Origin of the sequence: Winogradskyella sp., from assembly GCF_013213835.1 — a bacterium.
In the GTDB taxonomy this organism is placed as follows: Bacteria; Bacteroidota; Bacteroidia; order Flavobacteriales; family Flavobacteriaceae; genus Winogradskyella.
On the sequence record NZ_JABSSU010000003.1, the window covers coordinates 239,796 to 355,138 of the forward strand.

Annotated in this window: 113 protein-coding genes, 1 other RNA gene and 1 pseudogene (1 of these 115 only partly in view); 48 read left to right on the top strand and 67 right to left on the bottom strand. The window is 32.9% G+C overall.

The annotated features are described in order from the left end of the window. On the bottom strand, positions 1 to 191 hold a 191-nt coding region (locus tag HRU50_RS03930; protein WP_296348386.1), incomplete at its 3' end, for a hypothetical protein. Between the two features lie 249 nt (positions 192 to 440). Between HRU50_RS03930 and HRU50_RS03935 the strand changes: the two genes are divergently transcribed. From HRU50_RS03935 to HRU50_RS03955, 5 genes are all read left to right on the top strand, one after another. Continuing rightward, on the top strand, positions 441 to 1,208 hold the full coding sequence (locus HRU50_RS03935) for a type 1 glutamine amidotransferase domain-containing protein (RefSeq protein WP_296348388.1): 768 nt from the start codon (positions 441 to 443) through the stop codon (positions 1,206 to 1,208). Positions 1,209 to 1,259: 51 nt separating this feature from the next. Beyond that, on the top strand, positions 1,260 to 1,925 hold the full coding sequence (locus HRU50_RS03940) for an NADPH-dependent F420 reductase (RefSeq protein WP_296349083.1): 666 nt from the start codon (positions 1,260 to 1,262) through the stop codon (positions 1,923 to 1,925). A gap of 49 nt (positions 1,926 to 1,974) precedes the next feature. Next, on the top strand, positions 1,975 to 2,385 hold the full coding sequence (locus tag HRU50_RS03945) for an Rrf2 family transcriptional regulator (protein ID WP_296348390.1): 411 nt from the start codon (positions 1,975 to 1,977) through the stop codon (positions 2,383 to 2,385). Positions 2,386 to 2,428: 43 nt separating this feature from the next. Next, entirely contained in the window at positions 2,429 to 3,334 is a 906-nt protein-coding gene (locus tag HRU50_RS03950) for an ester cyclase (RefSeq protein ID WP_296348392.1), read from the top strand. A 102-nt stretch (positions 3,335 to 3,436) separates the two neighbouring features. Continuing rightward, the gene (locus tag HRU50_RS03955) at positions 3,437 to 3,838 is read left to right on the top strand and encodes a hypothetical protein (RefSeq protein ID WP_296348394.1); all 402 of its coding nucleotides are present in this window, start codon (positions 3,437 to 3,439) and stop codon (positions 3,836 to 3,838) included. Here HRU50_RS03955 and HRU50_RS03960 read toward each other — a convergent pair. Next, positions 3,828 to 4,220, bottom strand: a complete 393-nt coding sequence (locus HRU50_RS03960) for a helix-turn-helix domain-containing protein (RefSeq protein ID WP_296348395.1) — start codon at positions 4,218 to 4,220, stop codon at positions 3,828 to 3,830. The two genes, HRU50_RS03955 and HRU50_RS03960, sit on opposite strands and share 11 nt — an antisense overlap. A gap of 113 nt (positions 4,221 to 4,333) precedes the next feature. Here HRU50_RS03960 and HRU50_RS03965 point away from each other — a divergent pair, with 113 nt between their 5' ends. Together HRU50_RS03965 and HRU50_RS03970 are read left to right on the top strand one after the other, a co-directional pair. Beyond that, positions 4,334 to 5,170, top strand: a complete 837-nt coding sequence (locus HRU50_RS03965) for an SDR family oxidoreductase (protein ID WP_296348397.1) — start codon at positions 4,334 to 4,336, stop codon at positions 5,168 to 5,170. A gap of 22 nt (positions 5,171 to 5,192) precedes the next feature. Next, entirely contained in the window at positions 5,193 to 5,978 is a 786-nt protein-coding gene (locus HRU50_RS03970; RefSeq protein WP_296348399.1) for a hypothetical protein, read from the top strand. An 86-nt stretch (positions 5,979 to 6,064) separates the two neighbouring features. Here the strand turns inward: HRU50_RS03970 and sppA are convergent, their stop codons facing one another. Next, positions 6,065 to 7,831 carry a signal peptide peptidase SppA gene (gene sppA / locus HRU50_RS03975; RefSeq protein ID WP_296348401.1) on the bottom strand — a complete coding sequence of 589 codons (1,767 nt, stop codon included), beginning with the start codon at positions 7,829 to 7,831 and terminating at the stop codon, positions 6,065 to 6,067. A gap of 134 nt (positions 7,832 to 7,965) precedes the next feature. Continuing rightward, positions 7,966 to 8,652: an HDIG domain-containing metalloprotein gene (locus HRU50_RS16020; RefSeq protein ID WP_366927346.1), complete on the bottom strand. Its 687-nt coding sequence runs from the start codon at positions 8,650 to 8,652 to the stop codon at positions 7,966 to 7,968. Between HRU50_RS16020 and HRU50_RS16025 the strand changes: the two genes are divergently transcribed. Continuing rightward, positions 8,621 to 8,689, top strand: coding sequence for a hypothetical protein (locus HRU50_RS16025; RefSeq protein WP_366927347.1), 69 nt, complete (start codon positions 8,621 to 8,623; stop codon positions 8,687 to 8,689). The genes HRU50_RS16020 and HRU50_RS16025 overlap by 32 nt on opposite strands. On the opposite strand, the pseudogene HRU50_RS03980 reads toward HRU50_RS16025, so the two are convergent. Then, a pseudogene (locus HRU50_RS03980) lies at positions 8,668 to 10,017 on the bottom strand (phosphohydrolase); the annotation flags it as partial. The gene HRU50_RS16025 and the pseudogene HRU50_RS03980 overlap by 22 nt on opposite strands. A gap of 114 nt (positions 10,018 to 10,131) precedes the next feature. Between HRU50_RS03980 and HRU50_RS03985 the strand changes: the two are divergent. Beyond that, a complete protein-coding gene (locus HRU50_RS03985) occupies positions 10,132 to 11,310 on the top strand; it encodes an acetyl-CoA C-acyltransferase (protein WP_296348404.1) in 1,179 nt (392 codons plus the stop codon). 9 nt (positions 11,311 to 11,319) lie between these two features. Next, complete coding sequence (locus HRU50_RS03990) at positions 11,320 to 12,069, top strand: C40 family peptidase (protein ID WP_296348406.1); 750 nt, start codon at positions 11,320 to 11,322, stop codon at positions 12,067 to 12,069. Positions 12,070 to 12,120: 51 nt separating this feature from the next. Here HRU50_RS03990 and HRU50_RS03995 read toward each other — a convergent pair whose 3' ends face one another. Both HRU50_RS03995 and gyrA read right to left on the bottom strand, forming a co-directional pair. Then, positions 12,121 to 13,410: a tetratricopeptide repeat protein gene (locus HRU50_RS03995; RefSeq protein WP_296348407.1), complete on the bottom strand. Its 1,290-nt coding sequence runs from the start codon at positions 13,408 to 13,410 to the stop codon at positions 12,121 to 12,123. A gap of 29 nt (positions 13,411 to 13,439) precedes the next feature. Continuing rightward, positions 13,440 to 15,968 carry a DNA gyrase subunit A gene (gene gyrA, locus HRU50_RS04000; RefSeq protein WP_296348410.1) on the bottom strand — a complete coding sequence of 843 codons (2,529 nt, stop codon included), beginning with the start codon at positions 15,966 to 15,968 and terminating at the stop codon, positions 13,440 to 13,442. A gap of 260 nt (positions 15,969 to 16,228) precedes the next feature. Between gyrA and HRU50_RS04005 the strand changes: the two genes are divergently transcribed. Then, on the top strand, positions 16,229 to 18,781 hold the full coding sequence (locus tag HRU50_RS04005) for an ATP-dependent Clp protease ATP-binding subunit (protein WP_296348411.1): 2,553 nt from the start codon (positions 16,229 to 16,231) through the stop codon (positions 18,779 to 18,781). An 84-nt stretch (positions 18,782 to 18,865) separates the two neighbouring features. After that, the gene (locus tag HRU50_RS04010) at positions 18,866 to 19,240 is read left to right on the top strand and encodes a hypothetical protein (protein ID WP_296348413.1); all 375 of its coding nucleotides are present in this window, start codon (positions 18,866 to 18,868) and stop codon (positions 19,238 to 19,240) included. On the opposite strand, the gene hutH is transcribed toward HRU50_RS04010, so the two are convergent. Next, a complete protein-coding gene (gene hutH / locus HRU50_RS04015; protein ID WP_296348415.1) occupies positions 19,241 to 20,776 on the bottom strand; it encodes a histidine ammonia-lyase in 1,536 nt (511 codons plus the stop codon). It abuts the gene before it with no gap. 122 nt (positions 20,777 to 20,898) lie between these two features. Here hutH and HRU50_RS04020 point away from each other — a divergent pair, with 122 nt between their 5' ends. Then, a complete protein-coding gene (locus HRU50_RS04020) occupies positions 20,899 to 22,254 on the top strand; it encodes a TlpA disulfide reductase family protein (RefSeq protein ID WP_296348417.1) in 1,356 nt (451 codons plus the stop codon). A 51-nt stretch (positions 22,255 to 22,305) separates the two neighbouring features. Here the strand turns inward: HRU50_RS04020 and HRU50_RS04025 are convergent, their stop codons facing one another. Then, the gene (locus HRU50_RS04025; RefSeq protein ID WP_296348419.1) at positions 22,306 to 23,859 is read right to left on the bottom strand and encodes an NAD(P)H-hydrate dehydratase; all 1,554 of its coding nucleotides are present in this window, start codon (positions 23,857 to 23,859) and stop codon (positions 22,306 to 22,308) included. A gap of 309 nt (positions 23,860 to 24,168) precedes the next feature. Here HRU50_RS04025 and thrA point away from each other — a divergent pair, with 309 nt between their 5' ends. From thrA to HRU50_RS04050, 5 genes are all read left to right on the top strand, one after another. After that, entirely contained in the window at positions 24,169 to 26,631 is a 2,463-nt protein-coding gene (thrA, locus tag HRU50_RS04030) for a bifunctional aspartate kinase/homoserine dehydrogenase I (protein WP_296348422.1), read from the top strand. Between the two features lie 3 nt (positions 26,632 to 26,634). Continuing rightward, complete coding sequence (locus tag HRU50_RS04035) at positions 26,635 to 27,564, top strand: homoserine kinase (RefSeq protein ID WP_296348424.1); 930 nt, start codon at positions 26,635 to 26,637, stop codon at positions 27,562 to 27,564. Between the two features lie 18 nt (positions 27,565 to 27,582). After that, a complete protein-coding gene (thrC, locus tag HRU50_RS04040; RefSeq protein WP_296348425.1) occupies positions 27,583 to 28,875 on the top strand; it encodes a threonine synthase in 1,293 nt (430 codons plus the stop codon). Between the two features lie 84 nt (positions 28,876 to 28,959). Next, positions 28,960 to 29,481 (top strand): GNAT family N-acetyltransferase, encoded by a 522-nt coding sequence (locus tag HRU50_RS04045; protein WP_296348426.1) that lies wholly within the window; start codon positions 28,960 to 28,962, stop codon positions 29,479 to 29,481. Positions 29,482 to 29,574: 93 nt separating this feature from the next. Continuing rightward, positions 29,575 to 30,660, top strand: a complete 1,086-nt coding sequence (locus HRU50_RS04050; RefSeq protein WP_296348427.1) for a T9SS type A sorting domain-containing protein — start codon at positions 29,575 to 29,577, stop codon at positions 30,658 to 30,660. A 30-nt stretch (positions 30,661 to 30,690) separates the two neighbouring features. Here the strand turns inward: HRU50_RS04050 and holA are convergent, their stop codons facing one another. Then, positions 30,691 to 31,698 carry a DNA polymerase III subunit delta gene (gene holA / locus HRU50_RS04055; RefSeq protein ID WP_296348428.1) on the bottom strand — a complete coding sequence of 336 codons (1,008 nt, stop codon included), beginning with the start codon at positions 31,696 to 31,698 and terminating at the stop codon, positions 30,691 to 30,693. A 136-nt stretch (positions 31,699 to 31,834) separates the two neighbouring features. On the opposite strand from holA, the gene HRU50_RS04060 reads away from it, so the two are divergent. The 3 genes from HRU50_RS04060 (at position 31,835) to HRU50_RS04070 (ending at position 34,238) form a co-directional block, all read left to right on the top strand. Continuing rightward, a complete protein-coding gene (locus HRU50_RS04060) occupies positions 31,835 to 32,284 on the top strand; it encodes a type I restriction enzyme HsdR N-terminal domain-containing protein (protein WP_366927339.1) in 450 nt (149 codons plus the stop codon). Further along, complete coding sequence (locus HRU50_RS04065) at positions 32,285 to 33,274, top strand: glycosyltransferase family 2 protein (protein ID WP_296348429.1); 990 nt, start codon at positions 32,285 to 32,287, stop codon at positions 33,272 to 33,274. A 106-nt stretch (positions 33,275 to 33,380) separates the two neighbouring features. After that, positions 33,381 to 34,238, top strand: a complete 858-nt coding sequence (locus tag HRU50_RS04070) for an OmpA family protein (protein WP_296348431.1) — start codon at positions 33,381 to 33,383, stop codon at positions 34,236 to 34,238. A gap of 65 nt (positions 34,239 to 34,303) precedes the next feature. On the opposite strand, the gene HRU50_RS04075 is transcribed toward HRU50_RS04070, so the two are convergent. From HRU50_RS04075 to HRU50_RS04095, 5 genes are all read right to left on the bottom strand, one after another. Beyond that, a complete protein-coding gene (locus tag HRU50_RS04075) occupies positions 34,304 to 36,379 on the bottom strand; it encodes a von Willebrand factor type A domain-containing protein (RefSeq protein ID WP_296348433.1) in 2,076 nt (691 codons plus the stop codon). A 103-nt stretch (positions 36,380 to 36,482) separates the two neighbouring features. Beyond that, positions 36,483 to 37,085: a hypothetical protein gene (locus HRU50_RS04080; protein ID WP_296348435.1), complete on the bottom strand. Its 603-nt coding sequence runs from the start codon at positions 37,083 to 37,085 to the stop codon at positions 36,483 to 36,485. A gap of 90 nt (positions 37,086 to 37,175) precedes the next feature. After that, the gene (locus tag HRU50_RS04085) at positions 37,176 to 38,258 is read right to left on the bottom strand and encodes an AMP-binding protein (RefSeq protein WP_296348436.1); all 1,083 of its coding nucleotides are present in this window, start codon (positions 38,256 to 38,258) and stop codon (positions 37,176 to 37,178) included. Then, the gene (locus tag HRU50_RS04090) at positions 38,258 to 39,193 is read right to left on the bottom strand and encodes a CPBP family intramembrane glutamic endopeptidase (protein WP_296348438.1); all 936 of its coding nucleotides are present in this window, start codon (positions 39,191 to 39,193) and stop codon (positions 38,258 to 38,260) included. Before HRU50_RS04090 ends, HRU50_RS04085 begins: the two co-directional genes overlap by 1 nt. Then, positions 39,190 to 40,230 carry an o-succinylbenzoate synthase gene (locus HRU50_RS04095; protein WP_296348440.1) on the bottom strand — a complete coding sequence of 347 codons (1,041 nt, stop codon included), beginning with the start codon at positions 40,228 to 40,230 and terminating at the stop codon, positions 39,190 to 39,192. Before HRU50_RS04095 ends, HRU50_RS04090 begins: the two co-directional genes overlap by 4 nt. Before the next feature lie 55 nt (positions 40,231 to 40,285). Here HRU50_RS04095 and HRU50_RS04100 point away from each other — a divergent pair, with 55 nt between their 5' ends. Continuing rightward, positions 40,286 to 41,194, top strand: coding sequence for a sterol desaturase family protein (locus HRU50_RS04100; RefSeq protein ID WP_296348442.1), 909 nt, complete (start codon positions 40,286 to 40,288; stop codon positions 41,192 to 41,194). 1 nt (position 41,195) lies between these two features. Then, positions 41,196 to 41,987 carry an SDR family oxidoreductase gene (locus HRU50_RS04105; RefSeq protein WP_296348444.1) on the top strand — a complete coding sequence of 264 codons (792 nt, stop codon included), beginning with the start codon at positions 41,196 to 41,198 and terminating at the stop codon, positions 41,985 to 41,987. A gap of 6 nt (positions 41,988 to 41,993) precedes the next feature. On the opposite strand, the gene HRU50_RS04110 is transcribed toward HRU50_RS04105, so the two are convergent. From HRU50_RS04110 to HRU50_RS04150, 9 genes are all read right to left on the bottom strand, one after another. Beyond that, entirely contained in the window at positions 41,994 to 42,686 is a 693-nt protein-coding gene (locus HRU50_RS04110; RefSeq protein WP_296348446.1) for a metal-dependent hydrolase, read from the bottom strand. 12 nt (positions 42,687 to 42,698) lie between these two features. Further along, positions 42,699 to 44,189 (bottom strand): hypothetical protein, encoded by a 1,491-nt coding sequence (locus HRU50_RS04115; RefSeq protein ID WP_296348448.1) that lies wholly within the window; start codon positions 44,187 to 44,189, stop codon positions 42,699 to 42,701. A 69-nt stretch (positions 44,190 to 44,258) separates the two neighbouring features. After that, positions 44,259 to 45,164 carry a 1,4-dihydroxy-2-naphthoate octaprenyltransferase gene (gene menA, locus HRU50_RS04120; protein WP_296348450.1) on the bottom strand — a complete coding sequence of 302 codons (906 nt, stop codon included), beginning with the start codon at positions 45,162 to 45,164 and terminating at the stop codon, positions 44,259 to 44,261. Positions 45,165 to 45,185: 21 nt separating this feature from the next. Next, a complete protein-coding gene (locus HRU50_RS04125) occupies positions 45,186 to 46,025 on the bottom strand; it encodes a 1,4-dihydroxy-2-naphthoyl-CoA synthase (RefSeq protein WP_296348452.1) in 840 nt (279 codons plus the stop codon). A 234-nt stretch (positions 46,026 to 46,259) separates the two neighbouring features. Further along, the gene (locus tag HRU50_RS04130; RefSeq protein ID WP_296348454.1) at positions 46,260 to 47,093 is read right to left on the bottom strand and encodes a S1-like domain-containing RNA-binding protein; all 834 of its coding nucleotides are present in this window, start codon (positions 47,091 to 47,093) and stop codon (positions 46,260 to 46,262) included. A gap of 97 nt (positions 47,094 to 47,190) precedes the next feature. Then, a complete protein-coding gene (locus tag HRU50_RS04135; protein ID WP_296348456.1) occupies positions 47,191 to 47,529 on the bottom strand; it encodes a DUF2853 family protein in 339 nt (112 codons plus the stop codon). 166 nt (positions 47,530 to 47,695) lie between these two features. Further along, complete coding sequence (menD, locus tag HRU50_RS04140) at positions 47,696 to 49,453, bottom strand: 2-succinyl-5-enolpyruvyl-6-hydroxy-3-cyclohexene-1-carboxylic-acid synthase (protein WP_296348457.1); 1,758 nt, start codon at positions 49,451 to 49,453, stop codon at positions 47,696 to 47,698. A gap of 30 nt (positions 49,454 to 49,483) precedes the next feature. Next, positions 49,484 to 50,590 carry a chorismate-binding protein gene (locus tag HRU50_RS04145; RefSeq protein ID WP_296348459.1) on the bottom strand — a complete coding sequence of 369 codons (1,107 nt, stop codon included), beginning with the start codon at positions 50,588 to 50,590 and terminating at the stop codon, positions 49,484 to 49,486. Between the two features lie 3 nt (positions 50,591 to 50,593). Next, entirely contained in the window at positions 50,594 to 51,019 is a 426-nt protein-coding gene (locus HRU50_RS04150) for a PaaI family thioesterase (RefSeq protein WP_296348461.1), read from the bottom strand. 54 nt (positions 51,020 to 51,073) lie between these two features. On the opposite strand from HRU50_RS04150, the gene HRU50_RS04155 reads away from it, so the two are divergent. Continuing rightward, a complete protein-coding gene (locus tag HRU50_RS04155) occupies positions 51,074 to 51,706 on the top strand; it encodes an esterase (RefSeq protein WP_296348463.1) in 633 nt (210 codons plus the stop codon). Then, the gene (locus tag HRU50_RS04160) at positions 51,706 to 52,281 is read left to right on the top strand and encodes a GNAT family protein (protein ID WP_296348466.1); all 576 of its coding nucleotides are present in this window, start codon (positions 51,706 to 51,708) and stop codon (positions 52,279 to 52,281) included. Before HRU50_RS04155 ends, HRU50_RS04160 begins: the two co-directional genes overlap by 1 nt. Here HRU50_RS04160 and HRU50_RS04165 read toward each other — a convergent pair. Next, a complete protein-coding gene (locus HRU50_RS04165) occupies positions 52,278 to 52,598 on the bottom strand; it encodes a YtxH domain-containing protein (protein WP_296348468.1) in 321 nt (106 codons plus the stop codon). The two genes, HRU50_RS04160 and HRU50_RS04165, sit on opposite strands and share 4 nt — an antisense overlap. Positions 52,599 to 52,707: 109 nt before the next feature. Beyond that, positions 52,708 to 53,337 carry a YiiX/YebB-like N1pC/P60 family cysteine hydrolase gene (locus HRU50_RS04170; RefSeq protein ID WP_296348470.1) on the bottom strand — a complete coding sequence of 210 codons (630 nt, stop codon included), beginning with the start codon at positions 53,335 to 53,337 and terminating at the stop codon, positions 52,708 to 52,710. 90 nt (positions 53,338 to 53,427) lie between these two features. Here HRU50_RS04170 and HRU50_RS04175 point away from each other — a divergent pair, with 90 nt between their 5' ends. Further along, entirely contained in the window at positions 53,428 to 53,793 is a 366-nt protein-coding gene (locus HRU50_RS04175) for a hypothetical protein (RefSeq protein ID WP_296348472.1), read from the top strand. Here the strand turns inward: HRU50_RS04175 and HRU50_RS04180 are convergent. Continuing rightward, positions 53,788 to 55,062, bottom strand: a complete 1,275-nt coding sequence (locus tag HRU50_RS04180) for a class I SAM-dependent rRNA methyltransferase (protein WP_296348474.1) — start codon at positions 55,060 to 55,062, stop codon at positions 53,788 to 53,790. The genes HRU50_RS04175 and HRU50_RS04180 overlap by 6 nt on opposite strands. 119 nt (positions 55,063 to 55,181) lie before the next feature. On the opposite strand from HRU50_RS04180, the gene HRU50_RS04185 reads away from it, so the two are divergent. After that, complete coding sequence (locus tag HRU50_RS04185; protein ID WP_296348477.1) at positions 55,182 to 55,883, top strand: NeuD/PglB/VioB family sugar acetyltransferase; 702 nt, start codon at positions 55,182 to 55,184, stop codon at positions 55,881 to 55,883. Continuing rightward, complete coding sequence (locus HRU50_RS04190; protein WP_296348480.1) at positions 55,858 to 57,168, top strand: CoF synthetase; 1,311 nt, start codon at positions 55,858 to 55,860, stop codon at positions 57,166 to 57,168. The genes HRU50_RS04185 and HRU50_RS04190 overlap by 26 nt, the downstream gene beginning before the upstream one ends. A 77-nt stretch (positions 57,169 to 57,245) precedes the next feature. Here the strand turns inward: HRU50_RS04190 and HRU50_RS04195 are convergent, their stop codons facing one another. Both HRU50_RS04195 and dnaK read right to left on the bottom strand, forming a co-directional pair. Further along, entirely contained in the window at positions 57,246 to 57,746 is a 501-nt protein-coding gene (locus tag HRU50_RS04195; RefSeq protein WP_296348481.1) for a hypothetical protein, read from the bottom strand. A gap of 120 nt (positions 57,747 to 57,866) precedes the next feature. After that, positions 57,867 to 59,774 carry a molecular chaperone DnaK gene (gene dnaK, locus HRU50_RS04200; RefSeq protein WP_296348483.1) on the bottom strand — a complete coding sequence of 636 codons (1,908 nt, stop codon included), beginning with the start codon at positions 59,772 to 59,774 and terminating at the stop codon, positions 57,867 to 57,869. Between the two features lie 192 nt (positions 59,775 to 59,966). Here dnaK and HRU50_RS04205 point away from each other — a divergent pair, with 192 nt between their 5' ends. Then, the gene (locus tag HRU50_RS04205; protein WP_296348485.1) at positions 59,967 to 60,464 is read left to right on the top strand and encodes a dihydrolipoamide dehydrogenase; all 498 of its coding nucleotides are present in this window, start codon (positions 59,967 to 59,969) and stop codon (positions 60,462 to 60,464) included. A 50-nt stretch (positions 60,465 to 60,514) separates the two neighbouring features. Here HRU50_RS04205 and HRU50_RS04210 read toward each other — a convergent pair whose 3' ends face one another. Then, entirely contained in the window at positions 60,515 to 60,970 is a 456-nt protein-coding gene (locus HRU50_RS04210) for a nuclear transport factor 2 family protein (RefSeq protein WP_296348487.1), read from the bottom strand. A 108-nt stretch (positions 60,971 to 61,078) separates the two neighbouring features. Between HRU50_RS04210 and panB the strand changes: the two genes are divergently transcribed. From panB to HRU50_RS04225, 3 genes are read left to right on the top strand one after another with little or no spacing between them, the layout of a single operon-like run. Beyond that, positions 61,079 to 61,897, top strand: coding sequence for a 3-methyl-2-oxobutanoate hydroxymethyltransferase (gene panB, locus HRU50_RS04215; RefSeq protein ID WP_296348489.1), 819 nt, complete (start codon positions 61,079 to 61,081; stop codon positions 61,895 to 61,897). Between the two features lie 4 nt (positions 61,898 to 61,901). Beyond that, positions 61,902 to 62,405, top strand: a complete 504-nt coding sequence (locus HRU50_RS04220; RefSeq protein WP_296348491.1) for a cupin domain-containing protein — start codon at positions 61,902 to 61,904, stop codon at positions 62,403 to 62,405. Further along, complete coding sequence (locus tag HRU50_RS04225; protein ID WP_296348493.1) at positions 62,405 to 63,112, top strand: RluA family pseudouridine synthase; 708 nt, start codon at positions 62,405 to 62,407, stop codon at positions 63,110 to 63,112. Before HRU50_RS04220 ends, HRU50_RS04225 begins: the two co-directional genes overlap by 1 nt. Here the strand turns inward: HRU50_RS04225 and HRU50_RS04230 are convergent. The 14 genes from HRU50_RS04230 to HRU50_RS04295 form a co-directional block, all read right to left on the bottom strand. After that, positions 63,109 to 63,777 carry an ATP-binding protein gene (locus tag HRU50_RS04230; protein WP_296348496.1) on the bottom strand — a complete coding sequence of 223 codons (669 nt, stop codon included), beginning with the start codon at positions 63,775 to 63,777 and terminating at the stop codon, positions 63,109 to 63,111. The genes HRU50_RS04225 and HRU50_RS04230 overlap by 4 nt on opposite strands. Positions 63,778 to 63,863: 86 nt before the next feature. Then, complete coding sequence (locus tag HRU50_RS04235) at positions 63,864 to 64,580, bottom strand: hypothetical protein (RefSeq protein WP_296348499.1); 717 nt, start codon at positions 64,578 to 64,580, stop codon at positions 63,864 to 63,866. A 5-nt stretch (positions 64,581 to 64,585) separates the two neighbouring features. Further along, positions 64,586 to 64,960: a hypothetical protein gene (locus tag HRU50_RS04240; protein WP_296348501.1), complete on the bottom strand. Its 375-nt coding sequence runs from the start codon at positions 64,958 to 64,960 to the stop codon at positions 64,586 to 64,588. An 85-nt stretch (positions 64,961 to 65,045) separates the two neighbouring features. Further along, the gene (locus HRU50_RS04245) at positions 65,046 to 65,891 is read right to left on the bottom strand and encodes a biotin-dependent carboxyltransferase family protein (RefSeq protein WP_296348503.1); all 846 of its coding nucleotides are present in this window, start codon (positions 65,889 to 65,891) and stop codon (positions 65,046 to 65,048) included. Beyond that, positions 65,892 to 66,614 (bottom strand): 5-oxoprolinase subunit PxpB, encoded by a 723-nt coding sequence (gene pxpB / locus HRU50_RS04250; protein ID WP_296348505.1) that lies wholly within the window; start codon positions 66,612 to 66,614, stop codon positions 65,892 to 65,894. Between the two features lie 5 nt (positions 66,615 to 66,619). Then, entirely contained in the window at positions 66,620 to 67,357 is a 738-nt protein-coding gene (gene pxpA, locus HRU50_RS04255) for a 5-oxoprolinase subunit PxpA (RefSeq protein WP_296348507.1), read from the bottom strand. Then, the gene (locus HRU50_RS04260) at positions 67,357 to 68,580 is read right to left on the bottom strand and encodes an Nramp family divalent metal transporter (protein ID WP_296348509.1); all 1,224 of its coding nucleotides are present in this window, start codon (positions 68,578 to 68,580) and stop codon (positions 67,357 to 67,359) included. Before HRU50_RS04260 ends, pxpA begins: the two co-directional genes overlap by 1 nt. After that, positions 68,580 to 69,686 carry a DUF2891 domain-containing protein gene (locus HRU50_RS04265; protein WP_296348512.1) on the bottom strand — a complete coding sequence of 369 codons (1,107 nt, stop codon included), beginning with the start codon at positions 69,684 to 69,686 and terminating at the stop codon, positions 68,580 to 68,582. The genes HRU50_RS04260 and HRU50_RS04265 overlap by 1 nt, the downstream gene beginning before the upstream one ends. A 36-nt stretch (positions 69,687 to 69,722) precedes the next feature. Beyond that, positions 69,723 to 71,261 (bottom strand): YifB family Mg chelatase-like AAA ATPase, encoded by a 1,539-nt coding sequence (locus tag HRU50_RS04270; protein ID WP_296348514.1) that lies wholly within the window; start codon positions 71,259 to 71,261, stop codon positions 69,723 to 69,725. Between the two features lie 28 nt (positions 71,262 to 71,289). Continuing rightward, on the bottom strand, positions 71,290 to 72,249 hold the full coding sequence (locus HRU50_RS04275; RefSeq protein WP_296348516.1) for an alpha/beta fold hydrolase: 960 nt from the start codon (positions 72,247 to 72,249) through the stop codon (positions 71,290 to 71,292). 53 nt (positions 72,250 to 72,302) lie between these two features. Further along, on the bottom strand, positions 72,303 to 74,186 hold the full coding sequence (locus HRU50_RS04280; protein ID WP_296348518.1) for a CocE/NonD family hydrolase: 1,884 nt from the start codon (positions 74,184 to 74,186) through the stop codon (positions 72,303 to 72,305). Between the two features lie 66 nt (positions 74,187 to 74,252). After that, the gene (gene ade, locus HRU50_RS04285) at positions 74,253 to 75,896 is read right to left on the bottom strand and encodes an adenine deaminase (RefSeq protein WP_296348520.1); all 1,644 of its coding nucleotides are present in this window, start codon (positions 75,894 to 75,896) and stop codon (positions 74,253 to 74,255) included. A gap of 73 nt (positions 75,897 to 75,969) precedes the next feature. Next, positions 75,970 to 77,301: a tRNA lysidine(34) synthetase TilS gene (gene tilS, locus HRU50_RS04290; RefSeq protein WP_296348522.1), complete on the bottom strand. Its 1,332-nt coding sequence runs from the start codon at positions 77,299 to 77,301 to the stop codon at positions 75,970 to 75,972. A 29-nt stretch (positions 77,302 to 77,330) separates the two neighbouring features. Beyond that, positions 77,331 to 78,677 (bottom strand): anthranilate synthase component I family protein, encoded by a 1,347-nt coding sequence (locus HRU50_RS04295; RefSeq protein ID WP_296348523.1) that lies wholly within the window; start codon positions 78,675 to 78,677, stop codon positions 77,331 to 77,333. Between the two features lie 79 nt (positions 78,678 to 78,756). Between HRU50_RS04295 and HRU50_RS04300 the strand changes: the two genes are divergently transcribed. Both HRU50_RS04300 and HRU50_RS04305 read left to right on the top strand, forming a co-directional pair. Further along, complete coding sequence (locus HRU50_RS04300; protein ID WP_296348525.1) at positions 78,757 to 79,647, top strand: aldose 1-epimerase family protein; 891 nt, start codon at positions 78,757 to 78,759, stop codon at positions 79,645 to 79,647. Positions 79,648 to 79,688: 41 nt separating this feature from the next. After that, on the top strand, positions 79,689 to 81,044 hold the full coding sequence (locus HRU50_RS04305) for a DEAD/DEAH box helicase (RefSeq protein ID WP_296348527.1): 1,356 nt from the start codon (positions 79,689 to 79,691) through the stop codon (positions 81,042 to 81,044). A 62-nt stretch (positions 81,045 to 81,106) separates the two neighbouring features. Here HRU50_RS04305 and HRU50_RS04310 read toward each other — a convergent pair whose 3' ends face one another. From HRU50_RS04310 to HRU50_RS04340, 7 genes are all read right to left on the bottom strand, one after another. Then, complete coding sequence (locus HRU50_RS04310) at positions 81,107 to 81,934, bottom strand: hypothetical protein (RefSeq protein ID WP_296348529.1); 828 nt, start codon at positions 81,932 to 81,934, stop codon at positions 81,107 to 81,109. Between the two features lie 16 nt (positions 81,935 to 81,950). After that, entirely contained in the window at positions 81,951 to 82,130 is a 180-nt protein-coding gene (locus HRU50_RS04315) for a hypothetical protein (protein ID WP_296348531.1), read from the bottom strand. Then, positions 82,114 to 82,704 carry an RNA polymerase sigma factor gene (locus HRU50_RS04320; protein WP_296348533.1) on the bottom strand — a complete coding sequence of 197 codons (591 nt, stop codon included), beginning with the start codon at positions 82,702 to 82,704 and terminating at the stop codon, positions 82,114 to 82,116. Before HRU50_RS04320 ends, HRU50_RS04315 begins: the two co-directional genes overlap by 17 nt. Before the next feature lie 64 nt (positions 82,705 to 82,768). After that, complete coding sequence (locus HRU50_RS04325; protein WP_296348535.1) at positions 82,769 to 83,173, bottom strand: DUF2721 domain-containing protein; 405 nt, start codon at positions 83,171 to 83,173, stop codon at positions 82,769 to 82,771. Positions 83,174 to 83,269: 96 nt separating this feature from the next. Next, on the bottom strand, positions 83,270 to 84,328 hold the full coding sequence (locus tag HRU50_RS04330; RefSeq protein ID WP_296348537.1) for a serine hydrolase: 1,059 nt from the start codon (positions 84,326 to 84,328) through the stop codon (positions 83,270 to 83,272). Positions 84,329 to 84,395: 67 nt separating this feature from the next. Beyond that, entirely contained in the window at positions 84,396 to 85,070 is a 675-nt protein-coding gene (locus HRU50_RS04335) for a hypothetical protein (RefSeq protein ID WP_296348539.1), read from the bottom strand. Positions 85,071 to 85,075: 5 nt separating this feature from the next. Further along, a complete protein-coding gene (locus HRU50_RS04340; protein WP_296348541.1) occupies positions 85,076 to 85,453 on the bottom strand; it encodes a hypothetical protein in 378 nt (125 codons plus the stop codon). A gap of 194 nt (positions 85,454 to 85,647) precedes the next feature. On the opposite strand from HRU50_RS04340, the gene HRU50_RS04345 reads away from it, so the two are divergent. Genes HRU50_RS04345 through HRU50_RS04355 form a run of 3 tightly spaced genes read left to right on the top strand, consistent with a single transcriptional unit; the run spans position 85,648 to position 88,072 of the window. Next, the gene (locus HRU50_RS04345) at positions 85,648 to 86,706 is read left to right on the top strand and encodes a sensor histidine kinase (RefSeq protein ID WP_296348543.1); all 1,059 of its coding nucleotides are present in this window, start codon (positions 85,648 to 85,650) and stop codon (positions 86,704 to 86,706) included. Beyond that, a complete protein-coding gene (locus tag HRU50_RS04350; RefSeq protein WP_296348544.1) occupies positions 86,696 to 87,421 on the top strand; it encodes a LytTR family DNA-binding domain-containing protein in 726 nt (241 codons plus the stop codon). Before HRU50_RS04345 ends, HRU50_RS04350 begins: the two co-directional genes overlap by 11 nt. A 60-nt stretch (positions 87,422 to 87,481) precedes the next feature. Further along, positions 87,482 to 88,072 (top strand): hypothetical protein, encoded by a 591-nt coding sequence (locus HRU50_RS04355; RefSeq protein ID WP_296348546.1) that lies wholly within the window; start codon positions 87,482 to 87,484, stop codon positions 88,070 to 88,072. On the opposite strand, the gene HRU50_RS04360 is transcribed toward HRU50_RS04355, so the two are convergent. The 7 genes from HRU50_RS04360 to HRU50_RS04390 form a co-directional block, all read right to left on the bottom strand. Next, positions 88,067 to 88,738, bottom strand: a complete 672-nt coding sequence (locus tag HRU50_RS04360; protein WP_296348548.1) for a tetratricopeptide repeat protein — start codon at positions 88,736 to 88,738, stop codon at positions 88,067 to 88,069. The genes HRU50_RS04355 and HRU50_RS04360 overlap by 6 nt on opposite strands. Before the next feature lie 3 nt (positions 88,739 to 88,741). Continuing rightward, positions 88,742 to 89,257: a M50 family metallopeptidase gene (locus HRU50_RS04365; protein WP_296348549.1), complete on the bottom strand. Its 516-nt coding sequence runs from the start codon at positions 89,255 to 89,257 to the stop codon at positions 88,742 to 88,744. 120 nt (positions 89,258 to 89,377) lie between these two features. Beyond that, positions 89,378 to 90,778: a dihydrolipoyl dehydrogenase gene (gene lpdA / locus HRU50_RS04370; protein ID WP_296348551.1), complete on the bottom strand. Its 1,401-nt coding sequence runs from the start codon at positions 90,776 to 90,778 to the stop codon at positions 89,378 to 89,380. Between the two features lie 97 nt (positions 90,779 to 90,875). Then, a complete protein-coding gene (locus HRU50_RS04375; RefSeq protein ID WP_296348553.1) occupies positions 90,876 to 92,504 on the bottom strand; it encodes a S41 family peptidase in 1,629 nt (542 codons plus the stop codon). A gap of 245 nt (positions 92,505 to 92,749) precedes the next feature. Further along, the gene (locus HRU50_RS04380; RefSeq protein ID WP_296348556.1) at positions 92,750 to 93,520 is read right to left on the bottom strand and encodes a LuxR C-terminal-related transcriptional regulator; all 771 of its coding nucleotides are present in this window, start codon (positions 93,518 to 93,520) and stop codon (positions 92,750 to 92,752) included. Between the two features lie 27 nt (positions 93,521 to 93,547). Continuing rightward, on the bottom strand, positions 93,548 to 94,021 hold the full coding sequence (locus tag HRU50_RS04385) for a CPBP family intramembrane glutamic endopeptidase (protein ID WP_296348558.1): 474 nt from the start codon (positions 94,019 to 94,021) through the stop codon (positions 93,548 to 93,550). 154 nt (positions 94,022 to 94,175) lie between these two features. After that, positions 94,176 to 94,631: an Lrp/AsnC family transcriptional regulator gene (locus HRU50_RS04390; protein WP_296348559.1), complete on the bottom strand. Its 456-nt coding sequence runs from the start codon at positions 94,629 to 94,631 to the stop codon at positions 94,176 to 94,178. 160 nt (positions 94,632 to 94,791) lie between these two features. On the opposite strand from HRU50_RS04390, the gene HRU50_RS04395 reads away from it, so the two are divergent. Then, positions 94,792 to 96,006 (top strand): aminotransferase class I/II-fold pyridoxal phosphate-dependent enzyme, encoded by a 1,215-nt coding sequence (locus tag HRU50_RS04395; RefSeq protein ID WP_296348561.1) that lies wholly within the window; start codon positions 94,792 to 94,794, stop codon positions 96,004 to 96,006. A gap of 99 nt (positions 96,007 to 96,105) precedes the next feature. Here HRU50_RS04395 and HRU50_RS04400 read toward each other — a convergent pair whose 3' ends face one another. Next, positions 96,106 to 97,128, bottom strand: a complete 1,023-nt coding sequence (locus HRU50_RS04400; protein WP_296348563.1) for a metal-dependent hydrolase — start codon at positions 97,126 to 97,128, stop codon at positions 96,106 to 96,108. 84 nt (positions 97,129 to 97,212) lie between these two features. Here HRU50_RS04400 and nhaC point away from each other — a divergent pair, with 84 nt between their 5' ends. Then, a complete protein-coding gene (gene nhaC / locus HRU50_RS04405) occupies positions 97,213 to 98,697 on the top strand; it encodes a Na+/H+ antiporter NhaC (RefSeq protein WP_296348564.1) in 1,485 nt (494 codons plus the stop codon). Between the two features lie 42 nt (positions 98,698 to 98,739). Here nhaC and HRU50_RS04410 read toward each other — a convergent pair whose 3' ends face one another. Next, positions 98,740 to 99,519: a prohibitin family protein gene (locus HRU50_RS04410; protein ID WP_296348566.1), complete on the bottom strand. Its 780-nt coding sequence runs from the start codon at positions 99,517 to 99,519 to the stop codon at positions 98,740 to 98,742. Positions 99,520 to 99,739: 220 nt separating this feature from the next. Here HRU50_RS04410 and HRU50_RS04415 point away from each other — a divergent pair, with 220 nt between their 5' ends. Beyond that, on the top strand, positions 99,740 to 100,375 hold the full coding sequence (locus HRU50_RS04415; RefSeq protein WP_296348568.1) for a peroxiredoxin: 636 nt from the start codon (positions 99,740 to 99,742) through the stop codon (positions 100,373 to 100,375). Positions 100,376 to 100,430: 55 nt separating this feature from the next. Here the strand turns inward: HRU50_RS04415 and HRU50_RS04420 are convergent, their stop codons facing one another. Further along, positions 100,431 to 100,898 (bottom strand): ankyrin repeat domain-containing protein, encoded by a 468-nt coding sequence (locus HRU50_RS04420; RefSeq protein ID WP_296348570.1) that lies wholly within the window; start codon positions 100,896 to 100,898, stop codon positions 100,431 to 100,433. A 74-nt stretch (positions 100,899 to 100,972) separates the two neighbouring features. Further along, positions 100,973 to 103,168, bottom strand: coding sequence for a catalase/peroxidase HPI (gene katG / locus HRU50_RS04425; RefSeq protein ID WP_296348573.1), 2,196 nt, complete (start codon positions 103,166 to 103,168; stop codon positions 100,973 to 100,975). 267 nt (positions 103,169 to 103,435) lie between these two features. Between katG and HRU50_RS04430 the strand changes: the two genes are divergently transcribed. Both HRU50_RS04430 and HRU50_RS04435 read left to right on the top strand, forming a co-directional pair. Beyond that, positions 103,436 to 104,149, top strand: a complete 714-nt coding sequence (locus HRU50_RS04430; RefSeq protein WP_366927341.1) for a hypothetical protein — start codon at positions 103,436 to 103,438, stop codon at positions 104,147 to 104,149. Positions 104,150 to 104,251: 102 nt separating this feature from the next. Beyond that, positions 104,252 to 104,494 carry a DUF2007 domain-containing protein gene (locus tag HRU50_RS04435; protein WP_296348577.1) on the top strand — a complete coding sequence of 81 codons (243 nt, stop codon included), beginning with the start codon at positions 104,252 to 104,254 and terminating at the stop codon, positions 104,492 to 104,494. Positions 104,495 to 104,506: 12 nt separating this feature from the next. Here HRU50_RS04435 and HRU50_RS04440 read toward each other — a convergent pair whose 3' ends face one another. Then, a complete protein-coding gene (locus tag HRU50_RS04440) occupies positions 104,507 to 106,132 on the bottom strand; it encodes an ABC-F family ATP-binding cassette domain-containing protein (protein ID WP_296348579.1) in 1,626 nt (541 codons plus the stop codon). A gap of 183 nt (positions 106,133 to 106,315) precedes the next feature. On the opposite strand from HRU50_RS04440, the gene HRU50_RS04445 reads away from it, so the two are divergent. Continuing rightward, positions 106,316 to 107,731: a thioredoxin-like domain-containing protein gene (locus tag HRU50_RS04445; protein WP_296348581.1), complete on the top strand. Its 1,416-nt coding sequence runs from the start codon at positions 106,316 to 106,318 to the stop codon at positions 107,729 to 107,731. A 32-nt stretch (positions 107,732 to 107,763) separates the two neighbouring features. Here HRU50_RS04445 and fsa read toward each other — a convergent pair whose 3' ends face one another. The 3 genes from fsa to ffs form a co-directional block, all read right to left on the bottom strand. Further along, entirely contained in the window at positions 107,764 to 108,417 is a 654-nt protein-coding gene (gene fsa / locus HRU50_RS04450) for a fructose-6-phosphate aldolase (RefSeq protein WP_296348582.1), read from the bottom strand. A gap of 105 nt (positions 108,418 to 108,522) precedes the next feature. After that, positions 108,523 to 109,326, bottom strand: a complete 804-nt coding sequence (locus HRU50_RS04455; RefSeq protein ID WP_296348584.1) for an SDR family oxidoreductase — start codon at positions 109,324 to 109,326, stop codon at positions 108,523 to 108,525. Between the two features lie 84 nt (positions 109,327 to 109,410). Further along, an RNA gene (gene ffs, locus HRU50_RS04460) (signal recognition particle sRNA small type) lies at positions 109,411 to 109,509 on the bottom strand. Between the two features lie 87 nt (positions 109,510 to 109,596). Here ffs and HRU50_RS04465 point away from each other — a divergent pair. The 5 genes from HRU50_RS04465 to HRU50_RS04485 all read left to right on the top strand — a co-directional run bounded on the left by HRU50_RS04465 (position 109,597) and on the right by HRU50_RS04485 (position 114,865). Then, positions 109,597 to 110,622 carry a glutaminyl-peptide cyclotransferase gene (locus HRU50_RS04465; protein WP_296348585.1) on the top strand — a complete coding sequence of 342 codons (1,026 nt, stop codon included), beginning with the start codon at positions 109,597 to 109,599 and terminating at the stop codon, positions 110,620 to 110,622. 7 nt (positions 110,623 to 110,629) lie between these two features. Continuing rightward, a complete protein-coding gene (locus tag HRU50_RS04470; protein WP_296348587.1) occupies positions 110,630 to 111,019 on the top strand; it encodes an acyl-ACP thioesterase domain-containing protein in 390 nt (129 codons plus the stop codon). A gap of 244 nt (positions 111,020 to 111,263) precedes the next feature. Next, positions 111,264 to 112,061 carry a hypothetical protein gene (locus tag HRU50_RS04475; RefSeq protein WP_296348589.1) on the top strand — a complete coding sequence of 266 codons (798 nt, stop codon included), beginning with the start codon at positions 111,264 to 111,266 and terminating at the stop codon, positions 112,059 to 112,061. A 142-nt stretch (positions 112,062 to 112,203) separates the two neighbouring features. Further along, positions 112,204 to 113,766 carry a hypothetical protein gene (locus HRU50_RS04480; RefSeq protein ID WP_296348591.1) on the top strand — a complete coding sequence of 521 codons (1,563 nt, stop codon included), beginning with the start codon at positions 112,204 to 112,206 and terminating at the stop codon, positions 113,764 to 113,766. A gap of 19 nt (positions 113,767 to 113,785) precedes the next feature. Beyond that, positions 113,786 to 114,865, top strand: coding sequence for a clostripain-related cysteine peptidase (locus tag HRU50_RS04485; protein ID WP_296348593.1), 1,080 nt, complete (start codon positions 113,786 to 113,788; stop codon positions 114,863 to 114,865). Between the two features lie 11 nt (positions 114,866 to 114,876). Here the strand turns inward: HRU50_RS04485 and HRU50_RS04490 are convergent, their stop codons facing one another. Then, positions 114,877 to 115,343: the 3' portion of a DUF5694 domain-containing protein gene (locus HRU50_RS04490; protein WP_296348595.1), read on the bottom strand. It continues 463 nt past the right edge of the window; only the last 467 of its 930 coding nucleotides appear in the window; the start codon falls outside the window, past its right edge; the stop codon is at positions 114,877 to 114,879.

Here is a 115,343-nt window from a genome sequence, read left to right on the forward strand (position 1 = left end):
GGTGTTGCACTAATGGTTGCTGAACCTGATACTAATGATACTGGTGTAGCATCTGCTGTAATTGTTCCTGCATCAGCAGTACACTGAGCTTGAAGTTCCGAACTAAGCATTATACTTAGCGTTAAGAGAATCACGGACGTTAACTTTAGTCCATAGTGAGTCACCTTACTCTTAATGTAATTTTGTTTCATTGCTTTTTTGTTTAATTTTTTATGTTGTAAAGTTAAACAAAACATAATGTCAAAAATTACTGCCTTTGTTAAATAAATTCTAAAATTTCAAGAACTAATAATCAGTCTATTAAATAATTATCATGGATAGCTAGTTCACTAACATATTTGTTAGCTACTTACATTAAGTCGTACTTGTCGAACGCATTCAACTTCAAAATATCTTTGCTGTAATAAAATTAATTACAGTAATAATAAAACATAAAAGAGATGAACACACAAGTTAAAGAGCAAGAACAGTATGTACATTTTCACGGTGCAGAATTTAAAGGGAAAATTTTAATGGTAGCTAGTAGTCCAACAGTTTCAGAACAAACAGGTTGGCCAATTGGCTTTTGGTCTGCCGAATTAACGCATCCACTTCAAGTATTTCAAGAAGCTGGTTATGAGGTTGAATTAGTTTCTACCGAAGGTGGAAAAATTGAAATGGATGGTTATTCAAATCCTACAGATGAAAGTGGTTATGCAGCACACGATGTGATTACGTTGGGTTATATGCAGCGAGATTGGTTCAATGCAATGTTAGAAAATACAAAGCGCCTTTCAGAAGTGAATGCAAAAGATTACGATGCTATTTTTCTTGTTGGTGGACAAGCACCTATGTATACGTTTAGAAATAATGAGGCATTGCAACAACTTTTTGTTAACTTTTACGAGAACAACAAACCGAGCGCAGTAGTTTGTCACGCAACAACTTTGTTGTTAGATGCGAAAACATCTGATGGTGAGTTATTGATAAAAGATAAAACTTGGACTGGTTTCGCTAATGCTGAAGAGGATTTTGCAGATAATGCTGTCGGGATGAAAATTCAGCCATACAGAATAGAAGATGAAGCTAGAAAAATAGCTGGTACAACATTTAAAGTTGCATCACCTTTTGCGTTGTATGTGATTGAAGATGGTAATTTGATTACAGGTCAGCAACAAAATTCTGGTCACGCTGTCGCGAAAATGGTTGTTGAACAATTGAATAGGTAATAGCGTCATTACGAAAGAGGAACGATAAAGTTATCTTATAAGAATAAAGAGATTCCTGCTTTCGCAGGAAAGAAAAAAATAAAAACAATGAAATTAGCATTTATAGGAATAGGAAATGTAGGTTTTGCCATAGCAAACAACTTACAGCAAAAAGGATACGAGATTGTTGTAGCTAATGACAATCCAGATTCAAAAAGTGTACAAAAGGCACTTGCAGAAAATTCGAATTTTGAAGTATCACCAGTTCAGGAAGCAATAAAAGCATCTGAAGTGGTGTTTTTAGCAACACCTTTTAATAGTAATCAGGCGATTCTTGAAGGCTTAGATTTTCAAGGTAAAACATTAATTGATTGTACCAATCCTGTTGGTGCTGGTATTTCTCACGGATTGAAAAGTGAAATATCAGGTTCTGAAAAAATTCAGGAATGGGCTTCGACTTCTCAAGTGGTTAAGGCATTCACGATTTACGGATTTGAAAATTTCAGCAATCCTGAGGCTTTTAATTCTGAAGTGAAACCAGTAATGCTTTTTGCAGGAAATGATACTGAAGCCAAAGCACAAGCAAAAGCTATTATTAATGACACAGGCTTTTTTGCTAAAGATGTTGGTGGTTTAGACCAAGCACTTCACTTAGAACATATGACATTACTTTGGGTAAAAATGGCACGTCGTGATGGTCATCATCCAAATTTTACTTGGGCTTATTTGGAAAAGTAAAATAAAGCACATACTTTTGTACTGTAATAAAATATATTACATTTAAAAAATGGTCAAAAGCAGATTTGCCATAGTAACGCATATTTTAACACTGTTAGCAATGTTTGATGATGATTATATGTCTTCTAACGACATTGCTGGCAGTCTTAATATTAATCCTGTTTTGGTACGTAAAGAGATTGCTGCATTGAAAAAACAAGGCTTAATAGAAAGTAAGGAAGGGAAAAATGGTGGTGTAAAACTGATTAAAAAAGCAGAAGACATTAAGCTTTCTCAAATTTTCAACCTGGTTAAAGGCGAAAATTTTACATTCGGATTGGCCAAAAATGACCCGAACCCTAAATGTCCTGTTGGTAGACAAATGAATAGTAATTTACGTAATCTTTATAGGACAATAGATAATAATATAGAACAAACGTTAAAAGACACATCTTTAAAAGATTTCAAAAACCAGTTCTAAAATTTTTTAACCTAAACTGTAACAATTTTATTTACATATAAAAATGAAAACTCAATTAATCACATTAGGAATCAGTATAGCACTATTAGTAAGTTGTAATAATGCTAGTAAAACATTAGAAAACAAAACAAAAGACAAAATGGAAACAGAAACAGTAAAAACAGAATCAACAATAAAAGATTTAAAATCAATAGTCAACAAAGGGCAAGACGCTTTTTTTAAAGACTATAATGAAAGCGATTTAAGAACTTACTTTAATGAAGATTACATTCAGCATAATCCACACGTGCCAGCAGGATTAGAACCAGTAGTTGGTTTCTTGCCAAATTTAAAAGAAGCAGGAACAACAGTAAAAACACATAGATTATTGCAAGATGGTGACCTTGTTGTAGCTCATAACTCTTATGATAATGCGCAGGCTTTTGGGGCCAAAGAAATCGTAGCTTTTGACATTTACAGAGTAGAAAATGGAAAAATAGCTGAGCATTGGGATGCCATCACACCTAAAGTTACCGAAACTGCAAGCGGAAGAAGTCAGACTAATGGTCCAACAACTATAACAGATTTAGATAAAACTGAAGCAAACAAAGCTTTGGTTATGAACTTTGTAAATGATGTGTTAATGGGTAAAAATCCATCTAAAATTTCAGAATACATCAATCCTGAAAAATACCACCAACATAATACACAAGTAAAAGATGGATTAGAAGGATTAGGTCAAGCACTTGAATATTTAACTTCTCAAAACAATATGTTTGTCTATCATAAAATCCACAGAATTATAGGTGAAGGAAATTTTGTATTGACGCAAAGTGAAGGTGAATGGAATGGCGGAAAACCACACGCTTATTACGATTTATTTAGAATAGAAGATGGTAAACTTGTTGAGCATTGGGATATCATTCAAGAAATACCAGCAGAGCAAGCACATAGCAATACAATGTTTTAATTGAAGTCACTTCGAGTGTCTAAAACTGTTGCAATTCGACAAGCTCAGTGCGACAGTTTTGGATGTATCGAAAAGTATTTGAAATCAAAATAAATCAATAAAATGATGTTAACCAGTATCACAATTTGTATCGCAATAGTATTGGTTTTGTTTTTCGTTTTCAGAAAACAAAGTAAGCTCATCTCGTATGGTTTATTAGTAAATCAACGTAACATAAAAATTGGTGAACATCAATACATTATTGAGCAATACCGATTTAAAAACGCAATAGATTCTTTTCATTACTACAGAAAAGTAGTGTCTGATTTTTCGATACTTCCTAAACTACGACATTCAAAATACGACCTTTACGACTGGAATTTTACCTATCTAGAATTTGAACCCTTTAGTATTCGGTTTGCTAAATATGGTGACGTATTACAATGTATAAAAAGTGTGCAACCGATTTCAATATCAGACTTTGAATCAGATTATGCTGATATTTTAAAACAAATTAATTCTTAGGCACTTTTTTTTCATTTTCAACCTTACCATACATCGTTCCCCATTCTTCCATAGCTTTAAAAATAGGAGTAAGCGTGTCACCTTTTTCAGTAAGTGTATAAACAACTTTAGGTGGCACTTGAGCAAAAACTTCTCTGTGTAAGATACCATCATTTTCTAATTCTCTAAGATGGTCAGTTAGCATACGTTTGCTAATTCCTGGTAAGCGTCTGTGCATTTCACCAAAACGATTAATACCTAAATCAATTAAATAAAGGATGGCTGGTTTCCATTTTCCACCAATAACTTTTAAGGTTACAGTGACTGGACATTGATTCAAATCTTGAAAAATTTGTTCGAATCTAAATAATTTTTCTTCTTGGCTTAAAATATTTTCAGGCATAATTATCTGATTTTCAATAATAGTTTACTTTTTATTACTAGGTTATTAAATAATAACTACTTGCAAATATAGTGTTTATGTTTGAATTTTGTACAGAATCTAAATCAGTAAAAATGAAAAACTTAACAGTAATTGGAGCAACAGGTAAACTTGCAGTTCCAACAATAAAAAGATTAGTAGAAAATGGTGTTGCTGTAAAAGCAGTTGTAAGAGATATTGAATCTGCTCAAGAAAAATTACCAGAACAAGTAGAAATTGTACAAGGAGATTTAGAAGATGTAAACAGCCTTAGAACTGCACTTGACGGAACAGAGTATTTGTATTTGAATCTTTCAGCACCAAATCCGTATGCAGATTTTATTCCAGAAGTTCAAGGTATTGAAAATATACTTGAAGCAGCTCGTGAGCAATTAAAGCAAATCATACAGATTTCAGGATTAGGAGCATTACATCCAGAATATCATCCAACAGGAAAGAAAATTATTGATAATGAGTTGCGTTCAAAAGGTCACGAAATCATTAGAAACTATGGTATACCTCATACTGTATTTCATTGTACGTGGTTTATAAATGCATTGCCTTGGTTTGTTCAAGAGGAGAATTTATTTGTGTTCGGAGAATACAAAACACCTATGTATTGGACAAATACTACCGACTTAGCGGATTATGTTACAGCTTCGATAGCTAATGAAGATGCCTTTAATAAAGATTTTGCATTACAAGGTGAAGAAGCAATGAGCTATCCAGATGCTGCACAAGCATTTGTAGATATAAAACAATTACCTCTTAATGTGATAAATGCACCAGTTCCAGAAAATGATTTAGGTCATTTTGGTGATATGCTTCGTTATTTTGAAGAGTTTGAAGAGCAATTCTCTGCTAAAGATACATTTACTGTTTTAGGCAAACCTAAGCTGTCTGTAAAAGACGCCATAACAGAAATTTTATAGGAATAATTTAAATCAAATAGAAATGAAAAGTAGTCTAACAATTCTTATGTGCTTAGCACTTTTTACAAGTTGTAAAACTGAAAAAAAAGAGAATACAGCTGAAAGTTCAGCACAAAAGAAAACAGAAGTAAATGAAGAAAAAAAACCAGAAACAATGAACTCAATTTTTGAACTCGCAATTAATCAGTCTAAAGAAAATCAACATCAAGAATTTTTAAATACACGTGCTGCATTTGTGGATGTATTAGGGAAAGAAAAAGCAACGTTGAATGAAGCCAAATGGCAACCATTTTTTACTGTAGTGCCAGATATGGATTTAGGTCGTGTGCTAGCAGGAATGACCGAATGGAACTCTATGCAAGGTTTTGGAGAAGCTGCAATGCGTTTATTACCACAAAAAGAAGCTGTAGATTATTTTTTAACGTTTAATCCTTTAGCTTATGCTTTATTAGAAACAGTAGATGGAAAACCTTTTGATATTGAATCCATCAAAAAAGAAGGTACAGTAGTAGAATTTGCTGTTAGAAAAGGAAAAACTTCAGATGCTTTTGGTACAACAAGAGATGCATTCTTTAAGTCATTAGAAAGTTATGAAGGTTACCGGTTTGCTAGAGAGTTTAAAGTATATAAACTTAACGAACAAGGTATTCCTAACTTAGCAGAAAACACTCAAGCAGTGGTAATTGTTTGGGACAATGCAGAGCAGTTTCAAGCAGCAGCACAACCAGTTTTTGCATCTAAAGAATATGCCGATTTTGCTGGTGTAATAGATGTTGAAACCTACTTTGCGACATCACCTATAAAGTAAAGTTGATTAATAGTGTTATGAAAAGGCAACTGGTTACTGAGGTTTTCGAAGTGCAGTTGTCTTTTTTAATTTATCAGGATCAAATGTTATTCGATATGTGTTCCGTAAGGAAATAACAATTGTACACCTTCACGTTGTGTTTGTGTTTTAATGTCCTTCCAAACTTTATAACCTTCTTCACCGAGTTCTTCCTTTATGAGCTCTTCCTTGGTTTGCATTAATCCAAATTGACTTAATGATTCTGCAAAATCTTTCTTAAACACAGGAAATTCTTTAATGGCGTACTCTTCTATATTTGCTAATTCAGTCGCTTTTTCCAAAGCAGTGTCTAATCCACCAATTTCATCAACAAGACCGATCTCAATTGCTTCATTACCTGTCCAAACGCGACCTTGAGCAATCGTGTTCACATCTTCTTTAGTCATTTTTCTTCCATCAGCAACTCTAGTTAAGAACAAATCATAAACATCAATGATACCTTCCTTGATGTATCTTCTCTGATTTTCTGTCATTGGTTTTGTAAAACTATAGGCAATAGAATTACTGTTTGTGGTTACTTGATGTGTACTGATTCCCCATTTTTTAAATAATTCTGTACCATTAGGTAACATTCCAAAAACACCAATACTACCTGTAACAGTCATTGGTTCTGCAACAATGTAATCTGCATTAGAAGCAATATAATAACCGCCCGAAGCTGCATAATTACCCATTGACACGACAACAGGTTTCACTTTTTTAGTTAACTCAATTTCTCGCCAAATCAATTCACTAGTCAATGCACTTCCGCCTGGAGAATTTACTCGCAAAACAATGGCTTTGATTCTATCATCTTCTCTAGCCTTTTTTAATGATGTATTAATAATACCTTGACCAACAAAATTTTCATCACCTTCACCATAAATAATTTCTCCTTCAGCAAAAATGACGGCTATCTTATCTTTCTTATAATTCGACTTTTGTTTTGTTGATACATATTCTGAATATTCTTTAATATCCGTACTAGCCAACTTATCTTCAGGATTAATACCAATGTGTTGTTTTATACCATTAACATATTCGTCATAGTAACCTATTTTATCAACTATTTTATGCTCTAGCGCCAGCTTTGGCGTTCTGCTGTACAAGCTATCTGCAATAATATTTAGATCTGCTGAAGAAATTGCTCGACTTTCACTAATATCTGACTTAATAGTTGCCCACATAGAATTTAAATAGGATTCTATTTGTTCTCTGTTAGCTTCACTCATTTCATTTTCTAAAAATGGTTCTACTGCACTTTTGTATTTACCATGGCGCACCACTTCCATTTTTAAACCAGTCTTTTCCTGAAAATCTTTATAATAATACTGTTCTGAAGCTAAACCATTAAACTCTATTGTTCCAGAAGGGTTTACGTACATTGTATCTGCTGCAGAACTTAAATAATAGGATTGTTGTGTATAGATATCTGAATAAGCCACAACAAACTTTCCACTTTCCTTAAAGTCAATTAAGGCGTCTCTCAATGCCTTAAGTTGCGCATAACCGGCAAAGGTTAAATTATTTTCTATGGTAATACCTTTAATTTTAGGATCTTCCTTAGCGTAGGCAATAGCACTTATCATCCCAAATAAGCTATGCTTTGGGTCTTCATTTAAAAATGTATAGTCTTTATATTCTTTCTTTCCTAAATGATCTTCTATTGGAAAATCTAAATTTAGGTTTAAAACTGAATTACTTTTTACAATTATTGGTTCTTCACCCGAACTTCCTAAGACAGCCAAAAAGAAAATCATCAGAAAAAAACCTACAATTGAAAATATAGTTAGTCCAACTAATGTCGAAAATACGCGACCAAAAAAACTCTTCATTTATCTAATTTTTTAATTTGAAGAGTTAGTCTATTAAAAAGACGAATAGTTACACCTATTCAGAACAAATTTTGAAATTAATTTATCTAACAAAAAGATAATCATTCATCTTTTACAACGTCATTATTCAACTATTATTCAGGATACTCTATACGAAGGTGATAAATGTTAGCCAGTTTGAGTTTAAGCACCTTCTTTATAGCTTCTATTTCTTTAAAAGTAATATTTGCATTAAGAAACTGACCTGTTTCCATTTGTTTATTGATAATGTTTTCGACAAAGTCGTTAATCTTAGTAGTCGTTGGTTCTTTTAAGCTTTTAGATGCAGCTTCAACACTATCGCACATCATTAATATGGCTGTTTCTTTACTAAATGGTTTAGGTCCAGGATATGAAAAATGTGCTATGTCTGCATCTTCATTTTCAGCTTTCTCTTTCATGTAGAAATAATACACTGAACTTGTTCCATGATGTGTCCTTATAAAATCAATTACTCTATCAGGAAGATTATTTCTTTTCGCAATTTCGATACCTCGAATGGTATGTTCAATAATGATTTTAGCACTTTCCTTGTTTGACAGTTCATCGTGAGGATTAATACCTGTACTTTGATTTTCGGTGAAATATGTCGGGTTCCTCATTTTACCTATATCGTGATAAAGCGCTCCTACTCTAACTAACATAGCATTGGCACCAATTTCATTTGCTGAAGCTTCAGCTAAGTTGGCAACATTGAGCGAATGATGAAACGTTCCTGGTGCCTTATTTGATAATTCTTTCAATAATTTGGTGTTGGTATCTGAAAGCTCTAATAAAGACACATCTGAGACCAATCCAAAAATCTTTTCATATATATAAATTAACGGTTGAACAAATAATGTTGCTAAACCACCGAGTATAAAAAGTCCAAAATTTTCCCACTTTATACTTGTAACTTGACCTTCATGAATAACAAAGAATGCAAAATATGCTATGATGTATATTAATGTAATCTGACCAACAGATATAAATAAATTAGCGCGTTTATAAAGTTCAGAAACTGTTAGAATTGTTACGATACCTGCAATGATTTGCAAAAACATATATTCATAACTGTTTGGTACTATGAATCCTAAAAGCAAAACGGTTAGCACATGAGAAAAGAGTCCTAAGCGCGCATCAAAAAAGGCCTTCAAAACCAATGGTAGAATACAAAGAGGTACTACATATATATACTCTGAATTATAATTTATTACTAGAGTAGTGAGTAATATCATGACCATGATATTAAAGAAAATAAACGTGACTTTTGTATTATTTAAAAATACTTCTAGTCGGTACTTTCTTAAAAACAATAAGAGCATTAATAATGCTAATGCCACAAGTAATGTGTACGCTACAAGTACCCAATTGTAATTGGCAGAGTTCCATACCTGAGATTCGTATTCAGACTTTAGAGAATTTAAGATAATAAACTCTTCTTCTTCTACTACTTGCCCCTTAGAAATTATCAATTGATCTACCTCGATACTACCACGAGTTTCAGAAATCTGTGAAAGTTGTTCTTCTTTAGTTTTATTAGTTAAATTTTCATTTACAGTCAGATTGGGAACAATGATATCATAAAAGAGTGAAATCATTTTGTTTTTGTAGTCAATCGTAACTTTAGAATTAAAATGATCTTCTATAGTACTTGGCAACTGACTTATAGCTACTATTTCACCATAAAGTAATTCTTTTTCTACTGTGTTATTTTTTACTATAACAACAGGTTTATTATTACTGTAGTTATATCCTAGGTCGGCAATTCCATTTAAATAAAGTTTATCAAGTAAATCCTTACCATGTTTAAAAACTAGAGAGTTGGTATAAAAATTACCAATTGAGTCGTTAATAACTTCGCTAAATTTATCCTTATAACTATCTAAAACTTTGTTTTTAACCCCAACATCAATATCAAAATAAATTGCTGAATTTACTTCAATTTCTTTTTGTTCTTTGCTTAACTCAGATTCGGTCTTCTTAATTGCAAAGTTAAATGGGGCATATAAATTTTCAGATTGCCAAGGTTTACCTTTCTCAAAATTATATCTGAATTTTCCTGTCTTCGGAAAAAGATAAACAATAAATAATGTAGTAAATGTTAACAGTAAAACCTTATATACTAAGGCGTGATTTTTATACCATTTATCTAGAAGTTCTTTCATAGGTAATCAAATGTAGTAAATAATAAATTTTTAAACCGCCTTAATACTAATAACATTCCCTAATCTCTCAAAAAATGATTAATTTCGTGCCAACTAAATAAAAACAAAAAACACATGAATAAGGAAGTAGTAATTGTATCTGCTGTTAGAACACCAATAGGTAGTTTTCTAGGTAGTTTATCTAGTGTTCCTGCACCAAGATTAGGTGCAGCTGCCATAAAAGGTGCATTAGATAAAATTAATTTAAAACCAGAACTTGTAGATGAGGTTTTAATGGGTAATGTGGTGCAGGCTGGTACTGGTCAAGCTCCAGCAAGACAAGCTGCTATTTATTCTGGTATACCTGATACTGTTCCTTGTACAACTGTAAATAAAGTGTGCTCTTCTGGTATGAAAACCGTAATGCAAGCAGCGCAGTCTATTCGTTTAGGTGATGCTGATATTATTGTTGCTGGTGGTATGGAAAACATGAGTGCAATTCCACATTATTACCATGCACGTAGTGCTACTAAATTTGGACCTGCAACTTTGGAAGATGGTATGCAGAAAGATGGTTTAGTAGATGCTTATGATAACAACGCCATGGGTGTTTGTGCTGACGCTTGTGCTGTAGAATATGATTTTTCTAGAGAAGACCAAGATGCCTTTGCTATTCAATCATATGAACGCTCTGCATCGGCTTGGGATTCTGGTAAATTTGATAATGAAGTTGTTCCTGTTGAAGTACCACAAAGACGCGGGGAACCTGTAGTCTTTAGTAAAGATGAGGAATATACAAACGTGAAAATGGAAAAAATTCCAGCTCTTCGTCCTGCTTTTACTAAAGAAGGTACAGTGACCGCTGCTAATGCTTCGACTATAAATGATGGTGCAGCTGCATTAGTTCTAATGAGCAAAGACAAAGCTGATGAATTAGGTCTTAAACCATTAGTGACAATTAAAAGTTATGCAGATGCAGCTCAAGAACCAGAATGGTTTACCACTGCACCAGCAAAAGCTTTACCTAAAGCACTTGCAAAAGCTAATATTGAATTGAGTGATGTGGACTACTTCGAATTCAATGAGGCTTTTTCAGTTGTCGGTTTAGCAAATATGAAAATTCTTGGTTTATCTGACGATAACGTCAATGTTAATGGTGGCGCTGTTTCTTTAGGCCATCCATTAGGTTGTTCTGGAGCAAGAATTTTAGTAACTCTAATAAATGTTTTACATCAAAATAATGCCAAAATTGGTGCGGCTGCTATTTGTAATGGTGGCGGTGGCGCTTCTGCGATGGTATTAGAACGTTCCTAAATTCTATTTATGCAATACGGCTTATGTAATCTAGGTATTGTTCCTATTCGTCTAGAACCAAGCGATACAAGCGAAATGGTGACACAAGCCTTGTATGGTGATTTTTTTAAGGTTCTAGAAAAAAGGAAAAAATGGAGCCGAATACGCTTTGCATTTGACAAATACGAGGGTTGGATTGATAATAAGCAATACAAAGAAATAACAGAAACAGATTATAAAGAAAATGCTGATGTAAATCTTAATCTTTCAATAGATTTAATTGAGTATGTTTCTGATAATTCAAATGGATTATACACCATTCCTATTGGTTCAAATCTTAACGGACTAGCATTACTAGGTCATAGTTTCGATGGTAATACTTTAACTGAAAAAAATCCGAAGCAAAACTTAATACAGACAGCGTTCGTATTTTTAAATGCGCCTTATTTATGGGGTGGGAAAACACCATTTGGAATTGATTGTTCTGGTTTTACTCAAATGGTTTATAAACTTAATGGCTATAAATTATTAAGAGATGCCTCTCAACAGGCTACACAAGGTGAAGCTCTAAGTTTTATTGAAGAAAGTGAACCAGGTGACTTGGCTTTTTTTGATAACGCAGAAGGTAACATTATTCATGTGGGTATTATAATGCAAGATAACTACATCATTCATGCTCATGGCAGAGTCAGAATTGATAGACTAGATCACAGTGGAATTTACAATGTTGATCAAAACAAACATACGCACAAGCTTAGAGTGATTAAAAAAGTGATATAAAAAAAGCGACTTAAATAAGTCGCTTTTTTTAATATATACAAATAACAGCTGTTAATTACCCGCAGCTTTAATTTCTTCCGCTTTAGCTTTATTAGCTTTATATTTATCTACTTCACCTAAAGCACTGTAAATATTAGCTAATTGATTAAAAATATCAGCATTTTGTAAACTTGGATTATTTGAAATAAAGTCCTCTAATATTTTAGCGCCAGCAGTAAATAATACATTTTTCTCTTCACGTAACTCATCATATCTTTTGTTATCTGCAGCTGAATTTCCTAACGAATTCATTTCATCATTTAGGGCATTCCCTTTACTCACTTCCAAAAATGATAAATTTAACGCGGCATTAGCATAATCAGGCTTAATTCTAAGGGCATTTGAAAATGCTTCTTTAGCTACTTCATTTTGACTCACCTCCATGGCAGTAATACCTACATTGTAGTTGAGATCTGGATTGTTTGGATCTCTTCTTAAGGCTTCTCTAAATAATTCGAAAGCCGCTTCACTGTTACCAACCTTTATTTGAATTGTAGCTTCTGTTAACACTAAATTATTGTCTTCGGGAAACTCTTTTCTAGCGTCATCTATAGCTGTTAAAGCTTCTTCATTCTTTCCCTGAGAAACGTATATGAATGCTATATTTTTAACAATATTAGCTCTCTTCGACTCTTCTAATTTATCTACCGGTTTAATATGAGTTTTTAAAGTTTTAACCGCAAAATCTCTATTCGCTTTCTCAGGAAAAAACTCCTCACCACCTGTTTCCTTATTTACAGCAGTATAATTCATTTTTATACCAGTATAACCAAGTTCTTTAAGCTTGATAAAATGCTTTAACGAAGTGTCATAATCATTATTTTGGGCAGCTAATAATGCTGCATTATACAGGTAAATTGTATCCTTGGAAGAAATCTTATAAATATTAGCATAGGCTTTCGAAGCTACACCTAAATTCTTTTTATTAAAAGCGTCATTAGCTTTCTTTAAAAAGGTGTTATAAATCTCAGTTTTAATCTCATCAGCTTGCTCGGTATATTTCTTTTTACCAATTTTAGCTTCGTGATTCTTTAATTGCTCTAGTGTAGATACAGCCATTTCAATATCTGCATCAGTAGCAGCACCATTCGCATATAAGGCTTTAGCTTTTAGAAAATAAAACTTCGATATGGTTTTATCATCCATATTTGCCATTAAACCTTCAGCTGCAGAAACTGCAGATTTTGCATTGGAAAAATTCGAACTTTTTAGTGCCTTCTCTATTGCCTTTATTTCATTTTTTTGAGCAAAAGACATAGTTGTAAGGACTAGAGTAAGCACTAATGTCATTAACTTTTTCATTGTGTAGTAAATAGTTTTAATATTAATTTTTAGTTTTCAGTTTCAGTAGTATCAATAGCCGTGCCATCTTCTGCAGAAGATTGATTATCAATAGATTCATCTAAATCAGTTTCTTCCTCTTCATCCTTCATTACTTTGGCAACAGCTGCAATAGCATCTTTACCTTTTAGGTTGATCAACTTAACACCTTGAGTGGCTCTACCCATAACTCTAAGGTCTGCAACTTCCATTCTAATGGCAATACCTGATTTGTTGATAATCATTAAATCATCCTCATCAGTCACATTTTTTATAGCTACTAAGCTTCCTGTTTTATCTGTAATAGAAATTGTCTTAACACCTTTTCCACCTCTATTGGTAATTCTATAATCATCGAGGCTAGAACGTTTTCCATATCCATTTTCAGAAACCACAAGAATATTACTTTCCATATCGTTGACAGCTATCATACCTATAACTTCGTCATTTTCGTGACCTAAAGTAATTCCTCTAACACCAGAAGCATTTCTTCCCATTGGTCTTGTCTTAGCTTCTTCGAAACGGATAGCTTTACCAGACTTAAGTGCTAACATTACTTGACTTTCACCTGTTGTTAACTTAGCTTCTAATAATGTATCGTCTTCTTTAATGGTTATTGCATTGATTCCATTAGTTCTTGGACGAGAATATTGTTCTAAAGATGTCTTCTTAACCTGACCTTTCTTCGTGGCCATAATTACATAATGACTATTAATGTACTCTTCATCTTTAAGGTCTTGCGTACAAATGAATGCCATTACTTTATCATCTTGCTCAATATTGATTAGGTTTTGAATTGCTCTACCTTTTGAAGTTTTGCTTCCTTCTGGTATTTCATAAACACGCATCCAGAAACATTTCCCTTTTTGGGTAAAGAACAACATATACTGATGGTTTGTACCAACAAATAAATGCTCTAAGAAATCTTCATTTCTTGTCGTAGATGCTTTCTGTCCTACTCCACCTCTATTTTGAGTTTTATACTCGGTTAAAGATGTTCTCTTTATATAACCTGCATGAGAAATTGTAATCACTACTTTCTCATTTGGAATCATATCTTCAATAGATAAATCTCCACCAGCGTACTCAATGTTAGAACGACGCTCATCGCCATACTTATCTTTTACAACTTCAAGCTCATCTTTAATGATATCCATACGACGCTCTTTCTTGTCAAGAATGTCTTTTAAATCTTCTATGGTCTTCATTAACTCTTCATACTCAGCACGCAGCTTGTCTTGCTCTAGTCCTGTTAATTGACGTAGACGCATTTCTACAATTGCTTTTGCTTGTATTTCAGTAAGCTTAAATCGTTCAATCAATTTGTTACGTGCTTCATCAGCATTTGCAGATGCTCTAATTAAAGCAATAACTTCATCGATATTATCTGATGCAATAATTAATCCTTCAAGAATATGAGCTCTTTCTTCAGCCTTACGTAATTCATATTTTGTACGTCTTACAACTACCTCATGTCTGTGCTCAACGAAATAGTGAATTAAATCTTTAAGATTTAATAATTGAGGACGACCATTAACTAGTGCAATATTATTCACACTAAAAGATGATTGTAAAGCCGTGTATTTGAATAATTTATTGAGAACGATATTAGGAATTGCATCACGCTTTAAAACGTAAACGATACGCATTCCTTTTCTATCAGACTCATCTCTAATTGTAGAAATACCTTCTAACTTCTTATCATTCACCAAGTCCGCAGTCTTTTTAATCATGTCTGCCTTATTAACTTGGTAAGGAATTTCAGTTACAATGATACATTCTCTACCGTTAACCTCTTCAATGTTAGCTTTTCCTCGCATGACAATTCGTCCGCGACCTGTATGAAAAGCTTCTTTAACACCATCATAACCATAAATAGTTCCACCTGTAGGGAAATCTGGTGCTTTGATGTGTTGCATTAACTCATCAACTTCGATATCTGTATTATCTATGTATGCTATAGTACCATTTACAACTTCAGTAAGGTTGTGTGGTGGCATATTAGTAGCCATACCAACTGCAATACCTGAAGCGCCATTAACTAATAAACTTGGAATACGTGTTGGTAAAACCGTTGGCTCTTTTAAAGTATCATCAAAATTAAGTTTATGATCAACCGTATCTTTGTCAATATCCGCAAGCATTTCTTCAGAAATCTTTTGCATTCTTGCTTCTGTATAACGCATTGCTGCTGGACTATCACCATCTACAGAACCAAAGTTTCCTTGTCCATCAATTAACATGTAACGTAAACTCCATTCTTGAGCCATACGTACCATTGTGTCATAAACTGATGTATCACCATGTGGATGATACTTACCTAAAACTTCACCAACTATTCTTGCAGACTTCTTATGCGCCGTGTTTGCTCTAACACCTAACTCATGCATACCGTAAAGTACTCTTCTATGAACTGGTTTTAAACCATCTCTTACATCTGGTAAAGCACGTGACACAATGACCGACATTGAATAATCAATGTAGGCTGATTTCATTTCATCTTCAATGTTAATTGGAATGAGTTTTTCTCCTTCTGCCATATATTAATTTAATTAGTTTTTTTATAGGTTTTCAAAACGTGCTAATATAACCATTTATATAGTGTTGATGCACTTTTTATATGTGTATTTTAAGAGTTTTTATTAACAATTTTTAATATCTGTTTCGTTAATAAGTATCCCCTATTTTTCTTTGATTTGAAATGCTTTTTTAGTCTCTTCGTTTTTATGATTTATTTAGGTATGGTTTTTGACCTTTAATCATATGTTTTTATTATTTTTAATGCAGAAAGGATTACACTATGGACGATAATTTTTCCCCGAGAGTAAAAGATGTTATTGCGTACAGTAAAGAAGAGGCTTTAAGATTAGGCCATGACTTTATTGGTACGGAACATTTAATGCTTGGTTTATTGAGAGATGGGAACGGAAAAGCGATTGACATACTCACTTCTTTAGAGATAGATTTAAATCATCTTAGAAGAAAAGTTGAGATATTAAGTCCGGCAAACCCAAATATAACCTCTATATCAAACGAAAAAAAGAACTTGCACCTCACAAGGCAAGCAGAACGCGCATTGAAAACAACTTTTCTTGAAGCTAAGTTGTTTCAAAGTACATCTATTAACACAGCACATTTGTTACTGTGTATTTTAAGAAATGAAAATGATCCTACTACAAAGTTGTTAAATAAACTCAAAGTGGATTATGATAACGTTAAAGAAGAATTTAAATCTATGATAACAAACGAAGACGAATATCTAGAAACGCCAAAGGCGGAATCATATTCTGATGACGATTTAAGTCCAGAAGATGAATCTAGACAAAACCCATTTAGTGGAGGACAGTCTAGTAAAACAAATAAAAAATCAAAAACTCCTGTTTTAGATAATTTTGGTAGAGACCTAACTGTATTGGCAGAAGAAGGAAAATTAGATCCTGTGGTAGGTCGTGAGAAAGAAATACAACGTGTTTCTCAAATATTAAGTAGGAGAAAAAAGAATAATCCATTACTCATTGGAGAACCCGGAGTTGGTAAATCTGCAATCGCAGAAGGTTTGGCGTTAAGAATTGTAAAACGTAAAGTGTCACGTAATCTGTTCAACAAAAGAGTTGTGACACTAGATTTAGCAAGCTTAGTTGCCGGCACTAAATATAGAGGTCAGTTTGAAGAACGCATGAAAGCTGTCATGAATGAACTAGAGAAGAATGATGATATCATTTTGTTCATTGATGAAATTCACACTATTGTTGGTGCTGGTGGAGCTACTGGTAGTTTAGACGCATCTAACATGTTTAAACCGGCTTTAGCTAGAGGCGAAATTCAATGTATTGGTGCTACTACATTAGATGAGTACAGACAGTACATCGAAAAAGATGGTGCTTTAGAAAGAAGATTTCAAAAAGTCATTGTTGAGCCAACTTCAGTTGAAGAGACTATTGAAATCTTAAACAACATTAAAGGTAAGTACGAAGAGCATCATAATGTAGATTATACAGATGAGGCTATTGAAGCTTGTGTTAAATTAACGAATCGTTACATGACGGAACGCTTTTTACCAGACAAAGCTATTGATGCGTTAGATGAAGCAGGATCTCGTGTACATATCACTAATATCGATGTTCCAAAACAAATTCTAGAATTAGAAAAAAAATTAGAGGAAGTTAAGGAGACAAAAAATAGTGTTGTTAAAAAACAGAAATATGAAGAGGCTGCTAAACTAAGAGACGACGAAAAGCGTCTTGAAAAAGAATTAGCAACAGCTCAAGAAAAGTGGGAAGAAGAAACCAAACAGCATAGAGAAACAGTTACTGAAGACAATGTAGCAGACGTAATCTCTATGATGACTGGAATACCTGTAAACAAAATTGCTCAGACAGAACTTAACAAACTTGCTGAATTACCTAATTTAATAAAAGGTAGAGTAATTGGTCAAGACAATGCTGTAGCAAAAGTAGTTAAAGCGATTCAGAGAAATAGAGCTGGTTTAAAAGATCCAAATAAGCCAATAGGTTCATTCATCTTCTTAGGTCAAACAGGTGTTGGTAAAACACAATTGGCTAAAGTATTAGCTAATGAACTTTTTGATAGTAATGAAGCTTTAGTTCGCATAGACATGAGTGAATACATGGAGAAATTCGCTGTATCAAGATTAATTGGTGCACCTCCAGGATACGTCGGTTATGAAGAAGGTGGACAATTAACTGAGAAAATTAGACGTAAGCCTTATGCAGTTGTGCTTTTAGATGAGATTGAAAAAGCACATCCAGATGTATTTAATATGCTACTTCAAGTATTAGATGATGGTTATTTAACTGATAGTTTAGGTAGAAAAATAGACTTCAGAAATACAATCATAATTATGACTTCTAACATAGGTGCTAGAAAACTGAAAGATTTTGGTACTGGTGTTGGTTTCGGAACTTCTGCAAAGCAAGCACAAGAATCGGATCATGCAAAAGCAGTCATTGAAAACGCACTGAAAAAAGCCTTCGCACCTGAATTCTTGAACAGAATAGATGATGTTATTGTGTTTAATGCACTAGAAAAAGAAGACATTAACAAAATCATTGATATTGAACTTGTTAAGCTAGTTGATAGAATTAAAGATTTAGGCTATATCCTTAAATTAACTGACAGTGCTAAAGACTATATTGCAGAAAAAGGTTTTGATAAACAATATGGTGCACGTCCTTTAAAAAGAGCTATTCAAAAGTATGTTGAAGACGCCTTAGCTGAAGAAATCATCAATTCAAAAATACAAGAAGGTGATACAATTACTATGGATTTAGATTCTAAAACTGATAGTTTGAAAATCAAAATTAAAACTTCTGGTAAAGCAACTGAATCTTAAATTAATTATAATTTAATTCAAAACTCCTCATTTTATGGGGAGTTTTTTTTATCTTAAAAACATTAAAATCAATCATTTCTCGGAATGAAAGAGACTCTATCTTTCGATTTTTGTGATATTTCCATTTTTGATAACTACTTAATTGTAGTTATGAAAGAAGGAGTAAATATCACACCTGATTATAATGCCATTTTAGAAAATATTACTAAAAAATATTTCTCTAAAACATCTTTTGTATACATCACCAATAGAGTAAACTCCTATTCTGTTGACCCTAAAATATATTACGAAACAGCCAAAATAAAAAACCTAAAAGGGTTTGCTGTTGTCACAAATAATTATCAAGCCAAAATTAATGCTGAAATTGAAAGAATGTTTTTTAATAAGCCCTTTAAACTATTTGATTCTGTTGAAAATGCAATTCATTGGGCTAATGAAATAACAGATAGCTCAAACTAGTTAATGCTTTTCTACTCCATAATTATTCAAGAACAGTTCTTCCACCTCAATATCAACATCTTTCAGGAATTGTATTGATGCTTCGATACTATGATGTAACACTTCATCTTGTTTAATAAATGGAACAACCTTTCGGTAATGCTCTAAAAAGGACTCGAGTAAAGGTGATGATTTTTCGGGCCTTCTAAATTCTAGTGCTTGCGAAGCATTCATCAACTCTATAGCCACAATACGTTCAACATTTCGAATCAAAGTATACGCCTGTGTTGCCGCATTTGCACCCATACTTACATGATCTTCTTGCCCGTTACTAGATACAATGCTATCTACACTTGCTGGAGATGCCAATTGCTTATTGGCACTAACTATACTTGCGGCTGTATACTGCGGTATCATAAACCCAGAATTTAATCCAGGTTCACCTATTAAAAAGGCAGGTAAACCTCTTAAACCTGATACCAATTGAAATATTCGACGCTCCGAAATATTTCCAATTTCAGCCATAGAAATTTTTAAATAATCTAAAGCCAATGCTAAAGGTTGCCCATGAAAATTACCACCAGAAATAATTTTATCTTCTTCAGGGAAAATATTTGGATTATCTGTAACTGAATTGATCTCAGTAAGTATTACTTTTTCAACAAAATCAAGTGTATCTTTTGTAGCTCCATGTACCTGCGGAATACATCTAAACGAATATGGATCTTGTACATGCTCTTTTTCTCTAATTATTAGCTCGCTACCATCTAAAAGTTCGTTAAAGCGTTTCGCAACCTTTCTTTGTCCAGGATGCGGTCTTACATCATGAACCAGATCATGAAATGGATCTATTCGACCATCAAAAGCATCTAATGATATCGAAGCTACAATATCAGCCAAATAAGATGTCTTGTGAGATAACAATAATAAATAAACCCCATATGCACTCATAAACTGTGTACCATTTAAAAGCGCAAGTCCTTCTTTTGCCTGAAGATTTATCGGTTTCCAATTAAATTTTTCTAACAATTCTGATGCGTCATAATCACTACCTTCGTGCACTACTCTACCTTTTCCCAATAATGGTAATGCCAAATGCGCTAATGGTGCCAAGTCACCTGAAGCACCTAATGACCCTTGCGTAAACACAAAAGGAAAAATATCATGATTAAAAAAATCAATTAACCTTAAAACAGTTTCTAATTGCACACCACTGTGGCCATAACTTAAAGATTGAATCTTTAGAAGTAACATCACCTTAACCACAGATTCTGGAACGCGATCACCTGTACCACAAGCATGAGACATTACCAGATTTTCTTGCAGTTTAGTTAAATCCTTATCTGATACCTTAACGTTATACAATGAACCAAAACCAGTATTTATGCCATACATTGGTTTTTTATCATCGGCAAGTTTATTATCTAAATATGTCTTGCAAGCTTTAATTTTAGTAATAGATTCTTCAGAAAGTTTTAGCTTTTTGTTGTCATTGAAAATGTTGTAAATCGTAACAATATCTAGAGCATCAGAAGAAATGATGTGATAGTTATTCATTGAGTTAGTTTATGTGTTTCAAATTTGAGAATATTTTTTGACAACACAACAAAATGTTAATAATTCGGTGTTTTTTGATACTAAACAATTATTACTCTATTTTTAGACAAAATACTAATTAAATGAAAAAAATATTTACAATCTGTTTGGTATCATTACTATTAGCGTGTGGTAATGAAGAACCCAAAATTGACTATGCCTTATTTTCTGGTAAAATTGAAAATCCTACCGGTGAAGTAGTAACTATTTATAAAGGTAGAGATATGGTAAAAGAAATCACCCTTAATGATGACAATACCTTTGCTGACACCTTAAAAATTGAAAAAGGATATTACACTCTAAACCATGGTAGAGAAGGTTCTGCTATTTATCTTGTTCCTGGAGATAGTATTCAATTGACTTTAAATACCGAAGAATTTGATGAAACCTTAACATACACTGGTTTAGGTTCTGAAAACTGTAATTTTTTAGCTAAAAAATTTATCAACGAAGAACAAATGGATATCGACATCCCTAAAATCTACTCAATGGAAGAAACCGAGTTTTTAGCTATGATGGATGAAATCAAAAGTTCTAAACTTGAGTTTTTAAACGCAGCTAAAAGCATCGATCCAGAATTTAGGATATTAGAAGAAAAAGCAATTGAATATGAACATCTTTCAAACTTAATAAGATATCCTGATTATCATAAGTACTTTACAAAAAAGGAAGAGTTCAGTGTATCTAATGACTTTAACAATAGAATTAGTGGTATTGATTTAACAAATGAAGAGGATTATAAAAATATTGAAAACTATAAGGTTTTAGTGCTTAATTCTTACTCAAATGACATTAGAAAAAGTGATTCACCAAAAGATGTTTTTGATAAAATAAGCAGTGAAGTTTCTCAAACTGTAAAAGATGATATTGCTGAGAATTTAGCTTATGATGTCAATTTAAATAATGAACATCATGACGCCTTTTACAAAGGGATTATGGCTATGTCTACCGATTCTTTACTTAAGGCAAATTTAACTACGAAATATGAAAAATTGCAAAATTTAGCATTAGGTATGCCTTCACCAAAGTTCTTTGATTATGAAAATCATAAAGGTGGTACAACTTCTTTAGATGACCTAAAAGGAAAGTATGTCTATGTTGATGTTTGGGCAACTTGGTGCGGTCCTTGTATTAGAGAAATACCTTCGTTAAAAGAAGTAGAAAAAGAATTTCATGACAAAAATATTGAATTTGTAAGTATGTCAATTGATAGAATGACAGATCATGATAAATGGGTGGCAATGGTAAACGATAAAGAATTAGGAGGCACACAAATTATGGCTGACAAAGATTGGAAGTCTGACTTTGTGCAAGGATATGCCATTGAAGGAATTCCAAGGTTCATTTTAATAGACCCTAATGGGAATATTGTTAGTGCTGACGCGCCTAGACCTTCAAATCCAAAATTAAAAGAATTGTTCAACGCACAAGATATCTAAAAGTTTTAACGCTAAATAAATTAAAAAGCCTTCTTAATGAAGGCTTTTTAATTATTGTTGTTCCTCTTCTGTATGTTCAGGTTGTTCTGGTTGTTTAAATAGATCTATATAAGCTTCTCCTATGGTTTCTATGATATGACTTGCCATTAAGCTTTGATATCCATAATCTTCTAAAGATATGTCTGCAGATCTACCATGCAAATACACACCAAAAATAGTTGCTACTAAAGGCTCGTAACCTTGAGCAATTAATCCAGAAATAATTCCGGTTAAAACATCTCCAGAACCTGCTGTTGCCATTCCAGGATTCCCTGTTGTATTTATATATAATTTATCACCGAAAAGTGTTATTGAATTCGCACCTTTAACGAGTATAATCACTTTATACTTTTTAGAAAACGCTTTTGTTTTATTGAGTTTATCAAAATCATCAGACCAACTACCTATTAATCTTTCCAATTCTTTTGGATGTGGTGTTAACACCGTAAACTTTGGTAATAATTTTAAAAGTGCTTTCTTTTTTGCAAGTAAATTAATGCCGTCGGCATCAATCACTAAAGGTACTTTGTTTGATTTCAAAAATTCCTCAAACGCATTTAGTGTCTCATCATTTGTACCCAATCCAACTCCTACTCCAATTACAGATGGTTTAATATCAAATTTTATAGATTCTATATGTCTTTCTTCAGAATCTGTGATTACCATTGCTTCTGGCAATGAAGCTTGTAAACTATGGTAACCGCATTCTGGTGTATAAGCTGTCACCAAACCTGTACCCGCAGCAAAAGCGCCGCGACATGCTAAGTTTACAGCGCCTATCTTACCATAACTTCCACCCAAAATCATAACATGACCAAAATGTCCTTTATGACTAAACTTATCTCTTGGCTTGTAAATGGGTAATACTTCATGTTTAGAAATTAATTCTGCCTCAGTTTCAGTCTCAAACAAATAAGCTCTATCAATACCAATATCTAAAGCTTCCCATTGCACTGTATATTTGGCTGTTTCTGGCAAAAAGAACACCAATTTGGGAGATTGAAAACTCAAAGTATAACCGGCATAAACCACTGCATCTTCATCATCAACAGCTCTATCCGTATAAAGTCCAGATGGTACATCAACTGATAAGGTAAATGCTTTGGATGCTCTCCATAACATAAATAATTCTTTCACCCAATCTGCAGGTGGACGATTTAAGCCTATACCAAATACAGCATCAACAATAATATCCTTTTCTTCGATTACAATCTCCGAATAGTCTCGACCCGAGCTTAAAACTTTTGGCCAATCTTTAGTTACTGTTTTTATTCTATCGTAATTAACCAGAAAATCTTTAGATCGCGTGTCACTGTAATTAACTATATAAGTTACAACAGAATATCCATGTGTTATTAAATGTCTCGCTAATACCAACCCGTCGCCACCATTGTTTCCTATACCACAAAATACATGTATCGGCACTTGAGCACCTTGCATACGCATATGCATCCAATTAAAAATTTGTGTGCCTGCACGTTCCATCAAATCAGATGAAGAAATGTTTTGACGTTCCTCAGTTATTCTGTCACCTTCATAGATTTGTTCTTTAGAAAATAGTTTCATGTGTATTTATTAAAACTTTAGGTAAAATATTAAGCATCTTTCATTTTTTTAAGAAAGAATTAGTGTTTTTTAAAAATTCACTAAAAACAAAAGATGAGTTTTTTTATTGTTGTAAAAATAATACATTTGACATGTAATGGAGAACAAAAATAACATATCATTAAACCAAATGTCACAGACTTTGTGCACATACACTACAATGTTATTTATTGCTACAATTATGACCCTTAGGGGTGCATTTTAATTATATACTTCCGTCCATTAATTGTCTATATACAGACATTTTGTTTTCTCAAACTATTATTAATTATGAAAGTTCTAAAATTTGGTGGAACATCTGTAGGTTCAACCGAAAATATAAATAAAGTCATCTCAATATTACAACAGCAAGCTGAAGTATCTAACATTGCGGTTGTTGTGTCTGCCGTTGGTGGCATCACTGATAAATTACTCGAAGCTGCAAATTTAGCTTGTGCTAAAGATGAAGCATATATTACCAAATACAACAAAATTTGGTCTAAGCATAATAAAATTATTGAAGGTCTTTTTGAAGGTTCTGGCTTAAAGAAACAAGAAGACAATCTTCATGATTTTATTACAGAGAAACTTGATGAGTTAAAAAATTTACTTGATGGCATCTATTTGATTAATGAATTGTCACCAAAAACGAAAGATAAACTACTAAGCTTTGGTGAAACATTATCTTCAACAATCATCATACTTACACTTAAATCTAGAAATATAGATGCAGTTTTAAAAAATTCGCAAGAGCTTATTGTTACCGATTTAAATTATAACAATGCTATTGTAGATTTTAAAGCCACTGACAAAAACATTTCAGCATTTTTTGAATCAAACTTTAATAAGATTGTCTTATTACCTGGTTTTGTTTCTAAAGCTCATAATGGTGAGATTACAACGCTTGGTCGTGGTGGTTCTGACTATACAGCTGCTATTATTGCTGCGGCTTTAGACGCTAAGGAATTACAAATCTGGACAGATGTTAGCGGTATGTTTACTACCAACCCTAAATTGGTAAAACAAGCCGCACCAATCACAAAATTGTCGTATCAAGAAGCAGTTGAATTATCGCATTTTGGTGCAAAAGTACTGTATCCGCCAACTGTAATGCCAGTATTAAAAAAGAACATTCCTATTGTTATTAAAAACACTATGGAACCTGAAGCAATTGGTACTACAATCACTGAAGACGACCAACTTAATGGTGGCTCACCTGTAAGAGGATTAAGCAATATTGATAATATCGCTTTAATGACCTTGCAAGGTAATGGAATGGTTGGGGTTCCTGGATTTAGCAAACGTTTGTTTGAAGCTTTAGCCCAAGAAAAAATCAATATTATTTTAATTACGCAATCGTCTTCTGAGCATTCTATTTGCTTCGGAATTGCAGATAGTGATGCAGAACGTGCTAAAGAACTTATTGATGCTGTGTTTGAGTACGAAATTGCACTACAGAAATTAGACCCAATTGTAGTTGAAACAGATTTATCAATCATTGCGGTTGTTGGTGATAAAATGAAAAGTCATCAAGGCATTAGCGGAAAAATGTTCAGCACATTAGGTAAGAACAATGTGAATATTAGAGCTATTGCTCAAGGTGCTTCAGAACGTAATATTTCTGCCGTTATTCATAAAAATGATGTCAAAAAAGCATTAAATAGTTTACATGAGCAGTTCTTCGAAATAAAAACCAAACAAATCAATCTATTTATTACAGGTGTTGGTAATGTTGGGCAACGACTTATTGACCAAATAAAACAACAACGCGCTTACGTTAAGGAAAACTTCAAAATCAATTTGAGAGTTGTAGGTCTTTCTAATTCTAGAACCATGCTTGTCAATGATGATGGCATTGATTTAGAAACTTGGAAAGAGGATTTAGCTAAAAGTGAAAAAGCAAGTTTAAATGGTTTTTTTGAGCATGCAAAAACTCTTAATCTTCGTAACTCTGTATTTGTTGATATTACAGCAAACGATGAAGTTGCTAAGATTTATGGTGATTATTTAAAACAGAGTATTTCTGTTGTAGCTTGTAACAAAATAGCGTGTTCTGGTAATATTGAATATTACAATGAACTTAAACAATTATCAAGAAAATATAACGCATCATTCTTATTTGAAACCAATGTTGGTGCCGGTTTACCTGTTATTGACACCTTAAGTCATTTAATTGCTTCTGGTGATAAAGTCAATACGATTCAAGCAGTATTGTCAGGAAGTTTAAATTTCATTTTTAACAACTTTAATTCTGAAACTACCTTCTATGATGTTGTAAAACAAGCCCAAGAAGAAGGCTATACAGAACCTGACCCAAGAATTGATTTAAGTGGCATTGACGTTGCTCGTAAAGTGCTAATTCTAGCTCGAGAAAGTGGACATCAGATTGAATTAAATGAGCTTGAAAGTGACAATTTCTTAACTGATAATGCTATGAAAGCTGATACCGTTGATGACTTCTTCAATACGTTGAAAGATGATGAAGTCTATTATCAAAGCTTATATAAATCTGCGGAAGACAAAAACTGCCAGTTAAAATTTGTTGCAGAATTTGATAACGGAAAAGCAAAAGTTGGATTAAAAGAAATCCCTGAAGGTCATCCATTTTATAACCTCAAAGGAAAAGATAATATCGTAATGTTCTACACACAACGTTACCCTGAGCAACCTATGATTATTAAAGGTGCTGGCGCTGGTGCAGAGGTAACTGCTTCTGGTCTTTTTGCGGATATTATGAGAATTGCTAATAACTAAACTATGAGCAAAGAGATTAGAATATTTTCCCCAGCAACTGTAGCCAATGTAGCCTGTGGTTTTGATGTATTAGGCTTTTGTTTAGATACCATTGGTGATGACATGGTGATTAGAAAAACTGAAGGAAAAGGCATTAAAATCACTAAAATTGAAGGTTACGATTTACCATTTGAACCAGAAAAAAACGTTGCAGGTGTTTCGGCTTTAGCAATGTATGAAGCCTTACAGCCAGATTGCGGTTTTGAAATTGAAATCTATAAAAAGATAAAACCTGGAAGTGGTATTGGCAGTAGTTCTGCTAGCGCATCTGGAAGTGTTTTTGGTATGAATGCGCTTTTAGGCAATCCGCTTAATAAAACTGAGCTTACCAAATACGCCATGAAAGGTGAAGCTCTAGCAAGTAATTGTGAACATGCCGATAACATTGCGCCAGGAATATTTGGTGGTTTTACCTTAGTGAAAAGTGTGAATCCGCTTCAAGTACTTCAATTACCAACGCCATCAGATTTATATGCAACGCTAATTCATCCTCAAATTGAAATAAAAACATCAGAATCTAGAGCGATTTTACCAAATAAGATTCCTTTACAAAATGCCATTACACAATGGGCAAATGTTGGTAGTTTAGTTCATGGACTACACACATCAGATTATGAGTTAATTAAAACTGCTTTAAATGATGTGGTAATTGAACCTTACCGAAAACAATTGATTCCACATTTTAACGATGTTAAATCCTCTGCGCTTTCAGCTGGTGCATTAGGTTGTGCTATTTCAGGTTCTGGACCTTCTATATTTGTATTGAGTAAAGGTGAAAAAACCGCTAAAAAAGTTGAAGAATCGATACGCAGTGCATATTCAAAAACAGATATAGTATTCGAAACGTATGTGTCTAAAATAAATACAGAAGGAATCAAGAGGATCGACGATTGACGAATAATAAAAAACAAAATGAACTACTACTCTTTAAATAAAAAAGCACCAAATACAACTTTCGCTGATGCCGCAGTCAGAGGACTTGCACCAGATAAAGGTTTATATTTTCCAGAATCGATAACACCTTTAGATGCTTCATTTTTTGAAACTATTGAAGAAAAATCAAATGCTGAAATCGCTTTTGAGGCAATTAAGCAATTTATAGTTCCAGAAATTCCTGAGGACGTTTTAAAAACTATTATTGAAGAAACCTTGAACTTTAATTTTCCGGTTGTAAACATCAATGAAAACATTTCTACTTTAGAATTGTTTCATGGACCAACCTTGGCTTTTAAAGATGTTGGTGCGAGATTTATGGCACGTTGTCTTGGGTATTTTAACAAGTCTAACACTAACGAAGTTACAGTATTAGTAGCAACATCTGGTGATACTGGTGGCGCTGTAGCTAATGGATTTTTAGGTGTAAAAGGTGTTAATGTTGTTATCCTTTACCCAAGCGGAAAAGTGAGTGATATTCAAGAAAAGCAATTAACAACACTAAGACAAAACATTAAAGCTTTAGAAGTTGATGGTGTTTTTGACGATTGTCAAGACATGGTAAAACGTGCGTTCTTGGATGAAGAATTGACTAGTAAAATGCAATTGACATCTGCAAACTCTATAAACGTAGCACGTTGGTTACCTCAATTATTCTACTACATGTTTGCGTATAAGCAGTTAAAATCTAAACACAAAGACATTGCATTTTCTGTCCCAAGTGGAAACTTTGGTAATATCTGCGCTGGTATGATTGCACAAAAACTTGGCTTACCTGTAAAACATTTTATTGCGAGTAACAATGCCAACGACACTGTGGTTAATTATATGAACACACAATCTTATGAGCCAAAACCATCTGTACAAACCATTAGCAACGCTATGGATGTTGGTAATCCTAGTAACTTTATAAGAATACAAGAATTACACAACAAGGATTTTGAAGCTTTAAAAGCTAATCTGTCGTCGTATAGTTATACTGATGAAGAAACTAGAGAAGCTTTATTAGAACTCTATAAAGATTACAATTATGTTGCTGACCCACATGGCGCAGTTGGTTATCTTGGTGCTAAAGCACATCTTAAAAGTAATGACGTTCATGTAGTATTTTTAGAAACTGCTCATCCGACTAAATTTTTAGATGTTGTTGCAGATGTTATTAAGGAAAATATTGAATTACCACCTCAAATAATGAGAGTAATGGATAAAGAAAAGGAAGCTACTGCTATAGCAACGTATGATGAATTGAAAATGTTTTTATTGAATGAATAAAAATAAGTTTTCTTAAATTAGACTTAGTCCTTGGATAATCTCAGTATTTGACATTTTATAAAATTTTAAAGATTCCTGCCTTATGTGGGAATAGAAATCATAGAAACAAAACGATTACATATCAGACCTATTTCTGTTAACGATGCAGAATTCGTTGTCGAACTCATGAATTCGCCTGGTTGGTTAAAATACATTGGAGATAGAAATGTGCATACCATTGAAGAAGCTAAAGAATATATTAAAAACAAGGCATTAGTGCAATTAGAAACACATGGTTATACTAATAATGTTGCCATAAGAAAAGTAGATAATGTAAAACTTGGGACTCTTGGAATATATCACAGAGAAGGGAAAGTAGACCCAGATTTAGGTTTTGCATTTCTTCCTGAATTTCAAGGCAAAAGTTACGCTTATGAAGCTGCTTTTGAATTAATTCGTACAGCCAAAAACGATTACGGTTTAACTGAATTAAGTGCTTACACTTTAGAAGAAAATAAAGCCTCTAGAAAACTTTTAGAACGCTTAGGATTTAAAGCCATTGGTAAAGACAATTTACCTCATGACGATGCCGAATTACTACGTTATTATAGAAAATTGGATTTGTAATAATTCATGTTATTTAATTTACCATAGGATAATGCGGTATTCCTTTCTGAATTAGTATCTTCGATTTAAACTAAATCATTAAATCAATTCACAGTGAAAGCATTCATTTCAATACTACTTATAAGTTTAGGCATCACTGCTCAATCTCAGCAGTTCATGCTAGAAACTGCCCTAGATGCTGCTGTAAGTGAAACTTCAGGAATTATTATCCTAAACAATACACTAATTACACATAACGACTCTGGAAACACCAATCAATTATTCGAAATAGATACTTCAACAGGTAATATTAGTAGAACCGTTACTATTACAAACGCCACCAATGTAGATTGGGAAGACATCACTATGGATGACACCTATATTTATATTGGTGATTTTGGAAATAATTATGGTACAAGAACTGATTTAAAAATATATCGTATTGCAATTACAGATTACTTAGCGAGCACATCGGTAACTGCTGATATTATAAACTTTAGCTACAGTAATCAAAACAGTTTTTTTCCAAATCCATTCAATACAAATTTTGATGCTGAAAGCTTGATACATTATAACAGCGCCTTATATGTATTTTCAAAAAACTGGGATGATAATAACACAAACATCTATCAAATTTCAAAATCACCTGGTACATACACCATTAATATGGTTGATACCATAAATGCCCAAGGTCTAATTACAGGAGCAACTTATAATGCTTCTGCAAATGAAATTATGTTAAGTGGTTATGATGCTGATGGAGCATTTTTAATTCAATTAGACGGCTTTCATTCTGGTTTGTTTTCTAATGGAAATATCTCTAAAACTACCATTGATGCACCGAGTAATTATTCACCTCAAATAGAAGCTATTGTGCCATTTAGCGCAACTGAATATTATATCACGGCGGAATCTAGCAACACTTTAAGTCAAGGATTATATAGTATTAATATTTCAACCTTGAACAATAACGAGGTTGACGCGATTGAATTTTCATTTTCACCTAATCCGGCATCCAAAACTATTATATTGAGCCATTACAATCTAAAAGTTAGGATTTATGACATTACCGGGAAACTAGTAAAAACAACGACTGAAAAACGTATTGATATTTCCAAATTTAATTCTGGTGTCTATTTAGTGAAAATTGAAGATTTAAACTCAGACCGTGTTTCTACAAAGCGGTTGATGGTACTCTAATATTTTTCCTTTAGCTTTTAGCAAAATAAATCAACCTAATATTCTTACTAACAACTCTTTAAGCAAATCACCTTGAGGAACTGCATTTGCGCCAACACCTTTACTTTTTACATCAAACTCTCTTAGCAGAGCAATGACAGCACTTACTTTTTTCATTGGGTAATTACGAGCTGCTGTGAGGTATTCATTTACAAAATAAGGGTTGACACGAAGTGCTGAGGCCACACTTCTTGGGTTTTTATCTGTCATACCATGTAAATGCAATAACTGAGAAAAGAAATTGAACAACAATGCTACAGTTACAACCATTGGGTTATCTTTTGGGTTATCCGCAAAATACTTTGCTATTTGAAATGCCTTTATACTGTTGCGCTCACCAACAGCTTTTCGTAACTCAAAATTATTGAAGTCTTTACTAATCCCAATATTCTCTTCAATATGTTCTGGTGTAATTTGAGTACCTTTTGGTAAAACAATTTTTAGCTTATCTAACTCATTATTCACTTTACTCAAATCTGTTCCTAAAAACTCAACAAGCATTTGAGCTGCTTTTGGTGAGATTTCATAACCTTGACCTTTAAGCACTCTTCTTATCCAATCTGGCACTTGATTATCGTAAAGTTTTTTACTTTCAAAAACGACACCACCATTTTTAGAAATCGCCTTATATAAAGCTTTGCGTTTATCTAGTTTTTTGTATTTATAGTTTAGAACCAAAACTGTTGTAGGTTGCGGATTTTCAGCATAAGAAGCTAACTTCTCAATTGTTCTGCTTAAATCTTGCGCTTCTTTTACAATAACAACTTGGCGTTCTGCCATCATTGGATAACGCTTGGCATTACTTACAATATCGTCAACAGATACATCTCTGCCATAAAGCACCATTTGGTTAAAGCCTTTGTCAGCTTCGTCTAAAACATTATTTTCAATAAAATCTGAAATCTTATCAATGTAATAGGCTTCTTCACCCATTAAAAAATAAATAGGTTTAAGATTACCCTGTTTTATACCTGCGACCAGTTGTTTTACTTCGTCCAAATCTGTAAAAATTTTCAAATTCCAAATCCTAAATTCCAAACATCAAAAACTCAAAATGTAAATTTTGAATTTTGGAATTTAAAGATTGTGATTTGCAGTATTCTACATTAACTTTGAAACAAAATGTATAACTGCCTTGCAAGAACTCAACTTTCCTAAGTTTGAATACCGTTTCAAAAGTACAGAAAATAAAGTTTCTATTTTTGATGTCATTCGGAAAAAATTCATCATTCTTCAACCCGAAGAATGGGTTAGGCAACACTGCGTGCATTACCTTATAAATCAAAAGAACTTTCCGAAATCTTTAATCAATGTTGAAAAGGAATTAACCATAAACGGATTAAAGAAAAGGTATGATATTGTGGTTTTTAATAAAGACGGTAGTATTCATTTAATTGTTGAGTGCAAATCGCATTCTGTAGCTATCAGTCAGAGTACTTTTGACCAAATTGCAAGATATAATATGGTCTTAAATTCAGATTATTTAATGGTGACTAATGGGATAAATCATTATTATTGTCAAATGGATTCTGAAGCAGAACAGTACACATTTTTAAGAGATATTCCAGATTATAAGACTAAATAAATGTATCAACTTAGCGACATAGCCATAGTAATTTTAAACTGGAACGGAAAAACGCTTCTAGAGCAGTTTTTACCTTCTGTTGTTAATTATTCAGAAAGTGCTAAAATTTATGTTGCTGATAATGCTTCTACTGATAATTCTGTAGCTTTTCTTTATGACCATTTTCCCGACATTAAAGTGATTAAGAACACAGAAAATGGCGGTTATGCAAAAGGTTACAATGATGCTTTAAAACATGTTAGCGAACCTCTTCTCTGCTTATTAAATAGTGATATTGAGGTCACTGAACATTGGCTTCAACCTATACTTGAAGAATTCAATACTTCTGATGCTGCAATCATTCAGCCTAAAATTTTAGATTTTAAAAAGAAAACGCATTTTGAATATGCTGGTGCAGCCGGCGGATTTATTGACAAATATGGTTATCCATATTGTCGTGGTCGTATTTTTGATTCGCTTGAGGAAGATAAAAATCAATACAATGATACAAGAGCTATATTTTGGGCTTCAGGCGCATGTTTCTTTATAAAAAAAGATGTTTTTGAAACCCTAAATGGCTTTGATGAAAGCTATTTTGCTCATATGGAAGAAATTGATTTATGCTGGCGTGCATTTAATTTAAACTTTAAAGCAAAATATGTTGGCACTTCTACTGTATTTCATGTTGGTGGTGCTACATTGAGTAACACTAATTCTAAAAAAACGTATCTCAATTTTAGAAATAGCTTATATACACTTTTTAAAAACACAGATAAAAATCTTGTCTCAAGACTATTTGTTAGAATGCTACTCGATGGTATCGCTGGAATACGATTTTTAATCCGACTACAACCCAGCTTTTTCTTAGCTATTATTAGAGCTCATTTTTCATTTTATGCTTCATTAAGGCGTTTATTAAATGCTCGTAAACAAATCTCTAAACAGAAGCATTATTTTGAAAGACCATCCATTGTTTGGTCTTATTTTATAAAAGGACAAAAAACATTTTAATCTGTTTATAAAAAGGTTAAAAGTTTTGTTAATCCTAGGCTTCTCCATTTTTCTTTTCTATAATTTTGAGATGTAATCGACAACATTTTTAATCAGAAAACGAATTATGAGAAAATTAGTAGCGTTAAGTATTTTTTCGATGTTATTTCTAGCATCATGTGTGTCAAAAAAAGAGTACTTAACTTTAGAAGAGGAACATCAAAAAACAAAAGATTTATTAAACTCTGCTACGGTAAAGCTAAACAAATGCCTTACCGACGCTGCAGCGGCTCAAGCTAGAGTTGAAACCATGAAAGATCAATTAGAAGATCTACGTAAAGCGAACCAAGATTTAATTGACACCAAAGGAAATCTAACCACCTTAACTCAAAAAGGTGCTGAAAACCTTGAAAAATCATTGGAAAGTTTAAAAGAAAAAGATTTGAAAATTACACGTCTACAAGATGCCTTAACAAAAAAGGATAGTGTTACATTAGCCATTGTATCTAGCTTGAAAAAAGAAGTTGGTATTGATGATCCTGACATTGAAGTGAATGTAGAAAAAGGTGTTGTTTTTATTTCTATTGCTGATAAGTTGTTATTTAAGAGTGGTAGTTACGATGTCACTGATAGAGCAAAAGAAGTACTTGGTAAGGTTGCTAAAGTGATTAATAGCAAACCAGATTTTGAAGCTATGGTTGAGTCACATACAGACAATGTATCTTATAGCAAACCACCATTATTAGACAATTGGGATTTGAGTGTTAAGCGTGCAACATCTGTTGTTAGAGTTTTAGAAGAATTAAAAGTAAATCCGCAACAACTAATTGCGGCTGGTCGCAGTTACCATGTACCTCTAGTTGAAAATGACACTGCCGAAAATAGAGCAAAAAACAGACGTACTCGCATTGTAGTGTTACCTAAAATTGACCAGTTCTACGATATGATAGAGAAAGAAATGAAAAATCTATCTGCAGGCAATTAGATTGCATAATACTAAAACATAAAAAGCCCAATGCAACGCATTGGGCTTTTATTTTAGATTTTGAGTTATTTTAATCTATCATAAGTCTTTACTAGTCTTATAAATTCTGCTCTATAACCTTCTTTATCTTCTCCCCTGCCATTTTCGGCTAATTCTATAACACTTTCGATGTTTGAATTATTATGAAACTTAGAATTTCGAAGCTGCATTCCAAAAAGTGCTACAGATGCTGCAAAGTTCATGTCTTCATCTACTGCGGTTGTTTCATTTTTTTGCACATGCACCATCTCAATACTTTTAGAGCCATCTGGTTTTTTATACCTAAACTTTACTGTAAACAACTCATCACTAAAATCTGCTTTTGTTTCAGATTGGGTATACTTTAAATCATGTATATCTCTAAGATAATCCGTTTTAACACCTCTTGGAATGACCTCATATAAAGCTGTCACAGTATGGCCACTTCCTAATTCACCTGCATCTTTGGTATCATCTATAAAATCTTCATCAGCTAATAATCTATTTTCATAACCAATAAGACGATATGCCTGTACCAAGCTCGGATTAAACTCAACTTGTATTTTGACATCTTTAGCTATGGTGAAAAGCGTACCACCAAATTCTTTACCAAATACTTTTTGAGCTTCTTGCATATTATCTATGTAGGCATGATTACCATTTCCTTTATCAGCTAATATCTCTAGTTTTGAATCTTTATAATTACCATATCCAAAACCTAGGACAGATAAAAAGACCCCTGATTTTCTTTTTTCCTCTATTAGAGTTTCCATATCCTTATCACTAGACGCTCCTACATTAAAGTCACCATCAGTTGCTAGGATAACACGGTTGTTTCCGTTTTTCTTAAAGTTCTTTTCTGCAAGTTTATACGCTAGTTTGATGCCTGCGCCACCTGCAGTAGAACCACCTGATTGCAAGTCATCTAATGCTTGAAGAATTTTTTCTTTATTAGCACCAGATGTTGGCTCTAACACAACACCAGCTGCGCCAGCATATACCACAATAGATACTTTGTCTTTTTCTCTTAATTGATTTACTAATAATCTAAATACACTTTTAAGAAGTGGTAGTTTATTTTGAGAACCCATAGAACCAGATACGTCTATTAAAAAAGTTAGATTAGAAGCAGGCAATTCTTCATTGTCGTATGTTTTTCCTTGAAGACCAATCTTTACTAGTTTAGTATCATTATGCCAAGGTGTTTTAACGACATCTGTATTAATGGAAAATGGATGCTCATCTGTAGGTTGTGGATAATTGTAATTGAAATAATTGACCATTTCTTCTATTTTAACAGCGTCGCTTAGTATTGTTTGCCCATTATTTATCATTCGTCTAACATTACTGTAAGACGCTTTATCTACATCTATGGAAAATGTGGAAAATGGTGAAAGATTTGTTTTTTCGAACTGATTTTCTGTTATACTAGCATATTTTTCATCGTACTGCACGCGATAATTACCTGCTTTTGTATTAATAACAATACAACCATATTTCGCCGATTCCCCAAATTTATCAACCGCTTCAACCGATTTATATACATTCATATGCTCAATATCGTCTGGTTTTATTTGTTTGATTAAGTCGTTATACCCTTTTTGAATAGGCACACCATCAACGATATAAAGGACACTTTCGTTTGATTTCTTAGTTTTTGATCCTCTAATTTTTACGCCTGACATACTACCAGCTAATTGACTAGAAATTTTATCATGAAATGCTCTTTTAGCCTGTCGTCTAAGTTGAGCTTTACTAGGTCCTCTGTGGCTATGACTAATTACAGAACTGACAGATGAAGTCTTAGAATAGCCAACAACCACAACCTCATCTAATTCTGAACCTTCTTCCAAGGCTACATCGTAGATATTAGCTGCACCTATAGTTACTTCTCTTGAATCCATCCCAACATAACTGATAACCAATTTATCACCAACATGTGCATTTATGCTATATTTTCCATCAAAGTTTGTTTGTGTACCGTTGCTTGATCCTTTTATAATAACACTAGCACCAGGTAATGGTAGACCATCACTTGCAGTAGTCACAGTTCCTGTAATAACTTTTTCTTGAGCATGAACAGCTAAAGAAAGAAAAATTGTAAATAAAAATAAGTTTTTCATGATGATTGTATTAAAAGTTCAAAACAAACATAGAGTAGATTGACACGGTTAAAAACTACAAATGAGTAAACAAAACCATCAAATGCATGGCATTTAGTGATTTTTATTCTTTTATGACTGATATAAGCTCAGGAAGCAATGAAATTGCAGTTAGTATGACAGCATTTCCCTTTTTCTTTGTACTGTCATATTTTAAATTTACTTCTGTTTCGACGACTTCAGATTTACGACCAGGCATTCTAATCATAATTACCGTATTTTCAGATCCTTCAACGTAGTTTGTTTGTATAAGCTCATACGCAAGTGTTATTCCGTCTTTTTTGAATTCAGAAATACTTGTTTTAGGATGTTCCACAGCATATAAAATTTTCTTCAAGTCTGTCGCAGCAACTTGACTCAACATCAACCCATTAAAATTAGAATATGCTACAAAGCTTATTTTATCTGTGTCGTTAAGTCGTTTTGATAATAATCTAAAAGCTTGTTTTAATATAACACTGTCTTCAACATTGAAATTATCAGAATAGGTTTCTATTAAAAATACAATGTTTTTGGTTTTGGTAGAATCCTTTTCAATACTGTAATGTTCTACAATAAATGTTATGAGTTCGTCTACTGATGTTGACTCGGTTTCAACATTTTTCTCTTGTGCACTAACTGTGAAACAAAATAGTACAGCTAGACTAGAAATAATTAGTGTTTTCATTGGTTTGGTGTTTAAAGTTTACATAAAACTAAACACACTAATACCAAAAAGAAACTGAAAATGAGCTAACTATACTTTCGGTTGAGTTAACTAATCAATTACAGCACTGACTGTTTTATCGCGTTGTATTTTACCATTTACAGTTTCTACAAAACGATCTATAGTATATATTTTCTTAGGTAATTCGAACTTAGTTAAACCTTTTAATTGTTTCACTCTCTTTTCTATACTTTCTATAGAATCACGAGGGTTTTCAACAATAAGAATCAGTTTTTCACCAAGAGCTTCGTCTTCTTCTCCTGCAACAATAAAACGGTTATCTATGACAACTTGTAGCTTTTCTTCAATTTGCTCTGGGAATAACTTTACGCCACCAGAGTTAACGACATTGTCGTAACGCCCTAATAACTGAAAACTAGTTGCATCGTTTAACTCCACAATATCATTTGTTACAATTGGTTCATCGTGTAATCTGTCTGCATGTATTACCAAACAATCTCTTTCATCTTGAGAAAACTCAACATTAGGCAAGGCATAAAAGTATTGCTCAGCTTCAACAATCTGAGAAGGTAATCTTCTCACTGCAACATGTGTCACAGTTTCCGTCATGCCATAAGTTTCGTAGAATTTTGACCCACTCAATCTAATACGTTCTAATAAAGGTTTAGTCACCTTAGAACCACCAACAATAATTGTCTCTATGTTTTTTGTTTGATTAATGATATTCTTTAGTTGCAACGGAATCATCGCACAAAAATCATATTTCTTATCATAATTGAAGAGCGGATGCGTAGTTGGCTCTACAAAGTCTAACTCTAGACCTAAAATCATTGCTCTAACTAGCATCATCTTACCTGCTATATAATGGCTTGGTAAACAATCTAAAGCTCTATCACCTGGTATTAACCCAAAGAAATCACCCGTAGCAATGGCCGAGTTCACCATGGCTTGCTTCTGTATCTTTATAGATTTAGGTTTTCCTGTAGATCCTGAGGTGTTCACATATAAATGATCCTCATTATTTAACCAATCTATAAGAAAGTTACCTGTATTCTTTTCGTAGGCCTCACCTTCTTTTATTAAACTGTATGCTACTTCTTTAAGATCTTCAAAATTGTAATGAAGTCCATTTAATTTAAATCTATTATGAATCTTATCGTATGTAGGTGTCATTATTCTATAATTTTATAATCCTCTTTTATTGGCTCTGTTACTTTACCAAATAAACGTTCTTGCCAATTCTTCCAACCGTATCGTTTTGCTAATATAAATAGCATTATTGGGTAAATCACTAATACTGGTATTAAGATATCGCTAACAATACTCATTGATGGTTCTGCTGTATTCAAGAAAATAGCATCTGTTTGCAATGCTGTCCAGTCTGCCGTAACTAATAATGCTGCCAATAAATTGTTACCCAAATGAAAGCCTAAGGCTAATTCTAAACCATCATCCATTAATGTCATTATTCCCAACAATAAACCTGTACCAATATAGAAAATCATCATTTTCCAAAAACCAATAGCTGCAACTTCTGGGTTAGCACTATGTGCAATACCAAAAAGTATAGACGTTAAGATTAGCGGAAACCATCTATTTTTTACAATAATACCTATATGCTGCATCAAGTAACCTCTGAATAGGTATTCTTCTAAACCTATTTGAAATGGAAATAATAGAATACTTACCAAAAACAAAATGCCAAACTTCATGGGATCAAATTGTAGCACCAACTCCGAAGAATCCGCTGAATACGCAATTAAAAAGCTACTAACAGTGAAAATAGTAATCATCATAAACGAGAAGAATACTCGTCCATAATCTACCTTATCTCTTGCCGTAGTTAAGGACAAGATACTGCGTTGATGCACGTATTTCACTAATAAAAATAGTAGTCCTATAAGCACAACAAAAGGTATTAGATTCATTGTTAAGCTTATTATTGGCGGAATGTTTTTCATGATGTCATAAGCCGCATCTAACTCACCAGGATCAGCAAACAAGTAATAGATAAAGTTTAAGAGAAATACACCACCAACCAGTGCAGTTGTGAGTATAACCATCCAGATTTCTCGCTGACCTTTATATGCTTGTTGTATATAATTCATATGTCTAAATTAAATTTCCAATCTTCTTCTTTATCATAGTTTAAATCACCATTTCTCACTGCTAATGGTGAATCAAAATTATTTGTAAATAAACTTCCTGTACCAAGTCCTTGTGGCATTTTGCTATCTAAGGTATATGTCCATTGTGCAATGGCATTAAGACCAATATTGCTTTCTAAAGCACTAGTAATCCACCAACCTATTCCTAAGTTTTCCGATGCATTAATCCATTCTTGACTACCATTATATCCACCAACTAAACTCGGTTTTAATATGACATATTGTGGTTGAATTGTTTGTAACAAGTTTTCTTTTTTAGTTACAGAAAACACACCTATTAATTCTTCATCTAATGCAATAGGTAATGGTGTTGTTTCACAAAGCCGAGTCATTTCTTCTATTTGACCTTGTTTAATCGGTTGTTCAATAGAATGCAAATCTAATTCTGCAAGTCTCTTTAACTTTTCCAAAGCTTCATGAGGTGCAAAAGCGCCATTGGCGTCTACTCGAAGCTCTATATCTGAAGCCGAAAACTCTTTTCTTATAGATTTAAGTAGTGATAATTCAGTCTGAAAATCAATAGCACCTATCTTCATTTTTATACAATCAAAACCTGCTTCAATCTTATCTTTAATTTGTTGATTCATGAAGCTTTCGCTTCCCATCCATATGAGTCCATTTATGGGTATTACAGCTTCACCATTTGTGAACGCCGATGGAAACAATTCAAAAGACGTTTCACTATTCAAAGATTTAAAAGCTTGTTCTAAACCAAATTGAATACTTGGGAATTCTATAAGTTCATTGACCAACTTCTCTAGTCCTATATGTATATTATCACAAACCCATTGTAATTTGGTTTCGTAATCTGTTCTATCATCAATACTTAAACCTCTAAACAAACCACATTCCCCAATACCAACTTTATCTTCATCAGCAAGCTTAATAAACCATGTTTCTTTGGTTTTTAAAACGCCTCGTGATGTCCCACTAGCTTGTTTAAAATTGAGTATATATTGTTTGTAATTCGCTTTCATATTGAATTTCAAAAATAGTAATAGTATTTGTATTTTAGAGGCAAATCGAAGACTGATGCAAGATCCCGAATTTCCAAATATTATACTATACACCATACCCGTTTTTATTTTAACGATGCTTATTGAACTCTTTCTAACTACAAGAGAGCAACTTAGACATGTAAAGGGCTACGACACTAAAGATGCTTTTTCATCTATAGCTATGGGTTTGGGTAACGTTATTATTGGTTTTGCGAGCAAAGCAATTATACTTTTAGCTTTCTTTTGGATATATGATAATTTCAAATTCTTTGAAATTCCAGTGGCTTGGTGGTCTTTTACCTTACTCTTTTTCGCTGATGATTTATCGTATTATTGGTTTCATAGAGTTTCGCATGAATGTCGCTTCTTTTGGGCTTCGCACGTCGTGCATCATTCATCTCAACATTACAATTTGAGCACTGCTCTAAGACAAACTTGGTCTGGCAGCTTTTTCAGCTTTGTGTTTTGGCTTTGGTTACCTTTGGTAGGATTTCATCCTGCAATGATTATGCTTCAGATGTCCGTAAGTTTATTATATCAATACTGGATACACACCGAAACTATAAACAAACTTCCAAAATGGTTCGAAGCTACATTTAATACTCCTTCGCATCATAGAGTGCATCATGGCAGTAATCCTTTATATCTTGATAGAAATCACGCGGGAATTCTAATTATATGGGACAGAATGTTTGGAACATTTCAACCAGAACTTGAAAATGAAAAAGTGGTTTACGGATTGGTGAAAAATATTAACACCTACAACCCAATCAAAATTGCATTTATTGAATGGGTTTACATGCTTAAAGATGCTTTTTCTGGAAAGAAGTCTATAAAAAACAGACTATTATACCTCATAAAACCACCAGGCTGGAAACATGATGGCACAGGAAAAATGAGTGATGACCTAAGAGAAGAATGGTTACAAGAAAACTCTAACTAATATGTATTTTGATAATAAGGTTATTTGGATTACTGGTGCCTCTAGTGGAATAGGCAAAGCACTCGCCATAGCGTTTTCAAAATATAATTGTAAAGTCATTTTATCAGCAAGAAGAGAAGCTAAACTTGAAGAGGTAAAGCAATTATGTTCAAATCCTGAAGCTGTAGCTATTATTCCATTTGATTTGGCACATTACAATATAATGCAATCTGTTGTTGAAAAGGCCATTTCTGTTTTCGGCACCATAGATATTCTCATTAATAATGGAGGTATTAGTCAACGCTCACTTATCATAGATACGAGTATAGAAGTAGATAAAAAACTAATGGAAGTCGATTATTTAGGTACAGTAGCGTTATCTAAAGCGGTTTTACCACATTTTGTTGCTCAAAAGTCTGGACATTTTGTGACAGTAACAAGCCTCATGGGAAAATTTAGCTCGCAGTACAGGTCTGCTTACTGTGGCGCTAAACATGCATTGAATGGTTTCTTTGATGCTTTACGTTTAGAGCACCAAAAAGACAATATTAATGTTACCATGATTTGCCCGGGATTTGTAAATACTAATGTTGCTCGAAATGCTTTAACTGGGAATGGTACTGCTCTTAACACACAAGATGAAGCAACAAACAACGGATTAGATGCCGATGTGTTTGCCCAACGCATGATAAAAGCCATCCGTAAAGAAAAATTTGAAGCTTATATTGGTAAGTTTGAAAAAATTGGTGTCCTAGTAAAACGTATTTCACCTAAACTACTTCATAGAATTACTTTAAAAAGTAAGGTGAGATAGTTCTGTTTATATTTCCATAGAAGCGCCGATATCAAGAAGTTTTAATGTTCTCAACTTCGAGTCAAATTTGGCTTTTGCTCTTACTTTATCAATTTCTATATATCCAAAAGTATCATAATGATAGCCAAGTACTCTGTGTACATCTAAAAACTTACTGGCTGTTATTGCATCGTCCACATCCATTGTAAAATTCCCACCAATTGGAAGCACTGCAATGTCTAAATCAAACTGTCGCCCTACAAGTTTCATATCATACGTCAAAGCTGTATCACCAGCGATATAAATAGATTTAGACTTACTCTTTTCGCCATAGGTTTTTATTACAAAACCTCCTGGTTGTCCACCATAACTTCCATCAGGAAAAGATGATGTATGAATGGCGTTTACATATTTAAGCTTACCAAATTCAAATTCCCATGAACCACCATGATTCATTGGATGTCCGTTAAACCCTAAGTTTTGATAATGCGTTACGATTTCATAATTAGAAACGATAATTGCATCTGTACGTTTTGCTATCGCTTCAACATCTAAAATATGATCTTGGTGGGCATGAGTAATAAGAATATAATCTGCTTGTATTGTATCTATATCTATGTGAGAAGCCTTCTCATTACCAGTAATAAATGGATCTACCAGTACATGAATGTCATTAATTTGGATGCCTAAACAAGCATGACCGTAAAATGTAATTTTCATAACTTAAACTATTTATTGTAAAATCATAAACTGTCTTTTCTTTCTACCTGAACTCATCATTATGAATTTTCCTTCTTCGAAAGTACCAAAATATGGTAAGTAAAATGTTTTACCTTTATTATCTTGAATCTTTCTGTAAGTAACCTCACCAAATTTATCATACACAATATCATACAGTGAGGTTGACTCAAACCAACCTTTAGACACCTTAGTTCTTCCGTCTTTCTTTTCTAACAAATTCTTTCCTGAATTCAATAACACATGAAGCTCGTCATCTTTAACAAAAGCATTATAAGATGGTGCAGTTGCTCTTTTAAATATACTTCTACCCCAATCTAATTGACCAGAACTATTAAATTTTAATATTAAGATATCATCATAGTGATATACAGTTTGCCAATAACCACCATTCATTCCATTATTAACATATACTTCTGTAATGTAAAATTCTTCTGCTAACAAATAAGTATTTCCTTGCGTATCTTCAAGGATATAATCAATATAAAAACTGGTTAACTCTTTACCTTTACCCTTTTTCTTTGAGCCTCTTTTGTCACCAAATAAATCCTCATACACGTTTAAAGGTAATTCATAATTGTTCTTTCTAGATATAGAAAAATTCTCTGAATCTATTATAAAGTTACAACCACCTTTAATATTACCACTTCTTTTTTCTGAATAAAAACCAATGAGGTGTAACTCATCTTCAATTATTGAAATATTTAAACTTCTTATATGTTCTTCATCTAATCCTATGATAAGATCTTGGGTATTGCCATCTGTAATCTTATTTAAAACGAAATCATAATTTGCTTCACCTTTTTTCTTTTCTTTCTTGCCCTCCTTATACAACTTACCAACAACAAACACCTCGCCATTATCATTAACAGAAATATCATTGTGCTTAAAATGTTTCTCTTTATGTTTTTGATAGCTCTTGGTAAAAAGTAATTGTAGCGAAGTTGCATCAAAAACTCTAACTGCATAATCATTTACATCTTTGTAAATATTATCAGTTGCGATAGCCAAATACTGACCATTTGGTGAAATGGCAAAACTTGTTTGCCTATCATTTCTATTTCCAAATAAGTATCGCTTTTTTGCTACAGTAGCCTTAAAAAGCAATTTTTTACTGTGACTACCACTTGAAATATCGAAAATATGACAATAAACTTCACGCTCTTTTGCTTTTGGAGAAAAAACTGTAAACACCTTAATTTTATCATCATACACGACCTCACCAACATACTTTTCTTTTTTATTACTTTCAACAACAACACTATGCTTTTTGTTTAAATCAGCATCAAACACATCAAAAAGTATATCTCTTTTGCTCTCTCTTACAATACCCGTAGAACCATTATCTGTTGTATGAATTGTCAGTACATCTCTTGCTTTAACTTTATCCTTAAACTCGGCACTTTCACTTACTTTAAGTGTTGTTCTTTGTCCATAACTGATTAAAGTAATTGCGAACAATACTAGAGTTAAAAGATGCTTCATGTCGACTGATTATTTTGAAAATTTAGATAGTTAAATATAAAGTAAAATACTTAGAGTAATTTACTTTTATTAAAGTATATATCCTATACCCAATAAAATAGAAAACAAGAACGTTGATAAGGCCAAAACTTTTAATTGACTATCAAAATCACTTGGTTGTTTGGCAGCCTTAATCTTTAGTAAATGTATAGTAAATGGTAAAAACGCGATTAAAAAGAGTAAATTAAAGTACGAGACATAATAAAACACGCAAAACAATACTGCCATTAACATCGCACCGCCTACTAAAAGGAAATGATATTTTTTGGCTTTAGATAAACCTAATTTAACAGCCAATGTTATTTTACCAGAGTTCTCATCTGACTTAATATCTCTCATATTATTGAGATTAAGTACACCAACACTTAATAAACCTAAACTTATTGCAGGCAGAATTACTAAATGATCGACTGTATGACGGTACAAAACATAACTTCCAATAGTACTAACTAAACCAAAAAATACAAATACAAAAACATCACCTAGTGCTCTATAACCATATGGCGATTCACCCATTGTGTAATTTAGCGCAGCGTACATAGCTAATCCGCCCAAAAACAAAAACAACAATAGAAAAAGAAAGTTGGTTGGTCCAAAAGCTCCCCAAATCAAGCATACTGTAAACATGATAACTAATACCACATTAAATTTGATGGCTTCCATCATTTCTTCAGGAGTAATATCACCACTTTGTACGGCTCGCATTGGTCCGACTCTATCGTCATTGTCAGCACCGTTTGCACTATCACCATAATCATTTGCAAGGTTCGATAAGATTTGAAGTGCCACTGTGGTTAAAATAGCTAATCCTAATACCCAATAGCTAAATTTACCATTATAAAAAGCAAATGAAGTACCTAAAATAATCCCAGAAACTGATAATGGTAACGTCCTTAAACGAAATGCAGAAATCCAAGGTTTTAATTTTCTAAACATAAAAGAAGTTACTTTGCAATATCAAGGAATCCATTTTTTTTCAAAATTCGGCTTGCGTTTTTCAAGAAAAGCATCTCTACCTTCTTTTGCTTCATCTGTCATATAAGCTAAACGAGTCGCTTCACCTGCAAAGACTTGTTGGCCTACCATACCATCATCGGTAAGATTCATGGCGAACTTCAGCATTTTTATAGAGGTAGGTGACTTTGCTAATATTTCTTGAGCCCATTCATAAGCCGTATCTTCTAATTCAGCATGAGGAATTACAGCATTTACCATACCCATCTCATATGCTTCTTGTGCTGAATAATTCCTTCCTAAAAAGAAGATCTCACGCGCTTTTTTTTGACCTACCATTTTTGCTAAATACGCTGATCCGTATCCGCCATCAAAACTTGTAACATCTGCATCAGTTTGTTTAAAAATAGCGTGTTCTTTACTTGCTAATGTTAAATCACAAACCACATGCAAACTGTGTCCCCCACCTACTGCCCAACCTGGTACAACAGCAATAACAGCTTTAGGCATAAAACGAATAAGTCGCTGTACTTCTAGTATATTAAGCCTGTGATATCCATCTTTACCCACGTATCCTTGATGTCCTCTCGCTTTTTGATCACCACCAGAACAAAAACTCCAAACGCCATCTTTCGTAGAAGGACCTTCAGCTGATAATAAAACTACACCAATATTTACGTCCTCATTTGCATCATAAAAAGCCTCATATAACTCACTAGTTGTTTGTGGTCTAAATGCATTTCTTACATTAGGTCTATTAAACGCTATCCTCGCTACACCATTGCATTTATGATACGTGATATCTTCATAAGTCTTGGCGACTTTCCAGTTAATTTCGCTCATCTTTTTTTAAAAAATTTGAACACAAATGTAACAATTAAAAGGCACTATTTCTAAGGAAATAACTAATCTTTAGTTATACCCTAACTTTCAGATTTTCAAATATTTTGAATATTTAATTAGTCTAGTAATTATGGCTGAGTATTGATTATTATTTTTTTTAAAAATTAGAGTTTAATTCAATCTCTGATAAAAACTACTTGATGATAATTGCTTAGGAGTAAGGATATAATAAAATTAGTCAGCTAATCTAATTCCATCTTCACTTATCGTTATAAGTCGATCTTTATACAAAGCGCCTATCGCTTTTTTAAAGCTCTTTTTACTCATTTGCATTTGCTCTTTAATTATTTCAGGGTCTGACTTATCATGAAGTGGAATAAAACCACTATTATCCTTTAATTCATTTAGAATGAATTGTGCATTTGGTTCAATATTTCTATACCCAATCTGACTTAGAGAAATATCAATCTTATTATCGTGGCGAATTTTCTTAACGATACCCTTTAATCGGTCACCAACACTTATATCCTTATAAATATCATCTTTAAAAACCAAGCCCAAATGTTTCTTATTTACAATAACATTCATACCTATTTCTGATGGATGTGACACAATAATGTCTACTTCTTCAAACTTTGAAACTGTCAACTCTTTATTATCTAGAAAACGATTGGTTTTACTTGATGCGACCAAACGGTCTGTTTCATCATCTAAATAGCAATAGACCAAATACCAACCACCTGCTTTCATTTTAAAAGCCTGTTCTTTAAATGGACAAAACAATTCCTTTACTAATCCCCAATCTAAGAAAGCACCATACTTGGTCACCTGATTACATCGTAAAAATGCAAAATCACCTTTTTTTATAAATGGATTGTCTGTAGTTGCAACCAAACGTTCTTCATTATCTAAATAAATAAATACTTCAATCTTTTCACCAAGATCAAAAACTTCTGGTACATACCTATTTGGTAAAAGCACTTCATTGTCTTCACCATCACCCAAAAACAAGCCTGGTTCAGTATCTCTAAGTATTTCTAAAGTATTGTATTCTCCAATATGTATCATGCTGCAAAGGTATTTATTAATGTGAGATAGCGAAAAAACAAAAGCGTTATAATTATATATTATAACGCTTTATTATTCTAAGGTAAAAATTTACTTCTTAGTAAACAGATTCTTTTCCGTAATGCTTAACTAACATGTAGTAGACTACAGCTCTATATTTATTTCTATTTGATTTTCCATAAGTTTCCATTACAGAATCAATTGCACCATCTAAATCGTCACCTTCAGATAATCCTAACTTTTTTATTAAAAAGTTGTTCTTAACTGTTGCTAATTCTTTATCATCAGAACCAGAAACCGTAGATGAATCTGCATTATAAATAGAAGGTCCTAAACCAACTGTCACTTTAGTTAATAAATCCATGTCAGCATCTACTCCACATTTTTCTTTTAAATCTGCGGCGTACTTAGCGATTAATTCATCTCTTTTACTCATTTGAATAGTATTTTTTAGTTAATATTTTCTTCTACTTTTTAAAGGTAGTCAATTTTTAGACACATAAAAAAAAAGGAAGTCACATCTTAATAATAACTTTACCTTTAACCTTACACATGTGAATTAAAGTCAGTTTATTAAATTTTAAACAAGAAAGCTGATTTATTTATTTTATATAATTGAAATAATTTAGTAACACTTCATCATTTTTTGTTGATGGTGTGAAAACTTCAAGGATTTTAGGTTTATTTGATGCTTGGTAAAATACCTCTAAAGCATTTTTTAAATCAGACCTATCGGACACTGATTGATATTCAAAATTGTGCATAGCACAAAGATGCTCAGCCGTCAATTGATGCTTAGTTTCAAAATAAGTGTCAAAATTCTCAGTATTCTTGTGCCCTGGAAGAATTCTGAATATCCCACCACCTTCGTTATTAATTATGATAATTCTGAAATTACTTGGCATATAGTTATTCCAAAGAGCATTACTATCATAAAAGAAACTTAAATCACCAGTAATAAAGGTGACTTTCTTGCACGAACTTACTGCTGCACCAATTGCGGTGCTCGTACTACCATCAATACCACTTGTACCACGATTGCAAAAGACAGTAATATCTTTTCTTAATTGAAATAATTGAGTATACCTTATAGCTGAACTATTTCCTACTTGTAATTGGGTATTTTTGGGTAAAGCTTTTAGTATCTCATTGAATACGATAAAATCAGAATACGGAATGGTTTTTAGGTATTCCTCATGCAATTTTCTTCGTTTATCGCGCACCGCTAGCCAAGTAGATTTATAATCACTTTTTATATGATGCGTCACTTTAGATAAAAATTCCTTCAGGAAGGTATTCGGTTTTAGTTTAATATGTTTTGTTAGACTAAAAAAGGTATCATTAGCTCTGAACAAATCTACATGCCAGTGTTGATTTGGCTTATATTGTCGTAAAAATGCTTTAATTTTTTTTGATACAATTAAGCCCCCAAAAGTGAGTAAAATATCTGGTTGTAATCTCTTAAAATCTGCTTCTTCTAGTGGTGCAATTATCTTATCAATACCAGGTAGAATGTCTTTATTGTGTAAATTGGATGTTGTCTCGGTAAAAACAACAACACTATCTTCATCAACCAATTCCTGTAAATATTGGATTTCTATAGAGTTAGGTTGTAAAACCCCTACTAATATCATCTTACGTTTTGCGTTATGCCAAACATCAACCAAACTCTTTATCTCAAAATCATCAACAACCTCTTTTATCGTTTTTAAATTAAATGGTTTTGGTGCAATACTTAAAGAATCAACAGTTTCATATAATGGTTCATCAAAAGGAATATTAACGTGTACTGGTCCCGATTTCATTCTAGCAAACGTAATAGCCTCGTGAATTTCGGATTCATTGTATGTTTGAATATCTTTTTGAAGCCCTAAAAAACGTTCGAGTTTATTTTCAATATTCTTTATTAAAGGCACCTCTTCTACATTGACCTTTTTATCATCTCTTAAATCTAACTTTAGATTTGCACTATAAATGACATGTTCTCCATAAACATCTTTTTGTTTTATGGTTTGTCCATCACCAATATCAATTAAATGTTTAGGCCTATCTGCAGATAGCACAATAAGCGGAATATTACTATAGAATGCCTCTGAAACTGCAGGATAATAATTTAACAATGCACTGCCTGAGGTACATACAACCGCAGTTGGCTCTTGCGTTTGTTGTGCAATCCCAAGAGCAAAAAATGCTGCACATCTTTCGTCTACAATACTATAACACTTAAAGAAATCATCATTTGTGAAGCCAATTGTAAGTGGTGCATTTCTGCTTCCAGGTGAAATAATTATATGCTTAACATTATGTGTCTTACATAAGGTTACTACAGTCTGAGATAAGGGAATACTAGAATGCTTCATCAGAATGCAAAAATAATGATATCCCTAATTTTAACCCAATATATTGTTTATGGTTTTTGTTTTATTAACTGTTTCAAGCCATTCTCTTTCAGGATCAGAATCTTTTGTGATTCCGCCACCAACATAAACAATGGCCTTAGTACCAATCAACTGCATACATCGCAAATTGACATAAAAGTTTGAGACTGTCTTTAAAGTACCATACGCACTATTTTCAACGTTTCTTCTGTTGGGATTTCTAGTTTTTGATTGCTTCAAGTTTAATTCCCCTAAAAATCCAGTATAATAAGCTCTATTGTAATTTTCGTTATGTAGTATGAACTCTTTAGCCTTTGATTTAGGAAAACCACAAACGGCAGGTGTAGGGTGCAACGCCTCAACTATTGATTTTAAATTAGCTTTCTTTACTAAACTTGTAACATAAGTTTTGAGATGAAATAAGTTGCCTGCACTAACTGTGTTTGTATTAGATACATTTATAGAACTAACATGAGGCTTTACTTGATCAATAATGTAATCTGTAACAATTTGCTGTTCTTCATATTCCTTTTCTGACCATACTGCTTTTTTACCATTTTGAGGTTGTGTTCCGGCTAATGAAATTGTGGTGAGTTGTCTTCCTTCAACCTTAAATAACAGTTCTGGTGTAGCACCTAACCAAAGACCAACTTTTGGATGATACCAACAATACACCATTGCATTTTTATACGTATTAAACAAACGCTTAAAAATATCTAATGGATGCTCCTTTACATTATCTTTTTGCACTTTTCTAGATAAAACAACCTTTTTAAGATTACCATTAGTAATGGCCTTTATTCCTCTCGTCACAAGTTCTAAATGCTCTTGTTTTTTTATATCATTGAGTGCTGTATTTGAGAATGGGTCTTGAGGTAATTGTGAAATTTCAATTGAATGATGTTCACAACTGTCAACTGAGAATATAATACTTTTATGACTTAAATCGAATGGGGCAAAAACAAATCCACTTTCAGTAAAATTAGATGTCGTATTCAGCACATTATCTTTTTGCAACCAACATTTTATAATAGAGTTGATTGGTCTGCTGTAAACAACAAATGGCAATTTGTTTTGGTATTGCTCATATAAACTCTCAAAAAAAGAATCTATAGTCATGTATTACTTTGATTTTGGTAAAGAAATAGTAGATAATCTACATACAGAAATTAAATTATCTGATTCGTCAGTGACCTTGATATCTAACAATTGTGTTGTTCTGCCTTTATGTAAAAAAGTCGCTTTAGCGTACACAAATCCATCTTTTACACTTTTTAAATGATTCGCTGTAATCTCAATACCTCTCACAAAAAACTTTTCTGTATCAATAAAAATATGAGAAGCAAAACTACCAACACTTTCTGCTAACGCAGCAGTTGCGCCACCATGCAAAACACCGTCTGGCTGATGTACTTTTGGTGTCACAGGCATTCTAGCTATAAGAAAATCTTCACCAAAATCAACAACCTCAATACTAAGTGTTTCTAGTAAAGTGTTCTTAGAAACAGAATTAGCCTTCTCTAATAATTCTTCTTTAGATAATTGCATTATAAAAGTGTATTTTTAAAGTCGAACACAAAAATACTGAAAGTCCTAGGAAAAATGAATGCCCAAGAAAAAGAAATCAATTACACTACCTCCAACTCATACTCTACGCTCAATACACTTACAAAAGACACAAAAAACGTATGGTTTGTGTGTCATGGCATGGGTTATCTCAGTCGTTATTTTCTTAGGTATTTTAAAGGACTTAATGCACAAGACAACTACATTATAGCACCTCAAGCACCAAGCAAATATTACATTCAACCTAAGATGCATGTTGGTGCAAATTGGTTAACTAGGGATGAGACCGAAACTGGTATGCAAAACATACTTAAGTATTTTGATGCCATATTTGAAGCTGAAAACATTCCAGAACACTGTAATCTTATTATTCTTGGTTATTCTCAAGGTGTCAGCGTAGCAATGCGATATATTGCTCATAGAAAATTAAATTGTTCCCAACTTGTTTTACACTCTGGTGGCATACCAAAGGAATTAAATACTGAAGATTTTAATCATTTTAAGGGAAAGGTTTCTATCGTTTATGGTACAGACGATGAATACTTAAACGAAGAACGAATCGCTTATGAAACCAACCGTGCCAATGAATTATTTGGTGATGTTCTTAAGGTTATTCCATTTGATGGCAAACACATCGTCAATATTGATATTATAAATAGTCTTGTTTAATGCCTACAACACCAACTCTCGAAAATACTCGTGTAAGACTTAGCCCTCTAACTTTAGACAATTATCACAATCTAAATACAATTGCAAACGAAAAGGACTTAATCTACTATTCACCTAGCAATATTTCTACACCTGAAGCTCTTAAAGATTATGTTGAAATTGCTATTAGGGGCAATGAAGAAAGAACTATCATACCATTTTTGGTTTTTGATAAAGCCTCTCAACGTTATGCTGGAAGTACAAGATTTGGATCGATTAATTGGAAAAATAAAGTACTACACATTGGTTGGACATGGATAGGACAAGAGTTTCAAGGCACTGGATTGAATAAAAACATGAAGTTTTTAATGCTTAAATATGCCTTTGAAACCTTAGAGTTTGAAAAAGTAGAATTTCGGATTGATGAGCGCAATAAAAAATCGCGTAAAGCGGTTGAAAAATTAGGTGCCACTTTAGAAGGCATCTTAAGAAAGGATGTACTTATGAAAGATGGATTTAGACGAAGCACTTGTTGCTATGGTATATTAAAAGAGGAATGGCCACTTATTAAAATGACCATTTTTAAGAATTTCTAACTTGTCTGTTGAAACGTTTTGTTCTTTTCTTTAAGGATTGCCAGTTGTTTTTCTAAAAACGTGATGGCTTGTTCTGTCTTAATACTAGCCTTAGATCTAAAATCTTTGAACTCCTCTTTAAACTTTTCTTTGCCTGACTGAGCAGTTTTTGACAAATCCTCTTTTACTTCAGCAAGGTCATCTGTGATTTGATCCTTTATTTTTAAACCTTCTTTTTTAAGTTTATCGCGAGTATCTTTTCCTTTTTCTGGCGCTAGTAATACACCTATTCCCACACCGATCATCGTTCCTAGTACTATAGTTGCTTTATGTATCATAATTCTTTAATTTAGGTATTGAACCTCATTTATTGTATTAGTAGTAAAACTTAACTGATAGTTACAAACAAATTGAATGCAAAACATTTAAAACTAAAACATTTAATTATTACTGCAAATGTGAAATAAAAACTAAGTTATCACTATTAGCCATTCCATTAGGGTTACAACCCAATTTACCTTCTGGGATTTCTATTCCTAACGCTTCATAATGTGAAATCCAACCTTTATGAAACGAATTTGTTTCTGGATTTTTAAAAGTCATTGGCTCTAATTGAAAAATAGAATCTTCTTTAAATAATTCATAAATATATTCTGAACAATAATAACCTTCATCTTCAAAAATATATGTGGTATTATAGGGGTTTCCTAATAAGTCTTTTGCATGTTGAATTGCTTTATCTATTTGAGAAGATGTAATATTACTAATTCTATATACATCTGTTTTGTATGTATTATCATCCTTGCTTAACAAAAACGCTTTTATAGATTCCCTAACAACACCTTTTCCTAAATCAGAATGATATACAACCACTTCGTCATCTTCAATGGCACAAATACCCATATGTGTATAGTTAGTAGACTGTTTGGTTTGTGTAACTTCATTTATAGCTTCAGACAATTCACTACTGTGAGCACCTCTAAAGATGATGTCGCCATTTTTAATAATTGATTTTTGATTACAACTCATGACAAGTGTAACAAAAGCCCATAGAAACAAACTTTTCTTGTTAAACATCTATTTAATCGTATAAATATTACTTCAATCGAATATAAGACTAATATTTATTTTAAATCTCTATTTTCTCGCAATCTAAATCAACAACCCATGAAAATTTTTACCACAATCCTACTACTTGTTTGTATTAATTTATCTTTTTCTCAAGAAATTACTGAAGATGACGGCCTTCATTTTTTAACTGGAGTTGCCATTTCTTCTGGCACATATGCTTTTGTCTATTCTAGAACCCAAAATAAAAGCAAAGCGTTTTGGTATAGTTTGGGTCTATCTACATTTGCAGGTTTAGGAAAAGAAGTTTATGATGGTTATATAATTGAAGGTAAATTTGACACAAGTGAATTACTATCTACAGTTTTAGGCGGTTTAACAGCTAGCTATACCTTCAATATTTTTACAGGTAAACGTAAAAAGAAAAAGCAAGAAGAAAAAAAGCTGGTCTATCAAAGATTATAAAAAGCTGTAATAACCACACTTTAGATAGGCACCTTCTGGAAACCCAATTGGGTGGTCTACATCATGTTCTGTTTTCATCATAATTTCAAAGGGTCTTTCCATTGAACTAAGAACATTGTGGTTAATATCAAAAAATGATTGACCTGTTACTCGTGAAGAACATGATGCTAAAACAAGAATACCATTTTTAGCAGTAAGTTTTATACCTAATTCTGCAAGTTGTGCATACTTTTTCTTTGCTAAGTCTATTTCTGATTTTTGTTTGGCAAAACTAGGTGGATCAATCACTACTACATCAAAGGTTTTATTCTGATTGAATAGTAATCTCATCTTATCAAAAGCATCACCTGCAATGGTTTTATGTATACCTTTAAAAAGATTTAGTTTTCCATTTTCTTTAGCTATTTCCAAAGCTTGCTTACTAATGTCTAAACTAGTGACTTCCGTTGCCCCATTTGCCAGAGCATGAACTGAAAATCCGCCAGCATAAGAAAACACATCTAAAACTGTTTTTCCTTCGCTCAGCTCGCCTACTCTTCTCCTATTCTCTCTGTGATCTAAGAAATATCCTGTTTTATGTCCTTTTATAACATTAGCAGAAAAGTTAACCCCATGCTCTATAAATTTAACTACTTCACTTTTTAAAGTTCCATAAACAACCAAACCGTCGGATAAATTATGATCCGAGCTATTTTGAAGATTTCGGCTCAACCGAATAACAATAGTTTTAACTTTTGAAACTTCTCGCAAACTTTTTAGAATACTTTCTAGGTATGGCAACCAAATTTCCGAATATAGTTTAACTACGAGAACCGAGTCGTATACATCCGCAATTAATCCAGGAAAACCATCATTTTCACCAAACAAAAGTCGGTAACTGTTTGTTTGTGTTCTTAAAAGCGAAAGCCTCTTCTGATAGGCCTTTTCAATTTTTTGATGAAAAAAATCTGAGTTAACTGTTACCTTTTGTTGACCGTTATGAATAACCTTAATTCTTATTGGTGAATTGGCATCATACAATCCAATACCGATTACTTTATTCTTATTCTTACTAAAAACAATAGCTAAATCTCCTGTTTCCGCCTCCGAACTTATCTTAACGATACTATTTGAAAACACCCATGGATGACCTTTAATAACTGATTTCTCACCCGAGGCATTGAGTTTTACAGCAAGGTTTTTATTACTTCGTTTTAATTTTGGTAATGAGCTTAAATTTTTAATAACCAAAAATGTATTAGAATCTTTAATATAGAGTAAAAATATCATTTATTTGTTTGTTACAGATAAAACAACACAGTTTATCTTTATTAATGCCCGTAAACAAAAAATGTTAATACATTTGATTTTAATGCCCTCAAACCATAAAATTGTTAACCACAATCGAAATGAAAAATATTTTAATTTATGGTGCTTCTGGTCATGGAAAAATGATTGCAGATATAGTCAGTAAAACTAACGAATATAACCTTGTTGGGTTTGTGGACTCCTTTAAGCCAAATAATCTCGAAATTTACAACACTAAAATTGTTGGTGACTTAGATTCACTTCCAAAACTAATTGCAAAATTTGATGTCGATGGTATTGTTATTGGAATAGGTGATAATGAGATGAGACTTCGTGCATATTACAATATAATTAAAGTAGCACCAAAAATTGAGTTTATCTCCGTTGTGCATCCAAGTGCAATATTAGCAGAACATGTATTTATTCCGGATGGTACAGTTGTAATGGCAGGGGCTATTATTAATGCAGATGCAAAAATTGGTAAATTTTGCGTTCTAAACACAAAAGCTTCCCTAGGACATGACTCAATTATGTCAGATTTCTCTAGTCTATCATCTGGTGCAACGGTTGCGGGTAATGTAAAAATTGGATTTTGCTCTTCTATTTGCTTAAGTGCCTCAGTAAGTCAAGGCCTTATAATTGGAGACCATACCATTATCGGTGGAGCTTCTTTAGTTTTAAAATCGATTAAAAGTAAGAAATTGGCTTTTGGAGTACCTATTAATACGATTAAAAACAGATCTCTTGACACATTTTTAAAAGATTTAAATCATCATAATGCTAATAAACTCATTAAGAAATAGATCATTTTGGTTTGTAGATTTTATTAAAGGAGGAAAGGTAAGATCTCATTTTAAAGAAATTGAGTTATGCTTAAAAAATCCTAATTCTAAAGAAGTCCAAAAAATAAAATCCGACCATTTAAAAACTTTGTTAAATCATGCCATCACAACTACTCCATTCTACAAGGACATTTCGCACGGTTGTGGTATTCAAGATTTTCCTGTTGTAAAAAAAACAATTATTCAGAATAATTTTGAAGAGTTCAAATCAAAAACACATATAAATCAGAAAAATTTCAAAGTCTCAACTAGTGGCTCTACTGGGGTACCGTTCTTTTTATATCTGAACAAAGAAAAGAGACGACGCAATCATGCAGACACAATTTATTTTTATAAAATCTTGGGTTACGACGTAGGAAATAAACTTTATGAGCTCAAAGTTTTAGGTTCTCACAACAGAAAATCTAAACTTAAATCTTGGGTTCAAAATATATATCAACTTGATATGTCACGATTATCGAACGAGAAAATCGTAAATTTACTAGATGAATTAAAATCAGACCATCAGAAAAACCAAACCATGATTGGTTTTGCCTCGTCTTATGAAACAATTGCTCAATATTTAGAAAAAAATAATCTTATATATTCAAATCTCAATCTTAATTCTGCAGTTGCTTTTTCTGAATATTTAAATGATTACACTAAAAAAACCTTAAGCAAACATCTTAGCACTCCAGTCCTATCAAGATATTCAAGTGAAGAAGTTGGTATAATTGCCCAACAAACCTTAGAGTCACCAGATAATTTCATTATTAATCATGCAAGCTATTATGTTGAAGTTTTAAAATTCGATGTCGATGAACCTGTAAAAACAGGAGAATTAGGACGAATCGTGGTTACAGATCTTTTCAATTATGCTATGCCAATTATTCGATATGATACAGGAGACATTGCTAAATGTTGCTTTAATAGTGAAGGCATAATGGAATTCGAAAGAATTGAAGGGCGTAAAATGGACATAATTTATGATTCTAAAGGCGAGGTAATTTCATCATATGTGGTATATACTAAAGTATTCAAATATTATCATTTACTGAAACAATATCAATTCATTCAACATGGTAAAAAAGAATATGAGGTTAAACTTAATTTACAAGGAACTGTTTTTGACTATGAAGATGAATTAATTACAAATATTAAATCAGATTTTGGCGATGATGCTAATGTTAAAATTACTTATGTGAATGAGATACCTCCACTATCATCAGGGAAACGTCGTAAAGTAATCAATAATTACAGGAAATAAAATACGTTCATAATTTTTGCACGTTACTTTTACATTACTATGATTCTTTAAATTTATTTATTTCAATAATTTTCAAGTTACCTCTCAAAAACTGCAATAGCATCAGCAGTTACCATATTACCCATAATCTCTTGTACTACCTCTAGACTTATAATCATTGAATTATCTGTAAGTTCTACAATTGTTGCAGTCTGAGATTGACCTTGTGCTGTTAATGTGAGTTCATTAACGTTTCTTGACCATTCTGAATCTTCTAATAAGAATAAATCTTCAACATTTTCAGACATTGGTAAACCTAAAATTGTTGCTGTCAACTCAAGACTATAAGTACCAGTGCTCGTAATAACATTCGGATCTTCAGTCACTAAAATTGAAAAATCTTCATCATAACTTTCGCCTACAAAATTTACATCAAAATTTTGACCCTGAAAATCAACATTAGTAGATCCAGTTAAATCCACAGAAACTCCATTCCATGTTCCTAAAATATTACCTGAAGTGTTGTTTGAATCATTATCATCTGAAGAACACGCCAATAAGCTAAAGGACAATAAGAAGAGAATAAACAGTTTTTTCATGTTTTGGAAGATTAATTTGTTAGTTTATCCAAAGCTAACAAAATAAGTGCAATAAAAAACGCAACCTCATTTGAGATTGCGTTTTACTATTGTAAGATTCCTGATTTAGCTGGAATGACATTACTTAACTTCTTCGAAGTCTACGTCTTCAACATCGCTTCCTTCGTCAGCTGATTGACCCTGAGCTCCAGCATCTGGACCTGCAGCACCACCTTGCTGAGCTTCAGCTTGTGCTTTGTACATTTCTTCACTAGCTACTTTCCAAGCTTCATTGATTTTCTCTAAAGCTGGATCTATTACTGCGATATCCTTTGTCTCATAAGCCTTCTTTAATTCAGCTAGGGCATCTTCGATAGGTTGCTTCTTATCTGCTGATAATTTATCACCAAACTCTTCAAGTTGCTTTTCTGTTTGGAAAATCATGCCATCAGCCTGATTTAACTTATCTGCAGTTTCTTTTGCTTTAGCATCTGCCTCTGCATTTGCTTCTGCTTCTGCCTTCATCTTTTGGATTTCATCTTCCGTTAATCCTGAAGACGCTTCAATTCTAATATCTTGTTTTTTACCAGTAGCTTTATCTTCAGCTGACACCTTGATAATACCATTGGCATCAATATCAAAAGTTACTTCAATCTGTGGTGTACCACGTCTTGCTGGTGGAATACCATCTAAATGGAAACGACCAATCGTCTTGTTATCTGCTGCCATTGGACGCTCACCTTGTAATACGTGAATCTCTACCGATGGCTGATTGTCTGCTGCTGTTGAGAATACTTGAGATTTCTTTGTAGGAATCGTAGTATTAGCATCAATAAGCTTTGTCATAACGTTACCCATAGTTTCGATACCAAGAGATAATGGCGTTACGTCTAATAAAAGAACGTCTTTTACATCACCAGTTAAAACTCCACCTTGAATACCAGCACCAAGAGATACAACCTCATCTGGATTAACACCTTTACTTGGTGCTTTACCGAAGAAATTCTGAACTGCTTCTTGCACAGCTGGGATACGTGTAGAACCACCAACTAAAATAATTTCGTCAATATCACTCTTAGATAAACCTGCAGCTTTTAATGCAGACTCACATGGCTCAATTGTTCTTTTAATTAAATCATCAATTAATTGTTCAAATTTAGAACGTGTTAATGTACGTACTAAGTGTTTTGGTCCACTCGCTGTAGCAGTTACGTATGGTAAGTTAATTTCTGTTTGTGCAGAAGACGATAACTCAATCTTAGCTTTCTCAGCAGCTTCTTTAAGACGTTGTAAAGCCATTGGGTCTTTGCGTAAGTCCATACTTTCATCTGCGATAAACTCTTCAGCTAACCAATCTATAATTCTTTCATCTACATCATCACCACCTAAATGCGTATCACCATCTGTAGATAATACTTCAAAAACGCCATCACCTAATTCTAAGATAGAAACGTCGTGTGTTCCACCACCAAAATCGAATACTACGATTTTTTGGTCAGTAGATTTTTTATCTAAACCATAAGCTAATGCTGCAGCTGTAGGCTCATTTATAATTCTTCTAACTTTTAAACCTGCAATCTCACCAGCTTCTTTAGTTGCTTGTCTTTGTGCATCATTAAAATATGCTGGTACCGTAATTACAGCTTCAGAAACGTCCTGTCCTAAGTAATCTTCAGCTGTTTTCTTCATTTTTTGAAGAATCATTGCTGATAATTCTTGTGGTGTATATAAACGACCATCTATATCAACACGTGGTGTATCATTATCACCTTTTACAACGGTATAAGGTACACGTTCTGCTTCGTTCTTAGATTCTGAATATTTATTACCCATAAAACGTTTAATGGAATAAACCGTTTTTGTAGGGTTAGTTACTGCCTGTCTTTTTGCTGGATCACCAACTTTAATTTCACCACCTTCAACGAAAGCGATAACCGAAGGTGTTGTTCTCTTACCTTCAGCGTTTGGGATAACTACTGGCTCATTACCTTCCATCACAGAAACACAAGAGTTTGTAGTACCCAAATCAATTCCAATAATCTTACTCATAATATGTATTTGTTAATTATTTTCCGGCGAACCGGAAATGTATTGTGTGTTAATTTTTAAACTCATCTAGCTTATGACAATGATTATGCCATGACAATAATTATGACATGATGTCACATTGAATATCTAAATTTGTCTTTAAACATTCGTTTTTGGTACGTGTTTTGATATTAAAAAGAAAAACTATTAATTATGAAACGTATATTTTCCTTTATCGCAGTATTTACACTTTTACTAACTTCTTGTGAAGGACCACAAGGACCTCCAGGTTTAGATGGACTTAATGGGTTAAACGGTGTGAATTTTGTTGGGCAGTCTTTTGAAACTGATCCATTAGACTTTTTCGTTGAAAACAACTATGAACAACTTATTATTATACCAAACAATGTTGAGGTTCTTGAAACTGACATGATTTTAGTTTATTTGTTATGGGATGAAAATCCTGATATCTGGCGATTATTACCTCAGACAATTTACACAGATAACGGAGAATTTCAATATAACTATGATAGTAGCTTTGGTGATGTTAGAATCTTTTTAGATGCCCCAGCAGAATTTGACTTTGATAGTTTATCAGCAGCAGATACTTTAAATCAAATATTTAGAGTGGTTGTTTTACCTGTAGACTTAATCAATAGTAATCAAATTGATATTAACAATTATGACGATGTTGTAAATTATGTACAGTAATTGCTATTAAATAAAATAAAAAACCCAATCGTACTGATTGGGTTTTTTTATTATTTGCAATTTTTTCTCCGCCTAGTATCAACTAAATATATTATTTTCCATGTTTGGTCTTCTTTTACAAGCTGAAAAGAATTAACACCACAGTGACTAAAATTACCATTATACCAAAATTCATATGGAGTCCAGGCATTTGCCATATTACCATCTATTTGAATATTATAACTTAAAAGTTTTTCCTCAAAGGTACTTTCCTCTGGAATACTTCCTATACTTTTCACAAAATCATTGTAAGAACTTTCACTAACAATTGTTTTCCCTTCTTTGTTAACCGAAATAGATTGCAGAATGACATTACTCTTTGCCATTTTCTTTAATGCAACGGTGTCTTGTTTGTGAAAAGCTTCGAAGAATTCAATAATAGTATTTTTTACACTTTCTTCTTCCGATTTTTGGGCATTGACGCTTAAAACAAAAGAGAAACTAAAAAGTAGAAGTAGTTTTTTCATGATTGATATTGTTTTATCCAAAATTAAGATTCAATGGTATTTATGCCGTAGATTAAACAAAAGTTTAACAAAACTCATTATTTTTACGAACTACATAATTTAACACATATGTCGACAGCAAAAAAAGAATACAAAAGAGTTACTGTAAAGTCTCTGGTAGACATGAAAAAACATGGTGAAAAAATATCTATGCTAACTGCTTATGATTACACTATGGCAAAAATAGTTGATGGCGCAGGTACTGATGTCATTTTGGTTGGTGATTCTGCTAGTAATGTCATGGCAGGACATGAAACTACACTTCCGATTACTTTAGATCAGATGATTTATCACGCATCTTCTGTAGTCAGAGCTATTGACAGAGCTCTTATAGTTGTTGATTTACCTTTTGGAACTTATCAAAGTGACCCTAAAGAAGCATTACGATCGGCTATTAGAATAATGAAAGAATCAGGGGGACATGCTGTAAAACTTGAAGGTGGGAAAGAAATTAAAGAATCTATTAAACGTATACTTCATGCAGGAATTCCTGTTATGGGGCATCTTGGTTTAACACCACAATCCATTTACAAATTTGGGACATACACTGTCAGAGCTAAAGAAGAGGAAGAAGCCCTTCGCTTAAAGGAAGATGCTTTAATGCTAGAACGTATAGGCTGTTTTGCAATTGTGCTAGAGAAAATCCCAGCTAAATTAGCAAAAGAAGTTGCTGAAAGTGTTTCAATACCTGTAATTGGTATAGGTGCTGGCGCTGGAGTTGATGGCCAAGTTTTGGTATTGCATGACATGATTGGGATGACCCATGAATTCAATCCACGTTTCCTAAGAAGATACATGAATCTATATGAAGAAATGACCGAGGCAATTGGGCAATATGTAAGTGATGTAAAATCTGTTGACTTTCCAAACGAGAAAGAACAATACTAAGAAAATGATATCTGTATCAGAGATAATTGAAAAACTTAACTTACAACCACATCCTGAAGGAGGTTATTTTAGAGAGCTATACAGAAGTGATGATGTTATGAATAAGTCTACACTTTCAGATGAGTTTGATGGGGATAGAAATTATTCTACTAGTATATATTACCTTTTGGAATCAAAGGATTTTTCGGCCTTTCATAAGATTAATCAAGATGAGATTTGGCATTTTTATTTAGGCAGTACTATTGAATTGCATATCTTATCCAAAACTGGTGACTTAAAGACCATTGAAATAGGTAATAAAGTGAATAAAGGCGAGCTCCCTCAAGCAATTGTGCCAAAACACCATTGGTTTGCTGCAAAAGTTAAAGAACCTAAAACTTTTGCTTTGGTTGGTTGTACAGTTTCACCTGGCTTTGATTTTAAAGATTTTCAATTGGGATCTTACCAAAATCTTTCAAAAGAATTCCCAAAATATAAATCCCTTATTAAGGAATTTACAAGACATTAATGCAAAAAAGCAATAGACTTCACTCTACAAAAGATAACCTTCAAATTATTTATGAAGATAATCACCTCATTGTGGTAAACAAGCGTGCTGGTGATATTGTACAAGGTGACAAAACTGGTGATAAGCCACTAAGTGATGTTGTAAAGGAATACTTAAAAGACAAATACAAAAAGACTGGCAACGTATATCTTGGTGTTGTCCATCGTTTAGATAGACCTACTACTGGCATTGTCTTATTTTCTAAAACCAGTAAGGCTTTACCAAGATTAAATAAACTGTTTGCAGAAAAGAAAGCTACCAAGACCTACTGGACTTTGGTAAAAAACCAACCACCAAAAGCGAAAGACACACTTATAAATTGGTTAAAAAAGAACCCAAAAAACAATAAATCTACGGCGCATAATAAAGATATTGAAGGCAGTAAAAAAGCAATTCTACATTATGAAGTTATAAAAAAGCTTGAAAACTTTTATTTACTAGAAATTAAACTCGAAACCGGAAGGCACCATCAAATCCGTACCCAATTAGCCAAAATAGGCTGCCCCATCAGAGGTGATTTAAAATATGGTTTTGAAAGAAGCAATAAAAATGGTAGTTTTTGTCTCCATGCTAGGCGATTAGAGTTTGTCCATCCTGTAAAAAAGGAACATATAAAAATAATTGCACCATTACCAGATGAAACCCTCTGGAAGGCGTGTGAAGCTTAACTAGACCTAAAACTATAAAAGATTTTTAGTTCTGTACCCTTACCTATTTCAGATTTTAAATTAAACTCTGCTTGGAGCATCTCTGCACGCTTTTTCATATTAGTCATTCCCGAACCTTCCTCAACTAAAGATTTATCAAAACCCACTCCGTTATCAGTAACTTTAATAACGAGACTCTCATTATCATAGCTTAAATCTACAGTTAATACTTCTGCTTCAGAATACTTTAAAGTATTTGAAAAAAATTCTTGTAATATCCTAAAGAGTATGACTTCATCTTTATTGTTTTCAAATTCAACTAAATCACCAGCTGTATTTAGCTTTGCCGTAATTAAACCAGATTTATTTAAACGTTGTATCTCATTATGCAGAGATTTATTAAAGCCTAAATTAAAAATAACATCACTATTCAATGATTTTGACAAAGCCCTAACCTCTTCCAAAGACTGTTTTAACGATTCTGACGCCTTAGTAACTTTTGACTTGGTAATATCATCAACACTTTTCAAAGCTGAATTCATTTGCATAGTAGAATATACAAGTAATTGTCCAATATTGTCGTGTAACTCACGACCGACATGTTTAAACGTCTCTTCTTGAATTTCTTGTTGTGTTTTTATCAATTCTTCCTCAAATTCTTGCTTTTGCTTTATTTGTTTAAACAATAATTGATTTTTACGTTTTTGGAACGTAATAAAAAATACTATAAAGGTTCCAACCAATACTAATGTGAAGAAAATCACATAAGTGATTAATGCGATTTCCTCATTTGTAATTGTTTTTTGTGATGAAGCGAATAAAAGAAGGCAAAAGTGTAACATGAATATAACAATACATTAGAAATAGTAAAAAATGATTTTCTAAATTCTACAAAATTTTGGTTTGTTTTTAAATAATACCCCATAAATAATGATATTGGAGTTAGGCATATTTGAAATATTAAAAGACCTGACAGAAGATAAAAAACATGAGACTTATAAAACTCTAAAAAATCTTCACTTTTTAACAATTCTTGATAATACAATATTACCATTACAAAAATGGCAAAAGTCTGAATAGCACTGTCATAGGCGATAGTGGTCTTAAAAAAATTACCACTTATTAAATAATAACTTATAATAAAAACTGTACAGGAAACAACTACAAGATTTACACCACGATGTACAAACTTCTTATTAGTGTTTCGCAGAATAAATAATCCTATAAGAAATATATCAATAATACTTTTCAAATTATATAGCCATGTATTTCTTCTAATGACTGAATGCTCAATCCAATCGATGTAGGGATGATCAAAATGAATATATAAATATGGATAAAATCCAAATGTCTCAATAAAAACAATAAGCCATAAGTACCATACAAACGGCCTAATGGCTTGATCTTTTGTTTTTATCCAATAATATGAAGCTGACAGCGCAGCCACCAACTCAACAAAATGGATTATTAAAACTTGAGCCGATATCATATTTATTACTGTGGGTAATTTGCTCCAGGTGGAAAACCATTACCCATTCTGTCTAAACAATCAGCTTTAGAAATATCGCTATTATTACCATTTTGACCTTTAGTAGTAGGTACAAGAAAAGCTGTTGTATAACCTGCCTGACCATTATCGGTAGGATAAGCTCCAGAATAAATTCTAATACCATTCATTTCATATCCCAAATCCTTAGCTTGATTTTCCGCATATTCAATAAACGCTTTTAAATCCTCTAAAGAAACCCAAGATGAACGATTATCATCTCTTTTAGTAATATCTTGAGATATTAAATTGTGTCTAGATGAGTACGCATCATTTAAACGTTGTGCCTCTGCAGGCGTAATTAGTCCTTTTGGTTGACTCATTTTTTTAAAAATCTAAATTAATAATCGGTATAAAGGTTTTCAAATAAGGGAGTTTAAAAGTATAAAATATATTTCTTTTTTCTATTCAAAGAAGTCTGAAACTTATGTTGTGTTTAATCGTCTTTTGACATAAAATATTGATAGATTGCTCTGTTAATTGAAATATTCTGGGATAACCACCAGTTGTTTGACAATCTCTCATTAACACAATTAATTGACCTGAAGGTGTTAATTGTACTGTCCCTGGTAATATTGGAGATGTTAAAATTGAAGGCATCTCATTTAAGAACAAAGGTTCTAACTGATAAGCCATTCTATTATTCTTGTTAGTAATTGTGAATTTTATTTCCATTAATTCTTTCTTTTGTTTTTCAGAGAGAAATTTAAATTCAGGTCCTTCAAATACTTCTAGTTTTTCGCTTTTCAGAATTGAATCATCATATTTTACTGAAGAATAAGATACTTTTATGATTGAATTATTAGAATCATAAGCAATAACATCATTTTTATGCAATCTGAAGCCTTTCGTTATACATTTGTACTGACTTCTACTTCCTAATACAATTTCGGTCTTAAATCCACCTTTAATGGCTAAATATACTCTAATACCAGATTTTAATTTACCAAATTCTAAAATGTCATTTTTTGCAATATTAATAATTGTATTGTTATTAATTGGAATAGAATTCAATCGGGGCTGCATATCTGAGCCAGAAATTACAATCTGTGTTGGTTCTAAAAACTGAAATTTTCCACCTTGCATTGTCATCTCTAATACAGCATCATTTTCATGATTTCTTAATAACGTGTTCGCATAACGGCTAGAATGTGCATCCATAACACCAGATATAGGAACACCAAAAGATCGATACCCAAATCTTCCAGAATCTTGTATGGTACTATAAAAACCAGGATGTAAAACTTTAAGCATCTATACCTTTGGTCTTAATTTATAATCTGAAGCTTCCACCGCTTGTTTGATATTATTATATTCTGACCTATCAACAGGAATAAATTTCACCCTATCACCTGACTTTATAAAACATGGTGAATTGGCTTTAGGCGAAAATAAACTTACAGGCGTATTACCAATTACATGCCAACCGCCAGGACTATTTTGCGGGTAGATTCCTGTCTGTTTTCCGCCTATGGCAACTGCACCTTTTTTAACATCCAAACTTGGTGTTTTTTTTCGGTCCAAAAAGAGTTGTTCATCTAGACCACCTAAGTATAAAAATCCTGGTAAAAAACCAGTAAAATAAACTGTGTATATTGCAGATGAATGTAGCTCTATAATTTGAGATTTTGATAACGATTTTTGTTTTGAAAAATCATCTAAATCAGTTGCAAATTCATCATCATAACAAACTGGTATTTCCCATAATTGAGATTTTATAGTTTCAGTTGCATTGATAGTCACATATAGTTCTTTTAAGCTCAAAACCGTATCATTGAATTTATCAATAGTAGATGTATAAATTATTAATAATGAAGCATATGATGAAATTACCTCAACTTTTTGTTTAATATATTTGTTTTCTATTAAATGTTTGAATTTTAGGATGTCATTTAAGATATTTTCATCAATTACTGAAGGCCATTCAATTAAAATTGACCGTTCATTATATTGAAAATATCGAAGATTATAAGACATAAAACCTACACAATTTTGATTCCTTTTTGTTTTAAATTTACATGTAAATATTTCAAGATTTCAACTGCATTTTCAGTATCACCATGCACACAAAATGTTGATGCTTTTATAGGCACTTCTACCCTACTTATTGTCTTCACTTTTTGATTAGAAATCATATAAAATACATGCTCAAAAACTTCGTCTTTTTTATGGATAATCGCATTAGATTTTTGGCGTGAAACTAACGATAAATCATCGTTATAATTTCTATCTGCAAACGCTTCAAAAACAACTTCAATATTTTGTTCAATAGCTAATTTTGAAATTACTGATTGATAAGGTGCATACAATATCACAGGATACGGTAAGCGCTTTATAACCTTCAAAATGACTTTTGAAATATTGTTGTCTTTAACTGCTAAATTATATAAAGCCCCATGAGGTTTTATATGATTTAATTTCAAATTATAAGTATCCAAAACCTTTAATAAACTTATAACTTGACTTGTTAAACTTCCAAACAATTCATCTAAAGGTATATTCATATCTAGTCTTCCAAAGTTTTCTCTATCAGGAAATGAAGGATGCGCTCCTATCTTTACATTATAGGTTTCAGCAAGCGTCACTGCATTTTTCATGGTATCAACATCACCTGCATGACCACAACAAGCTATATTGCAAGAAGACAAGTAAGGCATTAGCAAGGCTTCATTATGTAATCCTTCGCCAACATCTGCATTTATATCTACAACAAACCCCATTATATTACCTTAAAAACACTTAAAATTCCTTTTAAACCTAATCCTATTGCAATAAGAACGATAATCACTCCCAAAACATTCTGAAATACGGAATTGGCATATTTCCCCATTACCGAAACCTTATTTACTACCCAAAGTAGCAAACCTGCTATTATTGGTAATAATAAGCCATTAGCAATTTGCGCGAATGTTATAATTTCTATGGATTTAAAACCGATAACCGAAAATAAAACACCAAGAAATAGAATGAACATCCAAATCATTCTAAAGTGTGATGATTTTAAATTAGATTCCCAACCCAAACAGCCACTTGCAACATATGCCGCCGCTAAAGGCGCTGTTATAGCACTTGTAATACCAGCAGCAAACAAACCGACTGCTAAAACATACTTAGCATAAATACCAAAAAGTGGTTCTAAACTTTTGGCTAGGTCTGCAGCATTTGAAATATCTTGGTTAGCTACAGCCGATGCAGAAATAATAATACACATAGACACCAAACCACCTAACACAACAGCCACAAACGTGTCTTTTTTAGCTAGTTTTAAATCTTCTTTTTGTTTCCATTTGGTTTTGGCTAAAGATGCATGTAAAAACAAATTATATGGCACTACAGTTGTGCCTATAAGTCCAACTATTGTTAAAATACTTTTCTCTGGTGTACGTGGAATTAATCCTGATAATACTTCAACTATACTAGGTTTTGTTATGACTGCTGTAATTAAAAAGGCTAAACTCATTACAATCACTAATACCACCAACGATTTTTCTAAGACTTTGTAATTACCGTAATACAACAGCAGAAATGCTGAAAAACCTATAATAAGAGGCATTACCTTCAGATCCTTACCTAAAATAGAAACTCTAGAACTATCAAAAATAGTTTCTAGCCCTAATGCGCCACCACTAATGTTTCCGGCTTCGTAAGCTGAGTTCCCTACCACAATAGCACTTAGAATTAATACCACTATAATAGTTCTGGCTATTGGATGTTTTAATTCTTGTCTTATGACTTCTGATAATCCTTTTTGAGACACAATACCTATTCTAGCCGCCATTTCTTGCAATACAATGGTTGCAACTACAGATAACACCATTGCCCAAAGCAAATTGTAACCAAAATTAACACCAGCAAGTGTACAAAGCGTTACAGTTCCTGGACCAATAAAAGCTGCTGCCACAAGTGGTCCAGGACCAATATTTTTAAACCACTTCGTGATCATTAATCGATAGAATTTAAAGCATAGATAGCAAAACTACCAAGCCAATGTCCACCTTCGTAACTATCACCAACTATACTAGGCAATGAGTAGTTAATGTGCTGATTAGCTAAATTTTGAAGATGCTTATATTCTGGTATATCTTTAGCAATGTAGTTAAGACTCCAAGCTCTAGAAAAGTTCACTCCATCTAAATGTACAAGTTTTCCGTCTGTTCTGTCTGAGACTTTTCCTGTTTCTAATTGAAAAGACACATCTTTTAATTGCGGTAAAAATTGATTCACCCAAACCTTAAACTCTTGAATCGATAACACACGTTTCATCAATGCAGCTTCTTCCAAACATGGTGATAAAAAATCGAACCCGCTTGGTTCCCAACTCAGCGGACAGTTTTGGTCGTTACCATAAAAATCTTTAGCGCGTCGTTCTATTAAAGTCTTGAATTCTGAATGATTGACAGTTTTAGCATAATCATAAGCAAAACTCAACCCAAATGCGGTGTTTGGATGTTCACCAACTCTTATTGGATAATTGAGCTTAGGTAAGAATTCTAAATAGCGTTCAACAATTAAATCTGTTAAAGGCTGAAGATTGTCTTCGAGAGTTTTTGCGACATCATCATCCCACATACGTAGCTCTTCGGCTAACTTTAGTAGCCAAGCCCAACCATATGTTCTCTCGTATGATTTATTATGTTTTCCTTTGAAATACGCAATCTCTTTCTCGATATTCTCTTTTGAAATACTTTGAAGCAACCAACTTTGCATTTCCTCCTTTTTCTCTAACCCAGGAAATTGCCTTAATAAAGTTACCATACTCCAATGCCCGTGAACCGCAGAATGCCAATCAAAACAACCATAAAACGCGGGATGCAAAGCCTTCGGTGATTGCAAATCTTCGTTACTACCTAGAACCTGACCTAACTTATTTGGATATTCTACGCCAACACATGCTAAAGGTAATTCTGCTAAGCGATTGGCTTGTTCCAAGTTAAGTTTTGAAATCTCAACAATCTCTACTTGCAGAGAATCGGTTTCTGTATCAATCGTTTTAGAATGATTACAACTAACTGCTATGATGAGCAGAAAAAAAACAAGATATGGTTTCATTATATGGCTTTGATGGTTCTTACCAAAAATACATAATTATCCCAACCAACCTTCTCTATCTAAACTTCGGTATTGAATCGCTTCTGAAATATGATTACCAGTTACGCCTTCTGAATTATCTAGGTCAGCAATTGTACGCGCTACTTTAAGAATTCTATCATAGGCTCTAGCAGATAAATTTAAGCGTTCCATAGCAGATTTTAACAATTGTAATGAAGCATCATCTAGTTTACAATATTCTCGAATCTGTTTGGTACTCATCTGCGCATTATAATGCACATTTTCTAAATCTTGAAAACGTTTTGTTTGAAGTTCTCTAGCTGCGGTCACTCGATTTCTGATATCAACTGAAGATTCACCTTTTCTATCATCAGAAAGTTTTTCAAAAGGCACAGGCGTTACTTCTATATGAATATCTATACGGTCTAATAATGGTCCAGAAATTTTACTTAGGTAACGTTGCATTTCTGCAGGACTTGACGTTACTGGTGCATCAGGATCATTAAAATAACCGCCAGGACTTGGATTCATGCTTGCCACCAACATAAAAGAACTAGGATAAGTCACCGTAAACTTAGCTCTTGATATCGTGACTTCTCTATCTTCTAATGGTTGACGCATGACTTCTAAAACTTCTCGTTTAAACTCTGGCAATTCATCTAAAAACAATACTCCATTATGTGAGAGTGAAATTTCTCCTGGTTGAGGATAACTTCCGCCTCCGACTAAGGCCACGTTTGAAATCGTGTGATGTGGACTTCTGAATGGTCGTTGCGCCATCAATCCGGAATGCGCTTTTACTCTACCCACAACGGAATGTATTTTTGTCGTCTCAAGAGCTTCATGAAGCGTCATTGGCGGCAAGATACTAGGCAAACGCTTTGCTAACATAGTTTTACCTGATCCTGGTGGGCCAATCAAAATAATATTATGTCCACCAGCAGCTGCTATTTCCATACAACGTTTAATACTTTCTTGCCCTTTGACATCCGCAAAATCAAACTCAGGAAAGTTTAAACTTTTTGAAAACTCTGCTCTGGTATCTATAATGGTTTGTTGTAGTGGTTCATCTTTATCAAAATGATTAATAACTTGTTGTATATTATCCACTCCATAAACCTTTAAATCATTTACAATTGCTGCTTCTTTTGCATTTTGACAGGGCAAAATAAAATGTTTAAAACCTTCTTCTCTTGCTCTAACTGCGATTGGCAACGCGCCTTTTATTGGTTGCAAACTGCCATCTAGCGACAACTCACCCATAATCAAACAATCTTCTAAATGATCTGCTTTTATTTGATTTGAAGCTGATAAAATTCCGACTGCCAAAGTAAGGTCGTAAGCTGAACCTTCTTTTCGTAAATCGGCAGGTGCCATATTAATGGTAATTTTCTTGCCTGGTATGCGATAACCGTTATTTTGTAGTGCAGCAGCAATTCTGTAATTGCTCTCTTTAATCGCATTATCTGGTAAACCAACCAAATGATAGCCTATTCCTTTATCTATATTAACCTCTACTGTAATAGTCGAAGCTTCTACACCAAAAACAGCAGAAGCATAGATTTTTTTGAGCATAAGAAAATTCTTTCTCTAAAACTACAAATTAAAGTTGATTTACAAACTCTAGTGCTCTTCTTTCGTTGTAATAATTGTTTTGTTTGTCAATAAAACCAACATGGCCGCCAAACTTTGGCATTTCTAAATGCAAAAATTCATTAGCTTTTGCTTCTTTTACTGGATAGCAAGACGCCGACAAAAAAGAGTCATTCAGGGCATTAATAATTAAAGACGGTACTTTTATACTTGGTAAAAATTGCAAACAGCTCGATTTCGTATAGTAGTCAGTTGCATTTAAAAAACCATGTGCCTTGGCCGTATACACATTATCTAAATCACGAAGATTAGTAATTCCATCAAAATCACTCTTACTTATATAATCAGGAAATTGCTGCAACTTAGGTCTTAGCTTTGCTTTTAAATGGTTTAAAAATCGAATAGCATAGTGCTTATTTTTCCAACTAAGAATCTCATTACAAGCACCTTCTAAATCACAAGGTGCAGAAATAGCAATAACAGCTTTAACTTCATTTGGTACATCGTCACGTTCGCCCACATACTTTAAAGCCATATTAGCACCTAGACTAATGCCTTTGATATAAATTTCATCGTAAATCCCTTTATTAATAACATGATTTATCACGGATTCTAAATCTTCGGTAGATCCAGAGTGATAACTTCGAAATAAACGGTTTGGCTCACCACTACAACCTCTAAAATTTACTGAACACGCATCTATTCCATTTGCATTAAAGAGTTTTGCAGGACCTGTTATATATGGACGCTGCGCATTGCCTTCTAACCCATGCAACAGTATAATTACCCGATTAGAACCGGATGATGTGCGGCTCCAATCTAAATCCATAAAATCACCATCGTCTAATTCTAAACGCTCTCTAATTTGCTCTAAACCATTAACACGTCTTATTAAACCAGAATACACGGTAGCCACAAAACTCTTCTTAGACCAAAATGGTGGTTTGTATGTAGATTCAACTATTGGCATTTTTAGTGGCTGTTGGGTTTTAGCTTTTTGCTTTCGGTCGTTAGCTATTTAAACTATTTTAAAACGGTAAATTCTATAGAAGAGTCATGATAGACTTTATGTGTTTGTGCTTGAAAGTCATCTTCTTTAGCCTCAAAAATATTATCCACATACGTTTGAGGATTCGCATCAATGTATGGGAAAAATGTACTTTGTATCTGTACCTGAATCTTATGTCCTTTTTTAAAGGTATGAAAAACATCTTGCAACTTAAGATTTACAGCTGTTTTAGCATTTGGCACAAATGGCTCTGGATTTGTCATACTATTTCTAAAACGTCCTCTTAAGACTTCACTGCGCACCATCATATGATAATTACTTAACTTTAAGTGATCTTGAACGTCATCTGTATTCTCTATATCAGACGGAAAAACATCTACAACTTTCACTATCCAATCAGCGGCATCACCACTTGTTGATACATTTAATTTAGCAAGTATGTCACCCGCCAAAGTAATATCATCGTCAAGTACTTCAGTTTCAAAAGTCAAAACATCTGGACGTCTAGACGCGAAACGCTGATCATCTGTCATATATTTTCGAGGTGTAAATACAAATTTTATGTCTTCTGAGTATGGCACTGGTTTTTTAGGATCACTTACAAAATCAGAACTTGTTTGTATGCCTTTTTGTACTTGCTGTGTTAAGCTTTCATTCGGATGCAGATAAAAGTGTTGTTTTGATGTGTTTTCTGGAGGCCAAGATTCGAATGAAAACCATTTTTTAGCACCAGTATCAAACATATGAGCTTCTGGCAAACCCGTATTCCCATCGGCATTACCTTTTAAGAAATGATTAAAAAACTTAGTTTCTATTTCTTTTTGAAAATAATCCGAAATTCCATCACCAAAGTGAATATTCCCAATCACTTGTCTGTCTTTGGTTCTAGACCAATCACCATGACTCCATGGACCAAAGACAACGGTATTGTAATTATTACTATTCGCTTCAATATGCTTATATGTATTGTAAGGTCCATAGAGGTCTTCTGCATCAAACTGACCACCAACAGTCATTACTGCTGGTTTTATATCCTTTAAATGTTGTATGATGCCTCTACTTTGCCAAAAGTCATCGTACGTAACATGCTCCTTAATTTGTTCTAAAAATACATTCGTAGAATCGTAATAGGCATTCAATTTACTTAAAGGCATATTGTCTAAGAAAAATTGATATTGATCTTCTGTTCCAACATCCGCAAACGTGTACCAAGATTCTTTTGTTGGCTCAGTTTTCATGTTTCCAAACAATGAAGTAATTCTCCAATAAGTGAGTAAGAATGCGCCATTATGAATAAAATCATCAAAAAAGAAATCACCTATACAAGCTTGTGGTGAAGCTGCCTTTAATGCTGGATGACCGGACAATAATGAATATGTCGTGTAGAATCCTGGATAGGAAATACCATAAGTACCTACATTACCATTATTATTTTCCACATTGTTAATCAACCACTCTATGGTGTCATAAGTATCACTAGCTTCATCGGTTTCATTACCTGATTTATTCGGAATAAATGCTCGCATATTGTCATAAACACCTTCACTATTCCAACGACCTCGCACATCTTGATATACCATTATATTACCTTCTTCCATAAGGTATTTGTTGGGTCCTACTCTAGAAGGGAATTTATCTTCACCATAAGGTCTACAACTGTATGGTGAACGCTTTAAAAGCATAGGATACGATTTAGAAGTGTCTTTTGGTGAATAGATCGTAGTGTGCAGTTTAATACCATCACGCATTTCTATCATTACTTCTTTTTTAGTGTAATTCTCTTTGGCAAAGGTATTCTCTTCAGTAGTTTCCGTGTTTTTTGCAGCGTCTTGTTTAGTGTCTTTACAGCTCACAACAACGAAAGCTATAAACAATGCAATTATATAATTTTTTAACATGTATGGGTTGGTTTTAAAAAAGTTAAAGATAACCCATTATAGCAATACGAAAGTTTGAACGAAATGTTAATTCGCGAACAGTGAGGTAAATTGAAACGAATTCCCGTCAAAAAGTCCTTTATCACTTAGTTTTAGTGATGGTATGACTAGTAAAGCCATAAAAGATAAGCTCATGTATGGTGCATTGAGTTTGCTACCAAGTTGTTTCGCCATTTGGTCTAAGTCTGCATATTGTTTACCAACAGTTTCTGCGTCTTTATCGCTCATAATTCCCGCAACAGGAAGAGATACAATTTGTTCTTCTGAATCTGAAACTGCACAAATGCCGCCTTTATTTTCAATGATCAAATTTACTGCTTTACAAATTGCTTCATCAGAAACTCCAACTACAATAATATTATGAGAATCGTGAGCTACGGACGATGCAATCGCTCCTTCTTTTAATCCGAAATTTTTAATGAATGCTATTGCTGGTTTTTCATCTTTGTAACGATTTACAACTGCTACTTTTAATATATCTGTATCAGTGTTTGAAACAAGATTTCCTTCAACAATAGTTGCTTCTTCTGTTAGTTGATTTGTGATGAGTTCTCCGCCTAAACATTCTATGACTCTAATTTTGTTCGCTTCGAGAGCTTCAGCATCATCCGTTGATTCCAATCTAAAGTCGGAAACTTCTTTGCTATTAGTATTGAAATTATTGAGGTTTTCAAAAGCAAGAGGTTTTAATTTTGAAATTCCATTATCATATACCAATTCACCATTTATATAAGTTTGATGCGTTTTAAAATCTTTTAAATCTCCTACAACAGTGCAATCTGCTGAATCTCCAACATGTAATAACCCAACGTCTAAGTTATAATGATTTACAGGATTAACACAAGCAACTTGAAGTACTTTAAACACATCATTGCCTTTAGCCACAGCTCTTGCGCACAATTGATTGATGTGACCTAGCAACAAATCGTCTGGATGTTTATCATCACTACAAAACATCATATTCTCGTAATATTCATCCAGCAGACCTACCAGAGCTTCAAAGTTTTTTGCCGCGCTTCCTTCACGAATAATGACTTTCATTCCTTTTTGAAGTTTTTCTAAACCTTCTTCATAAGTAAAACATTCATGGTCTGTTGAAATTCCTGCTGACATATATTTGGTTAAATCATCACCTCGTAATCCAGGTGCATGACCATCAATTGGTTTATTATAATGTTTTGCCCATTCTATTTTTTTTAGCACTTCCGCATCATCATAAATCACTCCGGGATAATTCATCATCTCTGCTAAATACTTTATATCTGGATTAGCCATCAGCATCTTAATATCTTCAGAATCTATTATTGCTCCAGCAGATTCAAAATTGGTTGCAGGCACACAACTTGGTGCTCCAAAATTGAATTTAAATGGTGTTTGTTTTCCATTTTCTATCATAAACTTAACACCTTCTACACCAAGTACATTTGCTATTTCGTGAGGGTCAGAAACAGTAGCTACAGTGCCATGTTTTACTGCTATTTTGGCAAACTCGCTTGGTACCAACATTGAGCTTTCGATATGAATATGTGCATCAATAAATCCTGGTAAGATGTAGTGGTTTTCTTCGCAGTCTTTTTCTACGACATCTTTTATGATTCCGTCTTCAATACTGATTTCACCTTTGAAGATTCTTCGGGTTTGGATATCAACGATGTTTCCTTTTAATTTCAAATTCTTATATTTCTTTAGACTTCGGCTGTTCTTAGGCTGAATTTTCAGCAATACAATTGCGCTAAGCCTTAAATTATTTTCTTAACTCAATCTTCAAAACTTGGTTAGTAGTTTTTGTTACCTTAAACCTATCATCTGCTCGCATACCAACAACCCAAACAATTTTATCTTCAGAAGTTAACACATACGTATTTTCCTTTTCAAAAGGTGTTAGTTTTTCATCCTTAAGGTATTTACTTAACTTCTTCTTTCCTTTCATTCCTAATGGATGAAAGATGTCACCTGTTTTCCATTGTCGAAATTCTAATGGATACTGAAGCTTGTATTTATCTATGTAAATGACATGCTTTTGGTTGTCTGATTTAGAATCTACATCAGAGAAAATTAATTGACCGATTTGTGTATTAAAGACTTCATTTTCCACTTCGACAGCGCTCAGTGCGACAGTTCGAGATTCTGAAACGAGTTCAGAATGACAATCAGTAAGGATTAAAAACTCACGATGCTTGGTGAGTTTATGTGTATTTGAAGTCACGTATTTTCCACTTTCAGCACCTAGTAAATTAACAACATCATTCCATTCGGTAAATCCAAAATCTTTAAACATTTCAAATAGATATGCCTTTGAATTATTAACCTTTTTAAACTCTGAAACTTTGTATATGATACCGTTTTCATCAATATCAACAATGCCTCTTTTAGCAACAGCATTTAGACTTTCTTCAACAATATCAGCCGTGTCATTTAGATAACTTAACGTGTTTTGAAAGCTCTTTAATAATTCTGGATTGATTTCTTTTAAAATTGGAACCACTTCGTGACGTAATTTATTTCTGAGATACTTTCGAGAACTGTTACTACTATCTTCTCGCCATTTAATTTTATGCTCTTTCGCATAAGCCTCGATGGCTTCTCTTGAAAAGTCTAATAACGGTCGAACATACTTATCCTTATGTTTCGGAATTCCTGTTAAGCCATTAATTCCTGTACCTCGTAAAAAATTAATTAAAAAGGTTTCTAGATTATCATCTGCGTGATGAGCCGTTAATACGTAATCAAACTCCAACTGATTAGAGAGCTCATCGAACCAATTATAACGCAATTCTCGAGCTGCCATTTGAATGGACAACTTCTTCTCTTTAGCGTAAGCTTCAGTATCAAAATTCTCAACAAAAACCTCTACATCTAATTGTTCTGCTAACTCAATAACAAAATCTTCATCTGCATTACTTTCTTCACCTCGTAAATTGAAATTGCAATGGGCTAGAGCGAATTTATAATTTAAAGACTTACACAAATGCGCTAAAACGACACTATCAATTCCACCAGAAATGGCAATCAGTAGATTACTTTCACTTAGGAATGAGTAGTTAATATTTATATGTTCGATAAAATTATTAAACAAACTTAATTTTTCATTTTACTAGACCTCTACTAAGGTAACAACCTTTTACCGTTAACTTTTAACTGAAAACTGAAACTTTTGTTTTCCAGTACTTCACGCATCGCTTTTGCTTTTATTAAGCATTCTTCATACTCTTTTAAAGGATTACTTTTAGCTGTAATTGCACTTCCTACTGAGTATGAGATGTATTTTTTTGAAGCGTTGTATAAAATACTTCTAATAATGACATTAAAATCGAAATCACCATCTGGTGAAAAGTAGCCAACTGCACCAGAATACAATCCTCGTTTAGTTTCTTCGAGGTATTCAATGATTTTCATTGCCGAAATTTTTGGTGCTCCAGTCATACTTCCCATTGGGAATGTTGTTTTTAGAATCTCAACTGGCTTAGTGTCTTCAGAAGCTTTTGAAGTTACTGTTGATATCATTTGATGTACTTGCAAAAACGAATACACTTTACAAAGTTCTTCAACCTTTACACTTCCTTTTGTTGCTGAATGCGACAAATCGTTTCGCACCAAATCAACAATCATAATATTCTCGCTTCGCTCCTTTTCGTCGTTAGCTAATTCTTCTGCTAGCTTGGCGTCTTCGACTTCATTTTCAGAACGTTTTGCTGTTCCTTTTATAGGTTGAGAAATAATAGTTTCAGCCTCTTTTTTAATGTAGCGTTCTGGCGAAGCGGACAAAAGAAATTTATCTTCTAGCTTTAAAAACGTTGCAAATGGTGGTTCAGAAATATCGTTAAGTCTCTTAAAAGTATCTACTGGATTGATGGTACTGTTTTCTGCATAGAACTCCTGGCAAAAATTAGCTTCATAAATGTCGCCTCGATGAATATGAGCTAACATTGTATTTGCTTTTTCGAAATATTCATCTTTATGAATACGTAATTTAATTTTAACTAAAGATGAATTATGAGACTCCTCGCTTTGCCAAGGAGTGACAGACAAAATAGATTGATAATCTTCTTCAATTTCGTCATCCACCATACGTAAGTACTGTACTTCTAATTCATTATCTTTTATTAAAAACAGCTTTTTGGGTTGAAAGAAATACAACTCAGGAAATTCCAATCCATCGTAATTTTTAGAACTTAAAACTTCAATGTCATTTTTTAAATCGTAAGTTAAGTATCCAAAAATCCAATCGTTTGTAGTTTGTTGATATTCGTCTAATTTACTAAATGCTTCAAAACTATCTGTTGTAATAGACGTAAACGCATCTATAGCCAAAACGGCATCATAACTACTGTATTTATCTTTATGGTTGTTAGAATCTAACCACACAACATCATCAAATCGCTGACTCCAAAGCAAAAGATTTGCCTTGAAAGCTTCAACATTTTTTAATACATACTTTTGTGAGGTTCTCAATAGAAAAATTATTCATGCAAATTTAATCAGAATACTTTTCAAATGAATAAGAATTGTATATTTCAATAAAATTAAAGTGATGACAATTTTAAAGAATGACTGTCTTAAAGTTAATATAAAATCTAAAGGTGCTGAATTGTGTAGTATTCAATCTGTTGTTAACAAAAAAGAGTTTGTTTGGCAAGCAAATCCTGATGTTTGGGGAAGTCACGCGCCTAACCTTTTCCCAATTATTGGTATGATGAAAGATAGTAGTTATATCTATAATTCAAAGATGTATCATATGCCAAAACATGGTTTTGTAAGACATAATGAAGCTTTTAAAATTGAAAAACATTCAGATACAAAAGCAAGCTTTAATCTTGAAACAAATGACGAATTACACGAATTGTATCCTTTTGATTTTGAATTTTCAATTACTTACGAATTGATTGACAATGTTTTACATCTTCATCATTCAGTAAAAAATAGAGATTCTAAACCAATGTACTTTTCTGTTGGTGGTCATCCTGCTTTTAATTGCCCAATTAATACTAACGAAGCCTACACAGATTATGTTTTAGAATTTGAATATCCTGAAACCAGCGAATCTCATCTTCTGAATATGTCTAGCGGATTAGTAACAAATGACACAAAAAAGGTGTTTTCGGAAGGAAATAAAATTCAACTCAAAACAGATTTATTTAATGAAGATGCGCTGATTTTTAAAGATTTAAAATCTCGTGCAGTAAGTTTAAAACACAAAGAAAAAGGCCCTTTACTCAAAGTTGAATTTGATGACTTTTCATATTTAGGGATTTGGGCAAAACCAAACGCGCCTTACGTTTGTATTGAACCTTGGCTTGGTATCGCTGATGCTGAAACCACCAATCAAAAACTTAAAGACAAAGAAGGTATGATAAAACTGCTGCCTAATTCTACTTTTAATGCGAGTTACAGTATCGAAATTGATAAAGCACATTTAAGCTAGTCTAGATTAATAATAGTAGCTTTGCAGACAAATTGTTCACTGTGACTTTTCAAGATTTAAATTTAAATACACCTCTTAACAATGCCATTGAGGATTTAGGGTTTGTTAATCCTACGCCAATACAAGCAAAAGCTTTTAATGTTGTGGCATCTGGTAAAGATATGGTTGGCATTGCGCAAACTGGCACAGGTAAAACCTTTGCTTATATGTTGCCTATTCTACGTCATTTAAAATATTCTAGACAAGAAAATCCTAGAGTTTTAGTGCTGGTGCCAACGCGAGAGCTTGTGGTACAAGTGGTGAATGAAATTGAAAAGTTATCTAAATACATCAACAATCGTGTGTTAGGTGTTTATGGCGGCACAAATATTAATACCCAAAAGCAAGCTATTGCTCAAGGACAAGATATTATTGTAGCTACTCCTGGGCGATTATACGATTTGGCTGTGAGTAGAGTATTGCAATTAAAATCTATTCAAAAGTTAGTCATTGATGAAGTTGATGTAATGTTAGACTTAGGGTTTAGACATCAGTTAATGAATATTTTTGATATTCTACCAGAGCGAAGACAAAACATTATGTTTTCGGCAACGATGACAAAAGATGTAGATGAGTTGATTTCGGACTTCTTTATTAATCCAAATAAAATATCAATTGCAGTTTCTGGTACACCTTTAGAGAATATTAGTCAAGAGCGTTATGATGTTCCTAATTTTTATACCAAAGTCAATTTATTAGAGCATTTACTTAGAGATGATGAAACATTTTCTAGAGTGCTCATTTTTGTGGCTTACAAGAAGATGGCTGACCGTCTTTTTGATAAGTTAGAAGAATTATTTCCTGGTCAATCTTGCGTAATTCATTCTAATAAAACACAAAATTATAGACTGCGCAGCATTGAGCAATTTAGCGATGGTGAACACAGGCTTTTGGTCGCTACAGATGTTATGGCTAGAGGTTTAGATATTGATGACGTTACACACGTTATTAATTTTGATACACCTGATTATCCTGAAAACTATATGCACAGAATTGGTAGGACTGGTCGTGCAGAAAAGAAAGGGCACGCTTTATTGTTTTCTACTGAAAAAGAACAAGAAGCAAGAGAAGATTTGGAATCATTAATGCAAATGCAGATTCCTTTAGTTGAATTCCCAGAAGAGGTTATCATTTCTACTGAACTTATTGAAGAAGAGCGTCCACAAATCAAAGAACGTAACAATCCAACAAAAAGACGTACTGAAGACATTCCGGGACCTGCTTTTCACGAAAAGAAAGAGAAGAATAAAAAGGTAAACTTAGGTGGTTCATATAGACGCGAAATGGCTAAAAAGTATAAGAAGCCCAAAACTAGAGGAGATAAAAATGCAAATAAGCGCAATAAAAGACGTCGATAAAAAAAACTCGTCAAAATTTGACGAGGTTTTTTTGTATAATTAAGTAAGTTGTAAGTATAATTTTAATCTCTAAGTTTAATCTGGTTTTCCATAATATCCTCTATGGGTACGATAAGTTTTCCGTTTTCACCTTTTAAAACTAGAGAAATACTTCTCACCTCTTCAACCGCATAATGTTTTTCATTGAAGATAATTTTTTGACCTACTTCAAACATTTTACGTGCATAAAATGTTTGTAACAATTTAGCCACTACATCTTTTGCACCAATACCAAAGGCAATGGAAAAGGCCAACAAAAATGCAGCCAGTATCATTGTTATGTTACTTGTTATTATTGTAGTATCAATTCCTGCCTGGTTTAATGCAGTAATAGAGATGAATATAAAGATGAGAAAGAATACAACCTGACTAATTATCTTTCCGCCTGATAAATCCATAGACTCAAAGAAAGACTTCAATCCTTTCTTAACGAAGTTTGCAAATAATAAACCAAGAATAAAAATGGTTAGTGCAGCAAATAATTGTGGTAAATAAGATAAAAGCTCACTTATTTGTTTAGAAATGATTTCTAACCCTAATATATCAGAAATCATAATAATGATAATGATATACATTACCCATTTCACAAACTTTGACACAATTTTAATTGTATCGAAACTAAGTCGCTTTCCTTCTACTATCTCGATATCATTCAACTTATCATCTAACTTATTCGCCTTAGCCAATTTTAATAATCTTCTGACACCTTTAACTACTAACTTTGTCACTAACCATCCAACAATAAGCAACACTAAAGCTCCTAAAAGTTTTAATCCTATAGCCGTAAATTGTGGCCACATATCTGATAAAGACTGTAAAGCAGTGTCTTTAAAACTTGTTATTTTTTCCATTTTTAGTTCGGGATTACTATTTATTTTTCTCTCTATTTCTTGTTACACTATCTATAACATGTCCGAGATTATACGAAAACAGCTCGGCCAACTCCATAAACAGCTTAGCCATAGCAATATCGTGCATGACTTTACCTTTGAGTTCTGGCGGAACTTCTTTTAAAGGCTGGTTTAATTGTTTAAATGGATTCTCCATGTTTTGTATACTCGTTATACTTTCTTATTAATTTCTCTTTGGCTCGTTTTAAGCGCATTTTTACAGCGCTTTCGCCAATATCTAAAGCCTGAAACAACTCTTTAATAGATAAATTATCTTGATACTTTAGTAATATGATCATTTTATCATCTGGCGAAATTAGGTCCATTACCTTTTGGAGTTTCTCAACACGCATGTTTTGAAACGCCTTGGTAGAATCTAAATCTTCTTCACCAATATTTTCAATACTATCTGAACTAACAGATTTTTTCTCAATCTTTTTTGCGGTATTTCTTGTGACGTAATTTACACAGTGATTATATGTAAATGAATATAGCCAAGTTGAAAATTTTGATTTTCCTTTAAAACTGCTAAGCTTCACAAAAACTCTTAAAAAAACATCCTGCGTAAGATCTTTTGCCTCATCAACACTATTGGCAAAGCCATTGCATTTGTTATAGACCATTGTCGCATGCCTATCGTACAAAACCTCAAACAATAAAGTGTCATTGGTTTTAATGATAGCCTCCACAAGTGCTTCATCTGATACCTTATGAGCAGCGTCTAAAGTCAAATTTGGTCGGTTGTTTTTTTGATGGTTATAGTTTTATGACACACTCATTTCTTAAATGTCACATTTAATTCTTTAATTTTTCTTCAATATCATTTAAATGATGACCTAATGCTTGCACAGAAATGTGAATTTCTTTAATTAAGATGGCTAAAGAGAGTATTAAAAGTAGTAAAGCCAATCCAAACACCCAGACCGCTATAATATCATATTCTATATAAATAAGAAACATGGTTAATACACAAAGTAATAAACTAGATATACCAAAAATTTGCATCCAACGCGTCAAATTAAGACGTAATTTTAAGTTATTTATTTGACGTTTAAGAGCATATTCTTGCTTCTCCAAATACTTATCGCTTAGATTTCTTATAACAGCTGCATATGCCAAAAACCTATTTGTATAGGCTAGCATAATTAAAGAAATAGCAGAAAATAATAATGCTGGTGTCGTTAAGGTAAGTTGTTGCATAAAAACATTTTAACAAATGTAAATAATTACCTATTAACAAAAAAAGCGAACTTTTAAGTTCGCTAAATTTCAATATGTAACACTAACCTCTATCTTCTAATTAAACGTTGGTATTTCAATAGGCTGACCGCTTAAAACTTTAAAAGCAGATAGCATAATGTTCACTTTACTATAATCTAGACCATTGGCGGTTAAAGCTATGGTTATATTATATGCTGGTACATGCACCAACATGGATTGAAATCCATCTATTCCTCCTTCACTAGCATAGATATCCACACCATTAGTTTTTGCATAAAACAACCCATGACATGTTTCACCATCATTAGTTTTCTTCATAAGTTCTAAACTCTTATCTGATATTAACTTTCCTGAAAAAAGTGCATTCATAAATTGAGTTAAATCTGAAGATGAAGATACTATTGCTCCAGCTCCACCAGGATTTGACATATCTGTTTCTTGTTGCTTTCGCCATTGACCTTCTACATTGATATACGAATGACTTTCACTAGACCGTAAACCTATTTTATTTCCAACATAAGTGTTTTTTAGATTTATCCTATCAATGATTCGGGTTTTTAGTGATTCAGCATATAATGATTTATCAATCGCTTCAATAATATAACCTAAAAGTATATAATTTGTATTACTGTAAGCTGTCGTTGTACCTGGATTAAAGTCTAATTCATAAGATTTAATGCGATCTAACATTATTTTCTGTGAAGACTCTTTTATCATCCAATCTTCAAAATTTTTATCATTTGTAATATTAAATAAACCTGAACTATGGTTTAAAAGATGACCTACAGTTATCTCTGATGCTTTATTAATTTCAGGAAAATATAATGATATTGGTGTATTGAGTTTTATTTTACCTTCATCTATTAGTTGAAAAATCATTACAGCTGTAAATGATTTGGTCACAGAACCTATTCTAAACTTTGTATCTGAAGTATTATAAATTTTACTTTCAAAATCTGCATTACCTAAGGCTTTGTTATAGATCTCAACATTATCCTTAGTAATAGTCATAGTTGCCATGAGTTTATCATTATTTTCTAAAACTTCTAAAAATTCATCGAGATGTTTTAAATCTTGAGCATTTAAATTTAGTGTGTTGACGATCATTACGACAACAATGAGTAATCGTTTCATATGTTATTTTTTAAATTAATTAGGTAGCTTATCTCTTAATAATCAATTATTTAAGAGAGTATGTTTCTTAGTTATTTAACTCTAAATCCCCTGGAATTTCTGGTATGTAAGCGACATCTACATCTATTTCTTTTCCATAGTTTACAACTATGGAACATAAAACTGAAACAGGTTGTCCGTTATGTATAGCTGGTTTCATGACTGGTATCCTTCTAAGTGTTCTTAAGATTTCTGCCTGAATAGTGACTTCAGAATTTCTAACTTTTAAACCCGTTACGTTTCCGGTTTCGTCTATTATAAAAAAGGCATCAACGGTTTTTTGTTCTTTAAGATTTAAATATTTAGACAGACTTATATTAAACTCTTGTTCTATAAATGTTGAAATTTTGTCATTAAAGCAGGTTTCTGTTTCTTCTTTAGAAAGTGCCTCACAACCTTTGCATACAGGTACAAATTCAACATCTTTTAATACCATTCTTTCATTAGAATCGTAATTTGCTAAACCATCATTATGCGATATAATGCTGCACAAACTTAATAATGCTTGCTCTTCTTCTTTCGCAATGTCTCCTTGTGCCATTAACTGTTCTTGCACAGCATTAACTTTTATTATTAAGTTACTTTCTGTAAGACTTGAAGGTTTTGGCGCTTCATTACAAGAAAAACATAATAAACCTAAAAAAATGACTAATAGCAATACTAAAGGTTGTAACCCTATTTTCTCTTTTATATAATAGATCATAAGTCTTAGCTTTTTGGCTGTGTCCACTTATAAATTAATATACCAATGCGCGCTAACGCTATTGAAAATAAACCAAATGTAATAGTAAGCAAAGATACTTTCAGGCTAGCAGAAAAGATAGATGGTTCTACATCTCCTAAAGCTTCAACCATATCGAATAAATTGATAATTCCCAGCATAGAACACAAACAGCCAATGACTAAAGCTATAATACTAGTCTCGTTCGCCAAACTAATCATTTTTTTTGCGTCATCTTTATTTTTATTTCGCTTTACAAATGCCATAATAACAAAGAATAGCGATAGTAAAAAAGCAATTAAAATAAAGTACATTCCTGTGCCGCCTTCTTGTAATAAACGTGCAAATAATAATTGATTAAACATAGATATTAATGTTTTTAATTAAACTTGAGACAAACATAACTCACACTTTAGATAAAAAATTAGTAATGCGATAGATTACTATTTTAAGTAAGGTTTTAACCTATCTGCTAAAACCTTTGCTAAATTCGTCATTCGTCTACAAACTCAAAATAAAAAAGAAAAATAAGTTATCATTGTATTAGTATTACATTAATATGGTATTAAAAAAACTAAAACATGCTTTAGCTCATTTACTTTTTTGGGTAGCTGTACTATTTCTTTTCACTTCCGTTTTTAGTGTAGATAGTGCAATTAATATTAATGTGCTATACTTTTCTATCTTTTTAATGCCAGTAACAATAGCTACTACTTATGTTAGCGTATATAAGTTAATACCAGAATACTTAGTCACTAAGAATTATTATAAGTTTACGCTATACAGCGTTTATACTTTTGTTATTTCTGTATTCGGAATAGTATTTTCAATCTTTTACGCATTAGCTTACCTAACTAATTTTGAGTTTAGCAACATTACATCTATTAGTAAAAGTGCTCTTTTTATTATTACTTGTGTATACTTGGTAGTTGTTGTAGTTAGCGCCTTTAAACTCTTGCAGCTTAATCTTAAACAATCTAAAAACAATGCTGCTTTAGAAACCAAAATCCTTGAAACTCAATTAAAACTTAAGGAACAAGAATTGAATTACTTAAAAATGCAGATTCATCCGCATTTTTTGTTTAATACGCTAAATACGTTATATGGCTTTGCCTTAAAAAAGGCTGAAGAAACACCAGATATGATTTTAAAATTATCTAATCTTTTAGATTATTTATTATATCAAGTTGATAAACCTTTTGTGAGCTTAAATGATGAAATTAATCATATAGAAGATTATATAAGCTTAGAGAAAATTAGATTTAATGATACTTTAAATGTAAGTCTTCAAAAATCTATAAATTCAAAACATATAGAAGTTGCACCAATGCTTCTGATTCCTTTTGTTGAAAACAGTTTTAAACATGGTGCCATTAAAAATGGTATTTTAGATATTAATATCTCTATAGAAGCAAATACTTCTGAAGTGATTTTCAAAATAAAAAATAGCAGCACAACAGAAGCGATTAAAATGAACGGCATCGGTTTAGAGAATATTAAAAAACGTTTAGAATTGGCATATCCTAACCAACACCAACTAACGATTAACAATACAGAAACGAATTTCACGGTTTTACTTATCTTAAATTTAAAATCTAAACCAGCAAATGTCCAATAAAGTAACTTGTATTATTGTAGATGATGAATCTGTTGCTCGTGATATTATTGCGTCGCATATCTCTAAAATAAGTGCATTAGAACTCGTTGCTACATGCAAAAATGCGATTGAGGCTTTTAATTACATCAATAACCATAAAGTAGACTTAATTTTTTTAGATATTAATATGCCTGAAATTTCAGGAATTGCTTTCGCAAAATCTATTAATACAAACATCAAAGTGATTTTTACAACTGCTTACAGAGACTACGCTGTTGAAGGTTTTGATTTACAAGCTGTTGACTATTTATTAAAACCTATTTCTTTTGAACGTTTATTTAAAGCTGTAAATAGATATTTTGAGATAAACACTTCTAAGGTTATTGAAATAGCTTCAAGTAATGATACAAATGATTTCATATTTGTAAGGTCTAACCGTAGAATGGTAAAAATTGAATTTACTACTATACTATACGTTGAGAGTTTTAGTGACTATATTAAAATTCATATCAAAAATCAGAGTTCTGAAAGTGAAACTATCGTTACACGCGAAACTATTAGCGCCATTGAAGCTAAACTACCTCAACATCAGTTTTTAAGGATACATCGTTCTTTTATTATAAACCTTTCTAGAATTGAATCGTTTACTAACGAAGAGGTTACAATTCATCGAAATGCGTTACCAATTAGTCGAAGTTACAAGAAGGAAGTTTTAAATCACCTAGAAAAATATTAAATTTAGGTAAATAAAAACCCAAATTGCACGTTACAATAGCACGGCTACTGACCTACTTTGATGAACAACTATCTACATAATAGAATTCCGAATTTAAAACCGTTTAATTATGAGCGTCATTATGAGTCGCTTTTCATAAATCAACGCTGGGTTCTAGTCAATGGCATTTCTAAGAAAAAGTCTATATATACTTTCAAAGAAGATAATATCTTAGAAATATCTCGTAAAAATGAAACTATAAGAACATCTTGGTCGGTTGATATTCTTAATGTCTTCTCTATTGAAACTGAAGATGGTCTAATCACTGTTAAAGCCTATTTTAAGGACGATGACATATTGGTTCTTGATAATGAAGGTAAAGAAGAGTTTGCTCTTTATATTAATACAACTAACTATGATGAGGAATTGAATTCTGTGGAAGACATTCAAGCATTTTTAAAAGAAAAATACAAGAAGAAAGTTTCAAATACCATTTATGACCATAAGTTCTATTACATTTCAAAATCTAAAGAATATGGTCCTTTCACGACCGAAGAATTAACTAACAAAGTTAAAAACGAAGAAATTAGTGCGTACTGTTTTGTAAGAGATATTAATGAAGATGATTACTCAAAACGTATGCGTATTGCAGATTTGATGCAAGAGTTATGATACATTAACTTTTGAAACTTTATTCTGAATTAAATTCCAAAGAATTAAATCGTCAGTCTCTAATTTATCTTCATTTTTAGAAATAAAATTATAATATTTCATTGCTTTCTTACTTTCTTCTAATGTGATGAAAGCATAATAAATATACATAGACAATGATAAAGTTTGACTATTAGGAAATTGAAAATCTACTTGAGGCAATAACAATTTTAGCCCTTGATCAATTTTCCCTAATTCAATTAAAACTGAACCTCTAGTCCCAATGAAATGTATAAATTTCGGATTTATAGAATAAGCCTTTTTAGATAGGATATCTATATCTTGTTTATCATCGGTTAATAGTTTAGCCCAAGCTAATCCATTATGAACATGAGCATACAGCATTTTGTTTTTTTCTTTATCTACATGCTCTAAACAAGAACTCATCCAATCTATAGCTTCGTCTACCAGTCCTTTTTTAAGATAGACATATCCTATATTATAGCGAGCTAACACAAAGGTTTCCTCATGCTCTATGTAGTTTTTATAAAGCTCAATTGCTTTATCATAATCTTTTTCCTCAACCCTTTCATTAGCATCTAACAAGTCATTAAAATCAATATTTGAATCATTTTTCTTTTGAAAAAGTAATTTTATTAAAGTAAGTCCATCTGTTGATACTTTCATTCCTTAATAGTCTACATAATAAGGTATGAGACTAAATACTCCTATAAGAATATTTGTTATGATAAAAGTCGAGTTAAAGTCCAAACCATACTTCCCAGATAAAAACAACGGATTAAAACCACCTATAATAAAGCATAAATAAGCGATTAGAAAGTTGGTTAAAAACCCTCCAGAAGTTAAGACAAACTGATTAAATTTTGTTTTCTTACCCTTAGGGAAGGTTACAAAAGCAAAACCGCCATTAAAATCTTTATTCAAAACTATTTTAACATTTAAAATGCTAAATCTTTTAAGCTGATGACTTTTTCCTAATACAATCCTCTTTGGGTTACCACCAACTAACTTACCAAATAATAGATGACCAATTTCATGTATAACAACTACTATTTTAATAAAAAACAATGTCGCAGCAAGATTTAACAAAATATAAGCATTAGGTTGATTAGCAAACAAAAAAACAACTCCAACCATTAAAATCAACCAATAATAAACGGGAAATATTGAGCGAAGAATTTTCATTATAGTTAGACTTTTTTTGGCATTTATATGGCTAAAATAAAAAAAGCGAATTGCACTTCGAGAACCTCAGTGACCAATTCGCTTCTTTATTTTGAGATTCCTGCTTTAGCAGGAATGACACTAAACATGTAATGCTCTATCATCAGTTGCAGCTAAAGCAGCTTCTTTTACTGCTTCTGCAAACGTAGGATGCGCATGAGAATATCTTGAAATATCTTCTGCAGATGCTCTAAATTCCATTGCTGTAACTGCTTCGGCAATTAAATCTGCACAACGTGCACCAATCATGTGTACACCTAAAACTTCGTCTGTAGTTTTATCTGCTAAGATTTTCACAAATCCGTCAATATCACCACTTGCTCTTGCTCTACCAAGTGCTCTAAATGGAAATTGTCCAACTTTATAGGCAGTACCAGCTTCTTTTAATTCTTCTTCTGTTTTCCCAACAGCAGCAACTTCTGGCCAAGTATATACAACACCAGGAATTAAGTTATAATCTATATGTGGTTTTTGCCCAGCTAACGTTTCCGCAACAAACACACCTTCTTCTTCAGCTTTGTGCGCTAACATTGCACCTCTTACAACATCACCAATGGCATAAATATTTGGTGCAGATGTTTGTAAATGTTCATTGACTTCTACTTGTCCTCTATCATTTATTTTTACTCCAGCAGCTTCGGCATTTAATCCATCTGTATATGGACGACGACCAACTGATACTAAACAATAGTCACCTTTAAATTCCACAAGCTCGCCCTTTTTGTTTTCAGCTTTTACAATTACTTCATCACCATTACGCTCAACCGATTGCACTTTGTGCGATACCATCATTTTGCACTTAGCCTTCTTAAATACTTTATTAAGCTCTTTAGAAAGTCCTGCATCCATAGTTGGAATGATTCTGTCCATGTACTCAATAACAGTAACCTCAGCACCAAGACGACGATATACTTGTCCTAATTCTAAACCAATAACACCACCACCAATAATCATTAAATGCTTTGGTACTTCTTTAAGTTTTAAAGCTTCTGTAGATGTAATAATACGTTCTTTATCTAAAGAAATAAAAGGTAAGTTAGAAGGTTTAGAACCTGTTGCAATGATTGAATATTTCGCTTCAATTTCGCCAGCATCTTTACCTTCAATTGTAATATGAGTCGCATCTTTAAACGCACCAACTCCTTCGTAAACATCAATATTGTTTTTCTTCATTAAGAAATCAATGCCACCAGTAGTTTGGTCCACAACAGCCTGCTTACGAGCAATCATTTTTTCGAGGTTTACTTTAATCTCACCAGGAATTTCGATACCATGGTCAGCAAAATGCTTTGTAGCTTCCTCGTAATGATGAGAAGAACTTAATAAGGCTTTACTAGGAATACAACCTACATTAAGACATGTTCCGCCAAGTGTTGAATATTTTTCAATAAGTGCTGTTTTCATGCCTAATTGCGCGCAACGGATTGCTGCTACATATCCACCAGGACCAGAACCTATAATTGCTACATCGTATGAATTCATATATGAGAAAATTTTTCGATTAAAATGATTACAAAAGTACAATTTAAGCGGAAATATTTCAGAATTTTTAAAGCTATATTTCCGCTAATCTTATAAGTTATTTTTCCTTTTCAATATCTTGTAAAATCCATTCTAATTCTGGGTCTACACCATCCAATCTATCTTGATATGTTGGTAATATTTCAACATCTGGCTTTATCCCATAACCATCAGGTGTCGTTTTATATGGTGAGTCTACATGCATTAGTCCAATCCTAGCTTTAATTTTTGTATTCGGCAACTCATAGGTTTTGTATTGACCAGCAACAGTACCGTTGTATGCACCGCCAGTTTCTTCACCAACAAAAGTTGCGCGATTGGTTCCCTTTAGCGTAGTAGAGAGGACTGAAGATGCTGAAAAAGAGTTTCCATTAATCAGCACATATAACTTGCCTTTAAAGTTTAATGGATTTGGTTCTTGCTCTTTAGAAGCTTTAAACTTATAATATATTTTACCATTTTTCTTTTTTGTCTTTATCAGGTTATGCGTCACTATGATCGGCGAAAAAATCCCTGTCAAAATTTTACCAAATGTACTTCTAGTATTGGTCATAGCAGCTTTCATAAGTGGTATACGGCTATTGACTTCACTCAGGTTGATAAACGTGAAATTTTCATCTGTTAAATAAGAATATAAAGTATTTATCTCTTTGAGACTTCCACCTAAATTATTACGTAAATCTATGATGAGTGTTTCGGTTTTTAAGGAATCTAATTCTTTAAATGTTTCCTCGTAGAAGCCTTTGTATTTCCATCCTGTGAAACTTTTTATTCTTAAATAACCAACTGTACTGTCTTTACCTATAAACGTGAGTTCTCGCCTAAATTCATTTCTGTTATAATCAAAACCCTTCTTACTTCTCTCCTCTTTCTTCTTCTTAAACGCCAATTTTTTTGCCTTCTTCTCTGCTTTGGTTAATTTTTGTTTTGTTTTAATGGAATCGGTGACCGTTGAGTCTTTAGAAACATTACTGAGATTTCTAGGCAAACGTTTATAAGTCTTAACAAATGTTGAATCTGAATTTCGTAACGTTAAACTTATACTATCAAATCGTCCATTGTTTAACTTGTAGTAAGTAAAGAAATAATCACCTACTACACGCGGCTGAAACGTTGTATTATAGCCATCTGAAGCCACTAAAGGCAAATAACTCTTATACAGATCTTGAGGTTTCTGTCCATTGATTGCAATGATTTCTGTATTAATTAAAACAGTATCCTTCTTTCGGGCATTTCTTATAAATAGCTTATCATCTAAATATTCGGTATCAATATTATTGATATCAAACTTCATCTTGTTTAATGCCTTTCGTTCTTTTCTCTTGAAACGTTTATCTGAAGGTGCTATAGACATATGACCTTGGCCAACATACTTTGTAACTTGCGCTAATTGTTTATAGAGCGTTCTACTTGTGATTGGTTCGGTAATGGATTGTTTTAGACTATCAAATTTAAAATCTAACTGCTCTTTTGATGTGTATTGATATAATCTTGGATGATGACGCCTTAATTGCTTGTATAGCTTATCTATATCTTCATGTACGTCTTCTACAGGATGAAGTTTTGCTACAGCTTCATTATAGGTTTCAATACTTTTACATGAAGTGATTAGGATTAAACCTAAGCATAAAACTGTAAATTGTTTTAGTTGTTGTTTTTGTCTTTTGATTGGTGAAAAATTCTTCAAGTTGATGGTGTATTTAAATTAAGTACCTAAAACAATACATAAAATATCAATAAGACAACTACATTAAGACTTTATTAGGAAAACACACTCATAAAAAAAGTGCCAATAAGAAATCTTATTGACACTCAACTAGGTTCCTCTAATAGAATAATTAATAGCAATTCAAATGTCGCTCTTATCACAAGCTTGTGCAATACTCAAATTGAGTATTTTCACTTAAAAATGTACTTCAAATAAAAAAGTATTTAAATTAGGTTTTGATTGAGCTTTAAAATCCCAATTAATTCGCCTGTAGAGGATATATTTAGTTTCTTCAGAATATTTCGACGATGTGTATCTACGGTATGTGAGCTAATATTTAAACGTTCTGAAATTTCTTTACTACTTTTATTTTGAATTAACAGTCTTATGATATCGCGCTCTCTATTGCTTATGCCTCCTGATAATAACTTCTGCGAATAGGAATTAAAATACACGGTATCATACTCATTGTTGTCATTAAGCAACTTGGCAGAAGCAGTAATATCCATCTTAACATTAGGATGCAATACTGTATAATGCGCAAGACCAATGATAGGTTTTCCTGTAGAGTCAAATGCTAAAGGTGTGGTGTTTTGAATGATGTTAACAAAGACATTATCTGCATTTTTAAACCTGTAATTCCATGTGTAATTTGCCTTTTGCCTATCCTCCAAACTTATATTAGTTAGTGTAAATTGCATTAATTCATTTAGCGCTTTTAACCAACTGTTTAGATCACCAGGGTGAATTCTATCCCAAAAATAGCGCATACCTTTTAACTTTAGTTCTTCCGCAGATAAACCTAGGCATGTCGCGTAATTTTTACTGATATATTCAAAGGAAAGGTTTTGTGTGTTGGTGATACAAAAGAATGTTGAGCTATAAGGCAGAAACCTATCAAGATCCATAATTCTTTGTATGTGCGTTTCTAATGAAGGTTTGTCGTAAGACTTAAAAATACTCTTATAAAGTTCCTTTATGCTTTTATATTCCATAGACAGTAATGTTGTTAAATATACAAATTAAGTAGGAAAACCAAGCATCTCGCCCATCCCAACAGTGTATAACCAACAACCATAAATGGCATGCTCTATGGCAACTAATAATGTGGATTTAGTTTTATGATAAGTTAACGCAAATACAATACCACCAAGAAAAGTGAGTATCATTACTAGTGCATTTCTAAAAAAAAGATGTGCTAAAGAAAATAGCACGGCATTTACTAAAATCAACATAGTCTCGTTTTTAAAAAGAGCTTTATATCTCATAAAAAAAAAGGTTCTGTAGATTACTTCTTGAGGATAAACTGAGCAAAAAACATATACAAAAGAAAAAAACAACCATACTTTAGGATCCTTAGAAATAACACCAAAAAGGTTCTCTCTATTGTAAACGTAGACATAAAAAGTAGTCAGTAAAATAAGAACTAGAAATTTACCACCTAAATGCTTAAAGAACTTTAACCATTCTATTTGTTTTGAAATACGAAAGTTCATTTTTAAACTTCGTACAAGGAGAACAATTGTATATATTAAACCAATCAACGCGATACTTATTTTTAATCTAATCGATAAGTTAATCACCAGTGTTACCGGAATTATAACAAAAAGAACAAAAAGTTCAATCAATTTATATAACGATTCTTTCATATTATAACGTAATAGCTGTGGTATGTTTTACTTCATTTATTGTAAACATACTATGAGTACTACCTATATGATTAATCTTGGTGAGTTTTTTAACCATAAATTCTCTAAAGGCTTCCATATCTTCAACCATCACTTTTAATAAGTAATCATAATCGCCACTAATATGATAGCATTCTAACACTTCATCTAACTTAGCCACTTGTCGTTCGAAGCTCACGACATAATCTTGTGAATGTTGCACTAGCTTCACATGGCAAAAGGCTACAAAGTCTTTGTTTATCCTCTTTTTATCTAGTAAGGCCACATAGTCTGTAATTACTCCATTGTTTTCTAGTTTTCGAATACGTTCAAACACTGCAGTTACTGACAATCCCAATTTATTAGATAAAGACTTATTAGTCTGTTTACTATCTTCTTGAAGTAATCTTAGCAGTTCTTTGTCTTTTTCATCTATCATAACTTTTGTTTTTTCGCTAAACAAGCATGTTTCAAATCAAAAATAAACTTTTATTCTAATTTTTAATTAAAAATTAGTTTTATTTTCTGTATTGTTAAATATATATTGATTTTATTTCTTTTAATACGGAAATTTGCATTAAACTAATAAATCACTACATATGTCATTTAAGCCTGCTAACAAAATTCAAGACCTACAATATTTTGGAGAATTTGGTGGAGTGAATCCATCTATTTCAGATTCTTCTACGTATACATTCTTATCTGCAAAAACCATGTTCGACACATTTGAAGGCAATGCAGATGGTTGTTACTTATACTCTAGACATTCCTCACCTTCCAACCTTTACCTAGGTGAAGCCTTAGCTGCTATGGAAGGTACAGAAACGGCTACTGTAACCGCTTCTGGAATGGGTGCTATTACGCCTGTCTTATTACAGCTTTGTGATTCTGGAGAGCACATTTTAAGTAGCAGAACTATTTATGGCGGCACCTATGCATTTTTAAAAAATTTTGCACCACGAATGGGAATTACAACCTCATTTGTAGACATTACAAAACTAGACGTCATTGAAGCTGCTATTACACCCAAAACAAAAGTTTTGTATTGTGAGTCTGTAAGTAATCCATTGCTAGAAATTGCAGATATCAAAAGCTTGGCTGACTTAGCAAAAAAGCATAACCTTAAACTTGTTGTAGATAATACATTCTCACCTTTATCTATTTCACCCGCTGTTTTAGGTGCTGATGTCGTTATACATAGTCTAACAAAGTTTATAAATGGTTCATCAGATACTGTTGGTGGTGTTGTTTGTGGTACACAAGAATTCATTGACCAATTAAGAAATGTAAATGACGGTGCTGCGATGTTATTGGGTTCAACAATGGATAGCTTAAGGTCAGCTTCAGTACTAAAGAATTTAAGAACGCTACATATTAGAATACAACAGCACAGTAATAACGCCATGTATTTGGCTGAAAAATTTGAAAGTGATGGCTTAAAAACGGTTTATCCAGGATTAGCATCGCATCCTTCTCATCGTTTATTTTCATCTATGATGAACGAGAAGTATGGTTTTGGTGGTATGCTCACTATTGATGTTGGCTCCCTAGTAAAAGCCAATGAACTTATGGAACTGATGCAAGAACGCAACCTTGGATATTTGGCTGTAAGTTTAGGGTTTTACAAAACATTATTCTCTGCACCAGGTAGCTCTACGTCTTCTGAAATACCTGAAGATGAACAAAAAGAAATGGGACTTAGTGATGGACTTATACGTTTTTCAATTGGTTTAGACGCAGATATTGAACGCACTTACCAAATGATGAAGGATTGCATGATTGAACTTGATATTTTAAAACCTGAATTGGTTTAAATAAACTATTACGGAATTGTATTGAAGATTATTTTCAATTAAAAAGTCTCGATACAATTCCGAGTTTACATTCGGAATCACTCGAACTGACGAGAAAGCTTATTTTCCTTTTAAGCGTTCCCATAGGGCTTTCATGGTATAATTAAAATCTTCCATTTCAGGCTCAAATGGCTTCATATCTAACCTGCCATTTGTTTCAAATAATCTAAGGTTGAAAACAGCTTTATAACCTTCTTTAGTTTTTACCAACGGATACCTTAAATCTTTATATAGGTAGTTCTCATCACCTAAAGATTCAACATTATAATATCCATTACTGAACCACGCCAAATCCTTAATATCTTCAAAATCTGAAATTGATATTGTTCTGTTCTTTGGAATGATCTTCCAATCTGAAAACTGATTTGTTCTATCAAGCAAGGAATAGAATCCGACGTGATAATTCTTTTCAGTCTCGGCAATGCCATACCACAGAATATTATTCAATATGGCAGGTTGAGTACTGAATCTTGTATAAGATATCTTTTCTGTCTCAAGTGATGATTCAAAAACATTGTCAATGTGTACCTTATTAACAAGCGTAAAAATCATATACGCAGAACTCAAACCAAGACTCATTTTTAGCCAAAAACGACGTTTTTTATTCTTGCGGTTGTAAAACATTAAAGTAATGAGGCATATCAAAAAAGGCACTGTGTAAAATGGGTCAGCAACAGCTATGTTATTAAACGCCACTCTATAGTTTGAAAATGGTGCAAATAACTGTGTTCCGTAAGGTGTAAAACTATCTAAGAACATGTGGGTTAATAAAGACCAAAAGAATAATAATATCCAATCCTTATGATTAGTTGAGCCACGCCGTTTACCCTTATCATAAAGTTTGAATGTAAGCCATCCAAACAAAAACGCCCCTAAAATTGAAAACAATATGGAATGCATAAAGCCTCTATGAAACAGCATACCGTCAATCTCATTGGCATAAAGTAAACTACCAACAAAAACATCTAAATCCGGAATGGTACCACCTATGGCGCCAAACAATACCGCTTTATTCCCTATTTTTTTTCCTAGAACTGCCTCTCCACAAGCAGCACCTAAAACCATTTGAGTTATTGAATCCATAATAAATAGAATGCAAAAGTACGGTTTTCTGTATTTGCAAATGGCCGCACAATGTTGTAACATTACGGATACAATGAACTAACTATGGAAGAAAAAAATCATATTACAGAGATAGAAGCTGACAATCAAAAAATTATAGAAAATAACGAGTTAAATATTTGGGAAGCTTTGATTCCTGTTTTTGCCCTTGTTGCAATGCTTTTCTATAATGTTTTCTTTGTTTTTGGTGATGATGCCTTAAGTGGAAGTAACCAATTTATTCTTCTCCTTGGTGCTGCAGTTGCTGCTATAGTAGGGTTTTACAATAAAGTATCTTACAAACGAATGATAGATGAAGTAGCGGAAAATGTAAAATCTACATCTGGTGCTATTTTAATTTTACTCATGGTTGGCGCACTAGCTGGTACTTGGTTGGTAAGTGGTATTATTCCAACGATGATTTATTATGGTTTACAAATTCTTAATCCAACTATATTTTTAGCAGCATGTGTCATCATATGTGCTATAATTTCGATAGCTACCGGCAGTTCATGGACGACGTCGGCAACAGTAGGTATCGCACTTATAGGAATTGGTGAAACGCTAGGAATATCTTTAGGTATGACAGCCGGCGCAGTATTATCTGGCGCTTATTTTGGTGATAAAATGTCGCCATTGAGTGACACAACAAATCTTGCTCCTGCAATGGCAGGAGGTGAGTTATTTGCTCATATAAAATATATGTCAATAACCACTATTCCTACCATAACGGTAACGCTAATTGTATTCATCATAATTGGATTATCTATAGACACTACAGGAACACCTGACATTTCAGATAAATTAAGTGCAATCAAAGGTGCTTTTAACATTACACCTTGGTTATTTCTAGTCCCAGTAGTTGTTATTGCCCTTATTGTAAAGAAAACACCGCCTTTAGTAGCATTATTAATCGGAACACTACTTGGCGGAATTGCTGCAGTTATCGCCCAACCTGACATCATAAAAGCTATAGCTGAGACCGAAACCTTAGATTTCAAATCTGCTTATAAAGGAGTAATGAAAGCTATAACTGTTGATACTTCAGTGGAAACTACAAGTAAAGAACTCAATGATTTATTTTCCTCTGGCGGCATGAAAGGTATGTTAGGCACTATTTGGTTAATCATTTGTGCAATGGTTTTTGGTGGTGTCATGGATGCTATTGGTGCCTTGGCGAGAATTAGTAAAGCACTTTTAAATATAGCTTCATCTACCTTTGGTTTATTTGCAAGTACTGTAGCGAGTTGTTTAGCATTAAATGTAACTGCTTCAGATCAATATTTAGCGCTCGTAGTACCTGGAAAAATGTTTAAAAAAGCATATGAGGACAAAGGCTTAGCGCCGGAAAACTTAAGTAGAACGCTTGAAGATTCAGGTACAGTAACATCGGTTTTAATTCCTTGGAATACCTGTGGAGCTTACCAAAGTGGTGTATTAGGTGTTGGTGTAGGAGAGTACTTTTTCTATGCCATATTTAATTGGTTAAGCCCATTTACGACATTATTATTTGCAGCATTACGTCTTAAAATAAAAATGATACGTTCTTGACAATTACAAAAACGTATCACTTTTAATTGATATAGATTTTAACTATTCCTTTTTATCGTCAGAATTTATTAAATAAGGTGTCTTCCCATCGGTAATAATCACCTTGCTGTTTGCAGATTTCGCGAGCTCTTTAAAAGCATCTATACTTCTCAATTGAATAATTTCTTTTGTAAGGCCTTCACTTAAGATTTTTTGAGCATCTCTAGTACCCTTAGCGGCTATAATTTTTCTTTCAGCTTCTAATCGCTCTTGTTGTAAAATAAATTCCATTCGCATAGCATCTTGTTCTGCTTGTAATTTTTGTTCAATAGAAGTAGATAAACCTCTTGGCAGTTGAATACTCTTCATTAAAACAGCTTCAATCATTATACCTTCATTATCTAAGGTTTCAGCCATTTTCTTCTGAATAGCTTCTTCTATGTCAGCTCTTCTTCCAGAGTGCATATCTTTAGCAAAAAATTGTGAACAAACATCCGCAGAGGCTGATCTGAAAACACTTGTAATAACCGCTTTAAAATTTGGACCTATGTTTTCTAAAATACTAGGTACTTTTTCAACTTCTAATCGGTATAAAATGGAGATTTCAGAATCAACACTTAAACCTTCTTTACTAGGTAATCGAAGCACCAACTCTAGGTTATTGGTCTGTATTGACTCCTTAACTATTTTTGTAGTAATTGGATTATAAAAAACAGTACCTTGGGTGATAACTTTTGAGTCTAGTTTCCCAAGTTTTTGCTTCACACCAGCCTCACCGGGCCTAACAACTGCGCAACTCGTAAAGAGAAATAACGTAACAATAAGAGTAAACAAATTCTTCATAATAATTCTTTTTTTGATTCCTAATAAAGATAAGAATATGTCCACAAAAAGTCTTAATTAGAATTGTTATAAATATCATAAATTTACTGTAAACACAAGGTGTTGAGGCATTTTAATAGTCTTACACTATTATATCATTAAATTAATTTACACATGCTATATAGCTAGACTAGTCCTTTATTTATATTTGCAGCCGAAAACTAAAATCAATTTATATAAAATGGCTGTATTAGTAGGAAAAAAAGCACCACAATTTAGCGCTCAAGCTGTTGTAAATGGAGGTCAATTTGTTGAAGACTTTTCATTAGAACAATTTAAAGGAAAACATGTTGTATTATTCTTTTACCCAAAGGATTTTACGTTTGTTTGTCCAACAGAATTACACGCATTTCAAGAAAAATTAGAAGAATTTAAATCTAGAAACACTGAAGTAATTGCAGTATCAACGGATACAGAGCAATCACACTTTGGTTGGTTACAGATGGATAAGAACCTTGGAGGAATTAAAGGTATCACTTACCCATTAGTAGCAGATACAAACAAAACCATCGCTAAAAACTATGACGTTTTAGCTGGTGATTATTTTTACGATGAAAATGATATGCTACAAGCCGACGGTGAACTAATCGCGTATAGAGGTTTATTCCTTATTGACAAAGATGGTATTGTACGTCACCAAATCGTTAACGATTTACCATTAGGTAGAAACGTTGATGAAGCGTTACGTATGGTTGATGCTTTACAATTTGTTGAAGAAAATGGTGAAGTATGTCCAGCAAACTGGAACAAAGGTAAATCTGGTATGCAAGCTACTCACGAAGCGACTGCTGAGTTTTTACAAAACCATATGAACTAAGAAATCATATTTTAAATAAAAAAAGCCTCGATGTCGAGGCTTTTTTTTGTCCTTATTAAAATAATTCTAATAAGTCTGTATGTTCTTTTTCTTTTGCATAATCTGCAGCATTCTTCCCATCATTATCCTTAATAGACACATCGGCATTATTTTGCAATAACATTTTCACTATAGCTTCTTGATTATATTGCACGGCAAAAATTAATGCGGTTGCACCTTTGTTATTTTGAATATTGACATCCGCATTATTTTTAAGAAGCATGTGTACTAGCTCTAAATTCCCTTTAAAGCTTACTCCTATTAACGCTGTATTACCTGAGCCATCTTGAGCATTTACATGGGCTTTGTTATCAATTAGCAATTGAGCAATAGCTTCTTGACCAAAATAGGTTGCAAATATCAGTGGTGTAAAACCTCTTGCGTCAACGGCATTGACAACATGTGGGTTTGTGTTTAATTGCGCTTTGACGTTATCAATATTACCAGATTGTATGGTTCTAAAAAATAATTCTTGTTCGTTCATTATGATCTATTTGAAAGAAAAAGGAATGCATCATAACAACACATTCCTTTTTTGGATTTACTACTAATCAATTATTATTTTAAATCGTATCTATCTAAGTCCATAACTTTAGACCAAGCAGTAACGAAGTCGTTAATGAATCTTACCTCACCATCATTTGCACCATAAACTTCACAAACCGCTCTAAGTTCTGTATTTGAACCAAAAATAAGATCTGCTCTTGTTCCTGTAAATTTGACTTCACCTGTTCTACGGTCACGACCTTCAAATATGGTATCATCATTTGATGTTGCACTCCATGTATACGTGAAATCTAAAATATTTGTAAAGAAATCGTTTGTTAAATGGCCTATGTTGTCAGTAAATACACCATGATTTGAATTGTCATAGTTCGATCCTAATACTCTCATTCCACCTACTAAAGCCGTCATTTCTGGAATTGACAATGTCAATAAATTAGCTTTATCTACTAATAAGTCTTCAAATGCTACATCAACCTTTTCGTTAATGTAATTTCTAAACGCATCTGCTATAGGCTTTAAATGACCAAAAGACACTTCATCAGTTTGTTCTTGTGAAGCATCTCCTCTTCCTTGACTAAATGGCACTGTAATAGAATGACCTGCATTATTAGCTGCTTCTTCTATAGCCGCATTACCTGCTAATACAATTAAATCCGCCATTGATATCGTACCTGAGAATTCATTCTGAATACCTTCTAGTACATTTAATACCTTATTTAATTCTTCAGGATTGTTTACTTCCCAATTTCTTTGAGGCTCTAAACGCACTCGTGCACCGTTTGCACCACCTCGCATATCTGAACCTCTAAACGTAGAAGCAGATGCCCAAGCTGTTTTTACCAATTCTGAGATTGTTAAACCAGAAGCTAAAATCATTTTCTTTAACGAAGTGATATCTGAGTCGCTTAATGTATAATCTACTTTTGGTATTGGGTCTTGCCAGATTAATTCTTCACTTGGTACTTCTGGACCTAAATAACGGTCAATTGGTCCCATATCTCTGTGCGTTAACTTAAACCATGCTCTAGCAAATGCATCTGCAAAAGCATCATGATCTTTATGAAAACGTTCTGAAATTTCTCTAAATGCAGGATCCATTTTAAGTGCCATATCAGCTGTTGACATCATTAAAGCTTGTTGACCGTTACCACTTGCGGTTGGTGCCATACGTGCATTTGAATCTGCAGTTGGTGTCCATTGGTGTGCACCAGCAGGACTTTTAGTTAATTCCCAGTTATAGTTTAACAACACGTCAAAATAATCTGCATCCCACTGTGTTGGGTTTGGCGTCCATGCACCTTCTAGCCCACTCGTAATCGTATCATCTAATACGCCTGACTGATAGGTGTTTTTCCAACCTGTACTCATCTCTTCAATAGATGCGCCGTGTGGCTCTACACCAACATATTTATCTGGATCTGCAGCTCCATGCGCCTTTCCAAAGGTATGTCCTCCAGCAACTAATGCTACTGTTTCTTCATCATTCATTGCCATACGACCGAAGGTTATTCTAATGTCGTGGGCTGACTTTAAAGGATCTGGTTCACCATTTGGGCCTTCTGGATTTACATATATTAATCCCATGTGCACCGCTCCAAGGTCTCCTTCTAATAAGCCATCTTTAGTATCATAACGCTCATCATTTTCTAACCAACCTGTTTCATTTCCCCAATAAATGTCTTGTTCTGGTTCCCATACATCTTCGCGTCCTCCGGCAAATCCAAATGTTTTGAATCCCATTGATTCTAAAGCGCAATTACCAGCCAAAATCATTAAATCTGCCCAAGAAATTTTGTTCCCATATTTCTTTTTTACTGGCCAAAGTAACAATCTTGCTTTATCTAAATTACCGTTATCTGGCCAACTATTTAATGGTGCAAAACGATGCGTTCCTGTTCCTGCACCACCACGTCCATCTCCTACTCTGTATGTACCAGCACTATGCCAAGCCATTCTAATCATAAATCCGCCATAATGACCATAATCTGCTGGCCACCAATCTTGAGAATCCGTCATTAGGTTGATAAGATCTTTTTTCAATTCATCATAGTCAACACTTTTAAAAGCTTCAGCATAATCAAAATCATCACCCATTGGATTTGATTTCGCAGCATGCTGTCTAAGAATATTTAATTTTAATTCATTCGGCCACCAATCTCTATTACTAGTTCCTCGTCCTGCTGTGAGTTTTTGTGCTCCACTCATGTAAGGACATTGGCTTATATCGCCGTTGTTAGAATGATCCATGTGATATCGTTTTTTTAGTTAATTACTTGTTTCTTCAAATTTATAAAACAATAAGACGCACTTAAATACGATGAGATACTATCTATTTATTTTTTCATTGGATTTATCTATCACAACTTTATTTACAATAATTATAAATAATACTTAACCCAATAATGACAAGGGCTTAGCTATAAAATACTGAAATAGTGCTCTATGCATGAATGTTAAATTTTTGTATCAATTAAGAATGGGTACTATTTTTATACAAAAAAGAGAAAAATGCAGATGAAAAGGACTAACCTAGAAGAGAGACTTAATGCTCTCAGAACAAAAGACAAATCAGTTTATATTTTAGATCAAGTTGCTACTATTTTGAGAGAAGATGATGCTAAAGATGATCTTATTCAAAAAACAATAGCTTCTAGCAACGGAAATAAAATTGATAATAAATTTACATTCGATTTGTTAGAAACCAAAAACATCTACCATATTAGTCAGATTAAAAAAATATGTGTGGATTACAGACTGCGGTTTTTAGATTCAAAGTATTTTAAAGGTGAATTACCTTATGAGGCCATATCTAAAATCAAGGAACTAGAGAACATTCACGACATTAAAATTGAAGGTTTTAAAATTGTGGCACCTGCCAAACTATTTAAGCTAGAAAATTACGATGACCCATTATTGTTTGCGCCAATTGCAAATGGTTATTATTATTTAATTCATAAATGGGGAAATGATTTGAGTCCACACAGACGCTGGCAAATGTGGTCTTTTAAAAACTTTGAAAACTTTTTGTTTTTACTTTTCTTAATGAGCTTGGTTATTACCGGATTAATTCCAGACGGTTTGTTTTTAAGCAGCCCTACAGCTGAAAATGCTGGCCTTATATTTTTATTTGTTTTTAAATTTGTTGTGGCCATTGCATTTTACTATGGTTTTGTATCGGGCAAAAACTTCAGCTCTTCCATTTGGAATAGTAAGTATTACAACAAATAAGTAAAATTATATTTCGATAAAACACATCATCCAGATAATGACATCACTTCATTATCTGGATTATTTTTTGTAACTTTTAGGTATTAATCAATACCTATAATTATGAGTAATTCGGACTATACAAAAGTTTATCAAGGTAATTTTATTTTAGTAACCCGTGTAAGAGAGGAATTAGAGCACATGGGTATTGTACCTATTATAAAAGATGAAGGTGAATCGCAGCGATTGGCCGGTTACGGATCCTTAAATCAAGGGTTCCAAGAAGTTTATGTCAACAACGAGGAATTAGACAAAGCTATAGCAATTGTTGATCAAGTTAAAAGTCAAATGGAGGCTGCAAATTAGCGCAGAAATTTTTTAAACCTCTACACCGTACATCTTATCGCGTTGTTCCTTTATTTTTTTATCACTCATGTATTCATCAAAAGTCATGTAGCGATCAATAACTCCATTTGGTGTTAACTCAATGATTCTGTTACCGACAGTTTGTGCAAACTCATGATCGTGAGTAGTTAATAGTGCTGTTCCTTTAAAGTTCTTTAATGAGTTATTGAACGCAGTTATGCTCTCTAAGTCTAAGTGATTTGTTGGTTCATCTACCATAACTACGTTTGCTCTCATCATCATCATTCGGCTTAACATACAACGTACTTTTTCACCTCCAGATAAAACATCTGCCGTTTTTAATGCTTCTTCACCACTAAAGATCATTTTACCCAAAAATCCTCGAATATAAACTTCTTCGCGTTCTTCCTCAGTAGTTGCCCATTGACGTAACCAATCTACTAAAGTCAGTTTATTATCAAAGTATTCACTGTTATCTAGAGGTAGATAGGACTGATTTGTAGTCACACCCCAAGCATATTTTCCTGAATCTGCTTCTTCCTTACCATTAATAATTTGATAGAATGCTGTGGTTGCCCTAGAATCTTTAGAATATACTACCACCTTATCTCCCTTAGCAAGATTAATATCTACATTGCTAAATAACACCTCACCATCTATACTGGCAGATAATTTTTCAACATTAAGAATTTGATCACCAGCTTCACGCTCACGTTCAAAAATAATTGCAGGATAACGACGACTACTTGGCTTTATATCTGAGATATTCAGTTTATCTATCATTTTCTTTCTACTTGTGGCTTGCTTAGATTTTGCCACGTTAGCAGAGAAACGTCTAATAAACTCTTCTAGTTCTTTCTTCTTTTCTTCTGCCTTCTTGTTTTGTTGTGCACGTTGTTTTGCGGCTAACTGAGAAGACTCATACCAGAATGTATAGTTACCAGAATAATGATTAATCTTTCCAAAATCAATATCTGAAATGTGTGTACAGACCGCATCTAAAAAGTGACGGTCGTGAGATACAACTATAACACAATTATCATAATTTGCTAAAAAGTTTTCAAGCCAAGAAATAGTTTCGTAATCTAAATCATTGGTAGGCTCATCCATGATTAACACATCTGGATTTCCGAATAAGGCCTGAGCTAATAACACACGAACTTTTTGCTTACCATCAAGATCGCCCATTAAACTGTAATGCAAATCTTCCTTTATACCAAGGTTAGATAGCATTGCAGCGGCATCACTATCAGCATTCCAGCCGTTCATTTCTTCAAACTCAACCTGAAGCTCACCAATCTTTTCTGCGTTTTCATCGGTGTAATCTGCATATAAGGCGTCAATTTGAGTCTTTAAATTATATAACGGTTTATTACCCTTTAAAACTGTTTCTAAAACCGTATCGTCATCATGTTTGTTATGATTCTGCTCTAAAACAGACATACGCTTTCCTGGCTCTAAATGCACATGTCCTGATGTAGGATCCATTTTACCTGATAAAATCTTTAAAAAAGTAGATTTGCCAGCGCCATTAGCACCAATAATTCCATAGCAATTACCATTATTAAAAGTGGTATTTACTTCATCGAAAAGTACACGTTTTCCAAATTGTACCGAAAGATTAGAAACTGATAACATTTTATAGGTTTTAAATTTTCGGCAAAAGTAGAAAATTAAAGCGACTGAACGAAATAAATAGTCATATAACAACATTTAACGAGGCCTTAACAAGAGATTTTTATAGCAACATATATTTTTGTTCAGCTAACTGTGTTAATTAATCCTATGCGGAGCATACATTATTTTGTAATTTTTTTCCTTTTGTCAATAATCATCAGTTGTAAGGTTATCGAAGGTGACCAAACCAACTACGCCTACATTGGTGGGGAAATTATTAATCCAAAAAATAATGACGTTGTATTGTACAATACACAGAGAGAAGTTGTAGACTCTATATCTTTGGATGAAGACAATAGGTTTATCTATAAAATTGAAAATCTAAAGCCTGGCCTTTATACCATTACACATGGTGGTGAATACCAAATGGTGATTTTAGAACCTCAGGACAGTATAATGTTTCGACTAAACACCTATGACTTTGACGAATCACTTGTTTTTACAGGTAATGGTGCTAAACGTAATAATTACTTAATCAAAACATACCTAACTAATGAGCAAGATCAAATGCAATTGATTAAGCATACAAAGTTAGAACCCGAAGCCTTTAACGAATACATAGAAAGTCATAGAGAAAAACAACTCAATGAATTTTATGAATTTCTAGAGCATAATGATGAATCAGAATTCTTTAAATCTGTAATTGAAGACAATATCAACTACAACGCTTACGCCAATAAAGAGATTTATCCTTTTGCATATTTTGGCAACAACAAATTGATTCATATTAAAGACTTACCTGAAGATTTCTACGCTTACAGAAAAGATATAGATTACAATGCAAGACATTTAAGTCATTTCTATACATATAATCGTTTCCTGTTTTCGCATATTGATAATTTAGCTACACATTCTTATTACAAGAAAAATAATTTTCATAGTGCGTTTGATAGACACTCTATGAGCTATAATAAGTCTAAGCTCGATTTAATTGATAGCATCATTGAAGATGAAACTATCAAAAATGAGCTGTTAAAATATAAGACGGCTGACTATATTAGTCATAATCATACAGAAGCTGAAGCCAATGAAATGTTGGATTATTATGTTGAAAAAAGTTCAAATAAGAATGACATAAAGGCTATGACCGAATTGGTTGCATCCTTAAAATTACTGAGACAAGGTAATCCATTACCAAATTTGGCTGTAGTTAATTTTGACGAGACTGAACACAATTTGCCGAATATTATAACCAAACCTACAATTATTCATTTTTGGTCTTCAAACTCTAAGATGCAATATAGAAATAGTCATTATAAAGTAAGAGATTTAAAGTCACGTTTTAAGAATGTTGATTTTGTTTCTATTAATCTTAATAGAAACGACAGTGCATCTTGGAAAGAAATCATAGAAAACTATGATTTTCCGAAAACGTATGAGTATCGATTTAAAGATCCTGAAGAAGCAAAAAGAACGCTTGCTATAAATTATCTTAACAAAGCGATTATAGTGAATAAGAATGGTATTATTCTTCACCCAAATGTTAACATCTATAAACCTGATTTTTCAGAGACCTTAGATAAATTGCTACAAAAAAAGCACCTTATTGTTCAAAAATAAGATGCTTTTAAAATTGTATTATTAGGTTTCCTCTAGTTTCCTTTTTTGTAATCCGCTAAGAATTTTTCTAAGCCTATATCTGTTAAAGGATGTTTTAACAACCCTGTAATAGAAGATAAAGGTCCAGTCATTACATCCGCACCTAATTTTGCACAATCAATAACATGCATGGTGTGACGAACTGAAGCTGCTAGTATCTCTGTTTCAAAAGCATAATTATCAAAAATGTGACGTATTTCTGCGATAAGATTTAAACCATCTGTAGAAATATCATCTAAACGACCAATAAAAGGAGATACATAAGTCGCACCCGCTTTTGCAGCTAGTAATGCCTGTCCTGGTGAGAATACTAAAGTAACGTTTGTCTTAATGCCTCTATCTGAAAAATATTTACAAGCCTTTACTCCATCTTTAATCATTGGAAGCTTAATAACGATTTGGTCATGTAACTCTGCTAAAGCTTCACCTTCTCTAACCATACCTTCAAAATCAGTAGAAATTACTTCTGCAGAAACATCTCCGTCTACAATATTACAGATATCTACATAATGCTTCATAATGTTATCTGTACCAGTAATACCTTCTTTAGCCATAAGAGATGGATTGGTTGTAACACCATCTAAAATACCCATATCTTGAGCTTCTTTAATCTGATCTAGATTGGCTGTGTCAATAAAAAATTTCATTGTGAATTATATTTGTTTTGTTGTGTTTTTAGTTGCTGCGAATTTACAATATAAAGCAGGCTTTCAGTTTAATAACTTTTCAGAATATATTAACAAGCCCTTTAATTAAAGTTTATAATGATTCATCAACATCTTTTCGTAAACTTTATCTGGAAGCACGCGTTTTAAAACAATAGAAAACTTCTGCATAAACGCACCTACCTTATAATGAATTTTTGGGGACTTGGTTTCAATAATTTTATAAATAGCCTCTGCCATTTGCTTTGGATCATTGCCTTCATCAACATGCTCATCCATAGTCTTTAAAGAAAATCCATATTTCTCTTTATATGGAGAGTCTTCTAAAACTGGTGCATGATAGCGACCAGCAGCAATATTTGTGGCAAAATCACCTGGCGCAACATTTGTCATCTCAATATTAAAATCCTTTAGTTCCATTCTAAAAGATTCGGTAATGATTTCTAACGCACCTTTACTTGCACTATAAACTCCTCTGTAGGGTAAACCCATATAACCTGCAATAGAAGTCACATTTATTATCATTCCAGAATTTTGATTACGCATGGTTGGTAAAACGGCTTTAATAACGTTAATAGGTCCAAAAAAATTGGTTTCAAAATTTCGTTTGATTTCTTCGTCTGGGATTTCTTCTACTGGCCCAGTAATACCTGCACCTGCATTATTCACTAAAACATCTATTCTTGATGCTTTCTCAACTACCTCAGATACACAAGATGCTATGGTTTCTTTTTTTGTAACATCTAAAGCCACTATTGGAAATTTGCTATTTGGGTAGTTTTTAGGGTTTCTACTGGTTCCGAATACTGTAAAGCCTTTTTCTTGAAGGTACTCGCCTACAGATTTTCCTATTCCTGAAGAACCACCTGTAATTAAAACAACTTTAGACATTATATTGTGTTAGGAGTTAGAAGTACGAAGTTAAAAGTATTTCTAAACAATTGAAGAATTAGAGATTTAAATTTAGGGTACAAAAAAAGGCAAGCTACCTACATCACACCGCTACGACCGCGTACCTTTGCTACGTTCCCGTCCTGGAGGATTAAGCAGGAGCTGGTTGTGTAGGACTTGCCGGCTGCAAAGATACAATCTTTTAATACTTTACCAACCTTTTTTAAACCGATTTTTTTATAAATTGCCTCAAAATTATATGACCTTAAAATGCAGTTATTTAAATATTTCATTCTCTTTAGTTTAAGTCTAACATTGATTAATTGTGGTGACACTAATAGCTCAAAACAAACAGGATTAAAATTAGACCTAAATGGAAAATCATTTCAGTTAGGAGATACCTTAAAACTCTCTGTTAAAAATCCTAAAACTCTTGAGATTCAACAGATAGTCTACAAACTAGATGGTAATGAAATTAAAGACAACGCCATCTTAAATGATGTCTCTTTAGGTAGTAAAACCTTAACGGCTTCTATAACTTATGGAGACAATACAGAAATACTATCTGAAACTATTAAAATATTCAATAACGTAATACCTGCAATTTACACTTATGAAGTAGTAAATACGTATCCACACGACATTACCTCTTATACACAAGGTTTAGAATTTTATAATGGTGAATTATATGAAAGTACAGGACAGTATAAAGAATCAAAACTTAGAAAAGTAAATTTTGAAACTGGTGAAGTCATCAATAACCTAAACCTAGATGAAAACTACTTTGGTGAAGGCTTAACTGTACTTAATGATAAAATATATCAGTTAACTTGGAGAGCAAAACGTGGATTTGTGTATGATGTGAATTCATTTGAAAAACTAAGTACCTTCAACTACGGAAAAAGTAAAGAAGGTTGGGGAATTTGTAATGATGGTAAAACATTGTATAAATCTGATGGTACGGACAGAATTTGGTTATTAGATCCTGAAAATCTCACAGAAATTGGTCATATTGAAGCCTATACTGAAAAAGGAAAAATCCCAGCGCTTAATGAACTCGAATGGATTGATGGTAAAATATTCGCTAATATCTATCAAAAGGATGGTGTAGCCATTATTAATCCTAAAACAGGTGGTGTTGAAGGTATTGTAAACTTTAAACCTCTAAAAAAACTTGTAACACAACATCCAGAATTAGATGTACTTAATGGTATTGCGTATCATCCAGAACGTAAAACCATATTTGTTACAGGAAAAAACTGGGATAAATTATTTGAAGTAAAAATCTCTAAGTAACAATACATTGCAGATCTTTGAAAAAACAATAACTGTTTCAAAGGATGATTTAGACCAGCTCAATCATGTTAACAATGTACGTTATGTACAATGGGTACAAGATATGGCAGAAGCGCATTGGCTGAAAAATGCTTCTGAAGATATACGAAACAGTTACTTCTGGGTTTTGGTTCAACATACTATAAATTATAAAGATGAAGCTGTATTAGGTGATGTTTTAAATTTAAAAACATTTGTTTCAAAGTCTGAAGGAATTACCTCAATACGACATGTTGAGATTTACAACTCTAAAACCGGTAAGCATTTGGTAACCTCTGAAACCAAATGGTGTTTGATGGCTATTAATTCAAAAAGACCTACAAGAATCACTGAAGAAATCGTCACGTTATTTCAATAACTAGCTTACACAATAGAATGACGTTATCAATCTTAACTTGATTTAGATTCTATCAATACATCAAAACCAATTCATAGAGATTCTGAAATAACACTTCTACAGGCTCAATGTGACAATTCAGAATGACAAACATTCTTGTTTTAGTTCCTCAATCTAGTTAACATATATTTAGGTTAAAGTTTTATAAATGCACTAGGCTGAAGCTTTTTATTGTATTTAATTTACGACCATCAATCAACTATTAATGCGTTATTTAATAACACTTACGCTTCTTATCAGCACCATTTTTTATGTAAATGGACAAACCTTGAAAGGTAAAGTCTACGATTCAAAATCGGTAGTAAAAAACATTAAGGTGCGTAATACGACACAAAATAGGTTTACTGTAACAGATAAAAACGGTGATTTTGAAATTATCGCGAAAATAAGTGATACATTATCCTTTGAATCATTATTCTACGAACCGCTAACCGTTGAAGTAAAACAATTTCACTTAGATGATATCTCTGTTTTTGAAATAAAGAAGCTTGTTAGTCAATTAGATGAAGTAGAAATTAAGGCAGAACCTGAGCAACCCGTTTTTGAAGCTGAAACTTTTAATCAAGAATTCAAAGACATGATTAAGGAGGACATCAAAAAAAATCCTCATTTATACATGCCGAAAGATAGTTATGGAGGTGGCGTAAATTTACTCGCAGTAATAGACTTGGTTGCCAAACTTTTTAAAAGTAAAAAACCTAAAGTACCGGTCTATCATCCATTAACTTACGATCAATTAGATTCACTTTTTACAAAAAGTTCTTTCTTTAACAAAAGACTGGTAAAAGAAGATTTAAAAATCCCTGAGAACAAAACCAATCTGTTTTTTGATTTTTGCAGTGCCAAAGGCATTAGCTCTGCCTTGCTCAAGGAGGATAAACAAATGGAACTGTTAGAAGAATTTGTAATCAATAGTGAACTCTTCCTAATGCTTATTGAGCAATACGGTAAGGCCAAAGCTACTGAGCAAGAAGAATTAGGCGAAGAAACGAGTAAAGATTAATTGTTACTCTATATAAGATGCATGCCTTACTTCGGCAAGCTCAGCACAAGTCGCAGTAATGAAAAATAACTATAAAATATTCTTCTTCATAATAAATCATAAGTTCAAAAGTTATATTTTTAGACCTTAATTTTTTGCACTTATGAAGCGATTGCTCTCATTTCTTATTCTTCTAGGCGTTCTTTTGTTTTGGAGTTCTTGTCGTAATGATTTTGAATTCTCACCGAGTACTGGTGACTTAAGATTTGAAAGAGATACAGTGTATTTAGATACTGTTTTTACAAACATTGGGTCTAGTACTTATAACTTAAAAGTATATAACAGAAGTGACGAAGATATCGTTATCCCAACAATACGTTTAGAAAATGGCATCAATTCATTTTACAGACTTAATGTAGATGGCACCACAGGTTTAGAAGGAGAACAAGAAGGCAAATTCTTTGAAGATGTTGAACTTTTAGCTAATGATAGCCTTTTTATATTTATTGAAACTACGTACAATACAGACACTGAACCAATACCAACAAACGAATTCCTTTACACAGATCGTATTTTATTTGATGCAGGTAGCAATCAACAAGACGTAGACCTTGTAACTTTAGTGAAAGACGCTATTTTCATTTATCCGAACAGAGATGAGGAAACTGGTATTGTTGAAACACTCACTTTTGATGTAGATGGTGATGGTACACCAGACGACACCACACTACAAGGACGTTTTTTAGATAATAGCGAACTTACTTTTACCAATGAAAAACCGTACGTTATTTATGGTTATGCTGGAGTAAACGATGGTCAAACTTTAACCATGGAAGCTGGTGCACGCGTGCACTTCCACGCCGATTCTGGCATTATTGTAACAGATGGTGGTACCTTAAATATTAATGGAGCTTTAAGTACAGATCTAGATGCTTTAGAAAATGAAGTCATTTTAGAAGGCGACAGATTAGAACCGCTTTTTGAGGATGTTCCAGGTCAATGGGGCACCATTTGGTTATTTAATGGTAGTGCCAATAACACTATTAATTATGCGACAATCAAAAATGCAACCATTGGTATTTTATCTGAAGGCAACCAAACAGAGGACAAACTCAACATTACAAATTCTCAGATATACAACTCTAGTGGGTTTGGGATTTTAGGACGTGCCACTTCCATTACTGCAGAAAATGTGGTAATTAATAATTCTGGACAATCTTCATTTGCAGGTACGCTAGGCGGCGCTTATAATTTTACACATTGTACTATTGTCAATTACTGGAATAGTAGTTTTAGACAATTTCCGTCAGTATTACTAAATGATTTTGTAGTTGACGAAAACAACACAGTGTTTACCAATGATTTAACAGAAGCTAATTTTAATAATTGTATTATCTACGGTAATGATAATCCAGAATTATTGCTTGAAGATCAAGGTGCTGTCTTTAACTACAAGTTTAATAATTGCTTAATTCGTTTTAACAATGATAATTTAAGCGGTTCTGGCAATTACGACTTTAATGACGACAACTTTTATGAAAATAATGTCTTTAACGAAGATCCAGATTTTGAAGCACCTTTTGACAACAAATTGCGCATAGGTGAAAACTCTGGCGCCATTGAAATTGGCAGCACTGACTTTTTAATCAATGTTGATATTGCAGGAGAAACGCGTACAACACCACCAGATGCTGGTGCCTACAAGAGTGTAATATTCGAAGACTAATTTTCTAGAGTATATTAAAATGAAAAGATTCTTTCAAACTTTAATCATAATTTTCTTTCATTTAAATCCCACAATTAATAATGCTCAAAATCAAGATAAATTTAAATCTGATTGGCATTTTAGCTACTACATGCCATATGATAACAACTTAGCTCGTTTTAGTGAACCTATTATTAAGATGATTGAGGAAAATATTAATACAGATAAAATTTCTGTAAGTGTTCAGCTCGATGACAAACAAACTGAGGGTTCTAGTAGATTTTTTATAACATCTAAAGGAACTCAAATTGAAAAAACTAAAGATGAATCATCAGATAATATAGAAACTTACACGAGGTATTTAAATTGGGTAGAATCAAAAGTCGATTACAAGAAACACGCAGTTATATTTTTAGATCATGGAGGAAAACTAAATGAAGTTTGCTTAGATGAATTCCCTAATAATGGTTTTTTAACCATTTTAGAAATTAAAGAAGCCTATAAAGAATTATATAAATCAAAAATTGATTTACTTTTTTTCCAAGTTTGCACAAAATCCGTTATCGAACCTTTGTACGAATTTAAAAACATGAGTAAATACACGATGGCTTCTCAGTTAGAACTTGGGGCACCAAATTATTATTATCCTGAGGTATTTAAATATCTATCTAACAATGACAATGTTTCTTCAGAAGATTTGGCAAATAAAATCATGGAATACGAAGCTTTAAACATGTATAGCTCCTATACACTTTTAAATAATAAAAAATTTGGTCATTTCGCTAGAAAACTAAGGCAATTCATTAAGAAGTTAAATAGAAAAAAAATAAACACCTTAAACGATAAACCTATTAAATACAGCTACTACCAAGAAGAATATTATGATTTAGTTTCTGTTATTAATAACATAAATCTTGAAAACGATAAAAGGTTAAGAAAACGTAGAGAGAAACTTGTTAGATATGTTAAAGAGAAACTAATAATTAAACATAAAACTAATCCCTATAAACCAGAAATGGAGATGTTTTCTGGCCTATCTATCTCAGGTGAAAATAAAACTGATTATCATAATATGACTCTTTATCATTTAACGACGATTTTGAGAGAGATGATAAACTAGAATTGTTTATATCATAAATCGTGATACATTATCACTTTTAAATTTGGGTCTAGTCGCTTCAGTTCATCACTCACTGCTTTTGCATGTCCAGCTCCAACAATTAACACACTACGTTCAACCTTATTTTCAGAAAGAACTTCAAGAATATTCTTTGCCATGTTTACATTTCTGTCATCCCATTTTTTCTGTTGAATTTTAAAATCCTCACCTTCAAAACCTTCAAATCTTAAAGAATTTATTCTATAATACATGTCTAATGTTTCTGGCTTGTTTACATATCTACCCAAGGACCATGATGCACCGGCAAAAATATTTCCCCATTTGTCTTTTCTAATTACCTTTTTAAATGTCTTTTTGCCTTCTTTTGTTCCAGCACTCAATGCACGTTTCCAGGCTGGCCAATAGCCTTGATAACCAGCATGACTATCTACGCCATAAACGTTTTTAAGTCCTAATTTTCGCATCACTTGGAATGTCA

Bases quoted from the DNA above. Each gene is read 5' to 3' on its own strand.
- HRU50_RS04065 (WP_296348429.1), top strand. From the start codon at position 32,285: ATGTATCAACTTAGCGACATAGCCATAGTAATTTTAAACTGGAACGGA.
- HRU50_RS04210 (WP_296348487.1), bottom strand. From the start codon at position 60,970: ATGAAAAAACTACTTCTACTTTTTAGTTTCTCTTTTGTTTTAAGCGTC.
- HRU50_RS04095 (WP_296348440.1), bottom strand. From the start codon at position 40,230: ATGAAAGCGAATTACAAACAATATATACTCAATTTTAAACAAGCTAGT.
- HRU50_RS03955 (WP_296348394.1), top strand. From the start codon at position 3,437: ATGATGTTAACCAGTATCACAATTTGTATCGCAATAGTATTGGTTTTG.
- HRU50_RS04480 (WP_296348591.1), top strand. From the start codon at position 112,204: ATGAAGCGATTGCTCTCATTTCTTATTCTTCTAGGCGTTCTTTTGTTT.
- HRU50_RS04090 (WP_296348438.1), bottom strand. From the start codon at position 39,193: ATGAATTATATACAACAAGCATATAAAGGTCAGCGAGAAATCTGGATG.
- HRU50_RS04180 (WP_296348474.1), bottom strand. From the start codon at position 55,062: ATGATATTTTTACTCTATATTAAAGATTCTAATACATTTTTGGTTATT.
- HRU50_RS03945 (WP_296348390.1), top strand. From the start codon at position 1,975: ATGGTCAAAAGCAGATTTGCCATAGTAACGCATATTTTAACACTGTTA.
- HRU50_RS04020 (WP_296348417.1), top strand. From the start codon at position 20,899: ATGAAAAAAATATTTACAATCTGTTTGGTATCATTACTATTAGCGTGT.
- HRU50_RS04400 (WP_296348563.1), bottom strand. From the start codon at position 97,128: ATGGATTCAATAACTCAAATGGTTTTAGGTGCTGCTTGTGGAGAGGCA.
- HRU50_RS04355 (WP_296348546.1), top strand. From the start codon at position 87,482: ATGAACAACTATCTACATAATAGAATTCCGAATTTAAAACCGTTTAAT.
- HRU50_RS04415 (WP_296348568.1), top strand. From the start codon at position 99,740: ATGGCTGTATTAGTAGGAAAAAAAGCACCACAATTTAGCGCTCAAGCT.
- lpdA (WP_296348551.1), bottom strand. From the start codon at position 90,778: ATGAATTCATACGATGTAGCAATTATAGGTTCTGGTCCTGGTGGATAT.
- HRU50_RS04195 (WP_296348481.1), bottom strand. From the start codon at position 57,746: ATGAAAAAACTGTTTATTCTCTTCTTATTGTCCTTTAGCTTATTGGCG.
- HRU50_RS04185 (WP_296348477.1), top strand. From the start codon at position 55,182: ATGAAAAATATTTTAATTTATGGTGCTTCTGGTCATGGAAAAATGATT.
- HRU50_RS04130 (WP_296348454.1), bottom strand. From the start codon at position 47,093: ATGATACATATTGGAGAATACAATACTTTAGAAATACTTAGAGATACT.
- HRU50_RS04025 (WP_296348419.1), bottom strand. From the start codon at position 23,859: ATGAAACTATTTTCTAAAGAACAAATCTATGAAGGTGACAGAATAACT.
- pxpB (WP_296348505.1), bottom strand. From the start codon at position 66,614: ATGTCTTATAATCTTCGATATTTTCAATATAATGAACGGTCAATTTTA.
- katG (WP_296348573.1), bottom strand. From the start codon at position 103,168: ATGGATCATTCTAACAACGGCGATATAAGCCAATGTCCTTACATGAGT.
- HRU50_RS03935 (WP_296348388.1), top strand. From the start codon at position 441: ATGAACACACAAGTTAAAGAGCAAGAACAGTATGTACATTTTCACGGT.
- HRU50_RS04475 (WP_296348589.1), top strand. From the start codon at position 111,264: ATGCGTTATTTAATAACACTTACGCTTCTTATCAGCACCATTTTTTAT.
- HRU50_RS04390 (WP_296348559.1), bottom strand. From the start codon at position 94,631: ATGATAGATGAAAAAGACAAAGAACTGCTAAGATTACTTCAAGAAGAT.
- HRU50_RS04220 (WP_296348491.1), top strand. From the start codon at position 61,902: ATGATATCTGTATCAGAGATAATTGAAAAACTTAACTTACAACCACAT.
- sppA (WP_296348401.1), bottom strand. From the start codon at position 7,831: ATGAAGAGTTTTTTTGGTCGCGTATTTTCGACATTAGTTGGACTAACT.
- HRU50_RS04145 (WP_296348459.1), bottom strand. From the start codon at position 50,590: ATGACTATAGATTCTTTTTTTGAGAGTTTATATGAGCAATACCAAAAC.
- HRU50_RS04165 (WP_296348468.1), bottom strand. From the start codon at position 52,598: ATGATACATAAAGCAACTATAGTACTAGGAACGATGATCGGTGTGGGA.
- HRU50_RS04125 (WP_296348452.1), bottom strand. From the start codon at position 46,025: ATGAGCGAAATTAACTGGAAAGTCGCCAAGACTTATGAAGATATCACG.
- HRU50_RS04340 (WP_296348541.1), bottom strand. From the start codon at position 85,453: ATGTTTAATCAATTATTATTTGCACGTTTATTACAAGAAGGCGGCACA.
- HRU50_RS04310 (WP_296348529.1), bottom strand. From the start codon at position 81,934: ATGGAAAAAATAACAAGTTTTAAAGACACTGCTTTACAGTCTTTATCA.
- HRU50_RS03995 (WP_296348407.1), bottom strand. From the start codon at position 13,410: ATGAAAAAGTTAATGACATTAGTGCTTACTCTAGTCCTTACAACTATG.
- nhaC (WP_296348564.1), top strand. From the start codon at position 97,213: ATGGAAGAAAAAAATCATATTACAGAGATAGAAGCTGACAATCAAAAA.
- HRU50_RS04110 (WP_296348446.1), bottom strand. From the start codon at position 42,686: ATGAAAATTACATTTTACGGTCATGCTTGTTTAGGCATCCAAATTAAT.
- HRU50_RS04240 (WP_296348501.1), bottom strand. From the start codon at position 64,960: ATGAGTCAACCAAAAGGACTAATTACGCCTGCAGAGGCACAACGTTTA.
- HRU50_RS04345 (WP_296348543.1), top strand. From the start codon at position 85,648: ATGGTATTAAAAAAACTAAAACATGCTTTAGCTCATTTACTTTTTTGG.
- HRU50_RS03960 (WP_296348395.1), bottom strand. From the start codon at position 4,220: ATGCCTGAAAATATTTTAAGCCAAGAAGAAAAATTATTTAGATTCGAA.
- hutH (WP_296348415.1), bottom strand. From the start codon at position 20,776: ATGAATAACTATCACATCATTTCTTCTGATGCTCTAGATATTGTTACG.
- HRU50_RS04245 (WP_296348503.1), bottom strand. From the start codon at position 65,891: ATGCTTAAAGTTTTACATCCTGGTTTTTATAGTACCATACAAGATTCT.
- HRU50_RS04380 (WP_296348556.1), bottom strand. From the start codon at position 93,520: ATGGAATATAAAAGCATAAAGGAACTTTATAAGAGTATTTTTAAGTCT.
- HRU50_RS04350 (WP_296348544.1), top strand. From the start codon at position 86,696: ATGTCCAATAAAGTAACTTGTATTATTGTAGATGATGAATCTGTTGCT.
- HRU50_RS04455 (WP_296348584.1), bottom strand. From the start codon at position 109,326: ATGTCTAAAGTTGTTTTAATTACAGGTGGTTCTTCAGGAATAGGAAAA.
- HRU50_RS04085 (WP_296348436.1), bottom strand. From the start codon at position 38,258: ATGACACCTACATACGATAAGATTCATAATAGATTTAAATTAAATGGA.
- HRU50_RS04335 (WP_296348539.1), bottom strand. From the start codon at position 85,070: ATGATCTATTATATAAAAGAGAAAATAGGGTTACAACCTTTAGTATTG.
- HRU50_RS04100 (WP_296348442.1), top strand. From the start codon at position 40,286: ATGCAAGATCCCGAATTTCCAAATATTATACTATACACCATACCCGTT.
- panB (WP_296348489.1), top strand. From the start codon at position 61,079: ATGTCGACAGCAAAAAAAGAATACAAAAGAGTTACTGTAAAGTCTCTG.
- dnaK (WP_296348483.1), bottom strand. From the start codon at position 59,774: ATGAGTAAGATTATTGGAATTGATTTGGGTACTACAAACTCTTGTGTT.
- HRU50_RS04420 (WP_296348570.1), bottom strand. From the start codon at position 100,898: ATGAACGAACAAGAATTATTTTTTAGAACCATACAATCTGGTAATATT.
- HRU50_RS04270 (WP_296348514.1), bottom strand. From the start codon at position 71,261: ATGCTCAAAAAAATCTATGCTTCTGCTGTTTTTGGTGTAGAAGCTTCG.
- HRU50_RS04075 (WP_296348433.1), bottom strand. From the start codon at position 36,379: ATGAAAAACTTATTTTTATTTACAATTTTTCTTTCTTTAGCTGTTCAT.
- HRU50_RS03970 (WP_296348399.1), top strand. From the start codon at position 5,193: ATGAAAAGTAGTCTAACAATTCTTATGTGCTTAGCACTTTTTACAAGT.
- HRU50_RS04485 (WP_296348593.1), top strand. From the start codon at position 113,786: ATGAAAAGATTCTTTCAAACTTTAATCATAATTTTCTTTCATTTAAAT.
- HRU50_RS04280 (WP_296348518.1), bottom strand. From the start codon at position 74,186: ATGTTAAAAAATTATATAATTGCATTGTTTATAGCTTTCGTTGTTGTG.
- HRU50_RS04315 (WP_296348531.1), bottom strand. From the start codon at position 82,130: ATGGAGAATCCATTTAAACAATTAAACCAGCCTTTAAAAGAAGTTCCG.
- gyrA (WP_296348410.1), bottom strand. From the start codon at position 15,968: ATGGCAGAAGGAGAAAAACTCATTCCAATTAACATTGAAGATGAAATG.
- HRU50_RS04155 (WP_296348463.1), top strand. From the start codon at position 51,074: ATGAATGCCCAAGAAAAAGAAATCAATTACACTACCTCCAACTCATAC.
- HRU50_RS04115 (WP_296348448.1), bottom strand. From the start codon at position 44,189: ATGAAGCATCTTTTAACTCTAGTATTGTTCGCAATTACTTTAATCAGT.
- HRU50_RS04105 (WP_296348444.1), top strand. From the start codon at position 41,196: ATGTATTTTGATAATAAGGTTATTTGGATTACTGGTGCCTCTAGTGGA.
- HRU50_RS04135 (WP_296348456.1), bottom strand. From the start codon at position 47,529: ATGAGTAAAAGAGATGAATTAATCGCTAAGTACGCCGCAGATTTAAAA.
- HRU50_RS04465 (WP_296348585.1), top strand. From the start codon at position 109,597: ATGCAGTTATTTAAATATTTCATTCTCTTTAGTTTAAGTCTAACATTG.
- HRU50_RS04385 (WP_296348558.1), bottom strand. From the start codon at position 94,021: ATGAACTTTCGTATTTCAAAACAAATAGAATGGTTAAAGTTCTTTAAG.
- HRU50_RS04410 (WP_296348566.1), bottom strand. From the start codon at position 99,519: ATGAAGAATTTGTTTACTCTTATTGTTACGTTATTTCTCTTTACGAGT.
- HRU50_RS04010 (WP_296348413.1), top strand. From the start codon at position 18,866: ATGAAAGAGACTCTATCTTTCGATTTTTGTGATATTTCCATTTTTGAT.
- HRU50_RS04365 (WP_296348549.1), bottom strand. From the start codon at position 89,257: ATGAAAATTCTTCGCTCAATATTTCCCGTTTATTATTGGTTGATTTTA.
- thrC (WP_296348425.1), top strand. From the start codon at position 27,583: ATGAACTACTACTCTTTAAATAAAAAAGCACCAAATACAACTTTCGCT.
- HRU50_RS04035 (WP_296348424.1), top strand. From the start codon at position 26,635: ATGAGCAAAGAGATTAGAATATTTTCCCCAGCAACTGTAGCCAATGTA.
- HRU50_RS04435 (WP_296348577.1), top strand. From the start codon at position 104,252: ATGAGTAATTCGGACTATACAAAAGTTTATCAAGGTAATTTTATTTTA.
- HRU50_RS03985 (WP_296348404.1), top strand. From the start codon at position 10,132: ATGAATAAGGAAGTAGTAATTGTATCTGCTGTTAGAACACCAATAGGT.
- HRU50_RS04330 (WP_296348537.1), bottom strand. From the start codon at position 84,328: ATGAAACGATTACTCATTGTTGTCGTAATGATCGTCAACACACTAAAT.
- HRU50_RS03965 (WP_296348397.1), top strand. From the start codon at position 4,334: ATGAAAAACTTAACAGTAATTGGAGCAACAGGTAAACTTGCAGTTCCA.
- menD (WP_296348457.1), bottom strand. From the start codon at position 49,453: ATGAAGCATTCTAGTATTCCCTTATCTCAGACTGTAGTAACCTTATGT.
- HRU50_RS04275 (WP_296348516.1), bottom strand. From the start codon at position 72,249: ATGCCAATAGTTGAATCTACATACAAACCACCATTTTGGTCTAAGAAG.
- HRU50_RS04080 (WP_296348435.1), bottom strand. From the start codon at position 37,085: ATGAAAACACTAATTATTTCTAGTCTAGCTGTACTATTTTGTTTCACA.
- HRU50_RS04225 (WP_296348493.1), top strand. From the start codon at position 62,405: ATGCAAAAAAGCAATAGACTTCACTCTACAAAAGATAACCTTCAAATT.
- HRU50_RS04265 (WP_296348512.1), bottom strand. From the start codon at position 69,686: ATGAAACCATATCTTGTTTTTTTTCTGCTCATCATAGCAGTTAGTTGT.
- menA (WP_296348450.1), bottom strand. From the start codon at position 45,164: ATGTTTAGAAAATTAAAACCTTGGATTTCTGCATTTCGTTTAAGGACG.
- HRU50_RS04190 (WP_296348480.1), top strand. From the start codon at position 55,858: ATGCTAATAAACTCATTAAGAAATAGATCATTTTGGTTTGTAGATTTT.
- HRU50_RS03990 (WP_296348406.1), top strand. From the start codon at position 11,320: ATGCAATACGGCTTATGTAATCTAGGTATTGTTCCTATTCGTCTAGAA.
- HRU50_RS04300 (WP_296348525.1), top strand. From the start codon at position 78,757: ATGACAATTTTAAAGAATGACTGTCTTAAAGTTAATATAAAATCTAAA.
- fsa (WP_296348582.1), bottom strand. From the start codon at position 108,417: ATGAAATTTTTTATTGACACAGCCAATCTAGATCAGATTAAAGAAGCT.
- HRU50_RS04325 (WP_296348535.1), bottom strand. From the start codon at position 83,173: ATGCAACAACTTACCTTAACGACACCAGCATTATTATTTTCTGCTATT.
- HRU50_RS04440 (WP_296348579.1), bottom strand. From the start codon at position 106,132: ATGTTATCAGTTTCTAATCTTTCGGTACAATTTGGAAAACGTGTACTT.
- HRU50_RS04395 (WP_296348561.1), top strand. From the start codon at position 94,792: ATGTCATTTAAGCCTGCTAACAAAATTCAAGACCTACAATATTTTGGA.
- pxpA (WP_296348507.1), bottom strand. From the start codon at position 67,357: ATGGGGTTTGTTGTAGATATAAATGCAGATGTTGGCGAAGGATTACAT.
- HRU50_RS04430 (WP_366927341.1), top strand. From the start codon at position 103,436: ATGAAAAGGACTAACCTAGAAGAGAGACTTAATGCTCTCAGAACAAAA.
- HRU50_RS04150 (WP_296348461.1), bottom strand. From the start codon at position 51,019: ATGCAATTATCTAAAGAAGAATTATTAGAGAAGGCTAATTCTGTTTCT.
- HRU50_RS04070 (WP_296348431.1), top strand. From the start codon at position 33,381: ATGAGAAAATTAGTAGCGTTAAGTATTTTTTCGATGTTATTTCTAGCA.
- HRU50_RS03950 (WP_296348392.1), top strand. From the start codon at position 2,429: ATGAAAACTCAATTAATCACATTAGGAATCAGTATAGCACTATTAGTA.
- HRU50_RS04175 (WP_296348472.1), top strand. From the start codon at position 53,428: ATGAAAATTTTTACCACAATCCTACTACTTGTTTGTATTAATTTATCT.
- thrA (WP_296348422.1), top strand. From the start codon at position 24,169: ATGAAAGTTCTAAAATTTGGTGGAACATCTGTAGGTTCAACCGAAAAT.
- HRU50_RS04205 (WP_296348485.1), top strand. From the start codon at position 59,967: ATGAAACGTATATTTTCCTTTATCGCAGTATTTACACTTTTACTAACT.
- HRU50_RS04170 (WP_296348470.1), bottom strand. From the start codon at position 53,337: ATGTTTAACAAGAAAAGTTTGTTTCTATGGGCTTTTGTTACACTTGTC.
- HRU50_RS04260 (WP_296348509.1), bottom strand. From the start codon at position 68,580: ATGATCACGAAGTGGTTTAAAAATATTGGTCCTGGACCACTTGTGGCA.
- HRU50_RS04360 (WP_296348548.1), bottom strand. From the start codon at position 88,738: ATGAAAGTATCAACAGATGGACTTACTTTAATAAAATTACTTTTTCAA.
- HRU50_RS04235 (WP_296348499.1), bottom strand. From the start codon at position 64,580: ATGATATCGGCTCAAGTTTTAATAATCCATTTTGTTGAGTTGGTGGCT.
- HRU50_RS04005 (WP_296348411.1), top strand. From the start codon at position 16,229: ATGGACGATAATTTTTCCCCGAGAGTAAAAGATGTTATTGCGTACAGT.
- HRU50_RS04160 (WP_296348466.1), top strand. From the start codon at position 51,706: ATGCCTACAACACCAACTCTCGAAAATACTCGTGTAAGACTTAGCCCT.